The sequence below is a fragment of the Streptomyces sp. NPDC048506 genome, assembly GCF_040651315.1.
Lineage (GTDB): Bacteria > Actinomycetota > Actinomycetes > Streptomycetales > Streptomycetaceae > Streptomyces.
Map to the genome: position 1 here is coordinate 1 of NZ_JBEZIX010000040.1, position 99,289 is coordinate 99,289.

The following is a 99,289-nucleotide window of genomic DNA, read 5'->3' on the forward strand; positions in this document are numbered from 1 at the left end:
TTATTAAAACATCCACCCCCCCCCCGGGCCCCCCCCCCCCCCCCCGCGGTGGGTGGGGGGGGGGGGGGGGGGGGGGGGGGGGGGGGGGGGCCCCGGAGGAGGAGCACACCCACCCCGCCCCACCCTGCCCCCTCTCCCCACCACCGCCGAACGTCCCGCCCGCCACCCGCCCACGCACGCACGCACGCAAACAGCCCCAACGCCCTACATGCTGATGTGGTACGCCTTGCGCAGAGTCTCGTGCACGGTCCACCGCGTGCGGTCGCCCTCGCGGAGGACGCAGGCGTCGCCCGGGCCGACCTCAAGGACGGAGCCGCCCTCGACCTCGATCGTGGCACGGCCGCTGACCACCACGAACAGCTCGTTGGCCTCGGTGTCCGTCACCACCCCGGGCGTGATCTGCCAGATGCCGCGGATCTGCCGGCCGTCCGGAGACTCCCAGAGCACCTTGCCCGTGACCACCGGCTCCCCGGAGACGATCTGGGCGGGGTCCAGGGGGTCCGGCTCCAGATCGGCGTCCGCGATGCCGGGAATGTTCACCACGAACGAGGCAGGTGCCGAGGCGCCGTCGGACGTGGAGCCGGCCGCCGAGCCGGAGAGGTCGCCGGAGCCGGATGCGTGCTCCGGTGCGGAAGCGGGAGCGGGATCGCTGCCGGGAACGTTGCTGTCGAGGTCGGTAGCTGCTGTCATGGCGGCGAGGGTACCGCCCGGCCTCACACCTCCCGCAGGCGCTCCCACACAGCGCGGACCTGCGGCTCCAGGGCCTCCAGCGGGCCGTCGTTGTCGATCACGAGGTCCGCGACAGCCAGGCGCCGTTCACGGGTCGCCTGCGCCGCCATCCGGGCCTTCGCCTCGTCCTCCGCCATACCGCGCAGCCGCACGAGCCGGTCCAACTGGGTCTGCGGCGCGGCATCGACCACGACCACCAGGTCGTACAACGGCGCCAGGCCGTTCTCCGTCAGCAGGGGCACGTCGTGGACCACCACCGCGTCCGGTCCGGCAGCCGCTTCGAGTTCGGCCGACCGCGCGCCCACCAGCGGGTGCACGATCGCGTTCAGCGCCTTGAGCTTCTCGGCGTCGGCGAACACGATCGCGCCCAGTTTCGGCCGGTCCAGCGTGCCCTCGGGCGTCAGGACGCCGTCCCCGAACTCCTCGACCACCGCCGCCAGTCCGGGCGTCCCGGGTTCGACGACCTCGCGGGCAATCTTGTCCGCGTCCACGATCACCGCGCCGTACGACGCCAACAAGCGCGAAACCTCGCTCTTGCCCGCGCCGATTCCGCCCGTCAGCCCCACCTTCACCATGGGCCCACGCTATACGGTCCGTCGGGGTGGGCGGAGCACGGGAGGCCCGGAAGCCCGCCTCGTTCCACGCCCGCGCCAAGACCGGCGCCCACCCCGCTCCCCCTCGCCGGTGGTCGATTCCCCCCTCCAGCTCGGAGCCTCCCTCCAGTTCGGAGCCCCCCTCGGCTCGGAGCCTTCCCCGGCTCGGGGCCCCGTTCAGCGCCCGTCCGCGCGGCCGTCGCCCTCCCGCTCCGCCAGGAAGCGTTCGAATTCCCTGCCGATCTCGTCAGCCGACGGGAGTTCCACCGGCTCGGCCACCAGATTTCCCCGGGTCTCGGCGCCGGCCACCGCGTCGTACTGGTGCTCAAGCCCGCTGACCAGGGCGACCAACTCCTCGTCGCCCTCCGAGATCTGCCGCTCGATCTCCTCCTGGGTCCGCAGCGCCTCCGTGCGCAGCGCATGGGCCGCGGCGGGCAGCACCAGACCGGTCGCAGCCGTCACCGCCTCCAGGGCCGTCAGCGCGGCGTCCGGATATGCGGACCGGGCGATGTAGTGCGGCACGTGTGCAGCCACGCCCAGCACGTCATGTCCCGCCTCGGCCAGCCGGAACTCGATCAGCGCCTCTGCACTGCCCGGCACCTGGGCCTCGTCGAAGAAGCTGGCGTGCCCGGGCATCAGGTCGGTGCGGTTGCCGTGCGGGGTGAGGCCTACCGGGCGGGTGTGCGGGACCCCCATGGGGATACCGTGGAAGTTCACCGAGAGGCGTACGCCGAGCCGCTCCACTATCTGCTTCACGGCGGCCGCGAAGCGCTCCCACTCGACGTCCGGTTCGGGTCCGGACAGCAGCAGGAACGGCGCATCGGTGGTGTCGCGCACCAGCCGGAGCTCAATGCCCGGCGTTTCGTATGCGGTCCAGCGGTTGCGCTCGAAGGTGAGCAGCGGCCGGCGGGCCCGGTAGTCGACGAGGCGGTCGTGGTCGAAGCGGGCGACGACCTCGTTCGGCAGGCCGTCGAGCAGTCGCCGAACGATCTGGTCGCCGGTCTCGCCGGCGTCGATGTACCCGTCGAAGTGGTACAGCAGCACCAGTCCGGCGGAGTCCCTGGAGGCGAGCGCCTCGACCTCCGCGAGCCCGCTCGGCTCCCATGCGTACAAACTCTGGGGATCCAACACAGTGACCGCTCCTCCTCGTTCTCATGAACGGCAACGCACGATCATCCGCAGGCATTCCCGGCCCTGGATGCGCCCCGTCCCTTTCCGGACACGTTCCGTGCGGCCATGAGCGCTCCGCCCCACGCCCCTCGCCCACTCCCCCTCCCCGCCCACCGGCCGCCCTTTCCTCTCTCCAGACCTGCCGTTCAAGTGGATGAACGCAACTCCCTCACGAAGGAGCCTGGTTCGCCCCGCCACCCCCACCACCAGACCTCTTGACGCCCATAGCCCCCGGTTCTACCTTCACCCCGCGGAACACCGTCACATCCACACCCAACGTTCATATACAGGAAGAAAATTGGATGCGTATCCGCCGTTCCAGGCAGCCGCTCCACTCCCCCCACTCCCTCCGCCCTCACCGCCCCCGCCTGACAGGCCCCGGCGCCGCCCTACTGGGGGCGGCCGCCCTCCTCCCACTGGCCGCATCGGCCACGGCCACCACCGGAAGCGCCCCGCCCGCCGCACCCACCCGGGTCGTCGACCTCTCGACGGCCGCGCAGCTCAAGGACGCCCTCGCCGCAGCCAGGCCGGGTGACCGGATTCAACTCGCCGACGGCACGTACCACGGCAACTTCACGACCGCGGCCGCCGGCACCGCCTCGTCCCGGATCACGCTGACCGGCTCCTCCCAGGCCGTACTGACCACGAGCGGCGGCTACGGGCTGTATCTGAACGGCGCCCCCTACTGGACCGTCCAGGGCATCGCCGTCACCGGGGCCAGAAAGGGATCATGATGGACGCCTCCGACGGCGTCGTCCGATCTGAGCGGCGCCACCGGATCCGGCCGCTACGGATTCAATATCACCAACTACGACGCCTCCGGCTGCCCGGTGACCATCACGGGCGACAACACGGTCTCCGGCGGGCGCGGCGTCGCCAATCCGGGCGTTCCGGTGGGCTCACGCGCTGCGCCTCCCGGACACGCCGAAGGCCCGCTCCCCTGAGGGAACGGGCCTTCGTCGATCAGCTACTGCCTACCGGCGCGAGCTCAGCTCTGGCCGCCGGCCAGCTTCTCGCGGAGCGCGGCGAGCGCCTCGTCCGACGCCAGGGCGCCGGAGTTGTCCGCCGACTCCGAGGAGTACGAGCCGCCACCGGCGTTGCCGCCGCCGTTGCCGCCGCCCTGGGCCGCCGGCGCCGCAGCGCCCTCGGCCGCAGCCTGCTCGTCGGCCTCGCGGGACTTGATGACCTGCGCCTGGTGCTGCTCGAAGCGCTGCTGGGCCTCGGCGTACTGCTGCTCCCAGGCCTCGCGCTGGGCCTCGTAGCCCTCCAGCCAGTCGTTGGTCTCCGGGTCGAAGCCCTCGGGGTAGATGTAGTTGCCCTGGTCGTCGTAGGACGCGGCCATGCCGTACAGGGTCGGGTCGAACTCGACCGCCGACGGGTCGGCACCGAAGGACTCGTTGGCCTGCTTCAGCGAGAGGCTGATGCGGCGGCGCTCGAGGTCGATGTCGATGACCTTGACGAAGATCTCGTCGTTGACCTGGACGACCTGCTCCGGGATCTCGACGTGGCGCTCGGCCAGCTCCGAGATGTGGACCAGGCCCTCGATGCCCTCGTCGACGCGCACGAACGCACCGAAGGGAACGAGCTTGGTGACCTTACCCGGGACGACCTGACCGATCTGGTGGGTCCGGGCGAACTGCTGCCACGGGTCTTCCTGGGTCGCCTTGAGCGACAGGGACACGCGCTCGCGGTCCATGTCGACGTCCAGGACCTCGACCGTGACCTCCTGGCCGACCTCGACGACCTCGGACGGGTGGTCGATGTGCTTCCAGGACAGCTCGGAGACGTGGACCAGACCGTCGACGCCACCCAGGTCCACGAAGGCACCGAAGTTGACGATGGAGGAGACGACGCCGGAGCGCACCTGGCCCTTCTGGAGGGTGGTGAGGAAGGTCTGGCGGACCTCGCTCTGGGTCTGCTCCAGCCAGGCACGGCGGGAAAGGACCACGTTGTTGCGGTTCTTGTCGAGCTCGATGATCTTGGCTTCGAGCTCCTTGCCCACGTAGGGCTGCAGGTCGCGGACGCGGCGCATCTCGACCAGGGAGGCGGGGAGGAAGCCGCGGAGGCCGATGTCGAGGATGAGACCACCCTTGACGACCTCGATGACGGTACCGGTGACGATGCCGTCCTCTTCCTTGATCTTCTCGATGGTGCCCCAGGCACGCTCGTACTGGGCGCGCTTCTTCGAGAGGATCAGGCGGCCTTCCTTGTCCTCCTTCTGGAGGACCAGGGCCTCGATCTCGTCACCGACGGCGACGACCTCGTTGGGGTCGACGTCGTGCTTGATCGAGAGCTCGCGGCTCGGGATGACGCCTTCGGTCTTGTAACCAATGTCGAGCAGGACCTCGTCCCGGTCGACCTTCACGATGACGCCGTCGACGATGTCGCCGTCGTTGAAGTACTTGATCGTCTCGTCGATCGCGGCGAGGAAGGCTTCCTCGTTACCGATGTCGTTGACCGCAACCTGCGGGGTGGTGGCGGTGGTCTCGGTGCTGCTCGTCATGTGGGAAAGGGCTCCGGTACGGACATTGAAGTCGTAGGTACTGCTACGCCGAGAGCCCGTATCGCCTCTGCATAAGCCGGACAGTGTCAGAGACGCCTTGATCGGAAGCCCGTAAATGCCGGAGCATTCGGGACGACCGAAACGCCTCAAAACCGAGGGGTACATACAGATGCGAGCGCGGCCTGCTCCGTCTGAGGCGCGCAAGCCCGCAGCGCAACTTGTAGCATACGGGGGCAGCCGGACACGGTCAATGCGCGAACGCGCACACCCGGGACGGAACGCCCCAAAAACGGCACACGCGATGTTCCGCGAGGTCGTACGGCCTCACAGTCCCTGCAGCGACAAGCACAGCGAAGACTACGACGACAGGCGCGATGAACCAAGACCACGAGCCGGAAGCGACCCGCCGTGACGCCTCCGACACCGAAAGCAGCCGCGCCAACCGGGGCTGGTGGGACCGCAACGCCGACGAGTACCAGAGCGAGCACGGCGCGTTCCTCGGGGACGACCGGTTCGTCTGGGGACCGGAGGGACTCGACGAGGCGGACGCCGCGCTGCTCGGCCCGACCACCGAGCTGAAGGGCCGACGCATCCTGGAGATCGGGGCCGGCGCGGCGCAGTGCTCCCGCTGGCTGGCCGCCCAGGGCGCGCTCCCGGTGGCGCTCGACATCTCCCACCGCCAGCTTCAGCACGCCCTGCGGATCGCCGACACCACGACGGACGAGGTGACCGAGCTGGTGGAGGCGGACGCCGGGGCGCTGCCGTTCCGGGACGGCAGCTTCGACCTGGCCTGCTCCGCGTACGGTGCGCTGCCGTTCGTCGCCGATCCGGTACGGGTGCTGCACGAGGTCCGGCGAGTGCTGCGGCCCGGCGGACGGTTCGTCTTCTCGGTGACCCACCCCATCCGGTGGGCCTTCCCCGACGAACCCGGCCCCGAGGGGCTCTCCGTGGCGGCCTCCTACTTCGACCGCATGCCGTACGTCGAGCAGGACGAGACCGGCCGGGCGGTGTACGTCGAGCACCACCGGACGCTCGGTGACCGCGTACGGGACGTGGTGGCGGCCGGATTCCGGCTCGTGGACCTCGTCGAGCCCGAGTGGCCGGCATGGAACACGCAGGAATGGGGCGGCTGGTCCCCGCTGCGCGGACACCTCATCCCGGGAACCGCGATCTTCGTGTGCGAGCGCACGGACGCCTGAACCCGAGACGGCGCCCCCCGCAAGCTTGGGCGGAGGCCCGAGGAGACGTGGCGAGCAGCCCGCGGTGGCGTGGTGACCGGCCCGCGGCAGCACCGCAGTGACAGCGGCACCGCACTGTCAGTGGCGGCCTGCACACTGGGGACGTGATCGCTCGTGACGCCCTCGCCCAGCTGCCCGTACGGACCGCCCTGCCCGCGCTGCGCGCCGCCCTCGACGAGGCCGGCAGCGCGGTGCTGTGTGCCCCGCCGGGCACCGGAAAGACGACCCTGGTGCCGCTGGACCTCGCGGGTCTGACCGGCGAGGGCCCGCGCCGGCGGGTGCTGGTCGCCGAGCCGCGACGGATCGCCGTCCGGGCCGCCGCCCGGCGGATGGCCTGGCTCCTCGGCGAGAAGACCGGCGAACAGGTCGGCTTCACGGTCCGTGGTGAGCGGCGGGCGGGACCGCGTACCACCGTGGAGGTGGTCACCACCGGAGTGCTGCTCCAGCGGCTGCAACGCGATCCGGAGCTGGCCGGTGTCGACGTCGTGGTGCTGGACGAGTGCCACGAACGGCATCTGGACGCCGACACCTCCGCGGCCTTCCTGCTGGACGTACGGGCGACGCTGCGGCCCGAGCTGCGACTGGTGGCCGCGTCGGCGACCACGGACGCCGAGGGGTGGGCAGGGCTGCTGGGCGGCACCGCCGGCCCGGCTCCGGTAGTGCAGGCGTCGGGCGTGTCGCATCCGGTGGACGCGGTCTGGGCACCGCCGGAGCGGCCGGTGCGGCCCGCGCACGGGATGCGGGTGGACCCCGCCCTGCTGAGCCATGTGGCGGGTGTGGTGCGGCGGGCGCTGCGCGAGCGGACGGGCGACGTGCTGTGCTTCCTGCCCGGCGTCGGGGAGATCGGGCGGGTCGCCGGGGAGCTGGCCGGGGTGGACGCCGACGTGCTCCAGGTGCACGGGCGGGCGCCGGCCGAGGTACAGGACGCGGTGCTGGCGGGCGGCGACGGAGTCCGGCGGGTGGTGCTGGCGACCTCGGTGGCGGAGTCGAGCCTGACCGTGCCGGGCGTGCGGGTGGTCGTCGACAGCGGACTGGCGCGGGTGCCGCGGATGGACCACGCACGGGGTCTGAGTGCGCTGACGACCGTACGGGCCTCCCGCGCGGCGGCCCGTCAGCGTGCGGGCCGGGCGGGTCGCGAGGCGCCGGGCGTGGTCTACCGGTGCTGGTCGGAGGGCGAGGACGGGCGGCTACCGGCGTTCCCCGAGCCGGAGATCAAGGTCGCCGATCTCACCGCGTTCGCCCTACAGGCGGCCTGCTGGGGCGATCCGGCCGCGAGCGGTCTGGCGCTGCTCGACGCCCCGCCCGCTGGTGCGCTGGCCGCGGCCCGGGAGGTGCTCACGGCGATCGGCGCGGTGGACCCGGACGGCCGGGCCACGGACCGGGGCACACGGATGGCACGGCTCGGCGTCCACCCCCGGCTGGCGCGCGCCCTGGTGGACGGCGCGGCCGAGGTCGGCGTACGGCGGGCCGCAGAGGTGGTCGCCCTCCTGAGCGAGGAGCCGCCACGGGCCTACGGGGACGACCTGGCGGCCGCCTGGCGCACGGCGCGCCGCGGTGGCGACGGCTACGCCGCCAGGTGGCGGCAGGAGGCACGACGGCTCGCCTCGGCGGGCCGCGAGCCGGGGGCGGACGGCGGCCGGAACGAGAGCGCGTCCGGCACCGGCGCCTCGGGTTCCGGTACCGGCGTCGGCGCAGGGGGCGGTGCGGACGCGGGCGCCACCGATGACGCCGTCGCCGGGCTGATCGCCGCGCTGGCGTTCCCGGAGCGCGTGGCGCGGGCCCGTGGCGCCGGGAGCTTTCTGATGGCATCCGGGACCGGTGCCGAGCTGGCGGGGGCCGGCGCGGGGCCCGGCGCCCGGGCCGGGGACGGTTCGCGACTGCGGGACGCCGGGTGGCTGGCCGTGGCGGTCGCGGACCGGCCGGTGGCGGCGGCATCGGCGCGGGTGCGGCTGGCGGCGGTGATCGATCAGGAGACCGCATGTGCGGCGGCACGGGCATTGTGCTCCTCGGGTGAGGAGGTGCACTGGGCAGACGGTGATGTGGTGGCCCGGACGGTGACCCGGCTGGGCGCGATCGAGGTGGCATCGCGCCCACTGACCGCCCCCGACCCGGCGCTGCTGCGCGATGCCGTGACGTCCGGGCTGCGGCGGGAGGGGCTCGGGCTGCTCCAGTGGCCGCCCGCCGCCGTGACGCTGCGGCAGCGGATGGCGTTCGCGCATCGGGCGTTGGGCGCGCCGTGGCCCGAGGTGTCGGACGCGGCGCTGCTGGAGCGGGTCGAGGACTGGCTGGGCGTGGAGCTGGGCCGGGCGCGGCGGCGGGCCGATCTGGAGCGGGTGGACGCGGGCCAGGCGCTGGCCCGGCTGCTTCCGTGGGCGACCGGCGACGCGGCCCGCTTCGACGAGCTGGTGCCGGAGCGGATCGAGGTACCGAGCGGTTCTCGGATACGCATCGACTACGGCGGCGAGCAGCCCGTGCTGGCCGTGAAGTTGCAGGAGCTGTTCGGCCTACAGGAGTCCCCGAAGGTGGCCGGCGGCCGGGTGCCCGTACTGGTGCATCTGCTCTCACCCGCGGGCCGCCCGGCCGCCGTCACGGCCGATCTCGCGTCCTTCTGGCGGGACGGATACCGGTCCGTGCGCGCGGAGCTGCGCGGCCGCTACCCCAAGCACCCCTGGCCGGAGGATCCGTCGACCGCCGAACCGACCCGCCACACCACCGCACGCCTCCAATGCGGCTGAAGCCCCACCTCACGGAAACCGAGCAACACGCGACAGCATCGGAGCACCGCACCCCCGCTGACGCTCCGGCACACACCAGGACCACGGACCACCCACCAGAACCGCCTCTACACGCACACCCCGTGACACGCACACCGCGCACACCCCGCTCGCAACCCCGACATGGACCCTTAGACCACCCCCGACACCCCCCTGAAATCACAGAACGTCACGCCCCGCAGGAACGAATTCACCGTCCGTAATCGTTGCCGGAAAAGAAGGAGGCACCACACGGCGAACGAGGCACCCCGCGGCAGAGGAGGCATCGCAAGAGGCACCTCATGGAAACGGAAGGGGAGGCATAGCAAGCAAGAGGAGGCATCACACGGCAGGCGTCGGCCGGGGCTGTGGTTCCGGGGCCGGGTCGGCGTTGACGGCACCGGGGCCGGGGCCGGAGCCGGGACGCCGACCACGGGCTTCCAGGTACAGGGACAGCGCCAGCAGCACGGCACCCAGGACCAGGAACCCCCAGGGGAGGTAGCGGGTGAGCAGCAGAACCAACTGGCGTTGAGAGGTGACGAGGGCCACGGTGGAGTCGACGTAGTCGTCACGCATCTTCACGTGGCCGGCGAACGCAGTGACTTTGCCGCCACCGGGCAGGAGGTCGCCACCCCGCAGCTCCTCCTTGTGGATCTCCTGGCCGTTGACCGGTGCACCGGTGACCGGGTCCACCCAGAACATCCGCTTGGTGGTGTACCAGCAGGTGGTGCCCATCTTCTCGACGGACTGCGGGGTGATGCCCTTGACGGGCATCTTCTTGGGCAACGGGACCTTGGTCCAGGGGATGGTCTGCTCGAAGTAGTAGACCTCCAGGCCGCGGAAGGTGCGGGTTCCCTTGTAGTGGATGGGGGCGGAGGTGCGGGTCTGGGCGTCGAAGTAGGTGTAGTCGCGCTTCTCGGTGAGGAACGGCCACTTGTACTCGATGCCCTCGCGGCGTACGGGGTCGCCGTCGACCATCTCGCCGGTGGCGTGCACGGGTTCCTGGGAGTGCGCGTCGAAGATGTAGCGCTCGGGGATTTCGGAGACCATCTTGCCGTCGGGGCCGGCGATGTAGGACAGGGCGTCCCAGACGACGACGTCGCGGCCGGCGGTCTTCTCGATGCGCTCGGATGCGGCGACGTCTCCCTTGAGGGTCTGGACGATCGTCACCTTGGGGACCTGCTTGGCCTTCATGGTGCCGTAGTCGATGAGGGTGGCGGGCCTGGCCTCCAGGACCATGTCCTGGTACTGGCTGGGCGGGATCTTGGCGAGCCTCGGGAAGGCGTACCACCGCATCAGCGGGGACAGCGCGGTGAAGAAGACGGCGAAGGCGAGCAGGACCAGGCTGGCTGTGCGGCGCATGGCGGGGGCGTCCCTCCCTCAGGGGTGCTTGGGGACGGTGGTCAGCAGCGGCTTGGGCGAGGTGGTGCCGCTGGGCGCGCCGATCGCGGTGAGTGTGAAGACGAGGGCGAGCGCCGCGGCCAGTCCGACCGCGGCTGCCGTGAGTGCACGCATGTCGGCCTCCCGTGAGCTGATACAGCGTCAGGCGGGGGCACCGTAGCAACGGGTGGCTGAGATGAGAACACGTTGCACCTGAGGACCCTGGGCGTCGGGTTTCCTGGTGACCCGTGGGCGGTGGGCGTTGCCCGGTGGGCGTGGGTGGTACCTGGTGGGCGTGGGCGGTACCCGGCGGGCCGAGGGGGGCGTTGCCCGGTGGGTGTAGGTGGTACCCGGTGGGCGGGGCAGTTGGGCAATACCTGTTGGCGGTGGGTGTTGGGTGTTGGGGGTTGGGTGTCAGCGGTTGGGGGTTGGGTGTATGAGCGTTGGGGGCTACCCGTTGTCCCGTTGCCTGGTCGTCTCGTTTCGTTGTGCCCGAGTCTCTTTGCCCCGCCGGCTCCTTTGGCCCGTCGGCTCCTTTGACCCGTCGGCTCCTTTGACCCGTCGGCTCCTTTGGACTGTTGTCGCATTGGGGCGCTGGGGGTGGTTCACGGTGTGCCGCCGCCGTCCGGCCTGGTGGTGGCGGGACGGCGGCGGGTGTGGGTGGATGGTGGGGGCAGGTCAGGGGTTGGCTGGGGCGGCGACCTTGAGGTGGATGGTGAGGGTGGTGCCGTCGGCGGTGGTCAGTCGCAGCAGGAACGTCCCGGTGTGGGTGTCCGTGTAGATCTTGGGGAGTTTGAGCAGGCCGTTGGCGTCCGTGGTGAGGCCGGTGAGGGTGCGGACCGGCTCGTCCTTCTTGTCGTCGTCGGTGGCCTGGGGGTCCTTGAAGTAGGGGCCCTGGTCGTCGGTGACCATGGTCGCGGTGATCGGCACGCCCGCGACGTCCTTGCCCTGGTACGTGGCCTTGATCTCGACGGCGTCCTCCGCGAAGGCCTGGCCGGCGGTCGCCGTGAGCTCCTTGTCCGATGTGCGGGCGAGTTGGTCGACCTTGGGCGCCGGCTTGGGCTCGACGGTGGCGTCGAAGCTGACGGCGGGTGCGGTGCGGTCGGTTCGGTCGGTGCGGTCGACGGCGGTGGCACGGAGGGTGAAGGTGCCGGTCGTGTCGCCTGCGTGCAGTGTGGGCGCGGTGGCCAGGCCGTCCTTGCCGGTGGTGACGGTGACGGCGGTGGCGCCGCCGGCGAAGCGGGCGTCGGTGGCCGGCGGGAGGGTGAAGCGGACGGGGGCGCCGGCGACCGGCTTGCCGGCGGCGTCCTCGGCGCGCACCTGGGGTGCGGTGGCGAAGTCCGTGCCGGCGGTGGCGGTCAGGCGCTGGTCGCCGATCCGCTGGAGGGTGGTGCGGGGGGCGGTTGGCGTGGGCGGTTTGGGGGTGGGCGGTTTGGGGGTGGGCCGGTGGGTGTCGGGCGTACGGCCGTTGCCCGGCTCGTGTGGCGTGGTGGGCGCCTTCGGGCGTGTCTTGCCGGGGCGGGGCTGGGTGCCGGGCGTGTTGCCCGTGCCGCGGCCGCGGTCCGTGCGGCTGTCGGTGCGGCCCTTGCCGTGGCTGTCGTCTCCGGTGGTGGCGTGGTGGCGTCCGCCGTTGTGATGGACGGGAAGTACGCCCTTGCCGTCGGGCACCTGGTGGGTGCCGTGACGGTAGAAGGCGTACCAAGACAGCACGGTGCGCAGGTAGTCCTCGGAGTCGTTGTAGCCGAGGATCGCCCGGTCCAGGTCTTGTGGGGTTGCGAGGTCGCGGCCGCCGGCGCAGAGGTAGTGGCCGGCCGCGAGTGCCGCGTCGAAGACGTTGTTGGGGTCTTTCTTGCCGTCGCCGTTGCCGTCGGCGCCCCAGCCGGTGCCAAGGGGGCCGCCCTGGGACCAGGTGGAGGGGATGAACTGCATGGGGCCGACGGCGCGGTCGTGGGTGAGGTCGCCGTCGTAGCGGCCGCCGTCGGTGTCGAGGATGCGGGCGAAGCCGTGGCCGTTGAGTTGGGGGCCGAGGATCGGTTGGAGGGTGGTGCCGTCGGCGTCGACGGCTCCGCCGCGGGCCTGGCCGGATTCGACCTTGCCGATGCCGGCGAGCAGTTGCCAGGGGAGGCGGCAGCCGGGGTCGGAGGTGTCGATGCTGGAGGCGGCGTTCTTGTATGCGGCGAGGAGGGTGGCGGGGATGCCGGCCTCGGTGGGGCCGATGCGGCTGTTGGTGCGGGGGTGGTGGGAGTCGTGTGGTGGTGCGGGGCGTTTGGCGGGCGGCAGGTCGGTGTAGAAGGCCGATCCGCCGTCGATGGGGGTGTCGACGGGGGGCGGGGTGGGGTGTTGTTCCTCGGCGGCGCTCCGGGTGGCTGCGGGTGATTGAGAGGCCGTCAGGGCGGCGAGCACCAGGGCCACCACGGCCGACGAGGCCGCTCCCCTTTGGAGACGCCTTCGGAATGTGGCTGCCATGTGTGGTCCCCTCCGCGTTGACCCGTCGCGTTGTTGACGCGGTATCGCGCTCCCCGGCGCTCCAACTCAGGCGACACTACGACAACTCGGGCCAGTCATCTACCACCCTCATCGGACACATAATGTTCCGAATCGATCGAGGAGGGGACGATGCCGTTCACGCTCAGCCATGCCGCGGCGGTGCTGCCGGTCGTGCGGCGGACCGGTGCGGCGCGTGGTCCGCTGGTTGCGTCGGCGCTGGTGGCGGGGTCGTTCGCGCCGGACGTGACGTATTACGCGGATTCGATGGTGCCGGGCGGGATGGCGTTCGGGGCGTTCACGCATGCGCTGTGGGGCGTGCTGACGGTGGATGTGGTGGTCACCGTGGCGCTCGTGGCCGGCTGGTTGTGGGTGCGCGAGCCGTTGCTGGCGTTGTTGCCCCGGGCGTGGCGGGGGCGGGTGGGGGCGTTGCTGCGGGGTCGGCCCTGGCGGCCGCGGGGGGCTGGTGGTGTCGCGGCGTTGGTGGGCTGGTTCGTGGTGTCCGCGGTGCTCGGGTCGGCGACCCATGTGGTGTGGGATGCCTTCACCCATGCGGGGCGTTGGGGGACGCGGCTGGTTCCGGGGCTGGGCGGGGTGGTGGCGGGGGTGCCGGTGGCGGCGTATGTGCAGTACGGCACGTCGGCGGTGGCGTTGGGGGCGTTGGGGTGGTTCGTGGGGTCGGCGCTGCGGGGCGGGCGGGCCGGTGGTGGGGCGCCGGTGGGCGTGTCAGGGCCGGGCGCCGTGCCGTCGTTGACGGTGGGGGTGCGGCTGTTGCTGACCGTGCCGGTGGGGCTGTGTGTGTTGCTGGGGGCGGTGCAGCGCGTGGTGCGGGCGTACGGGGAGTACGGCGGCGCGGTGGGGTGGTTCAGCTATCTTCCGACGGCGCTGTTCGGTGCGGGTGCGGGCCTCGGTGTGGGGCTGTTGCTGTACGGGGCGGCCGTGCGGCTGCTGGTGTGGCGGGCGGGCCGGGGCCGGTGTGCGGCGGGGGTGGCGGTGGGCTCGTCGGCAGCCGGTGCGGCGGCGGGCGCGTCGGCGGTGTCGTCCACCGCCGACTGAGCCGCGCCGCCGCGTGGGTCAGTGTGCTGCCGACTCCCAGTCCTCGCCGGAGCCGACGGAGACGTCGAGGGGGGCGCGGAGTTCGACGGCGGCGGCCATTTCGCGGCGGACGAGGTCTTCGACCTTGGTGCGTTCGCCGGGGGCGACCTCGACCACGATTTCGTCGTGGACTTGCAGCAGCAGCCGGGACTCCAGCTTCTCGGCGCGCAGTGCGGCGTCGACGCGGAGCATCGCGATCTTGACGATATCGGCGGCGGTGCCCTGGATGGGGGCGTTCAGCGCCATTCGTTCGGCCATTTCGCGGCGTTGGCGGTTGTCGCTGTTGAGGTCGGGGAGGTAGCGGCGGCGGCCGAGCATGGTCTCGGTGTAGCCGGTGGCGCGGGCCTCGTCGACGACGCGGCGGAGGTAGTCGCGGACGCCGCCGAACCGTTCGAAGTAGGTGTCCATGAGTTTGCGGGCCTCGTCGGGCTGGATGCCCAGCTGTTGGGAGAGGCCGAAGGCGGACAGGCCGTAGGCGAGGCCGTAGGACATCGCCTTGATCTTGCGGCGCATTTCGGCGTCGACGTCGTTCTTGGCGACGGAGAAGACCTGGGAGGCGACGGTGGTGTGGAGGTCCTCGCCGGAGGTGAAGGCCTCGATCAGGCCTTCGTCCTCGGAGAGGTGGGCCATGACGCGCAGTTCGATCTGGCTGTAGTCGGCGGTGAGCAGCGAGGCGTAGCCGTCGCCGACGACGAAACCGCGGCGGATGGCACGGCCTTCGTCGGTGCGGACCGGGATGTTCTGGAGGTTGGGGTCCGTGGAGGACAGTCGGCCGGTGGCGGCGACGGTCTGGTTGAAGGTGGTGTGGATCCGGCCGTCGGTGGCGATGGTCTTGATCAGGCCTTCGACGGTGGTGCGGAGTTTGGCCTGTTCCCGGTGCCGGAGCATGATCACCGGGAGTTCGTTGTCGGTCTGGGTGGCCAGCCAGGCGAGGGCGTCGGCGTCGGTGGTGTAGCCGGTCTTGGTCTTCTTGGTCTTGGGCAGGCCGAGTTCGCCGAAGAGGACTTCCTGTAGCTGCTTGGGCGAGCCGAGGTTGAACTCATGGCCGGCGGCGGCGTGTGCTTCCTGGACGGCCTGCTGGACGGCGCCGGCGAACTGCTGCTCCATGCGTTCCAGCCAGCCGCGGTCGGCGGCGATACCGGCGCGTTCCATCCGGGCGAGCAGGTGGCTGGTGGGGAGTTCGATGTCGCGGAGGAGTTCGGCGGCGCCGACCTCGGACAGTTTGGTTGCGAAGGCGGTGCCCAGGTCGAGGACGGTGCGGGCCTGTCCCATGAGGGCGTCGGCCTCGGCCTGTTCGTCGGCGCCGAACGCCAGCTGGCCGTCGGCGGCCGCGGCGGGGGCGAGGTCGCGGCCGAGGTACTCGATGGACAGGGCGTCGAGGGCGAAGGAGCGGCGGCCGGGCTTGACCAGGTATGCGGCCAGGGCGGTGTCCATGGTGACGCCGTCGATGTGCCAGCCGTGTTCGGCGAAGACGCGCATCAGGCCCTTGGCGTTGTGCAGCACCTTGGGGCGGTCGGGGTCGGCGGTCCAGGTGGCGAAGGCCTGCTCGTCGGCCTGGTCCAGCTGGGCGGGGTCGAACCAGACGGCGGGGCCGGCGGCGGTGGCGAGGGCGACTTCGGCGACGCTTCCGCTGCCCAGGCTCCAGGTGTCGACGGTGGCCATGCCGAGGGGACCGGTGCCGTGTTCGGCCAGCCAGGGGGCGAGCTCGCCGGTGCCGAGGACGGTGCCGTCGACCTCGACGCCGGCGGCGGGGGTGGGTTCGTCGGTGGTGTCGGCCGAGCCGGGGTCGACGGCGTGGAGCCGGTCGCGGAGGCCGGGGTTGCGGATCTCCAGGGCGTTGAGGAACGTCTTGAGGGCTTCGCGGTCGTAGGCCTCGCGGGTCAGGTCCTCGGGGCCGCAGGGCAGCGTGACGTCGCGCACCATTTCGGTGAGCCGGCGGTTGAGCTTGACGGCATCGAGGTGTTCGCGGAGGTTGGCGCCGGCCTTGCCCTTGACCTCGTCGGCGCGCTCCACGAGTTCCGCGAACGACCCGAACTGGGTGATCCACTTCGTGGCGGTCTTCTCGCCGACGCCGGGGATGCCCGGGAGGTTGTCGGACGGGTCGCCGCGCAGGGCGGCGAAGTCCGGGTACTGGGCGGGGGTGAGGCCGTACTTCTCGAAGACCTTTTCCGGGGTGAAGCGGGTCAGCTCGGAGACGCCCTTGGTGGGGTAGAGGACGGTGACGTCGTCGGAGACCAGCTGGAAGGAGTCGCGGTCGCCGGTGACGATGGAGACCCGGAAGCCGTGGGCGGTGGCCTGCTCGGTGAGGGTGGCGATGACGTCGTCGGCTTCGTAGCCCTCGACGGCGAAGCGCTTGACCCGCATCGTGTCGAGGAGCTCGCCGATCAGCTCGACCTGACCCTTGAATTCGTCGGGGGTCTTGGAGCGGTTCGCCTTGTAGTCGGCGTACTCCTCGGACCGCCAGGTCTTGCGTGAGACGTCGAACGCCACGGCGAAGTGCGTGGGCGCTTCGTCGCGGAGAGTGTTCGCGAGCATCGACGCGAAGCCGTAGATCGCATTGGTCGGTTGCCCTGTGACGGTGGTGAAGTTCTCCACGGGCAGGGCGAAGAACGCCCGGTATGCCATGGAATGCCCGTCCATCAGGAGCAGGTGGGGGCGGCCGCCCGCCGCCGCCTCGGTGCCGGTCGCTTCGCTCTTCTTCGCTGCCTTTGCTGCCACGCCCCCGATCCTGCCACGCCCCACTGACAATCCCCGCCGCGACCGCCCCGGCTCCCTCTCGCTCCGACGTCGCGCCCGCCCTGGCCCAGTCCGCCCCGATCCGGCCCACGCCCCGCCCCGGTCCGGTCCGTACCCCGCCCCGGTCCGGTCCGTACCCCGCCCCCGCTCCGCGTCGCGGCCCTCCTCCGCGGCCCTCCCCCGCGCCCCACACCCCGCGGTTCCCCGCGTTCCCCTGGGGCCCGTCCGCGCCCTCGCGATCTCCCCTACACCGCCGCGCCCGGTCCGTGACAGGATCGGATGCGTACGGCAACGATCCGCCGCGCCCGGCGGAGCGAGCACCAGCTCACGGCTCAAGGGAGAGCGCTATGGCAGGCAAGCCGCCCGCGACGGACCCCATCCAGGACGCGCCCCAGGTCAGCGCGCCCCAGCACGCCGCCGTCGGGCTGCCGGCCATCACCCACGCCCTGCGGATCTCCCAGCAGCAGATGGGTGTCCGCCGGACCGCCCTGACCCTGCTGCGCGTCAACCAGAAGGACGGCTTCGACTGCCCCGGCTGCGCCTGGCCGGAGCCGGACAAGCCGCACACCGCGGAGTTCTGCGAGAACGGCGCGAAGGCCGTCGCCGAAGAGGCCACCCTGCGCCGTGTCACCCCGGACTTCTTCGCCGCCCACTCCGTCGCCGACCTCGCCACCCGCAGCGGCTACTGGCTGGGCCAGCAGGGCCGCCTGACCCATCCCATGTACCTGGCCGAGGGCGCGGACCACTACGTACCCGTCCCCTGGGAGCGGGCCTTCGACCTCATCGGTGCGGAGCTGACCGCCCTCGACTCCCCCGACGAGGCCGTCTTCTACACCTCCGGGCGCACCAGCAACGAGGCCGCGTTCCTCTACCAGCTCTTCGCCCGTGAATTCGGCACCAACAACCTGCCCGACTGCTCGAACATGTGCCACGAGTCGTCGGGCTCCGCGCTGACGGAGACCATCGGCATCGGCAAGGGCAGCGTCCTGCTGGAGGACCTGTACAAGGCCGACCTGATCATCGTCGCCGGCCAGAACCCGGGGACGAACCACCCCCGGATGCTCACCGCCCTGGAGCGGGCCAAGGCCGGCGGAACGAAGGTCATCTCGATCAATCCGCTGCCCGAGGCCGGCCTGGAGCGCTTCAAGAACCCGCAGACCCCGCGCGGTCTGGCCGTCGGCACCGCCCTGACGGACCTCTTCCTCCAGGTGCGCCTCGGCGGCGACCAGGCGCTGTTCCGTGCCCTCAACCGCCGCATCCTCGACACTCCCGGCGCCGTCGACGAGGAGTTCGTCCGCGAACACACCCATGGCTTCGAGGAGTTCGCGCAGCTGACGCGGGCCGGTCAGGACGCGCAGGAGACGCTCGCCGCGACCGGGCTGACCACGGCGGAGATCGACCGCGCGCTGGAGATGGTCCTCGCCTCCCGGCGCACGATCGTGTGCTGGGCGATGGGCCTGACGCAGCACAAGCACTCCGTGGCGACCATCCAGGAGGTCGTCAACTTCCTTCTCCTGCGCGGCAACATCGGCCGTCCGGGGGCCGGTGTGTGCCCCGTGCGCGGGCACAGCAACGTCCAGGGCGACCGGACGATGGGCATCTTCGAGCGGCCCGCGTCCGCCTTCCTCGACGCACTGGAGAAGGAGTTCGGCTTCGCGCCGCCCCGGGAGCACGGCCTGGACGTGGTCCGTGCCATCCGGGCCCTGCGGGACGACGAGGCCAAGGTGTTCTTCGCGATGGGCGGCAACTTCGTCGCCGCGACGCCCGATACGGACGTCACCGAGGCCGCGATGCGCCGCGCCCGGCTGACCGTGCACGTGTCGACCAAGCTGAACCGTTCGCATGTGATCACCGGTGCCCGCGCCCTGATCCTGCCGACGCTGGGTCGTACGGAGCGCGATGTGCAGAGCGCCGGCGAGCAGTTCGTGACCGTGGAGGACTCCATGGGCATGGTGCACGCCTCCCGGGGGCGCCTGCGGCCCGCGAGCCCCCATCTGCTGTCCGAGACCGCGATCGTCGCCCGCCTCGCCCGCCGTGTCCTCGGCCCGGACAGCCGCACCCCGTGGGAGGAGTTCGAGAGGGACTACGCGACGATCCGCGACCGGATCGCCCGTGTCATCCCGGGCTTCGAGGACTTCAACGCCAGGGTGGCGCGCCCCGGTGGCTTCGCCCTGCCGCATGCGCCCCGGGACAGCCGTCGCTTCCCCACCGCCACCGGGAAGGCCAACTTCACCGCCGCACCGGTCACCTACCCCACCGTCCCCGAGGGGCGGTTGCTGTTGCAGACGCTGCGCTCGCACGACCAGTACAACACCACCATCTACGGCCTGGACGACCGCTACCGCGGCATCAAGAACGGGCGTCGGGTCGTCCTCGTGCACCCCGAGGACGCCCGTGAACGGGGCCTGGCCGACGGCGCGTACGCGGACCTCGTCAGCGAGTGGACCGACGGCAGCGAGCGGCGCGCGCAGGGCTTCCGCGTGGTGCACTACCCCACGACCCGTGGCTGTGCGGCCGCGTACTACCCCGAGACCAACGTCCTCATCCCGCTGGACCACACCGCCGACACCAGCAACACCCCGGCGGCGAAGTCCGTGGTGATCCGTCTGGAGAGCGCGGAGCGGGACTGACCCCGGGAGCGCCGGCGGGCCGGCGGGCCAGTGACGGAACGCGCCACCCCGGGCTGAGCGCCCGCTCAGCGGCCTGATAGGAACAGGCACGGATCGATGACGATCACAGGCGCGACGATCACGCGCGAGCGAACGGAGCCGTAGGCATGGGTGAGCACAGCACCACGAAGTTTCCGCAGGAGATCCTCGACCAGTGGGCCGGGCTCGGCCTGGACCTGCCCGCCCTCTTCTCCGCCGGTCACCTCGGCGAGCGGATGAGCGTCCAGGTCGTCGAGGCCGCGCCGGACCGCGTCGTCGGCACCATGCCCGTCGAGGGCAACACCCAGCCCTACGGGCTGCTGCACGGCGGCGCCTCGGCCGTGTTGGCCGAGACCCTCGGCTCCGTCGGCTCGATGCTGCACGGCGGCCCCACCAAGGTCGCCGTCGGCGTCGACCTCAACTGCACGCACCACCGCGGCGTTCGCTCCGGTCTGGTCACCGGTGTCGCCACCCCCGTGCACCGCGGCCGTTCCACCGCCACCTACGAGGTCGTGATCACCGACGAGCACGACAAGCGGGTCTGCACCGCCCGCCTGACCTGCATGCTGCGCGACGCGCCCACCGATGCCTACCGCGCCTGACCGAAACGGAGCGGCTCCGACCGCTCGTCGTCACGGCCCCGCCCCGGTCACCGGAGCGGGGCCGTTCGCATGCCTGTAACTCTGAGTAACTTCCGTGCAATACCGCCCCAATCCCGTGCCCCGGCCCCGCGCGCGACGCGACGCTCTCGCCCCCACCGCATCCGATGCGCATCCGATAAGCGGACGCCGCCCCGCCGCCGCCCGGCCGAACCGCCCGTGGAAGTGCGCGTTCAACCTCCGTACCGCGTTCGCTCCCAGGTGTAAGGACCATAACCAAAAAACGGTCATCGCCGGTCATAACAAGAGCGTCACATCCTGCTCAGCGCATCTGCCGACGCGAGGAACACCGCTCTAGAGTCACCGCCAGTCACCGCGCCGCCGGGCGCGCTGTGAGCTCGGACACCGGTACCACCCCGCACAGCCCGGCGCGCGAATCGGCCATGCGACAGCCGTGGCCGCGCCAGGGAAAGGACTGATCGTGCGTCACCGTTCCTTGCTCATCATCACCACCGCAGTCGCCACCGGCGCCCTCACGCTCTCCGCGTGCGGCTCCCGCGGCGAGGACAACAAGAGCGGCGGAAAGACCACCGTCGTCATCGGCCTGGACGCCCCCACCACCGGCGAGCTCTCCGCGCTCGGCCTGGGCATCCGCAACTCCGCCCAGCTCGCCGTCGACACCGCCAACAAGACCGGTGAGGTCAAGGGCGTCACCTTCAAACTCGAAGCCCTCGACGACAAGGCGCTGCCGAACGTCGGCCAGCAGAACGCCACCAAGCTCGCCGGCGACAAGGACGTCCTCGGCATCGTCGGCCCGCTCAATTCCGGCGTCGCCCAGTCCATGCAGCAGGTCTCCAAGCAGAACAACGTCACGCTGATATCCCCGGCGAACACCACGCCCGACCTCACCCAGGGCCCCGACTGGAAGAAGAACAAGCGGGTCCGGCAGTTCGACACCTACTTCCGGACCGCCACCACCGACGAGGTGCAGGGCGCCTTCGACGGCCAGTACGCCTGGGAGAAGATGAAGGTCAAGAAGGCCTACGTCATCGACGACCAGAAGACCTACGGCGTCGGTCTCGCCTCCTCCTTCAAGGACCAGTTCACCAAGCTCGGCGGCAAGATCGCCGGCACCGAGCACGTCAGCCCCGACGACCGTGACTTCAAGGCCGTCGTCTCCAAGGTCAAGTCCGCCAAGCCCGACCTGGTCTTCTACGGCGGCGAGTACCCCGCGTCCGGCCCGCTCAGCCAGCAGCTCAAGGACGGCGGCGTCACCGTTCCCCTGATGGGCGGCGACGGCATGTACAGCGGCGACTACATCAAGCTCAACAAGAAGGCGCAGGGCGACTACGCCTCCTCCGTCGGCAAGCCCGTCGAGGAACTCCCCTCCGCCAAGAAGTTCATCGCCGACTACCAGGCGGCCGGCTTCAAGGAGCCCTACGAGGCGTACGGCGGCTCCACCTACGACGCCACCTGGTCCGTCATCCAGGCCGTCAAGGCGGTCGTCGACGGCAACGGCGGCAAGCTCCCCGACGACGCCCGCAAGAAGGTCGTCGAGGCCATGAACAAGGTCACCTTCGACGGCGTCACCGGCAAGGTCGCCTTCGACAAGTTCGGCGACACCACCAACACCACGATCACCGCGTATCAGGTCGACAAGGGCGCCTGGGCCTCCCGATTCAGCGCCGAATTCAAGAAGTTCGACAAGAGCTGACCGACCGGAAGAACAACATCACCGACGCACCGGGCCGCGCCAGGACGCCACGAACGACCCTGGCGCGGCCCGTGGCACACCGGGACACGGGACACCCCGCGAACCCGCCCGTACGGGAGCCCCGGCTCCCAGCAGGGGAGCTGCGACTCCCGGCAGTACTGGACCCCTCTTCTCCCACGCAACGGAGGCCCTGCGGTGAGCGAACTGCCGCAACAGCTGGCCAACGGACTCATCCTCGGCGCGATGTACGGACTCATCGCGATCGGCTACACGATGGTCTACGGAATCGTCCAGCTCATCAACTTCGCCCACGGCGAGATCTTCATGGTCGGTGGCTTCGGGGCGCTCAGCGTCTACCTCGCCCTCCCCGCCGGCACCTCACTCGCCCTCGCCCTGCCGATCATGCTCCTCGGCGGCATCGCGGTATCCGTCCTCGTCGGCATCGCCGCCGAACGCTTCGCCTACCGCCCCCTGCGCGGCGCCCCCCGCCTCGCCCCCCTGATCACCGCCATCGGCCTGTCCATCGCCCTCCAGCAAGCCATCTGGAAGTGGTACCCCGACGGCAAACAGGCCCGTGTCTTCCCCCAGTTCAAGGGCCACGCCTTCGACATCCTCGGCGCCACCGTGCAGCGCGGCGACCTCTTCGTCCTCGTCGCCGCCCCGGTCTGCATGATCGCCCTCGGCTTCTTCGTCGCCAAGACCCGCAGCGGACGCGCCATGCAGGCCACCGCGCAGGACCCCGACACCGCCAAGCTGATGGGCATCAACACCGACCGCATCATCGTCCTCGCCTTCGCCATCGGCGCCGCGTTCGCCGGCGTCGCCGCCGTCGCCTACGGACTGCGCACCGGTGAGGTCCAGTTCCGCATGGGCTTCATCATGGGCCTCAAGGCCTTCACCGCGGCCGTCCTCGGCGGCATCGGCAACATCTACGGCGCCATGCTCGGCGGCGTCGTCCTCGGCATCGCCGAAGCCCTCGCCACCGCCTACATCGAAGAGATCCCCGGCATGCAGCAGTTCGGCGGCGGAGCCTGGAAGGACGTCTGGGCCTTCGTCCTCCTCATCCTCGTACTCCTCCTGCGGCCACAAGGCCTGCTGGGCGAACGCGTCGCGGATCGGGCGTGATACCGATGACCACCGAAAACACCACCACCGGCGCCCGCGGCCTGCTCCCGGTGCCCGAACGCGCCGCCCGCCTCACCACCGCCGCCGGCGCCCTCGCCAGCGCCGTCTCCACCGGCCTCGCCTGGACCTGGAGCAGCGACTTCCCCGGCGACCTCACCTACTACGGATCCCCCGCCGGCCTACAGATCCTCACCCTCGTCGGCGGCGTCCTCACCCTCCTCCTGGCCGCAGCCGGACTCGGCCTGCGCGGGCTGCAATGGCTCACCCCCGCCGGGCGCAACGCCCCCACCCTGCTCGCGGCGCTGGCCACCTTCGCCGCGACCTGGTTCACCCTCGGCGCCATCGCCGTCCAACTCGGCGGACTCGTCAACCTCGAACCCGGCGGATTCGTCGCCGGCGTCGCCGCACTGATCACCCTCCTCGGCGCCCTCGCGCTGCCCTCCGACCAGCCCGGCGACCCGGCCTCCACCGGCCCGTGGCAGCGCTTCACCGCCGCCCTCGCCGCCAGCCCCGTACGGCGCCGCACCCGCGAACTGCCGTCCTGGGCCGAGATCCTGATCATCGCCGCCGCGTTCGCCGTCGGCCTGCTCGCCTTCACCTACGGCATCGACACCGACGACGGCGCCCCCTTCGTCGGCTACCTGATCTTCGTCGTGCTCGCCATCCCCGCGCTGCACCGCACCGGGTTGATCGCCCGCCTCACCCAGCTCACCCACGCGCACCGCAGCGTCGCCCTCACCGCGGCCTTCGCCGCGGCCGCCTGCTTCCCCTTCACCCAGGACACCGACCAGTACACGATCATCGGCGCGAACATCCTGATCTTCGCGACCGTCGCCCTGGGCCTCAACGTCGTCGTCGGCCTCGCCGGCCTCCTCGACCTCGGGTACGTCGCCTTCCTCGGCGTCGGCGCCTACGCCGCCGCGCTGGTCTCCGGCTCCCCCGAATCCTCCCTCGGCTTCCACTTCCCCTTCTGGGCCGCCCTCCTCACCGGGGCCGCCGCCTCCCTCGTCTTCGGCGTCCTCATCGGGGCCCCCACCCTCCGGCTACGCGGCGACTACCTCGCGATCGTCACGCTCGGCTTCGGTGAGATCTTCCGCATCGCGATGCTGAACCTCAACGGCACCACCGGCCCCGATGTCACCAACGGCGCCATGGGCATCCCCAACATCCCCAACCTCGAAATTTTCGGCTTCAACTTCGGCGAGTCCCACGACATCCTCGGCATCCCCATCGCCACCTACGGCAACTACTACCTGCTGATGATCCTCGTGACGGCCTTCGTCGTCCTCGTCTTCCGGCGCGCCGCGGCCTCCCGCATCGGCCGCGCCTGGATCGCCATCCGCGAAGACGAAACCGCCGCCATCGCCATGGGCATCAACAGCTTCCGGCTGCGGCTGCTCGCCTTCGCCCTCGGCGCCGCCCTCGCCGGCCTCGCCGGCACCGTCCACGCCCACGTCGTGACCACCGCCACCCCCGAACAGTTCCAGTTCGCCGGGCCCCAGCCGCCCAACTCCGCGTTCCTCCTGGCCGCCGTCATCCTCGGCGGCATGGGCACCCTCAGCGGACCCCTCGTCGGCGCCGCCCTCCTCTTCCTCATCCCCGCCAAGCTCGACTTCCTCCAGGACTACCAACTCCTGCTGTTCGGCGTGGCCCTCGTCCTCCTCATGCGCTTCCGGCCCGAAGGCCTCATCCCCGACCGCCGCAAGCAACTCGAATTCCACGAAACCGGCCAACTCGACGTGCCCGACCAGCGCCTACCGGACACCGACGCCACCCTCGGCGTCACCAAGGCAAAGGCGTGACGACCATGACCACACCACCCACCATCGCACCCGCCACTGACAACGCCGCCACCGGCAACGACACCGCCCTTCGCGCCGACGGCGTCACCATGCGGTTCGGCGGACTCACCGCCGTACGCGGCGTCGACCTCACCGTCAACACCGGCGAAATCGTCGGCCTCATCGGCCCCAACGGCGCCGGGAAGACCACCTTCTTCAACTGCCTCACCGGCCTCTACACCCCCACCGAAGGCACCGTTAGCTACCGAGGCACCCGCCTCTCCCGCAAACCCCACCTCGTCACCCAGGCCGGCATCGCCCGCACCTTCCAGAACATCCGCCTCTTCGCCAACATGACCGTCCTCGAAAACGTCCTCGTCGGACGCCACACCCGCACCAAAGAAGGACTCTGGTCAGCCCTCCTCCGCGGCCCCGGCTTCAAGAAGGCCGAACGCACCAGCGAAGAACGCGCCATGGAGCTCCTCGAATTCACCGGCCTCGCCCACAAACGCGACCACCTCGCCCGCAACCTCCCCTACGGCGAACAGCGCAAGCTCGAAATCGCCCGCGCCCTCGCCAGCGAACCCGGGCTGCTCCTCCTCGACGAGCCCACCGCGGGGATGAACCCCCAGGAAACCCGCGCCACCCAGGACCTCGTCCTGGCCATCCGCGCACAGGGCACCGCCGTGCTCGTCATCGAGCACGACATGCGCTTCATCTTCAACCTCTGCGACCGCGTCGCCGTCCTCGTCCAAGGCCAGAAACTCATCGAAGGCACCCCGGACATCGTCCAGGCCGACGAACGCGTCATCGCCGCATACCTCGGCACCCCCGTCGAGGACACCGCGACGGCACCGGCAGAAACCCCCGAACCACCCCCTGCCGGCGCAGACACCGCCGAGCCCGCAGAGACCGGAGACACCCCATGACCGCACTGCTCGAAGTCGAGGACCTGCGCGTCGCCTACGGCAAGATCGAAGCCGTCAAGGGCATCTCATTCTCCGTCGAAGCAGGCCAGGCCGTCACCCTCATCGGCACCAACGGCGCCGGCAAGACCACCACCCTGCGCACCCTCTCCGGCCTCCTCAAGCCCCTCGCCGGAAAGATCACCTTCGACGGAGCACCGCTCAACGGCGTCCCCGCCCACAAGATCGTCGAACGCGGCCTCGCCCACTCCCCCGAAGGCCGCCGCCTCTTCCCCCGCCTCACCATCGCCGAAAACCTCCAGCTGGGCGCGTTCCTCCGCAAGGACACCGCCGGCATCGACGCCGACATCCAACGCGTCTACGACCTCTTCCCCATCCTCGGCGAACGCCGCAAACAAGCCTCCGGAACCCTCTCCGGCGGCGAACAACAGATGCTCGCCATGGGCCGCGCCCTGATGTCCCGCCCCAAACTCCTCATGCTCGACGAACCCTCCATGGGCCTCTCGCCGATCATGATGCAGAAGATCATGGAGACCATCCGGGAACTCCGTTCCCAGGGCACGACCATCCTCCTCGTGGAACAGAACGCCCAGGCCGCCCTCTCCCTCGCCGACCACGCCCACGTCATGGAGATCGGCCGCATCTCCCTCTCCGGCACCGGCGAATCCCTCCTCCACGACGAATCCGTCCGCAAGGCCTACCTCGGCGAGGACTGACCCATCCGGAACACTCCCCGCACGACAGCGGCCCCGCACCGACAACCATCGGTACGGGGCCGCTCACACGCGGTACGGAGCCGCCGGCTAGTCCTTCTTCTTCTGCTGCTTCTTCTCCGCGGCGTCCTCGATGACCGCCTCGGCAACCTGCTGCATCGACAGCCGCCGGTCCATCGAGGTCTTCTGGATCCACCGGAACGCCGCCGGCTCCGTCAGCCCGTACTGCGTCTGGAGAATGCTCTTCGCGCGGTCCACCAACTTCCGCGTCTCCAACCGCTGGGTGAGGTCCGCGACCTCCTTCTCCAGCGCCCTCAGCTCCGTGAACCGGCTGACCGCCATCTCGATCGCCGGCACCACGTCGCTCTTCGAGAACGGCTTGACCAGGTACGCCATCGCCCCCGCGTCCCGCGCCCGCTCCACGAGCTCACGCTGCGAGAACGCGGTCAGCATCAGCACCGGCGCGATGCTCTCCTCGGCGATCTTCTCGGCCGCGGAGATACCGTCCAGCACCGGCATCTTCACGTCCAGGATCACCAGGTCGGGACGGTGCTCCCGGGCCATCTCCACCGCGGTCTGCCCGTCGCCGGCCTCGCCGACGACGGTGTAGCCCTCCTCCTCCAGCATCTCTTTGAGATCGAGACGGATGAGGGCCTCGTCCTCGGCGATCACGACGCGCGTGGTCAGCGGCGGGACGTGCGACTGGTCGTCATCGGCGACGGGCTGCTCGGGCTCGGCGGCGCTCACGGGACTCCTCGTTCCTGGCAGGTGGTGCCATTGCAGCCTACCCAGAGGCGGCCACGGCGGCGCACACGGTAGGGTGTCTCTGCAACCGGCCCGGTTGGTGGAACTGGTCAGACACGCGGCGCTCAAACCGCCGTGCCCCTTGGGGCATGTGGGTTCGAATCCCACACCGGGCACTTCCCAGGAAGCGGAATCCCACCTTCGCATGGTTCTCGCGAGTATCGCCGCGCGAACACGGTGCGTCACTCACAGTGAAGTCATGATCTTCCATGGCACTGACGTACGACAAAGGGCGGTCGCCCGGCTCCGTGCCGGGGCGAGAAACGCGGACGTAGCCCGGGAATTCGCCATCCCACTCGGCACCATCAGCTACTGGCGCCACGTGGACCGCGCCAAACGAGGAGAGTGTCCGGGCGCCCACAACCCGAAGTGTCCCCGATGCGACGGGCGTGAACTGGACCCGGCGGCGTACTCCTATCTCCTGGCCCTCTACCTCGGCGACGGCCACATCATCCAGTACTCGGGCCACCGCGTGCCCAGCCTCATGATCGCGTGCGGCGACGCCTGGCCCGGACTCATGGACGCCTGTGAGGCCGCCATGCGCGCTGTGTTCCCGGACAACTCCGTGTGCCGGGTGCGCAGGACCGGCTGCCACAACGTGAAGGTCTACTCGAAGCACTTATGGTGCATGTTCCCTCAGCACGGCGAGGGCAAGAAGCACGAGCGGTCGATCGTTCTGGAACCCTGGCAGCAAACCATCGTCGACGCCCACCCCTGGGAATTCATCCGCGGGCTCATCCACTCCGACGGCTGCCGGATCACCAACTGGACGACGAAGCTGGTGGGCGGTGAGCGCAAGCGGTACGAGTACCCGCGGTACTTGTTCACCAACAAGTCTGCGGACATTCGACAGCTCTACTCGGAAGCACTGGACAAGGTCGATGTCGACTGGAGGGTCACCCGACGGGGGTCCGATCCCTACAACATCTCCGTGGCCAAACGCGCCTCCGTCGCCCTCATGGACCAACACATCGGGCCGAAGTACTGACAGGGGCGGCAGTCAGTTCCTCGGCCCAGCGGGTCTGGTGCGGGTGTGGCCAGGTGTTACTTGGGGGTGTCGTCCTCGCCGATGTGGTGGACGCGGACGAGGTTGGTGGAGCCGGGGACGCCGGGCGGGGATCCGGCGGTGATGATGACGACGTCGCCCTTCTGGCAGCGGCCGATCTTCAGGAGCTGCTCGTCGACCTGGGCGACCATCTCGTCGGTGGAGTTGACGGTGGGGCCGAGGAAGGTTTCCACGCCCCAGCTGACGTTGAGCTGGGAGCGGGTGGCGGGGTCGGGGGTGAAGGCGAGGAGGGGGATGGGTGAGCGGTAGCGGGAGAGGCGGCGGACGGTGTCGCCGGACTGGGTGAAGGCGACGAGGAACTTGGCGCCGAGGAAGTCGCCCATTTCGGCCGCGGCGCGGGCGACGGCGCCGCCCTGGGTGCGGGGCTTGCTGGTCTCGGTGAGCGGCGGGAGGCCCTTGGCGAGGATGTCCTCCTCGGCGGCCTCGACGATGCGGCTCATCGTCTTGACGGTTTCGGTGGGGTACTTGCCGACGCTGGTCTCGCCGGAGAGCATCACGGCGTCGGTGCCGTCGATGACGGCGTTGGCGACGTCGGAGGCCTCGGCGCGGGTGGGACGGGAGTTGTCGATCATCGAGTCGAGCATCTGGGTGGCGACGATGACCGGCTTGGCGTTGCGCTTGGCGAGCTTGATGGCGCGCTTCTGGACGATCGGGACGGTTTCCAGGGGCATTTCGACGCCGAGGTCGCCGCGGGCGACCATGATGCCGTCGAAGGCGGCGACGATGTCGTGGATGTTCTCGACGGCCTGGGGCTTTTCGACCTTGGCGATGACGGGGAGGAAGCGTCCTTCCTCGCGCATGATGCGGTGGACGTCGTCGATGTCGCGGCCGCTGCGGACGAAGGACAGGGCGATGATGTCGGCGCCGTAGCGCAGGGCCCAGCGGAGGTCGTCCTGGTCCTTTTCGGAGAGGGCGGGGACGGAGACGGCGACGCCGGGGAGGTTGAGGCCCTTGTGGTCGGAGACCATCCCGCCTTCGATGACCTTGGTGTGGACGCGGGGGCCTTCGACGGCGGTGACCTCCAGGGTGACCTTGCCGTCGTCGACGAGGATGCGTTCGCCGGTGGTGACGTCGGCGGCGAGGCCGTGGTAGGTGGTGCCGCAGAGGTGGCGGTCGCCTTCGACGGACGGTTCGACGGTGATGGTGAACACGTCGTCGCGTTCGAGAAGTACGGGACCTTCACGGAATCGGCCCAGGCGAATCTTCGGGCCTTGAAGGTCGGCGAGGATGCCGACGCTGCGGCGGGTCTCTTCGGATGCTTTGCGGACCCGGTCGAATCGCGCTTCGTGGTCGGCGTAGGTGCCGTGGCTGAGGTTGAAGCGGGCGATGTCCATTCCGGCGTCGACGAGGGCTTTGATCTGCTCGTACGAGTCGGTGGCGGGTCCCAGTGTGCAGACGATCTTTGCTCGGCGCATGTTTCGACCCTATGACTTACCGGGCGGTAGGGAACTGTAAAGAAGTGACTGCTCAACGAGCGCTTGGTGAAAGGCTGTTGACAAGTATTGGAATGCGCGCGAAGGCGCTCCGATGAGCGGAATTTCGCCCTCGCGCGGCGCGGTCTCAGAGTGCGGGACGGGTCATCGTAAAGCGCGCATTGACGTTGGCGTAGACGGTCTGGCGCTGGGGTTCGAGGTCGAGGGCGGGGGCGGCCTCCTGGACGGCGGCGCGGCCGTAGCCGGCGAAGCCGCGCATCCCGGGGGCGGCGGCGGGGGCGTTGTTCTCGGCGCCGAGGTCGGCGATTTCGAGGACGGCGTCGAGGCGGGCGCCGAGCGCTTCGGCGTACTCGCGGGCGCGTTGGACGGCTTCGTGGACGGCCTGGGTGCGGGCGGCACGGTGGGCGGGTGAGTCGGGGCGGAGGGCCCACCAGGGGCCGTCGACGCGGGTGAGGTCGAGGTCGGCGAGGCGGGTGGTGAGTTCGCCGAGGGTGGTGAAGTCGTTGAGGGTGGCGGTGTGGGTGACGCGTCCGTGGTAGGCGTGGATGCGCTCGTGGCGGCCCTTCTCGGTGAGTTGGGGGGTGAGGCTGAAGGCGCCGGTCTCCAGTTTTTCGATGGCGTCGCCGTAGCTCTTGATGAGGGTGAGGGCCTGTTCGTTGCGGCGGGTGAGGTCGGTGAGGGCGGTGGTTCGGTCGGTGCCGCGGGCGCTGATGGTGACGGTGATGCGGGCGATCTCGGGGTCGACTTCGAGACGGGCTTCGCCGCGTACGGCGAGGCGGGGGGTGTCGGGGGTGCCGTAGGGGAGGGCGGGGGTGGCGGGTGTGGTGGGGGTGGTGTCGACGGGGGTGTCTTCGATGGGGGCGTCGTGGGTCGGGTCGGTCATGGGTGGCTCCTCGGGTGTGGGTGGCGGAAGGGTTGCACATCAGGGAGGGACAGGGTGGGAAGTGGGGCGCGGGGCAGGGTGGGAAGTGGGGCGCGGGGCAGGGTGGGAAGTGGCAGCGCGGGGTGGGGTGAGGAATGGCGAGGCGGCGGGGGCGGGGTGGGTGTGAGGGGTGTTGCGGGCGGGGTGGCTGCGCCAGAATCTACGCGCGTTGCCGCGGGTGTGCGGCGGCTCTTGTCCGCATCGTTCCAAGGGAGTTGGCATGTCGCTCGACCGTAGGAAGTTCGTGGGAGGTTCCGTGGTGACGGGGGCCGGGGTGGCGCTCGCGGGGGCGCCGGCGGCGGAGGCGGTGGCGGCCGTCCGGGTGCCGGACGGACGTGGGCACGGTCACCGGCACGAGCGGTACGCCTTCACGGTCATGGGCACGACGGATCTGCACGGCAACGTCTTCAACTGGGACTACGCCACGGACGCGGAGTTCGACGATGCGGACCACAACGACGTGGGTCTGGCGAAGATTTCGACGCTGGTGTCCGGTGTGCGGCGGGAGAAGGGCCGGCACAACACGCTGCTGATCGATGCCGGTGACACCATTCAGGGCACGCAGCTGGCGTATTACTACGCGAAGGTGGATCCGATCACGGATCCGCACGGTCCGGTGCATCCGATGGCGCGGGCGATGAATGCGATCGGCTATGACGCGGCGGCGCTGGGGAATCACGAGTTCAATTACGGGATTCCGGTGCTGCGGAAGTTCGAGGAGAGTTGCGATTTTCCGCTGCTGGGTGCGAACGCGGTGGATGCGAAGTCGCTGCGGCCGGCTTTCCGTCCGTATGTAATGAAGCGGTTGCGCTCACCGCACGGGCGGGAGGTGCGGGTGGCGGTGCTGGGTTTGACGAATCCGGGGATCGCGCTGTGGGACCGGGCTCATGTGCAGGGGAAGCTGGCGTTTCCGGGGCTGGTGGAACAGGCGGCGAAGTGGGTGCCGAAGCTGCGGTCGATGGGCGCGGACGTGGTGGTCGTGGCGGCGCATTCGGGGATGAGCGGGTCGTCGTCGTACGGGGATCAGTTGCCCTATGTGGAGAATGCGGCGGCGTTGGTGGCGGAGCAGGTGCCGGGGATCGACGCGATATTGGTGGGGCATGCGCATGTGGAGGTGCCGGAGCGGCGGGTGGTGAACAAGGCGACGGGCCGGGAGGTGGTGCTGTCGGAGCCGTTGAAGTGGGGGCAGCGGTTGACGCTCTTCGATGTGGTGGTGGAGTGGCGTCGGGGGCGTTGGGAGGTGGATTCGGTCGGTTCGCGGGTCCTGAATGCAAACACGGTGGCGGAGGATGCGCGGATCACGGGTTTGCTGCGGGCGGAGCACCGGAAGGTCGTGGCGTATGTGAATCGGGTGATCGGCTGGTCGAAGGCGGAGATGACGGCGGCCGAGGCGCCGGTGAAGGACGCGCCGATACTGGACTTCATCGCCTTTGTGCAGGCGGAGGTGGTTCGTAGGGCGCTGGCCGGTTCGGAGTTCGCGGCGTTGCCGGTGCTGTCGCAGGCGTCGTGTTTTTCGCGTACGGCACGGGTTCCGGAGGGGGATGTGACGATCCGGTCGATGGCGGCGTTGTATCCGTTCGACAACACGCTGGAGGCACGGGTGTTGACCGGTGCTCAGTTGCGCGACTATCTGGAGTTTTCGGCGCGGTATTACGTGCGGACGACTTCTGGGGGCCCGGTGGATCCGTCCGGGATAACGAATGCGGACGGTACGCCGGATTACAACTATGACGTGGTGCGCGGGGTGTCGTACGAGATCGATATTGCGCAGCCGGCGGGTCGGCGGATCGGGAAGCTGATGTTCGGGGGGAAGCCGGTGGATGATGCGGCGCGGTTCGTGCTGGCGGTGAACAACTACCGCGCGAGTGGTGGCGGGAATTTCCCGCATGTGGCGAAGGCGCAGCAGGTGTGGTCGACGTCGGACGAGATCCGGAACCTGATCATCGGGTGGGTGCAGGAGGCGAAGGTGATCGACGGTGCGGAGTTTGCGTCGGCGGACTGGCGGTTGACGCGGGACGGTGTGCCGGTGTTCTGAGCCGGGGTGGTCACCGGGGCGGCGGTGCCGGGTGGGGCGCCGCCGCGTGGTGGGTCAGTGGCGGGGGCGATGCAGGGCGGGTCAGTGGCGGGGGACGAGGCTGGATCCCTGGCGGGGGATGGTGCCGGTGCGGTCGGTGGTGGGTTGCTGGAGGCCGAAGGTGGTGAAGGCGGTGCGTTCGGGGAGGGGGTAGGGGGTGGTGCCGGTGAGGGAGTTGAGGATGGTGGCGCTGCGCCAGGCGGCGAGGCCGAGGTCGGGGGCGCCTACGCCGTGGGTGTGGGTCTCGGCGTTCTGGACGTAGAAGGAGCCGGTGACGGAGGGGTCGAGGACGAGGCGGTGGTGTTCGTCGATGCGGGGGCGTTCGCTGGCGTCGCGGCGCAGGTAGGGGTCGAGGGCGGCGATGAGGGTGTCCATGCGGCGTTCGCGGTAGCCGGTGGCGAGGACGACGGCGTCGGTGGTGAGGCGGGAGCGGGTGCCTTGCTGGGTGTGGTCGAGGTGGAGTTCGACCTTGGTGGTGCCGACGCGGCCGGCGGTGCGTACGGAGACGCCGGGGGTGAGGGTGGTGTCGGGCCAGCCGCCGTCGAGGGTGCGGCGGTAGAGCTCGTCGTGGATGGCGGCGAGGGTGTCGTGGTCGATGCCTTTGTGGAGCTGCCACTGGCCGGGGACGAGTGCGTCGCGGACGCGTTCGGGGAGGGCATGGAAGTAGCGGGTGTAGTCGGGGGTGAAGTGTTCCAGGCCGAGTTTGCTGTATTCCATCGGGGCGAAGGCGGCGGTGCGGGCGAGCCAGTGGATGCCTTCGTGGCCGGTGGGGCGGGCGCGGAGCTGGTCGAGGAAGATTTCGGCGCCTGATTGGCCGGCGCCGATGACGGTGATGTGGTCGGCGGCGAGCAGGGCGTCGCGGTGGTGGAGGTAGTCGGCGGAGTGGATGACGGGGACGCCGGGGGCGTCGGCGAGGGGGCGGAGGGGGACGGGGATGTGGGGGGTGGTGCCGATGCCGAGGACGAGGTGGCGGGCGTGGGTGCGGCCGAGGGCCTGGGCTTCGCCGTCGGCGTCGAGTTGGGTGAAGTCGACTTCGAAGGCTTCGCGTTCGGGGTTCCAGCGGACGGCGTCGATGTGGTGGCCGAAGTGGAGGTCGGGGAGGTTTTCGCTGACCCAGCGGCAGTAGGCGTCGTATTCGGCGCGGTGGATGTGGAAGCGCTCGGCGAAGTAGAAGGGGAAGAGGCGTTCGCGGGTCTTGAGGTAGTTGAGGAAGGTCCAGGGGTTGGCGGGGTCGGCGAGGGTGACGAGGTCGGCGAGGAAGGGGACTTGGAGGGTGGCGCCGTCGATGAGGAGGCCGGGGTGCCAGTGGAAGGCGGGGCGCTGGTCGTAGAAGGCGCAGCGGAGTGCGGTGAGGGGCTGGGCGAGGGCGGCGAGGGAGAGGTTGAAGGGGCCGATGCCGATGCCGACGAGGTCGAGGGGTTCGTCGGGGTGCGGGGCGTCGTCGGTGCGGGGGGTTTCGGGGGCGCTGCTCATCGGGGGGTGTGGCCTTCCACGAGTTTGAGGAGGGTGGTGAGGTCTCCGGGTTGGGTGTGGGGGTTGAGGAGGGTGGCTTTGAGCCAGAGGCCGGTGGGGGTGGTGGCGCGGCCGAGGACGGCGTGTCCTTCGGTGAGGAGGGTGCGGCGGATGGTGGCGAGGGTGGTGTCGTCGGCGCCGGTGGGGCGGAAGAGGACGGTGCTGAGGGTGGGGCGGGAGTGGAGTTCGTAGCGGGGGTGGGCCTCGATGAGGTCGGCGAGGGTCTGGGCGGCGGCGAGGGTGCGGTCGACGAGGGTGCCGATGCCGCGGCGGCCGAGGGCCTTGAGGGTGACGGCGATCTTGAGGATGTCGGGGCGGCGGGTGGTGCGCAGTGAGCGGCTGAGGAGGTCGGGGAGGCCGGCTTCGGTGTCGTCGTCGGCGTTGAGGTAGTCGGCTTGGTGGGTGAGGGGGGCGAGGGTGGTGGGGTCGGGGACCGCGAGGAGGCCGGCGGCGACCGGTTGCCAGCCGAGTTTGTGCAGGTCGAGGGCGACGGTGTGGGCGCGGGCGAGGCCGTCGAGGGCGGGTGCGTGGGTGTCGCTGAAGAGCAGGGTTCCGCCGTAGGCGGCGTCGACGTGGAAGCGGGCGCCGTGGTGGTCGGCGAGGTCGGCGAGGGCGGGGAGGGGGTCGATGGCGCCGGAGTCGGTGGTGCCTGCGGTGGCGGTGATCAGGAGGGGGCCGGTGCATCCGGCGAGGTTGGCGAGGCAGGTGTGGAGGGTGTCGGGGGTGAGGATGCCGTTGGGGGTGGGGAGGGTGATCGGGGCGGGGAGGCCGAGGAGCCAGGCGGAGCGGTGGATGGAGTGGTGGGCGTTGGCGCCGCAGATGACCTGGAGGGGGCCGGTGGTGGCGGCCCGGGTGTCGGCTTCGCGGGCGAGGAGGAGGCCGAGTTGGTTGGATTCGGTGCCGCCGGTGGTGATCAGGGCGTCGGGGGCGGTGGCCTGGGGGTAGACGAGGGCGGCGAGTGCGCGGCTGGTGAGGGTCTCCAGTGCGGAGGCGGCGGGGGCCTGGTCCCAGGAGTCCATGGAGGGGTTGAGGGCGCCGGCGGCGAGGTCGGCGGCGGTGGCCAGGGCCAGTGGCGGGCAGTGCAGATGGGCGGCGCAGTGGGGGTCGGCGGGGTCGGCGGCGCCGGCGGCGAGGGTGTGGACGAGGGTGCGGAGGGCGGCGTGCGGGCCGGTGCCGTCGTCGGGCAGGACGGGGTGGCAGGCGTCGCGTACGTCGCGGGCGACGGCGTCGGGGCCGCCGGGTGGGAGGGGGCCGGCGCGGTCCTCGGCACCGGTGGTGAGGGCGTCGAGGACGGTGTCGAGGAGGGGGCGGAGTGCGCGGGGGCCGTTGGTGCCGCCTGCGAGGGCGGTGCCGGCAGGGGGCACAGGCATGGGTGTGCTCTTCTGTCAGGGCGTTCAGGGAGGTGGGTCTGCGTCGCGGGGGCGGTGCCCGGGCGGACGAGACGTTAGGCAGCCCTAAGTTACTGTCCCGGTACGCTGCGCATCCAGTGGTTGCGGTCATACCACCCGTAAGTGGTACGGGTGTACCGCAGGTGTTCGGGTGCCGCCGGCTGCCGGTCCGGCGGCACCTGGGGTGGGCGGTGGAGCGCCCGGGGTGGGCCGTGGGCTCCAGCCCAGGGCCCCAGGAAGTCCCAGGGCCCCAGGGCTTCCTGGGAAAGCGCCCTGGGTGTCTCCGGGCCCGGGGTGTCTCCGGGCCTGGGAGGTCTCCGGCCCCGGGGGGGCTCCGCGCCCGGAGTGGCTCCCCCTACTCGGCCACGGCGTCGGTGGTCGCCGCGCGGACCTTCAGGGCGCGTCGCAGATCGTCGAGTTGGTCGACGAGCTTGCGGCGGAGCGCCGGGGTGGGGTCGCTGTCGGCGAGGCAGGCTTCGCCGAGGCGCAGGGTGTCCTCCTCGATGACGGTGGCGGGGAAGGCGTAGCGGCCGGCGGCCTCGGCGAGGGCGGGGCCGCGGGCGGCGGCGAGGGCGGGGGCGTCGGTGAAGTAGCGGGCGACGTAGGGGCGGAGCAGGTCGTGGTGTTCGGGTGCCCAGAAGCCGGTGGCGGTGGCGGTGAAGAGGTAGTTGGAGAGGGCTGGTTTCTCGTCGGTCTCGTCGGTGGTGAACAGGGCGTCCCAGGCGGCCTGTTTGGCGGCCGGGTCGGGTAGGGCGGCACGGCAGCGGGCGGCGCCTTCGCGGCCGGTGGCGCTGGGGTCGCGGGCGAGTTCGGCGTCGATGGCGTCGCGGAGGGTGTCGAGGGGGGTGGCGCCGAGGGTGGCGAGCCGGGCGAGGATGCGCCAGCGGAGTTCGGGGTCGAGCTGTGGGCCGCCGGGGACGCTGCCGTCGTCGAGCCAGTCCTGGATGCCTTCGGGGGTGGTGGCGCTGTCGATGAAGGCGCGTACGGCGGTGAGCCGGAGTCCGGCGCGGGTGCCGTTGTCGGGGCCTTCGGTGCGGCGCAGTATGTCGCGGCTGAGCGCGGTGAGGGTGGCCAGGGCGGTGTGGCGTCGGTCAGCGGGGAGGTAGCGGTCGGCGATCTGGGTGCGGGCGAAGGCGAGCACGCCCTGGATGATGGCGAGGTCGGTCTCGTGCGGGAGGTGGGCGCGGGCGGCGTCGAGGTAGGCGGTGGGCGGCAGTTCGCCGTCGCGGACCATGTCGCGGGCGGCGTTCCAGACGACGGCGCGGGTGAGCGGGTCGGGCAGCCCGGACAGCGTGCGCAGGGCGGTGTCCCAGGACGTGGGGTCGAGGCGGACCTTGGCGTAGGTGAGGTCCTGGTCGTTGAGGAGGAGCAGGGCGGGGCGGGGGCCGGTGCCGGTGTGCGGTTCGTCGACGGGCACGTCCAGGAAGAGGGGGGTGCGCGGGACGAGGCGGCCGGGGGTGTGCGGGTGGTGGTCGTAGAGGCCGACGGTGAGGCGGTGCGGGCGGGTGCCGTCGCCGCTTCCGGTCCGGTCGACGGTCAGGGTCCAGTGTCCGTCGTCGGTGTCGTGGACGACGGGGGTGAGGGTGTCGACTCCGGTGGTGCGCAGCCAGCGTGCGGCCCAGGCGTGGACGTCGCGGTCGGTGGCGCGGGCGAGGGAGTCGATGAAGTCGGCGAGGGTGGCGTTGCCGAAGCGGTGCCGGGCGAAGTGGTCGTTGATGCCGGTGAGGAAGGCCTTGTTGCCCATCCAGGCGACGAGTTGGCGCAGTGCGGAGGCGCCCTTGGCGTAGGAGATGCCGTCGAAGTTGAGGAGGGCGGAGGCGGTGTCGGGGACGTCTTCGGGGGCGGGGGCGACCGGGTGGGTGGAGGGGCGCTGGTCGGCGTCGTAGCCCCAGCCCTTGCGGGCGACGGCGAAGTCGGTCCAGGTGTCGGTGAAGCGGGTGGCTTCGGCGAGGACCTGGTAGCCCATGTATTCGGCGAAGGACTCGTTGAGCCAGATGTCGTCCCACCATTGAAGGGTGACCAGGTCGCCGAACCACATGTGGGCCATCTCGTGGGAGATGACCATGCCGCGGGTCTGGCGTTCGGTGTCGGTGACGGCGGAGCGGTAGACGAATTCGTCGCGGAAGGTGACCAGGCCGGGGTTCTCCATGGCGCCGGCGTTGAATTCGGGGACGAAGGCCTGGTCGTAGGAGTCGAAGGGGTAGGGCTCGTCGAAGATCTCGTGGTAGCGGTCGAAGCAGCGACGGGTGATGTCGAGGATCTCGTCGGCGTCGGCGTCGAGGTGCGGGGCGAGGGAGCGGCGGCAGTGGATGCCGAAGGGCAGTCCGGCGTGCTGGGTGCGGACGGAGTGCCAGGGGCCGGCGGCGACCGCGACGAGGTAGGTGGAGATGCGGGGGGTGGGGGCGGCTTTCCAGCGGCCCTCCCCCAGGTCTTCGGTGATGCCGTTGGCGAGGACGGTCCAGCCGTGGGGGGCGGTGAGGGTCAGGGCGAAGACGGCCTTGAGGTCGGGCTGGTCGAAGGCGGCGAAGACGCGCTGGATGTCCTCCATGAACAGCTGGGTGTAGACGTAGCTCTCGCCGTCGGCGGGGTCGGTGAAGCGGTGCATGCCTTCGCCGGTGCGGGAGTAGCGCATGGTGGCGTCGATGCGGAGCTCGTGGGTGCCGGGGGTGAGGCCGGTGAGCGGGAGGCGGTTGGCGTCGAGGGTGGTGAGGTCGAGGGGGTGGCCGTCGAGGGTGGCGGAGTGCAGCTGGACGGGTTTGAGTTCGACGAAGGTGTCGCCCGTGGTGCGCGCGGTGAAGTGGATGACCGTGCGGGAGCCGAACCGCTCCTCGCCTTGGGTGAGGTCGAGGTCGACCTCGTAGCGGTGGACGTCGATCAGTCGGGCTCGGGTCTGCGCCTCGTCGCGCTGGAGTGCGGGCATGGGTGCCATGCTGCCGTACGGTCGGTGGGTGGTGCACGGGGTTTGGGGTGGGGGCCGCTGCCGGCGGTGTGCCGGGCCGGCGGCCGGCTCAGCCGCTGCATCCGCTGACCAGCGGCGGGTCGTCCGGGTCCGGGATCTGGGTGGACCAGCCGCCGGGCACGCTGCGGACCTGGCGGTCGCGGAAGCGGACCGGGGCGGTGCCGACGCGGCGGGTGAACAGGCGGCTGAAGTAGGCCGGGTCGTCGTAGCCGACGCGCCGGGCCACGGCGGCGATCGGGAGGTCGGTGGCGACCAGGAGTTCCTTGGCGCGGCCCAGGCGGATGCCGAGCAGGTAGTCCTTGGGGCTACAGCCGGCGCCGCGGCGTACGGCGGTGCGCAGTTCGGCGGGGGTCATGCCGTGCCGGGCGGCGTGTTCGGCGACGGAGAGGGGGAGGAAGGCGTCGCGGGCCAGGGCGGCGAGGACGGGGTCGCCGTCGGCGTCGGTGTCGGCGCGGGCGCGGCGCAGGGCGACGAGGAGTTCGTGGACGGCGGCGGAGGTCTCCACTTCCAGGAGGGGGTTGCCGCGTCGTGCGGCGCGTGCGATGCGTCCGATGGCGGCGCGGGCGGGGCCGGTGTCGTCGAGGGGGACGAGGGGGCGGTCCGGTTCGATGTAGCCGAGTTCGGTGTAGGTGGTGGCGGCGGTGCCGGTGAAGTCGACGAAGCTTTCGTCCCAGCCGGTGTCGGGGTCGGCGCCGTAGTGGTGCGCCACGCCGGGGACGAGCCACAGCAAGGCGGGGGCGGTGACGGTGCGGCGGCGTCCGTCGGGGGTGGTGAACCAGCCGCGGCCGGCGCTGATGACGATGGCGACGTGGTGGTCGAGGGTGCGGGGGCCGACCGTGGGCAGGGTGCCGTGTTGGAGGCCGACTCCCAGGCAGACCAGGCCGAGCCGGTGGTGGACCGGGCGCGGAGTGAAGTACCGCATCCAGGTGTGGTACATGCCCGGGCCTCCCGTCGGTGCGTGGGTGTCGGTTCCCTCCGTTCCGCCGGACCGTCGGGCGCCGAGCCGTCGGGCGGAGACCCGTAGGGCGTCGAGCTGTCGAGCCGCGGGCACCGAGCCGTCGGGCCGTCGAACGGTCGAACGGTCCAAACAACTGCGATCTTTGTCCATGGACCGCCGTGCCGCCAGGGGGCGAGGGTGATCGGTGAGGTGACCGATCGGTGTGAGGGGTGGGGCGACGTGGCGCGGTTCGCGGTGGGTGAGCGGGAGTTCACGATGGACGGGCGGCCGGTGCGGCTGCTGTCGGGGGCGCTGCACTACTTCCGGGTGCACGAGGCGCAGTGGGGCCACCGGTTGGCGATGTTGCGGGCGATGGGCCTGAACTGCGTGGAGACGTATGTGCCGTGGAATCTGCACGAGCCACGGCCGGGTGAGTTCCGGGATCCGGAGGCGCTGGGCCGGTTCCTGGACGCGGTGGCGGCGGCGGGGTTGTGGGCGATCGTCCGTCCGGGGCCGTACATCTGCGCGGAGTGGGAGAACGGGGGATTGCCGGAGTGGTTGACCGGGCCGCTGGGGCGGCGGGTGCGGACCCGGGACGCGGGGTATCTGCGGGCGGTTCGGGCGTGGTTCGGGCGGCTGCTGCCGCAGGTGGTGGCGCGGCAGTGCACGGCGACGGCGGGGCCGGCCGGTCCGGGCGGTGGGCCGGTGGTGATGGTGCAGGTGGAGAACGAGTACGGCTCGTACGGCAGTGACGCCGAGTATCTGGCGTGGCTGGTGGAGCTGCTGCGGGAGTCGGGGGTGCGGGTGCCGCTGTGTACGTCGGACGGCCCGGAGGACCACATGCTGAGCGGTGGGTCGGTGCCGGGGGTGCTGGCGACGGTGAACTTCGGTTCCGGGGCCCGAGAGGCGTTCGCGGCGCTGCGGCGGCACCGTCCGGACGGGCCGTTGATGTGCATGGAGTTCTGGTGCGGGTGGTTCGCGCACTGGGAGCGGGCGGGGGCGCCGCGGGCCGCCGAGGACGCGGCGGCGGCGCTGCGGGAGGTCCTGGAGTGCGGTGCGTCGGTCAATGTGTACATGGCGCACGGGGGGACGAGTTTCGGTGGGTGGGCGGGGGCCAACCGGTCGGGTGAGCTGCACGACGGGGAGTTGCGGGCGACGGTCACGTCGTACGACTACGGGGCGCCGGTCGATGAGCGGGGGCGGCCGACGGAGAAGTTCTGGCGGTTCCGGGAGGTGCTGGCGGAGTATGCGGACGGTCCGCTGCCGGAGGTGCCGGAGGCGCCGCCGGTGCTGGGGGCGCCGGTGCGGGCGGAGATCGGGCAGTGGGCGCCGGCCGGGGAGGTGCTGGCGGCGCTGGGCGGTCCGGAGGTGGTGGGGGGCGGTCCGGTGACGTTCGAGGAGCTGGGCGTGGACCGGGGGGTGGTGCGCTATCGGGTGGCGGTGCCGGGGCCGCGGGGCCGGTATCCGCTGCGGGTGCGGGGGCTGCGGGACCGGGCGCTGGTGTGCGTCGACGGGGAGCGATGGGGCGTGGTGGACGGGGAGGACGGCGAGGGCGTGGTGCTCGGCGAGGTGGCGGGGTCGGCGGTGGTGGAGTTGTGGGTGGGGTCGCTGGGGCGGGTCAACTACGGGCCGCGGCTGGGCGAGTCCAAGGGGATCGCGGGTGGGCTGCTGCACGAGCGGCAGTTTCTGCACGGGGTGCGGTCGCGCGGGCTGCGGCTGGACGCGTTGGAGGAGGCGGGGGCGCTGGAGCGGGTGCCGTTCGGCGCGGTGGCGGGGGCCTGTGGGGGTGCGGGGTTGTACCGGGGGACGCTGGTGGTGGCCGGGCGGCCCGGGGACGCGGACCTGGTGCTGCCGGGGTGGGGGCACGGGTTCGCCTGGATCAACGGGTTCTGTCTGGGCCGCTACCGGTCGGTGGGGCCGCAGCGTGCCCTGTTCGTGCCGGGTCCGGTGCTGCGGGAGGGCGGCAACGAGCTGCTGCTGTGGGAGTGGGAGGGCGCCCCGGCCCTGGTGGGGGGCAGGGCGGGGGCGCCCGGTCTGTATCCCTGCGGGGCAGGGGTGTGAGGGTGGCCGTGGGGGCGCACCGACCCGCCCCCACGGCCTGGTGTGGTGCTGGGGGGTCTCCCCTACACCTCACGCACTTCGAAGGAGTCGAGGACGAACTCGGCGGTTCCGTCGTCGCCCACTTTGCGCAGTCCGACCCAGGCGTCGCCGTGCGGCGGTGCGGTGAACTCGTAGGTGTGGGTGGCGGGTTGGGTGGCGACGGGGAGGGGGCTGCGGGTCAGTTCGCGGGGTGCGGGTTCGTCGACGGCGGTGATCCAGGAGTACTGGCCGGCGGTTTCGTTCTCGTAGCGGAGGGTGACGCGGTAGCGGCGGCCGGCGGTGAAGCGGACGGTGTGCGGGACGGTCCGGTAGACCAGTCCGGTGTTCTCGCCGCGTGACTTGAGCGCGTTGCCGCCGTCGATGACGTCGTCGATCGCCTTGCCGTTCCAGCCGCGTTGGGTGAACGGGGCGTGCCGCTGGGCGATGTGGGTGCGCGGGTCGGTGCTGCCGCCGGCGTCGCCCTTGACGAAGGGTCCCCAGCCTTGGGGGACGTGCTCGAAGTCCTCGTGGGCGAGGGTGCCGTTGCGGGAGGTGGCGCGGGCGGGGACGACGCGGACGTTGTCGAAGCGGATGCGGGCGCGGCCGGCTGCGGCGGTGAGCGCGAGGGTGGTGGGGCCGCCGCTCGCGGGGACGGTGAAGTGGGTGAACAGGCGCTGGAAGCGGGTGCCGGATTTGCGGTCCGCGGCCACGTAGTTGCCGGCGGTGGAGGTGTCGGTCCAGTTGGTGGTGGTGACGCCGTCGGCGGTGCGGATCGCAAGGGCGGCGCGGCGGCGTTCGCCGGCGGTGGCGCCGACTTCGATCTGGACGGAGGCGGCGTAGCTGCCGGGGGCGAGCCGGGTGAGGTGTTGGGCGACGGTGGCGGCGCCGCCCGCGCCGATGACCAGTTCGTAGTCGCCGAGCGGGGAGCGTTCCACAAGGGCGGGGCCGGTGGTGCGCCAGCCGTGCAGGGTGCCGGAGTGGAAGCCGGGGTCGGTCAGGGGGGTGCCCTCGCCCCAGTCGGGGTCGGGTTGGGCGGGGGCGGGGTCGCGGTAGAGGACGTAGGCGGTGCCGGGGCGGGCGGTGAGGGTGATCCGGCCGCCGCTGACCGGGATGCGGGTCTCCTGGGTGCGGCCCTGGTCGGTGAGCCGGTAGGCGTGGACGGCGGTGGCGCCGGTCCAGCCGCGGGGCAGGGTCCAACTGGTCGTTCCGCCGCGGGGGTTGTAGTGGTAGAGCTTGCCGGGGTCGGTGGCCCGGCGGGGTTCCCAGGGCAGCAGGTAGGTGCCGTCGCGGTAGACGACGCGGCCGTCGGTGGTGATCGTGCGGGTGCCGCCGGGCTGCGTTCCGCCTCCGCCTCGTGGGGTGTCCCCGGCGGCGGAACCGGCGTCGCTGACCGAGGTCGCGGTGGGGCCCTCGAAGGTGATCTCGTGGGCGCTCCAGGTCTTGATCGGGTAGGCCTGGAGGTATTTGGCGGGCAGGGCGTCGGTCCAGATGAGGGTGTGGAAGGCGGTCCAGTCGGTCTTGCCGACCCAGCCCTCGAAGTTTCCCATCCGGCCGCTGCCGAGCAGGGTGGGCCATTTGTTGGCGAAGACGTCCTTGTGATCGTTGCGCAGGAAGCGGATCAGTTGGGAGTTGATGCCGCGGGAGGTGTCGGGGCCGTAGTCGGTTTCGTTGGCCCAGTGCGACCACAGCGAGGAGCGTTCCAGGCCGTGGCCCCATTCGCTGGTGACCATCCAGCCCTGGTCGTGCAGGTGGCGCTGGAGGCGGTCGGAGTTCCAGCCGGATTCGCGGAAGACGTCGATGTAGAGGGTGTTCAGCGCCGGATCGGTCTCCTTGCGCAGCTGCGCGAAGCGGGCGGCGATGCTGCCCGTGACCAGGTCGTGGCGGGCGTCGATGCGGTAGGACTGGTCGAGCCAGTCCCACTGCTTGTCGTCCTTGTCGACGAGGGTCTCGGAGAAGGCGTGCGCGACGGGGTAGGACTCGGTGGCGTTGACGTGCACCGCGAAGTCGCTGTTCCACTTCTTGCCGGCGCGGAGCAGGGCGTTGAGGTCGGCGAGGCCACCGGCCCGCTGGTTGTAGTTGCCGCCGTAGTCGGGGTGGGCGGAGTCGTGGCCTTCGGACTGGTAGCCCTTGAGGAGGGTGAACTGCCGTAGCCCGTCGGTGGCCAGGGCGATCCGCTTGATGTTGTCGAGGGTGGCGAGAAAGGGGTTGGTGGCCTGGCTGGCGAAGTTGAACGGGATGTGCGGGACGACCCGCAGGTGCTGTTCGTCGGCGCCCAGTGGCATGACCATCACGTCGCGCAGGGCGATGGCGGCGTCCTGCCAGTCGGCCGTGCCGTCGCCGTTGCGGTCGCGGGTGACGATGACCGTGGCGGAGGGCAGCGGCTCGGTGGCGTCGATCGGCGCTCCGGCGGCCCGGTGGGTCCACTGGCCGGGCGTCAGTTGTGCCGTGACGAAGCCGTCGCCGTGCCGGACCTGCCGCCACAGTCGGCCGTTCTCCCAGGTGGTGGCGCCGGTGGGCCGGTCGTAGACGGTGTTGGTCTCGATGCCGGCGGCGAGCTTGCCGGTGGCGACGACGGCGTAGGCGCAGCCGGTGGGTGCGTCCTCGGCGGGGGTGTCGGCGGTGACGGTCACCAGGGTGTCGCCGCTCTTGGCCTTGTCGAGGTCGATGCGGGCCGCGAGGAGGGTGGATCCGGCCTGGTCGCTGCGGATGCTCAGCAGCGCCAGGCCGGGGATCTGGAGGGTGCCGATGCGCAGCGCGGGGGTGTCGGTGAGGCGGGTGACCCGCCAGGTGGTGCGCCATTCCTGGACGGCGATCTCGACGGTGAGGGTGGTGCCGCCGTCGAAGGCGAGGGTGTACGTCGCGCGGTCGGCGCGGGCGTGGTGGGTGACCTTCGGGGTGTGTGCGGTGCCGTCGAGGAGGACCTGGGTGACGGGGGTGTGCTGGGCGTGCAGGACGGCGCCGGTGCCGCGGTCGGTGTAGGAGACGATGCGCGGGAAGGCGGTGTCGACGCGGACCTCCAGGGCGTCGGACCGCAGCACCGTCTCGGTGGCCCGTGGTGCGGCGGCCGCGGGGGGTGCGACGGCGGGGAGGGCGCCGACGAGCGGGGCCAGCGCGCCGGCGGCGACGACCTTTCGGCGGCTGGGCCCGCGCGGGGCACCTGTCTGTTCGTTCACGCGCGCTGTCCTCCCGTTCGTGCCGGCACTGGCTGTCGGCGGACAGCGTGCTGCGGGGGTGGGGCGTGCGCCTATGGACAAAGGGGGTGGAGGTGTTGGACAGATGTGGCCGTGGGCCGGGTCGGGGCCGTCAGGCCGGGGCGTCGCCGTCGAGGGGCAGCACGGCGGTGAGCTCCCAGCCGTCCTCCGCGGCGGGGCCGGCGGTGAGCCGGCCGCCCATCGCCTCGGCCCGTTCGGTGAGCCCGGCCAGGCCGAAGCCTCCCCCAGCCTCCGGTCGGGAGGTGCCCCCGGCCGCGGCCTGTTCGGAGAGCCGGGCCGGGGCACCGCCGTCGTCGGCGATGCGCAGTTCCACGCCGCCGGCCGCGGCGCGCAGGCCGATCCGTACGGCGGTGGCGTCGGCGGCGTGCTTGCGGATGTTGGTGAGGGCCTCGCGCACGATGCGGTAGACGGCGGCGGCCACGTCGGCCGGGAGGGCGTCGGCGACGGCCCGGTCGGCGGAGAGCACGACCGGCGGTCCGGTGCGGGCGAAGGCGTCGGTCAGGGCGCGGACCTCGGCGAGGCCGGCGACCGGCTGGGAGTGGGCTCCGTTCTCGCGCAGGACCCGCACCAGTCGGCGCATGGCGCCCAGCGCCTCGTTGCCGGAGGTCTCGATCCGTTCGAAGGTGGCGCCCCGCAACCGGGTTGGTCCGGTGGCCCGTCAGGCCCGGGCACCGGTCCGTGGGGGGTCGGCGGCGGGTTCGACGGGGTCGTGGTGGGCGCCGAGCAGGATGTAGGCGAGGGCCGCGGCGGAGGCGGCGAGCAGCAGGGCGGCGAGGACCGTGGCGCGGTGGTCGCGGTCGCGGGTCGGGGGCCGGGTGCGGGGCTCGGTGGACATGCCGTTCACGCTAGGGAGGCGTCCGGGCGGCCGCCCATAGGCCGTACGGCCATCGCTGATGGCACAAGGTCCGGCCGGGAGGGTGAGCATGGTCCCCAGGGCGGGCGGACCATCGTCCCGGCCGCGCGGGACCAAAGTCCCGGGGTCGGTGCCGGGTCCGGGTCCGGGGGCGGGGCGAGGGGCGCAAGTACAGGGCAGGGGCCTGGGCGCGGGCCCGGGGCAGGGGCGCGGGCCCGGGGCAGGGGCGGGGGCGCGAGCGCGGGCCCGTGGTGCCGCGGGTGGGCCCGGGGTGACTCGGGCGCCTCTCCCCCGGCGGCCGGCAGGGCGGCAGGGCGGCAGGAGAGCGGACGCGGCGAAGGGCCCGGGGAGCGGGTCCCCGGGCCCTTCGGTCGTCCGTGTCCGTGCGGTCAGCCGCCGAGCTGGTCAGCGGCCTTCTTGATGTCCGCGGCGAAGGTGCTCACCTCGCTGTAGACACCCGGCTTGCCGGGCCGTGCGCAGCCCTCGCCCCAGGAGACGATGCCGACCTGGAGCCACTCGCCGGCGTCGTCCTTGCGGAACATCGGGCCGCCGGAGTCACCCTGGCAGGTGTCGACGCCGCCGGTGTCCAGCTTGCCGGCGCAGATCTCGTCGCCGGGGGTCAGCTGGTCGCCGTAGGCCTTCTGGCAGGTGGCGTCGTCGACGAACGGCACGCTCGCCTTGAGGAGGTAGCGCTGCTGGTCGCCGCCTTCCTTGTCGGCGCCCCAACCGGCGATGGTGAAGTCGCCGTTGTTGAGCTTGTCGTCCTGGGCGATCTTCAGCGTGGGCTGGTCTATCGGCTTGGCCAGCTTGATCAGCGCCCAGTCCTTGCCCTTGCCGTTGTAGCCGGGGGCCTGGAGGACCTCGGTGGAGTTGACCTTGACGGCGCTGGAGTCCTCCAGGTCGACCACGCCCGCGGTGGCCGTGATGGAGGTGTTGGGGCCGCTGCCGTCGACGCAGTGCGCCGCGGTGAGCACGATGTCCTTGGTGTAGAGCGCACCGCCACAGCCCATCGACAGCCGCACCATGAAGGGGAATTCACCCTGGTCGGCCTTGGTGCCGCCGACGACCTTGGTGTGGACGGAGCCGGACGGGGTCGGTGCGGGGGCGGCGGAGGCTGAGCCCGGCTGGAGGCTGAAGGCGGCCAGGGCGACGGCCCCGACGGCGGTGGTTCTTCTCAGGAGCTTCCGGTAGTCGCGCAACGGGCTTCCTTTCGTGGGGGGTTGCACGTTGTGACGAGCCCATGCCAACACCGGAGCCGGACGTGACTGTCGAAAGGTGTGCGTGGAGGACGACAGCACGCCGTAGGGCGTCCGGACCCAGTGGGGGATGAGCCCGTAAACCGCCCTTGGATTATGTGGAGTGGGCGATCAGAGTGACAAGGGTGCGCATCCGGCCAACTCCCGTTCTCTCACGCCCCGTACGGCTCATACCGGAACAACACGGGCACCCGTACAGTGGGCCGGGTGACCACCGGCGGCAGCACCATCGAACACGGCTTCCCCCACCTCGACACGGTGCGCGCGGCCGTCCACGCCCTGTTCAAACGCCTGTCGTACGACACCGTGAGCACCTTCGCCACCAGCGTCCCGCCGGTCGACGTGGCCTTCGACGACAGTGAGGACCTGCACCTGGGCGCACAGCGGGTGGCCCACGCCCTGGTCCGGCAACTGCACCTGCCGGACGCGCGGATGGTGGTGACGTTCCGCGAGATGGAACACGCCGCGAACGTCGAACTCACCGCGGGACCCGAGTACTTCATCGAACTCAACGACCGCTTCAGGAAGCACCGCAAGGACATCGGTGCCGCGCTGGCCCACGAGGTGATGCACGTCTATCTGCACCGCCTGGACCTGTCGTTCGCCGGCACCCGCGACAACGAGATCCTCACCGACACCGCGAGCGCCTACCTCGGTACGGGCTGGCTGCTGCTCGACGCCTACCGCGAGCACGGCCCGTTCTCCCAGAAGCTCGGCTATCTGACGCCGGAGGAGTTCGGCTACGTCCTGGCCAAACGGGCCGCGTTCTTCGACGAGGACCCGGCGCCGTGGTTCACCAGCCCCCAGGCGTACGACGCGTACACCGCGGGTGCGGCGCGGGCCCGCCGGGACGCGCGCCGGCCGCCGCTCGCCACCGCCGGCTGGGCGGCCCGGCTCCGCTACGCCAAGGACCGCCGGGCCGCACAGGATCCGCGGCGCGCCGACCGCCCCTCCGAACCGGGAGACGGCTATGCGTTCGAGGGGCCGTCCCCCCTGCGGGTGTCGTTCCCCTGCCCGGTCTGCCACCAGCGGATCCGCGTCCCGGTCCGGGGCCGGGTCCGGGCCCGCTGCGGGCTGTGCAAGACCGTGCTGGACTGCGATACCTGACGCGGTACGGGACGCAGTACGAGACGTGGTACCTGGCGCGGTACGAGACGGGGTGCCTGGCGCGGTACGAGACGGGGTGCCTGGCGCGGTACCTGACGCCCGGTCGGCGCGCGGGCTATCGGCGCCGCGACAGGTGCCGGGCGAAGAACGACCGTACGTGGTGGCGCACCGCGGGCACCGACACGGCCGGGTCGAGGGTGCCGACCAGTGCGCGCCGGGCGCCGGCGGTCAGCAGCCCGGCAGCCTGCAACTGCGGTGCCATGGCCGCGTAGTCGGTGAACATCCAGTGCAGGGCGTGGTCCAACTGCCGGCGGCGGGTGCGGCTGTGCGGATGGGCGAGCATCGCCGCCCAGGAACGCTCCAGCTCCCGCCTCGCCTCCTGGGTGCCGGTGAAGCCGTCGGTCCCCAGCAGGAGCAGCGGCCGGTCGACGCCGTGGCGGGCGACCGGGTACAGCTCGCCCGGCCGGCCGGGCCGGTCCGCCGGACGGTCCAGGTAGCCCTCCAGGTTGATCGCCGCGCCGATCCGGCGGTCCTCGTACAGCGCCTCGGCCGCCGCGGTGCCCCCGGCCGAGTGCCCGTAGCAGCCCACCCGTTCGAGGTCGATGGCCTGCCCGAGGTGCTCCGGCAGCGCGCGCCCCGCCGCGTCCGGGTTGCCTCCGGCCGTCAGGACGGCCAACTGGTCGAGGACGAAGCGGAGGTCGGCGATCCGGGCGTCGATCATGGTGCGGGCGCGCTCCGGATGCCGACGGGGATCGTCCCGGAACACGGTTGTGCGGTAGGGCGTGGGGCGGTAAGCGGTGGTGTTCGGGAACTCGACCTCGCTCGCGTCACCGGGGTGGTCGACGGTCACCACCACATGGCCGTGGCTCGCCAGTTCCTCGGCGAGCCCGGTGCCCAGGGTGCGCGGGTCGCCGCCGCCCGGGCTGTAGAGGATCACCGGTCGCGGTACGGGCTGCGCGGGCGCGCCGGTGTGCGCGTGGGTCGCGGTGGCCGCCCAGTTCACGCCGGACCGGGGCAGGCCGTGGACGCGGGCGTCCAGTTCCCGGAACATCGCCGCGGCGCCCTGGGTCATCTGGCGCGCGACCGGACAGCCGCGCACGGTGCGGGCCGGGTAGAGCACGGTGACCACCACCTCCCGCACCGGGATGGAGCGGTCCCACGGGTCGCGCCGGGTCCGGTCGACCAGGTAGAGGCCGGTGACCCCGATACGGTGCGGGCCGGTCGGCGCCGGCAGCCGCAGGGTGACCCCGTCGGCGGGCCGGGGCCGGGCCGCGGTCCGGCCCCGCGCCCGGGCGGCACCACCGCAGCCCACCAGCAGCGCGCCCGCCGCCAGACCGACCGCCCCGACCACGGCCCGCCGCCGCACCCCGGCGGCACCCCGGGGAACGGAGGCCATGGAAGAACCGGAAGAATCCGAGGAAGAGACGCCCAAGGAAGGTGCGCCCGAAGAAGGTGCGGCGGCGGACGACGCAGCCGAAGACGGTACAGCGGACGAGGACGCGGCCGGGGAAGAGCCGGCTGGAGAAGGGAACATGCCGCGCATCCTGGCGTCCGGCGCGGAGCTCGGGCGAACGTTGAGGCCCAGACCGAAAGGCTGGCGCGCGGCCGGCGAAACGGACCGGCACCGCAGTGCGAGGAGCCCCGGGAGAAACAGCAGAGACAACAGCAGGGACAACAACGGGGACAACAGCAGGGACCAAAGAACAGAAAGAACAGGAGGAGCAAGCGAGCAGTGCTACGTATCCACTTCACGGCCGCCGACTTCGCCCGGGTCCGGTTCGCGCCCCGGCCGGCGCCCCTCCAGGAGCTGAACACGGCCCTGATGACGATGTGCCGCCCCGACCACGATCTGCTCTTCGACCGCTGGCGACGGCGGCTGCTGCGCGCCCTGCCGGCAGCGGCCGAGCCGCTGGCCGACCTGGTTCCCGGCGGGCGGGCCCCGCAGTTCCTCGACGTGTTCCACGCCGACCTCACCGAGGCGCTGGACTCCGCACGGACCTGGCGCCCCGCCCTGGTCCGCGCCGAGATCGAGCGGGTGCACGCCCCGCACCCCGGTCCCGCCCCGCAGTGGGTGCGCGCCCTGCACCGCGGCGACGCCGACGCCTGGCGCCTCCTGCGCCGCGCCCAACAGGCGGCCTTCGAGACCGCGTTGCGCCCCGTGTGGCCCGTGGTGCAGGACCTGCACCAGGCCGAGTTCACCCGCCAGGCGCTGACCGTGGCCGAGCACGGCACCGCCGCCGCGCTCACCGCGCTCGTCCCCGGCAGCCGACTGCACGAGGGCGTCTGGGAGGTCGCGGCGCCCCGCGTGGGCGACCTCCACCTGCGGGGCCGCGGCCTGGTGCTCCAGCCCACCTTCCACTGGACCGGCCACCCCCTCGTCGCCGAACCGCCGGACGGCCCGGCGTTCCTGACCTACCCGGCAGGCCCGGGCCTGCCGCTCGCGCCGAGCGGCGCGGCCGGTACCGACGAGGCGCTGGCCGAGGTGCTGGGACGGACCCGTCGCGACATCCTGCTGCTGCTCGCCGACGAGCACACCACCAGCGGCCTCGCCCGACGGCTGGGCGTCAGCAACGCCACCGCCTCCGCCCACGCCGCCGCACTGCGCGGCGCGGGCCTGGTCAGCACGGTGCGCGCCGGCCGGGCGGTGCTGCACCGGCGCACCGCCCTGGGCGGCCTCCTGGTCCGCCGCCACCCCCGACCCGCCCCCGACATGCCGGCACAGCAGACCTCGCCCCACCCCTCCGGAGACCTGGACGCGGCCCTCCGAAGACCTAGACCCACCCCTCCAGCCCCGCCATGAACCCCTCGAAGTCGTCACGGTGGATGGTGTGGCCCGCGCCGGCGACCGTGCGGACCTCGAAACCGCGCTCGGCCAGTTCGGCGGCGGCCTCGGCGGAGAACAGGAAGCCCTGCCCCGCGATCTGGACCAGCGACGGGACGACCGGCTTCTCGGGCGTACGGTCCTGCCGGCGCTCGGCGGACAGGGCGTGGGCGGTGGCGGTGTCCCAGTCGGCGAGCGTGGCCAGTTCGAGGTCGACGTCGCCCTCGTCCCAGCGGGGGTTGAAGCTCCGCACCACGGCCCGGTCGGCGGTCTTGAACGTGGCGAACACGGCCGGATCGACGGGCTGGGCGAGCCGACCGAGCGACCACGCCGGGTCGCTGTAGACCGCGCGGCGCGGCTGCAACCGCTCCACCGCCAGGGAGAGCGCCAGGCCGCCCAACGAGTGCCCGATGACGACCTCGGGGGACGCGGGAAGGGTCTCCACGAGGTCCTCGGCGAACAGTTCGGCGCCGTAACCGCCGCGCGGGCTGCGGCCGTGGCCGCGCAGATCGACGGCGAGCACGCGGTAGCCGCGCGCGGCGAGCGCGGGGCCGACGCGGTGCCAGGTGCGGTGGTCGGACATCATCCCGTGGACCAGCACCGCGACCCGTTCACCGCTACCCCATTCATGGGTGTACAGCTGCATGCCCGTCCCCTCTCTCCCACGCTCGCCTGCTTCACAGACACGCCTCCCTCACAGCCAGTCCTCCTCCGGTGTGGCCGTCGCCAGGACCTCCCGGGCGCCGGTGCGGATCGGCTCGCCGTGCGGTACGCACACAGTGTCGACGTCGAGGGCGGCGAGCCGGCGGAAGGAGGCGACGGCCACCTCGCGCGCCACGTTGAACGGGCCGAGGACCGGGCGGCCGCCGCCGGGCGCGGTGCCGATGACGTCGCCGGGGAACAGCAGCCGGCTGCCGGGAAGGTGCAGCGCGATACCGCCGGGCGTGTGGCCGGGGACGTGCAGCACCCGCACCGGCTCCGGCCAGCCGTCGAGGGCGTCCCCGTCGTGCAACGCCACATCGACCTCGACGTGGCGCAGCGGCGGCACCCCGGCGGTGGCGAAGTCGGCCATGATCCTCTCGTGCAGCTGCCGTTCGGCGGCGGTGAGGACCACCGGGGGCTCGGGGGCGTCACCGCGCATGTACGGAGCCTCCAGCGCGCCGGCCAGCACCCGGGCGCCGGTGGCGTCGACCAGGTCGGCGGCGGAGCCCATGTGGTCGACGTGGGAGTGCGTGATCACGATCTGCCGCAGCTGGTCCGGCCGGCCGCCGAGCCGGGCGAGGGCGTCGAGGATCGCCGGGGCCGAGCCGGGGATGCCGGTGTCGACCGCCGCGTAACCGTCGCCGGGGAGCGCGACGAGGTACACGTGCCCGACGGGGAAGGGGAGCTGCCAGACGGTGGGGGTGATCCGGGTGGGAGTGATCCGGGTGGTTGTGTCCATGTACGGACGCTAACGGGTGGTGGGCTCGACCCCAACGGCGTTGTGCCGTGGGCGGATTGAGCGCAGGGCGAACGGGGCGGGGCGCGGGCGGAATCCGGCCGGAACCCGTCTTGCCTCCGGCACGTCACACCCCCGACTCAAGGAGGCATGTCATGCGAGGATCCCACCTCTCCCGCACCCGTACGCTCACCGCCGTGCTCGCGCTCGCCGCGTCCGGCGCCGTCGCCCTCTCCGGCTGCGGCAAACCGCAACAGGTCGTGGGCTCCTCCCAGCCGTCGAAGCCGCGGGACGCGTTCGAGCAGCGGGTGGACCAGATAGTGCGGAGCTGGCCGAAGGTCTCGCCGGTGCACGGGCGGCAGGACGCGCTGCTGCCGCTGGTCGGCGTGGACCGCCCGAAGGGCAAGGACGTACGGGAGATCACCGTGACCGTCGGGCACAGCGCCTGCGACGTCCGGTTCGGTGCGCGCAGTCACGAGGCGAAGGGCCTGGTGGTGGTGACCGGTTGGGGCAAGAAGAAGAGCGCCAAGGGCATGTGCACCGAGATGCTGGCCACCGACAAGGTGAAGATCAAGCTCAAGGGCCCGCTGGCCGACCGCAAGGTCGTGGACGCGGCCACCGGCAAGCAGCTGCTCAAGGGCTGACCGCCGGGCGCGACGCGGCCGGATGCCCTGCCCCGGGGGTTGGCCTTCGAGTGCGCTCCACGCCCTACCCTCGGCCGTATGAGCCCTTCCATCGCCACCAACACCCGCGTCGAGCTGCCCGAGTTGCTGGAGTTCGTCCGCCCCCGACACCGTGCGATCCTGCTCACCCGCCGTTCCGACGGCACCCCGCAGGGCTCGCCGCTGACCTGCGGGGTGGACGACTCCGGGCGGCTGGTGATGTCGACGTACCCGGAGCGCGCCAAGGTCCGCAACGCCCGCCGGGTGCCGTCGGTGAGCGTGCTGGTGCTGTCCGACGAGTGGAACGGCCCATGGGTGCAGATCGACGGCGAGGCCGAGGTGATCGACGCGCCGGATTCGATCGAGCCGCTGGTCGAGTACTACCGCAACATCGCCGGTGAGCACCCCGACTGGGACGAGTACCGGGCGGCGATGCGCAAGCAGGGCAAGTCACTCATCCGGGTGACGCCGCGCCGCTGGGGACCGATCGCCACCGGCGGATTCCCGGCCCGCCTCGTGGCGGACGACGGTGAGGCGTAGCGGAACTCCCCGGCGCCGTCCGCGACGCGGAACGACCGGGGCCCGGCACCGGCGCGGCGGCGACCGGACCGGACACGTCGCGCCGACGTGACCGGTCCGGCCGGCACCGTCGGGCGGTCAGCTGCGGGGGGGCGCGATGGCGAGGGACGGGAAGAGCGCCTCGTCGGGCAGGCCGAGCCGCTCACGGAAGGCCGTGCGACCGGCCTCGGTGACGCTGAGGATGCGGGTGGTGGGGGACTTGACGACCCATGCCCGGTCCACGGCATGGCGGTAGAGGGCGGCACCGACCGCGCCGGAGAGGTGCTGACGGCGCACCGTCCAGTCGAAGCAGGTGCGCACATGGGCGCGGTGTGCGGCGGAGGGGCCGGTGTCGGGGATGCCGAGTGCGGTCAGCCACTCGGCGCCGGCGGCGGTCAGCACGAGGCCGTAGTCCCGTGCCAGCAGCCCGCGTTCGGCCATCGCCTCGACGATGGCGACGCCCAGGGCGCCGGCGATGTGGTCGTAGCACGTACGGGCGTGGTGCAGGGCCCGGCGCTGGTTGGCCTCGGCCAACGAGCGGATCGGGACGGGGCGGTAGGGGGCCAGGCCCGCGAGGTTCTCCAGCGTCTCGGCGGTGTCCGGGCCGGCCAGCCGCACATAGCGCCGCCGGCCCTGGCGTTCCTCGGCGAGCAGCCCGCCGGCGACCAGGAGGTTGAGGTGTTCGGTGGTCGTGGAGGGCGCCACCGAGGCGTATTCGGCGAGTTCACCGGCGGTCCAACTGCCGCCGTCGAGCAGGGCCATACAGATGGCGGCCCGGGTGCGGTCCGCGAGCAGCGCCGCGAGGGCGGCGAGGTCGGGGGTCTCCGCGAGGCTTTCCTGATCGGCGTCCCATCGGTTCATGTACACAGAGTAACCTCTGATAACATTTCGGTGAGCACCGAACCATCCAACTTCTATCCTCAACAACATGAAAAGCGCTCTGGAGAAGAGCAGTTCGGTCACCCCGGCGCTGCTGTCCACGGAGAACGACGACGGAACATTCGTTCTGGTCGAGCTACGGATCCGGTGGGAGCTCGGCCCGGTCGTGAGCCTCTGGATGCCGACCCGTGGGCGTACCGCCAGAAACCTCGCGGTACGCCCGGACGTGGTGTTCAACCTGCCCCCGGACGCGGCGGGCGGCGAGGAGGGGACGGACACCCCCGTGTCGTCGACGGACGCGCCGTGGACGGAACCGTCGGAGCTGGTGCGGCCGCCCCGACTGGTGCACTGTCCGGTGCAGTTGGAGGCGCGCCGGGTCGGCGAGCGCACGATCACCGACGGGGCGTGGACCCAGATCGAGGCGCAGGTGCTGCGGGTGCACGCCGACCCGCGATGGGTGCTGCCGCTCGGCGACCGGCGGATCGACCTGGGGGCCTGGCACCCGCCGGTGCACGACTTCCGCCCGTCGGCCGCTCCCCCGGCGCAGACCGTACCGGCCCCCGCTCGCGAGATGGCACAACAACTGGCCCGCCGCTTCCCCGCGGAGCGCAGCGGCTCGTACGACGGGCCTCGACGCAGTGCTTGAAGAAGTGCTTGAAGAAGTGCTTGAAGAACCCGTTCGGCTCAGCGCCGTTGGTGGTGACGTGGGATGTCGTCCGGGGCGGGGTGGGTTGTGACCTCGATCGAGAGGACCGCGTATCCGCGGTTCAAGCGGCTGATCACCGCGCATGAGCTGCATCTGTTCTTCGCGCCGAGCCGTGACGAGGTCGAGTGGGCTGCTGCCCGTGCCGATTGTGACGAGCACCTGCTGGCCCGGCTGCTGGCGCTGAAGTCGTATCAGCGCAGGGGGTGTTTCCCGAAGCTGGACGAGATCCCCGCTACGGTCGTCGACTTCGTCCGCCGCGCGGTCGAGCTGCCGGAAGGCACGGTGCCGAGGGCGGTGAACCGTACGGCGGAACGACAGCGAACCAACGTACGGCAGCGGACGGGTCTGTCGTACGACAAGGCGAAGGCCCGGAAGATCGCCGAGGCCGTGATGCGGAGCGAGGCGGTCTCGAAGAACCGCCCGGCGGACCTGATCAACATCGCGTTGGAGAAGGTCGTCGAAGCCGGACTGGAGCTCCCGGGCTTCACCACGCTGGACGCGCTCGCGGCGAAGGTCCGCACCGCGACCCCGAGGACCTGGCCCACATCTCGCCCTACCTGACCGAGCACATCCGCCGCTTCGGCGAGTACTCCACCCACGAACTCGGCCTTGAGCCCGAGGCGTACGACCCGCACCTGGACGTCGACTTCAGCCCGCTGCGCGGCGACGGCCCCGGCGCGGACGGCTGCGGCCAGGCAGCCTGACCATCGATACCAGGTCACTACTTCAGCGGCAGCGTGCCGTCCGGCGCCAGCGCCATGCACACGCACGCGCACTTGGATCGGCGAGTGTGGGGCCGGTGCCGGCGGCCGCCGCGGGTATCGGCGGGCAGATTCGCGACCAGCTCCGCAAGCGCGTCCGCGGTGAGATGGGCCGATTCCTCGGTGCGAGGCCGACGGCCCCGGGAAGGGTGGCCACGGGTCGTCGCCCGGCGCTGAGTCGCCGGCCCTGGCTGCGTTGTCGTATCCGTTCTGGATGTGGGCCCGCCGGGGGCGGTGCACTGTGTGCGGATCAGCGGGCGATCGAGATCGCGAAGGGCGCGAATCCGCTGGACCGAATCACGTGCGGTACGAACAGTATCGCGGCCTCCGTGGCGCGGGCGGTCTGGATCCCGCCGAGATCAGTGATCCACTCCTTGCGCCAGCCGAGGTTGATGAGCAGTTCACGGACGGTCTGCTTGGCCTGCGGATCCTCGCCGGAGAGGAAGGCGTCGGGCGCCTGGGTGAGCGTGGCTGGCGCGGTCATCACCGGGAAGAGCATGGTGTTGAGTGTCTTGACGACGCGCGTTTCGGGGAGCGCTGCCTGGAGTTGCTCGGCGAGGCTTGAGCCGGGGTAGATCAGGTCGGCGGGCAGTCCGTCCGGTCCGTCGACGGTGGCATTGGAGACGTCGACGAGGATCTTGTCGCGCAGTTCCTCGCGCAGGGCGACGAGCCGGTCCAGCGAGCCGGCGCCCGGGGTGGCGTTGATGACGATCTGGGCTGTCCGGGCAGCGTCGGCGGCGGCGCCCGGCGCGCGGTCCGCCACGATCACCTCATGCCCTGCCCGGGTGAGGGCTGTGGCCAGGTTGCCGCCGACGCGGCCGTTTCCGAGAACTGCGATCGTGGTCATGATGATCTGGTCCTTCCGTGGGTGCAGGTTGTGGTGCGCGGTCAGCGTGAGAGCGTGGCGACGGCCTCGGCGTGGATGCCGGGCGCGGCAGCCAGGAAGCTCTCGCTCTGCGGGGTCCATGGGTGGCCCTCGACGTCGGAGATCTGTCCGCCGGCCTCGGTGACGAGCAGCGCCCCGGGCAGCAGGTCCGCGCGGGCGCCGGCGAACTGCCAGAAGGCGTCGACCCGGCCGGCGGCCACATTCAGCAGGTGCAGGGTCGCGGGTACGGCGGTGCGGACGACGAGCGCGTCGAAGAGCATCGCGGTGATCGAGGAGCCGACGCGCCGCACGACCTTCTCGTCCTCGTCCGGCCGGGCCTGGCTGGTGGCCACAATGCTCAGGCCGAGGTCCTCGATCTGGGAGACATGCAGCGGTCGGCCGTCGAGGTAGGCGCCCGCGCCGGTGAGCGCGGTGTAGGTCTCGCCGGTCAACGGCAGGTGGACCGCGGTGAGCACTGGCTGGTTCTCACGCACGAGGGTGGCGGTCACCGCCCACTCCGGCAGGGCGTGCAGGTGGTTGACGTTGCCTTCGGCCGGATCCACGACCCACCATTCGCCGGGCGGCAGCGCCCCGCCGTCCAGTTCGTCTTCCACCCAGCCGGCGTCCGGGCGCAGGCGCGTGAGGCGGGGGCGCAGGATGTCGAGGGCCGTGTCGTCGTTGGCGGCGAGCGCGCGCATCAGCTCTTCGCGGGTCTGGTAGCGGACCACCTCGCCGAAGCGCTCGCGCAGCGCCGAACCGGCCGCGCGCACGGCGATCGCGGTCTGGTCGAGCAGGTCGGCGTCGGAGGCGGCGACGTCAGTGGTCTGAAGCGTTTCGGACATGGTGGTACTCCCGTGTGAGGAGGGGTGATGAGGCAGGTCGGGACAAGCTGTGCGTTCCGCTTTGCGCTCTCGTCTCGAAGGTATGCAGCCCTTTGATTAACTTCAAGTGCATGTCAAGCACGGCTAGGATTACTCACATGCAATTGGACTTGAACCTGCTCGCCGCGCTCGACGCGCTGCTGGAGGAGGGAAGTGTGGCCGGGGCGGCCGAGCGCCTGCACGTCACCGCCCCCGCGATGAGCCGGAGTCTGGGCCGAATCCGGCGCACGACCGGGGATCAGATCCTGGTGCGCACCGGCCGCACGATGACCCCGACGCCCTATGCGATCGCCGTCCGGGAACAGGTGCACGAACTGCTGCACCAGGTCCAGGGGGTGCTGGCACCGAGCCGTGAACTCGATCTGGCAACGTTGGAGCGCACTTTCACACTCCGCTGGCACGATTCCCTGGTCGCCTTGAGCGGCCCCGCACTGCTCGCGGCCGTGCGCGGACAGGCGCCGGGCGTGCGATTGCGCTTCGTCGCAGAATCGAGCATCGACACCCCCGAGTTGCGGCGCGGCGAGGTCGACCTGGAGGCGAACGCCAACCGCCCGAGCGCACCGGACATCCGTGCCGAGAACGTGGGCGAGACCCGCCTCGTCATCGTCGTGAGACAGGGGCACCCCCTCACCCGCGTCAGGACCGTCACCGCAAAGCAGTACGCCGCCGCTGAGCACGTCACCGTCTCGCGACGGGGAAACCTCAGCAATGCCCTCGACGACGCTCTCGCACGGCTCGGCCTCACCCGCCGCGTGGTGGCGACCGCGCCCACGGAAGCGGCCGCGCTGGAGTTCGCGCGCGGCTCCGATCTCCTGATCAGCGTCCCCGAAGCCACCACGCGGTCAGCGGTCGCCGACCTCGGCCTGGCCGTGCTCCCGCTCCCGCTCGAACTGCCGTCGGCACCCATATACCTGTCGTGGCATCAGCGCTACGACACCGACCACGCCCACGCCTGGCTGCGCGGGCTGGCGCGAACCGCGCTGGCCATGGGCGGAGCGTCGTAGTCGGCGCCGTCCGGCCGCTTCACCCATACGTCCACGGGCGCCCCGGCGGCAAGCCCACCTGGGGTCCACCCGCCACCGCCGCGTCGCGACGACTCGTCGCAATGGTCCGCCGGCCTGGTGAGCACGGCCCGGCGGCCTACGTCACCGACGCGCGTCGCCCGGCGTAAGCAGACTACTGACTTCGGCTCGTTAACTCCCTCTCCCCTCCGGCGATCTCGCTCACTCGGTCGGCTCCTGGCCGATGAGCAGGTCGAGCAGACTGGCGGGGGCGTTGTCGCCGAAGATCAGCTGGTGATTCTTGTCGGATTCGGCGGCGAACTGGGCACTGCGGGGAAAAAGGGCCTGCTCGTACTCCGCAAGGGCCGCTTCGACATCGTCGGGATGTGCGGCGATGGCTTTGCCGAGTTCAGCGCCGTCGAACATGGCGAGGTTGGCGCCCTCCCCGGCGAACGGTGACATGAGGTGGGCGGCGTCGCCCAGTAGCGTCACTCCGGGAACGCGGTCCCAGCGGTGGCCGATCGGCAGGGCGCTGATCGGGCGCGGGGCGAGGGCGGTTTCCCCGTCAGTGATGAGTGCGGTGAGTTCAGGCGCCCATCCGGCGAATTCTGCCGCGACCTGGGCCGCCGCCGTTTCGGGACTGGCGACAATGGCGGCGATCCAGTCCTGCGGCTTGTTGAGCGCGACGTAGGTGTGAAGAACGGCGTCGGCCTCTCGATGGCCAAGGATCCCCTTGCCGGCTGTGACGGCGAACAGGGAACCGTCGCCGGCGGCCTTGGCCGCTACGGGGTGGCGCTGGTCGGCGTCGTACAGGTAGGTCTCGATGAACGACGTGCCAACGTACTCGGGCTTCGCGTCGGAGAGCAGCGGCCGGATCCTCGACCAGGCGCCGTCCGCGCCGACGAGGAGGCCGGTCGTCACGGTTGGCCCGTCGGCGAAGGTCAGCTCGTGCCTACCGTCTCCGAGAGGGCGGACGCTGGTGACCTTGTGTCCCCACTGGATCATCTCGTCGGGCAGCGAGTTGATCAGGATCCGACGCAGGTCTCCGCGGAGCACCTCAGGGCGATTGCCCGTGCCGTCGTCGGGCTGGTCGAGCAGTACCGCACCGTGCTGGTCGAGCACGCGCAGGGCCTCGCCGCCTTCGTGGATGATCGCGCGAAACTCGTCGGTGAGGCTGGCCGCATCGAGGGCGAGCTGCCCGTTGTACTCGTGGATGTCGAGCTGACCGCCCTGCGTGCGGGCGTCCGCCGATGTCTCGGCTTCGTAGATGGTCGCGGGGATGCCGTGCAGGTGCAGGACCCGTGCGAGGGTCAGGCCGCCGAGCCCGGCGCCGACGATCGTGACGGGAGTGGTCATGGTGGTTTCCCTTTCGCTTGGACACCGCTCTACTGCGATACAGTGTTCGCAGTACCGGCGCCACGGTAGCACTACTGCGAACAGTGAGCGCAGTAGCGAGGAGGGAAACCGATGGACGACGCTCACACGGTGATCTGGAACCGGCCGGAGCGGGCAGCGAAAGGCCCCGCGCCGTCACGCACCCGGACGGAGATCACCAGCGCTGCTATCGCGATCGCCGACGCCGAGGGCATCGAGGCACTGTCCATGCGGCGCGTCGCCAAGGAACTGGGAACGGGCACGGCCTCGCTCTACCGCTACCTGGCGTCCAAAGATGACCTGCTCAACCTCATGCTCGACGCCGTAGCGGCCGAAGACGGCGACCCGCCTGCCCTCACCGGCGACTGGCGCAGCGACCTGCGAGGTCTGGCCCATCGTTCGCGGGCCGCCTTCCACCGGCATCCCTGGATGACCTCCCTCGCAGCAGGGCGCCCATCACTTGGGCCGAACTCCCTCGATGCCATCGAACACGCACTCTCCGCCCTCGATCCCCTCGGCTTCGATATCGACGTCATGATCACCGTCGTCGACACGCTGCAGGCCTTCGTCCGCGGCTACGCCATCGGCGAGCTCGCCCAACAGGAAGCCGTCCGACGCTCCGGAGTCGGCATCCAGCAATGGATGGACGCCCATGCGCCCTACCTCGACAAAGTCGTCAAGAGCGGGCGCCATCCACTCCTCGCCCGGGTCATTCGTGATGCCGAGCTTCCCCACGCGACCGACAGCGCCGAGCGCGGGTTCGAACTGGGACTCGAACGACTCCTCGACGGATGGGAGGCCAACCTCCCGGTCCGGCCCTGACGATCCGGCAGCGTCAACTGGCGGTTCATCGGGGCGCCTCCGCACCCCGACGCCGGCCTCCGCGCGCCGACGGACTGCGGGCCGCCGAGGCCAAGGGCAACAAGGGCGGCCGCCGACCCGCCATCCCGGCCGCGAAGACCGACACCGTCCGCACCGCGTACCTGGAAGGCCGCTCCATCGCCGCCCTCGCCCGCGACCACGACGTCAGCCGCGGCGCCATCCACACCGCCGACGCCGACCTCCTGCCCGAGTACACAGCCGCCCACCCGGGCACCCCGGCCCCGGAACTGCCGGTCGTCCTCGACATGCCGGGCAAGGTCGCCGACTACCTCCGCAACACCGACCTGGAGCCCGCCGAGCGCGCCGTCCTCGACCAGGGCGTGACCGTGCGGCGCGGCCAGGGCTACACCCTGCGCGTTACCGCCGTGCCTGCGATCCACCGCCGACTCCTCGACCGCTGCCAGCTGCTTGACGGCGCCTCGGCGATCCCGGTACAGCGCAAAGCCCGCCGCGAATACGCGAACCGCGTCAACGCCCCCGATCAGTAAACAGGATTATCCCGTGGCGGGTTTCTGGCGTATCTGGGTCATGCCCCTTGAAGAGATGAAGTGCTTGCAGAGATGCCGCAGACGGACTGGTTCGACGGGCGTACGTATCCCGCGTGATCGGGTCCACCCCGCCGGGTTTCCCGTGGCCGGCGTCCCGGAAAGGACCCGCGGCGCCTGCCCTCCGGTCGGGGGGAGGGGACAGGCGCCGCGGTCGGGGTCCGGGGTCTCCCCCGGTCCCCATGCCTCCGTACGACGTTGTACGGGACATTCGGGGACGGTCGCTCACGCGACCGGTCAGCCGGTCAGACGGTCAGAGCGCGGTCCGTCGGCTTGATGGGAGCCGGCAGGTCGCTGACCCCGGTCAGGAAGCGGTCCACGCCCCGGGCGGCGGAGCGACCCTCGGCGATGGCCCACACGATCAACGACTGACCCCGGCCGGCGTCACCGGCGACGAACACGCCGGGGACGTTGGTGGCGAAGTCGCCGTCACGGGCGACGTTGCCGCGCTCGTCCAGCTCCAGGCCGAACTGCTCGACCAGGCCGTTCTCCTGGTCGGTGCCGGTGAAGCCCATCGCGAGGGTGACCAGCTGGGCCGGGATCTTCCGCTCGGTGCCGGGCTTCTGCTCCAGCTTGCCGTCCTTGAACTCCACCTCGACCAGGTGCAGCCACTGGACGTTGCCGTCCTCGTCGCCCTCGAAGTGGGTGGTGGAGACGGAGTAGACCCGCTCGCCGCCCTCCTCGTGCGCGGAGGTGACCTTGTAGAGCATCGGGAAGGTCGGCCAGGGCTGGCCCGCGTTCCGCTCCTCGCCCGGCTTGGGCATGATCTCCAGCTGGGTGACGGAGGCCGCACCCTGACGGTGGGCGGTGCCCACGCAGTCCGCGCCGGTGTCGCCGCCGCCGATGACGACGACGTGCTTGCCCTCGGCGGAGATCGGGGCGACCGTCAGATCGCCCTCCTGCACCTTGTTGGCGAGCGGCAGGTACTCCATGGCGAAGTGGATGCCCTTGAGGTCCCGGCCGGGCACCGGCAGGTCGCGGGAGACGGTGGCACCGGCGGCGATGACGACGGCGTCGTAGCGCTTGCGCAGCTTCTTGGCGTCGATGTCGCGGCCGATCTCCACCTCCGTACGGAACTTGGTGCCCTCCGCGCGCATCTGCTCGATGCGGCGGTTGATGTGGCGCTTCTCCATCTTGAACTCGGGGATGCCGTAACGGAGGAGACCGCCGATGCGGTCCGCCCGCTCGTACACCGCCACCGTGTGGCCGGCCCGGGTCAGCTGCTGGGCGGCGGCCAGACCGGCCGGGCCGGAGCCGATGACGGCGACGGTCTTGCCGGAGAGGCGCTCGGGCGGCTGCGGGGTGACGTCGCCGTTGTCCCACGCCTTGTCGATGATGGAGACCTCGACGTTCTTGATGGTCACCGGCGGCTGGTTGATGCCCAGCACGCAGGCGGCCTCACAGGGCGCGGGGCAGAGGCGACCGGTGAACTCCGGGAAGTTGTTGGTCGCGTGCAGCCGCTCGCTGGCCTCGGTCCAGTCCTCGCGGTAGGCGTAGTCGTTCCACTCGGGGATGAGGTTTCCGAGCGGGCAGCCGTTGTGGCAGAACGGGATGCCGCAGTCCATGCAGCGCGACGCCTGCTTGCTGATGATCGGCAGCAGGGAGCCGGGCTGGTAGACCTCGTTCCAGTCCTTGACGCGCTCGTCGACGGGGCGGGTCCTGGCGACCTCGCGCTCGTGGGTCAGGAAGCCCTTCGGGTCAGCCATGGGTCGCCGCCTCCATCATCTTCTGGTGGGTCTCGGACTCGGAGAGTCCGGCTCGCTCGGCGGCGTCCTTGGCGGCGAGCACTGCCTGGTAGGTGGCCGGGACGACCTTGCTGAAGCGGGCGGTAGCGGCGTCCCAGTCGGCGAGGAGCTTGGCGGCCACGGTGGAACCGGTCTCCTCCTGGTGGCGGCGCACCACGTCGTGCAGCCACTGCTTGTCGGTGTCGTCCAACGCGGCGACCGCGTCGGTCAGTTCACGGTTGACCATGTCCGGGTCGAGGTCGATGACGTAGGCGGTGCCGCCGGACATGCCCGCCGCGAAGTTGCGGCCGGTCTCGCCCAGGACGACGGCGTGGCCGCCGGTCATGTACTCGCAGCCGTGGTCGCCGACGCCCTCGGAGACCACCGTGGCACCGGAGTTGCGGACGCAGAACCGCTCGCCGACCCGGCCGCGCAGGAACAGCTCGCCGCGGGTGGCGCCGTAGGCGAGGGTGTTGCCCGCGATGGTGGAGTACTCGGCGAGGTGGTCGGCGCCGCGGTCCGGGCGGACCACGATCCGGCCGCCCGAGAGGCCCTTGCCGACGTAGTCGTTGGCGTCGCCCTCCAGGCGCAGCGTGACGCCGCGCGGCAGGAACGCACCGAAGGACTGGCCGGCCGAGCCGGTGAAGGTGATGTCGACGGTGTCGTCGGGCAGGCCCGCACCGCCGAACTTCTTGGTGACCTGGTGGCCGAGCATGGTGCCGACGGTCCGGTTGATGTTGCGGATCGCGATCTGGGCCCGCACCGGCTGGGCGGCCTCGGCGGTGTCCGCGGCCAGCGCGTCGGCGGCGAGCTCGATCAGCTCGTTGTCCAGCGCCTTCTCCAGGCCGTGGTCCTGGACGGTGACCTGGTGGCGGACCGCGCCCTCGGGCAGCTCGGGGACGTGCAGCAGCGGGGCCAGGTCCAGGCCCTGGGCCTTCCAGTGGTCCACGGCCTTGGCGGTGTCCAGCAGCTCGGCGTGGCCGACGGCCTCTTCGAGGGTCCTGAAGCCCAGCTCGGCGAGGAGCTCGCGGACCTCCTCGGCGATGAACTCGAAGAAGTTGACGACGTACTCGGCCTTGCCGCTGAACCGCTCGCGCAGCGTCGGGTTCTGGGTGGCGATGCCGACCGGGCAGGTGTCCAGGTGGCAGACGCGCATCATGATGCAGCCGGAGACGACCAGCGGGGCGGTCGCGAAGCCGAACTCCTCGGCGCCCAGCAGGGCGGCGATGACGACGTCGCGGCCGGTCTTGAGCTGGCCGTCGGTCTGCACGACGATGCGGTCGCGCAGGCCGTTGAGCAGCAGGGTCTGCTGGGTCTCGGCCAGGCCGAGCTCCCAGGGGCCGCCGGCGTGCTTGAGCGAGGTGAGCGGCGAGGCGCCCGTACCGCCGTCGTGGCCGGAGATCAGGACCACGTCCGCGTGCGCCTTGGAGACGCCCGCGGCGACCGTGCCGACGCCGACCTCGGAGACCAGCTTCACGTGGATGCGGGCGGCCGGGTTGGCGTTCTTGAGGTCGTGGATCAGCTGCGCCAGGTCCTCGATCGAGTAGATGTCGTGGTGCGGCGGCGGGGAGATCAGGCCGACGCCCGGCGTGGAGTGCCGGGTCTTGGCCACCCACGGGTACACCTTGTGGCCGGGCAGCTGGCCGCCCTCGCCGGGCTTGGCGCCCTGGGCCATCTTGATCTGGATGTCGTCGGAGTTGACCAGGTACTCGGAGGTCACGCCGAAGCGGCCGGAGGCGACCTGCTTGATGGCGGAGCGGCGCGCCGGGTCGTAGAGGCGCTCCGGGTCCTCGCCGCCCTCGCCGGTGTTGGACTTGCCGCCCAGCTGGTTCATGGCGATGGCGAGGGTCTCGTGCGCCTCCTGGGAGATGGAGCCGTACGACATCGCGCCGGTGGAGAAGCGCTTGACGATCTCGGACGCCGGCTCGACCTCGTCGAGCGGGATCGAGGGGCGCTCACCCTTGAAGGCGAAGAGGCCGCGGAGCGTCATCAGCCGCTCGGACTGCTGGTTCACCCGCTCGGTGTACTTCTTGAAGATGTCGTAGCGGCGGGCGCGGGTGGAGTGCTGGAGCCGGAAGACGGTGTCCGGATCGAAGAGGTGCGGCTCGCCCTCGCGGCGCCACTGGTACTCGCCGCCGATCTCCAGCGCGCGGTGCGCCGAGGCGATGCCGGAGGCCGGGTAGGCCTTGGCGTGCCTCGCTGCGACCTCGCGGGCGACGACGTCCAGGCCGGCGCCGCCGATCTTGGTGGCGGTGCCGTGGAAGTACTGCGCGACGAAGTCCTCGTCCAGGCCGATGGCCTCGAAGACCTGCGCGCCCCGGTAGGAGGCGACGGTGGAGATGCCCATCTTGGACATGACCTTCAGGACGCCCTTGCCGAGCGCCTTGATCAGGTTCTTGATGGCCGTCTCGGGCTCGACGCCGGGCAGGAAGGTGCCGGCCCGGACCAGGTCCTCGACGGACTCCATCGCCAGGTACGGGTTGACCGCCGCGGCGCCGTAGCCGATCAGCAGCGCGACGTGGTGCACCTCGCGCACGTCGCCGGCCTCGACGAGCAGGCCGACCTGGGTGCGGGTCTTGGTGGCGATGAGGTGGTGGTGGACCGCGGCGGTCAGCAGCAGCGAGGGGATCGGTGCGTGCTCGGCGTCCGAGTGGCGGTCGGAGAGCACGATCAGCCGGGCGCCGTCCGCGATGGCGGCGTCGGCCTCGGCGCAGATCTGCTCGATCCGGGCGGCCAGCGACTCGCCGCCGCCGGACACCCGGTAGAGGCCGGAGAGGGTCACGGCCTTCATGCCGGGCATGTCGCCGTCGGCGTTGATGTGGATGAGCTTGGCCAGCTCGTCGTTGTCGATGACCGGGAAGGGCAGGGTCACGCTGCGGCAGGAGGCCGCGGTGGGCTCCAGGAGGTTGCCCTGGGGGCCGAGCGAGGAGATCAACGAGGTGACCAGTTCCTCGCGGATGGCGTCCAGCGGCGGGTTGGTGACCTGCGCGAAGAGCTGGGTGAAGTAGTCGAAGAGCAGCCGGGGGCGCTCGGAGAGCGCGGCGATCGGCGAGTCGGTGCCCATGGAGCCGATCGGCTCGGCGCCGGTCTTGGCCATCGGGGCGAGGATGACGCGCAGCTCTTCCTCGGTGTAGCCGAAGGTCTGCTGGCGGCGGGTGACCGAGGCGTGGGTGTGCACGATGTGCTCGCGCTCGGGCAGGTCGGCGAGCTCGATCAGACCGGAGTCCAGCCACTCCTGGTAGGGCTGCTCGGCGGCGAGCTGCGCCTTGATCTCGTCGTCCTCGATGATGCGGTGCTCGGCGGTGTCGACGAGGAACATCTTGCCGGGCTGGAGGCGGCCCTTGCGGACGACCTTGCCGGGGTCGATGTCCAGGACGCCGACCTCGGAGGAGAGCACGACCAGGCCGTCGTCGGTGACCCAGTAGCGGCCCGGGCGCAGACCGTTGCGGTCGAGGACCGCGCCGACCTGGGTGCCGTCGGTGAAGGTGACGCAGGCCGGGCCGTCCCAGGGCTCCATCATCGTGGAGTGGTACTGGTAGAACGCCCGCTGGGCCGGGTCCATGGAGGTGGAGTTCTCCCAGGCCTCGGGGACCATCATCAGCACCGAGTGCGGCAGCGAGCGGCCGCCGAGGTGGAGCAGCTCCAGGACCTCGTCGAAGGAGGCGGAGTCGGAGGCGTCCGGGGTGCAGACCGGGAAGAGCCGGGCCAGCCTCTCGGCGTCCCCGCCGCCGAAGAGCTGCGAGGCCAGCTGGGACTCGCGGGCGCGCATCCAGTTGCGGTTGCCCTTGACCGTGTTGATCTCGCCGTTGTGGGCGACGAAGCGGTACGGGTGGGCCAGCGGCCAGCTCGGGAAGGTGTTGGTGGAGAACCGCGAGTGGACCAGCGCGATGGCGGTGGCGAAGCGGCGGTCGGAGAGGTCCGGGAAGAAGGGCTCCAGCTGGCCGGTGGTCAGCATGCCCTTGTAGACGATCGTCCGGGCGGACAGCGAGGGGAAGTACACCCCGGTCTCGCGCTCGGCGCGCTTGCGCAGGGCGAAGGCCTTGCGGTCCAGCGCCAGGCCGGTGTTCTCACCGTCGCCGACGAACAGCTGGGAGAAGGCCGGCATGGTGGCGCGGGCGCCGTTGCCCAGCAGCTGCGGGGCGACCGGGACGACCCGCCAGCCGAGCACGTCCAGGCCCTCTTCAGCGGCGATCGTCTCGATGCGTGAGACGGCCTCGGCCGCTTCGTGGGCGTCGGAGGGCAGGAAGGCGATGCCGACGGCGTACCCGCCGGCCTCGGGGAGCTCGAAGGTGACCTCTTCGCGGAGGAACGCGTCCGGCACCTGGAGCAGGATGCCGGCGCCGTCGCCCGAGTCGGGCTCCGAGCCGGTGGCACCACGGTGCTCCAGGTTCGTCAGGACGGTGAGGGCCTGTTCGACCAGTGCGTGGCTGGCCTCGCCGGTGAGGGTGGCCACGAAGCCGACGCCGCAGGCGTCGTGCTCGTTGCGCGGGTCGTACATCCCCTGCTGGGCGGGGCGCCCGTCCATGGGCGACCACGCGGCGGAGCTGGCGCTGCCGGTGGTCGCGGAGTGCGTGGACGCGAAGCGCATCGGCTCTCCCATACGTCGTCGTGGCATAGGCATTGCCGAGGGACGACGTTGGCCCTCCGCGAAATTTCGTGCAGGTTACAGGATGACTCCCTTCTCGAAAAGCGAAAAGGGGCTTCCAACATGCGGACACCGCAGGCGCGGTGGGTAAGGAGGCGGACGGAATCAGGGCCGTCCTGCGGGGCGGCGTTCGTCGAGCGACATTGCCCGCGACTCCTGGGCCTTATGCCCGGTCGTCTACAAAACGAAACCGCTGGGTAACGCGGTCATTATGCAGTCACCCGTATGACTCGTCACCCTACGACGGTCCCGAAGAGCGCTCCCAGGGCGTAGGTCACACCCGCCGCCGCGCCGCCGAGGGCGAGTTGCCGCAGTCCGCTGAACCACCAGGAACGCGCCGTCACCCGCGCCACGACAGCACCGCAAGCGAAGAGTCCGACGAGCGCCAGCAGCACCGCGGGCCAGATCGCCGAAGCCCCCAACAGGTAGGGAAGGACAGGGAGAAGAGCGCCCAGGGCGAATGATCCGAAGGAAGAGACCGCGGCAACGGCGGGAGAAGGCAGGTCGGACGGGTCGATGCCCAGTTCCTCGCGGGCGTGGATCTCCAGGGCCTGTTCGGGGTCCCGGGAGAGCTGCTCGGCGACCTTGCGGGCGAGCTCCGGCTCCACCCCGCGCGACACATAGAGGGCGGCCAGCTCCTCCTGCTCGTCCTTGGGGTGCGTACGCAGCTCGGCGCGCTCGATGTCCAGCTCGGCCTGGACCAGCTCGCGCTGCGAGGCGACCGAGGTGTACTCCCCGGCGGCCATCGAGAAGGCGCCCGCGGCGAGCCCCGCGAGGCCGGTGATGATGATCGTCTGCTGCGACAGCGCCCCGCCGGCGACACCCGTCATCAGAGCGAGGTTCGAGACCAGTCCGTCCATCGCGCCGAAGACGGCGGGGCGCAGCCAGCCGCCGTTCACATCGCGGTGGGTGTGGTTGTCGCGGTGGGCGGCATGCGTCGGCGCCGCGGCGTCCATGATCTCCATGACGGACATATCGGGACCTGCTCCCTTCAGCGAGGTGTGGGCCGATGGCGGCACTTCCCCCTCCAACGCCTCGAAGTTATGCGCGGATGCCCCACCTCCGCTAGCAAGGAAGGCCGAACTTACCCCGCTGACCTGCGGCTTTTCCCTGAAGTCGGGTCTGAGATCCCGGTCACAGGGGGTGTCGGGCCGCCTCCGCGGTGCCGTCCGGGCGCATCGACCGGGTGACCCTGCCGCCCCGGACCGCAGACCCGGGCCGCCGCGTGGCACGGATACCACCATGAGCCACCCGCAGCCGCCGCCCCCGCAGCCGGAGCGCCCCACCGCCCTGCGCGACCGGGCCCGTGGTGCGCTGCTCGGGCTGGCCGTCGGGGATGCGCTGGGCGCGCCCGCGGAGAACATGAAGCCCTCTCAGATCCGGCGCCGCTGGGGCCGGATCGAGGGTTACGTCGAGGACGATCCGGCCGGCACCGACGACACCGAGTACGCCCTCTTCTCCGGGCTACTGCTGGCCGCGCACGGCTCGGCGCTGACCGTCGCCCATGTCGAGGCCGCCTGGCACCAGTGGATCGCCGACCGCGACGAAGGGCCGTTCCGCGGCGCCGGCTTCAGCGAGCGCGGCACCCTGGAGAACCTCCGTCGCGGCCTGGCCGCCCCGATCTCCGCCCAGCACCGGCACGCCTGGAGCGACGGGCTGGCGATGCGCGCCGCGCCGTTCGGGGTGTTCGCCGCCGGACGGCCCGCCGAGGCCGCCCGGCTGGTCGCCATCGACGGCACGGTCAGCCATGACGGCGAGGGGATCTACGGCGGGCAGGCGGTGGCCGCCGGGGTCGCCGCCGCCATGGTGGCCCTCCCCCAAGGACCCCTGCCCGGGGGCACCCCCATGACCGGCGGCGCCCCTATCGGTCCAGGGGGGACCCCCGTCACCGACGCGGTGATCGCCGCCGCGCTCTCCGTCGTGCCGGAGGACTCCTGGACCGCCCGCTCGCTGCGCCGCGCGGTCGGCGCCGCCCAGCGCTCGCGGCACGATCCGGGCATCACCCAGCTCGGCACCGAGCGCGCGGTGCGCTCCGCCGTCGTGGTCGGCGGCTACCCCTGGACCGATCTGGCGCCGGAGGCGGTCGGGCTGGCCTTCGGGGCGTTCGCGGCGGCCCGCGGCGACTTCTCCGGCGCGGTGCTGACCGCGGTGAACATGGGCCGCGACGCCGACACCACGGCGGCGGTGGCCGGCGCGCTGGCCGGGGCGCTCTGCGGCGCCGCCGCGATCCCCGAGGCCTGGGCCCGCGCCATCGGCCCGGCCCGCGGCAGCTGTCTGCCGTCGATGGCCGGCTACCACGTCCTGGACGTCGCCGACCTGCTGGCGCCGGACGGGGCGGCGGACGGACCCGAGGCGATGGCCGCCCCGACGGGCGGGACGGCGGCCGGGACGGCGGCCGGATGAGCGGCCGGCGAACCCCGCGGGACGCCGCCGCCCCGGCCGCGGACGGCCCGGGCGGTCCGGCGGACGGTGCCCGCGCCCGCATCGAGGGGCTGCTGCTCGGGCTGGCCGCGGGCGACGCCGCCGGATGGCCGGCGGCGCGGCACCGGGCGGCGCGGATGCCGGAGTGGACCCGGCGGCTCACCCGCGAGCTGGACACCTTCGCCGAGCAGAACGCCACCACCACGCTCCCCGTGCCGATCGCCCTCAACCAGCCGCCGGAACCCCTGTTGCTCGGCCCGTCCGACGACGCCGAGTGGGCGGCCTTCACCGCCGGGTCCGTACTCACCGCCGCCGGCGCCCGGCTCAGCGACCTCGGCCGGGGCCGCCGGATGCGGGCCGCCCTCGACCTCGCCTGGAACGCGCTGGCCAACGAGGTCGCCGCGGCCGCCGACCGGGCCCCCGAGGTGGAGTCCGCGGTCCTGCCGCTGCGTGCCCGGATCTCCGTGCGGGCCGGGCTCGGCAACCTCGCCGCCGGGCTGCGCCCGCCCGCCACCGGCCACGACAACCCGCACTTCTTCGACGACGCGGCCTGTGTACGGGCCGTCGTGCTGGCCGTGGTGCACCCGGGCGAGCCGGCCGCGGCGGCCGACCTGGCCGAGTACGACGCGCGCTACACCCAGGACGGCGACGGGGTGCACGGCGCCCGGGCGATGGCCGCCGCGGTGGCCGTCGCGCTCGCCGGTCGGCCGGCCGGCGACTGCGTGGAGACCGCGCTCGGCCACCTCCCCGAGGGCACCGAGATCCGCCGCAACGCGCTGCACGCGGTGCGGCTGGCCGAGGCCCACACCGCGGACCGGACCGGCCGGCCGGGCGGCGCGTTCGCCCTGGTCCCGGTGCTGGAGCACGAGATCGTCGACCACGTCTACAGCTACGGCATCGCCGCCGCCGAGACCGTGCCGGTCGCGCTGGCGCTCACCCTGGCCACGGACGGGCGGGTCGACGAGGCGGTACCGGCCGCGGCCTGCCTCTCCCGGGTCGCCGACTCCGCGCCCGCTCTCGCCGGGGCGCTGACCGGCGCGCTCGCCGGCGCCGCCGCGCTGCCCCGCACCTGGCGTGACGCCTGCCGGGTGCTCTCCGGCTGCGCACTGCCCCGGCTGGCCGGCACCGACCTGGTCGAGCTGGCCGGACTGCTCGCCGGTACGGAGCTGACCGCACCGGAAGTCCGGCCCGAAGCCGTCCCGGAGGCCGCCCCGGCCTCGCCCCCCTCCCCCACCGCGGAAGGACTCCTCTCCCGATGACGTACACCAGCGAGACCCCGCCGGGCGCCCCGGGCGTCCCCGACGGCCGGGGCGCCCAGGTCCGGCCGGTCCCGTCCACGGCGCCCGGCACCCGCACGGCGCCCTCCCCCGAGGGCCTCCGGCGGCCCACGGGTCCGCACGCCGTTCGGCCGGGGGCACCCCCGTCGCGCCCGGAGGCACCCCCGTCCCCGTCCCTGGAGGACCGGGCGATCGGCACGCTGGTCGGCGCGGCCGTCGGCGATGCGCTCGGCGGGCCGGTCGAGGGCCGCTCGCCCGAGGAGATCGTCAGACGGCACGGCGGCCGGGTCACCGGCATCGTCGGCCCGTTCCACGACGACTGGCGCACCGCCCGCCCGCTCGCCCCGTACCACAAGGGCAACGGCCACGTCACCGACGACACCCTGATGACCCATGCGCTGGTCCGGGTCTACGAGTCGGTACGCGACCACCTCGACGCCTACGACGTCGCCGACCACCTCGTACCGGACCTGATCGGCACCCCGCGCTGGATCCCGGAGCTGGAGGCCGAGGCGCTGCCGTTGCAGCGGATCTTCCTCGCCGAGAAGTGGATCGTGGCGCGGCTGCACTACGGGCACGCCGATCCGCGCGAGGCGGGCGTCGGCAACATCGTCAACTGCGGTGCGGCGATGTACATGGCCCCGGTCGGCATCGTCAACGCCGGCAACCCGGACCGGGCCTACGCCGAGGCGCTGGACGTCTCCGGCGCCCACCAGTCCTCCTACGGGCGGGAGGCGGCCGGGGTGTTCGCCGCGGCGGTGGCCGCCGCGTTCGCCCCCGAGGCCACCCCGTCCTCGGTCGTCGTCCAGGCCCTGCGGCTGGCGAAGGACGGCACCCGTGCCGCGATCGAGGCGGTCTGCGAGGCCGCTTCGTCGCTCCGCGACTACGAGTCCGCACTGGCGCCGCTGCGGGCGGCGGTCGCCCCGTTCGACACCGTCGGCCCGGACTACCGCAACCCCTCACTCGGTGCCCGCCGCCCCTCCCGGCTGCACTCCATCGAGGAACTCCCCATCGCCCTGGGCATGTTGCTGGTCGGCCGCGGCGACTTCCGGGCCACCGTCCTCGGCTCGGTCAACTACGGCCGGGACTGCGACTCGATCGCCACGATGAGCGGCGCGCTGGCCGGGGCGCTGCGGGGCGCCTCGGCGGTGCCGACGGAGTGGAGCAGCGAGGTCGCCCGCGCCAGCCGGCTCGACCTCCAGGCGCCCGGGGCCGCCCTGGCCACCGTCGCCCGGGAGGTCTTCACCCGCGACCGGGCCCGGGCCCGCACCCACGAGCAGGCCTTCACCGCGATCTCGGCCATCCCCGCGATGACGGAGGCGGGCGCACGGTGACCACCACGGCGGCGGCCGCCGCCCGGCTCGCGCCCCCGGCGGGCGGAGCGCCGTTCCGAGTGACCTGGGTACAGCCCGAGGACCTGCTCGGACACGAGCTGCGGCAGGCGGCGGAGGACGGCCGGGACGCCGCCGGGGTCGCGCGCCGGTGGCGGGCGGCGGGCGGCGCGCCGGCACCGGACCGGGCCGGGGCCTCCCCCGGACCCGCGGACCCGGCCCTGCGCCCCCTGGCGCTGGCCCTGCTCGACGAGCTCGCCGCGCTGCCCAGCCCGCTGGCGGCCGATGAGCCGAATGACTTGACGGACATTCAAGCTTCCTGCGAACAAGGGGAGTTGACCGTCGGGAGGAGCGTGGTCGACGACCGGGTGCTGACCGCACGGCTGGAGGCCGCCTGGCTCGGGCGGGCGGCCGGCTGTCTGCTCGGCAAGCCGGTCGAGAAGCTGCCGTTGCACGGGATCCGGGCGCTCGCCCGCTCGACCGGCAACTGGCCGCTGCACTCGTACTTCACCGCGGCCGGACTCGATCCGACGCTCGCCGCGCGGTACCCGTGGAACCGCCGCAGCCGGGCCACCTCACTCGTCGAGCACCTCGACGGGATGCCCGAGGACGACGACCTCAACTACCCGTTGCTGGGGCTGCTGTTGCTCGAACGGCACGGCCACGGCTTCGTCACGTCCGACGTCGCCCGGCTGTGGCTGGACGAGCTGCCGGCCGGCCGTGCCTTCACCGCCGAGCGCGTTGCGTACCGCAACCTCCTCGACGGCATCGAGCCGCCGCACACCGCGCGGTACCGCAACCCGTTCCGGGAGTGGATCGGCGCGCAGATCCGGGCCGATGTCTTCGGCTGGACCCGGCCCGGGGATCCGGCCGCCGCCGCGGCGGCGGCCTGGCGGGACGCCACCCTCAGCCACACCGCGAACGGGGTGTACGCCGCGATGTTCACCGCCGCCGCGCTCGCCGAGGCGGCGGGCGGCAACGCCGATGTGCACGGCGCGCTGCGTGCCGGACTCGCCGTGGTCCCCCCGTGGTCCCGGCTCGCCCGGGCGGTCCGGCTGGGCATCACCGCGGCACGGGACGAGCCGACCGGTACGCCGGAGGGCTTCGCGACCGTCGTCGACCGGCTGCACACCGCATACCGGCACCACCACTGGGTGCACGCGGTGCCCAACGCCGCGCTGCTGGCCGCCGCGCTCACCCACGCCGACGGCGACTTCTCCGGCTCCATCTGCCGTGTGGTGTCCGGCGGTTGGGACACCGACTCCAACGGCGCGACGGCCGGTTCGCTGACCGGGCTGCTCGCCGGATCGCCCGCGGCGCTGCCCGACCGCTGGACGGCGCCGCTCGGCAACCGGCTCGCCACCGGCGTCGGCGGGCTGGACGGCATCGGCTTCGACGCCCTGGCACGGCGGACCGCCGCGCTCGTCGTCCGCACCCCCGACGCCGGTACCCCCGGCCTCCGCACCACCGACGCCCGTACCACCGGCGTCCCCACCCCCGACGCCCGTACCCCCGACATCCGTAACGCCGACCGACCGGAGGCATCCGCGCCATGACCGACCCGTCCCCGTCCGGGCCGTCCCCGTCCCGGCCGTCCACGAGCACCGCGGCGGCGCACTCCGGCCCGGAGCCCGCCCCCTCCCCCGGCCCGCTGGCCGGGCTGCGGGTGCTCGACCTCGCCACGCTCTTCGCCGGGCCGCTCGCCGCGACCCTCCTCGGGGACTTCGGCGCCGAGGTGATCAAGGTCGAGCATCCGCTGCGGCCCGACCCGGCACGCGGCCACGGGCCGGCCAAGGACGGTATCGGACTGTGGTGGAAGCTGCTCGGCCGCAACAAGAGGACCATGACGCTGGACCTGTCCCATCCGGGCGGCCGCGACGTCCTGCTGCGGCTCGCCGCCGGGGCCGATGTGGTCATCGAGAACTTCCGGCCCGGGACCCTGGAGAAGTGGGGCCTGGGCTGGGAGGAGCTGTCCGCCGTCAACCCGCGGCTGGTACTGGCCCGGGTCACCGGCTTCGGGCAGTTCGGGCCGTACGCCCGGCGCCCCGGGTTCGGCACGCTCGCCGAGGCGATGAGCGGTTTCGCGGCGATCACCGGGGAGCCGGACGGGCCGCCGACCCTGCCGCCGTTCGGCCTCGCCGATGCCGTCGCCGCGCTGACCGCCTCGTACGCGGTGCTGACCGCGCTGCGCGGGCGGGACGCCACCGGCCGCGGCCAGGTCGTCGACCTGGCGCTGATCGAACCGATGCTGACCGTCCTCGGCCCGCACCCGCTCTGGTACGACCAGCTCGGCCACGTCCAGCCGCGGACCGGCAACCGCTCCGCGAACGTCGCGCCGCGCAACGCCTACCGCACCGCCGACGGCTCCTGGGTGGTGGTCTCCGCCTCGGCCGAGTCCGTCGCCGAGCGGGTGATGCGGCTGGTCGGCCGGCCGGAGGTGATCGACGAGCCCTGGTTCCGGACCGGCACCGGTCGGGCCGCGCACGCCGACGAGCTGGACGAGGCGGTCGGCGGCTGGATCGCCCGGCACGACCGGGCCGAGGTGCTGTCCGCCTTCGAGAAGGCCGAGGCGGCCGTCGCCCCGGTCTACGACATCCGCGATGTACTGGCCGATCCGCAGTACCAGGCGCTGGGGACCCTCACCGAGGTCCCGGACGACGAACTGGGCACCCTGCGGATGCAGAACGTGCTGTTCCGGCTCTCGGAGACACCGGGCGGCATCCGGTGGGCGGGCCGCCGACACGGCGCGAACACCGACGAGGTGCTGGCCGGGCTCGGGCTGGACGACGCCGCCGTCGCCGGGCTGCGCGGTGCGGGCGCGCTGTGACCGTCCGGGCGCCCCGGGAGAGCCTCATCCGTACGCCGCTGACCTGGCTCTATGTGCCCGGTGACCGTCCGGAGGTGGTGGCCGGGGCGCTCGGCTGCGGGGCCGATGTGGTGGTGATCGACCTGGAGGACGCGGTCGCCCCGGACCGCAAGGAGCATGCGCTGCGGGCCACCGCCGAGCTGCTCGGCGACCCGGCCCCCGGCCCCGCGCCGGTGCACGTCCGGGTCAATGCGCTGGACGGGCCGCTCGCCGAGAACGAGATCCGCACCCTCGCCGGGCTGCCGGGTCTGGCCGGGCTGCGGCTGCCGAAGGTGCAGGGACCGGCCGACGTCCACCGGGCGGCGGGCTGGGCGACGACCACGGCGGAGCCGGGGCCGGAGCCCGCACTGGCCGGACGACTGGGCACCGGGCGCGCGGCCCGCGCCACCCGGACGGCTCGTACCGTCCGCCCCGGGCGGGCCGCCCTGGCGGGCCGCGGCACCGCCCCCCTCACCCCCGCCGCCGGTGCCCTGCCCGCCGCCCCGGCCCTGTACGCCCTGTTGGAGTCCGCGCTCGGCATCGAGCACGCCTTCGCCATCGCGACCGCACACCCGGCGCTGCGCGGTATCGCGCTCGGCGAGGCCGATCTCCGCGCGGAACTGGGGGTACGGGACGATGCCGGGCTGGCCTGGCCGCGCAGCCGGACGGTGGTCGCGGCCCGCGCGGCCGGCCTGGCCCCGCCCCCGCAGTCGGTCTATCCGGACGTCCGCGATCTGGACGGGCTGGCCCGTTCCTGTGCGCGGGGCCGGGCGCTGGGGTTCCTGGGGCGGATGGCGATCCACCCCCGCCAGCTCCCGGTCATCGAGGCGGCCCATCTGCCCTCGCCGGAGGAGGTGGCGGCCGCGGAGCAGGTGGTGTCGGCAGCCGCGGCGCGGGGCGGGGCACAGACGCTGCCGGACGGGCGGTTCGTGGACGCGGCGGTGGTGGCCGGGGCCCGACGGGTGCTGGCGCTGGCCGAGCGGTGCCGCCGCTGAGGTACGCCCCCCGGACACAGCGGCGCCGGGCGGGTCCGAGGTCTCCCTCGCACCCGCCCGGCGCCGTCCGGGGCGTTACCCGCCTCAGGACTTCTTGTTGCTGCCGCTGCCGGCCGGCTTGGCGTCGCCCGAGTCGGCGTCGTCCGCGGTCGCGGATGCGGTCGCGTCGGCGGCCGGCTCCGCGGCCACGGCAGCGTCGGCCGCCTCCTCGGGCTTGGCGTCCGGCTTCTCCGCCGTCCCGTCCGCCGCCTTCTCCATGGAGACCTTGCCGTCGCCGGCGCCCTCCGCCTCGGCCCCGTCCCGGGCCGCGCGCTCCTGCGCCGCGCGCTCCTCCAGCGCCCCGGGCTCCACGACCTCTTCCCGGCCCGGTGCCACCTTGGCGGAGACCACCAGGTAGACGATGGCCAGGACGAAGACGATCAGCGCGGTCCAGACGTTCAGCCGCAGGCCCAGGATGTGGTGCGCCTCGTCGACCCGCATGTACTCGATCCAGGCTCGGCCCGCGCAGTAGGCGGCGACGTACAGCGCGAAGGCCCGTCCGTGGCCGAGCCGGAAGCGCTTGTCGGCCCAGATCACCAGCGCCGCGACGCCGATGCACCACAGGCACTCGTAGAGGAAGGTCGGGTGGTAGGTGCCGCCGACGCGGCCGATGGCCGGGTCGGAGCTGATCTTCAGCGCCCACGGCAGGTCGGTCGGCTTGCCGTACAGCTCCTGGTTGAACCAGTTGCCCCAGCGGCCGATCGCCTGCCCGAGGGCCAGGCCGGGCGCCAGGGCGTCGGCGTAGGCCGGCATCGGGATGCCCCGGCGGCGGCAGCCGATCCAGGCGCCCACCGCGCCGAGCGCGACCGCGCCCCAGATGCCGAGGCCGCCCTCCCACACCTTGAAGGCGTCGAGTGGGTGACCGTTCTCGCCGAAGTACGGCTCGTACGTCGTGATGACGTGGTAGAGCCGGCCGCCGACCAGACCGAAGGGCACGGCCCATACGGCGATGTCCGCGACGGTGCCGGAGCGGCCGCCGCGCTGGATCCAGCGTTTGTTGCCGAGCCAGACGCCGACGAAGACGCCGATGATGATGCAGAACGCGTAGCCACGCAGCGGGATCGGGCCGAGGTGTACGACGCCGACCGACGGGCTGGGAATGAATGCGAGGTCCATGGCAGAGTCGACGCTACCGCGCCGGACGGGCTCGGGGACAACCCGCCCGGCAACGGCTGCGTAACGACCCCGGAACCGGGTCATGACGCTGCGTGTTCGCCACCCGCAGCGCCCACCGGGGCCGGGCTGCTAGGACGACGCGTGGCGGCTCTTCGACGCGTGGGCCTTGTGCGCGGAGCCCCCCTTGGGGGAGGCGCTCGGCCCGGACGAGGCGTCGGCGCCCCGGCCGGGCGGGACGCTCCCCGGCTGCTTGCCCTTGTTGGCGTCCAGCACCGCCTTCTTGAGGTCCGTGGGGCTGAACTGGCCGCCCTTCTCCTTGGTGAGGTCCTTGCCGTTGAGCAGGACGGTCGGGGTACCGCCGTATCCGGAGTGGGCGAAGGCGTCGTTGGACTTCCGCACGAAGGCGTTGTAAGTGCCGTCGTTGACGCATGTGGTGAAGGCGGGGGTCACCAGCCCCTTGACCTTGCCGGCCAGCTTGAGGAGGTGCTGCTTGTCGGCGAACTTGTCCTCCGGCTCGGGCGGCTGGTTGGAGTAGAGGACGTCGTGGTACTCGCGGAACCGTCCGGCGTCCTGGGCGCACAGCGCGGCGTTGGCGGCGTTCAGCGACCCCTGGCCCCCGGTGTTGCCGTCGATGATCGTGACGAGGTGGTACTCGTTCTTGAGCTGGCCGGAGTCCTCCAGCTCATGGATCACCGGGCGGAAGCCCGTCTCGAACTGCTGGCAGGCGGGGCAGCGGAAGTCCTCCCACACCGTGAGGGTGGACGGGGCGTCGGGGGCGCCCACGGAGACGAAGGGTCTGTCGCCCCCGCCGGCCTGTCTTGGACGTGCGGTCTCGTTGTCGGAGCTGGTCTGGCCGCCGTTGGACGAGGCCGCCCAGACGGCGATGCCGCCGGCGGCGGCCAGCGCCGCCAGCACCGACCCGGCGACGACCGCCTGGCGACGGCGCCGGGAGCGCGCCTTCTCGATCTCCCGCTGGGCCTGTAGCCGCTCGCGGGCGCTTCTCTTGCCCTCATGATTCTTCTGGCTCACGCCCCTGGACAACGAAGCGGAGGGGTGGCTGCGCACCCCTCCGCACCGATGTTCGCCCTATCGAGGGACGGTGCACGCGGCCGCCGTGGACGCGTGCACCGGCTTGCCCGGGGGGTCGCTCGCAGCGAGGACCCGCGGGCTACGAGCGGTTGCGTACGCCCTCGGCCAGCTCGCCGGCCAGGGTCCGGAGCGCGGTCAGTCCGGCCTCCAGGTCGCCGTCCGCCGCCAGCAGCCGCTTGACGAACGCCGAGCCGACGATCACCCCGTCGGCGAACTGGGCCACCTCCGCGGCCTGTTCGGGGGTGGAGACGCCCAGGCCCACGCAGACCGGCAGATCGGTGGTGGCCCGGGTGCGCACCACCAGCTCCTGGGCCTCGCGTCCGACCGACTCCCGGGTGCCGGTGACGCCCATCAGGGAGGCGGCGTAGACGAAGCCGCTGCCGGCCGCGGTGATCTTGGCGAGGCGGTCGTCCCGGCTGCTCGGCGCGACCACGAAGACGGTGGCCAGACCGTGCTGCTCGGCGGCCTTGCGCCACACCTCGGACTCCTCGACGGGGAGGTCCGGCAGGATGCAGCCGGCGCCGCCGGCCTCGGCCAGGTCGGCGGCGAACCGCTCGACGCCGTAGCGGTCGACCGGATTCCAGTACGTCATGCACAGCACCGGCGCGCCGGTGGCGGCGTGCACCTCGCGGACCGTCCGGATCACGTCGACGATCTTCACGCCGCCGCGCAGGGCGATGTCGTCGGCGGTCTGGATGACCGGGCCGTCCAGGACCGGGTCGCTGTGCGGCAGACCGACCTCGACGATGTCGCAGCCGCCGTCCAGCATCTCGGTCATGGCCCGGACGCCGCCGTCCACGGTCGGGAAGCCGGCCGGGAGGTAGCCGACGAGTGCGGCGCGGTTCTCCGCGCGGGCCTGGGCCAGCACGGAGTTCAGCAGCTCGATGTTGCCCGCCATCACTTCTCCCCCTGCTCTGCCCGGTCGGCTGTGTGGTCTGTGTTGTCTGCGGATGGGCCGTCGTACAGCCCGAAGTAGCGGGCGGCGGTGTCCATGTCCTTGTCGCCGCGCCCGGAGAGGTTGATCAGCAGCAGGCCCTCGGGGCCCAGTTCGCGGCCGACCTCCAGGGCGCCGGCCAGCGCGTGGGCGCTCTCGATCGCCGGGATGATGCCTTCGGTGCGCGACAGCAGCCGCAGCGCCTGCATCGCCGCGTCGTCGGTGACCGCGCGGTACTCGGCCCGGCCGATGTCCTTGAGGTAGGCGTGCTCGGGGCCGATGCCGGGGTAGTCCAGGCCGGCCGAGATCGAGTACGGCTCGGTGATCTGGCCGTCCTCGTCCTGGAGGACGTACGACCGCGAGCCGTGCAGGATGCCCGGGGTGCCCTCGGTGAGGGTGGCGGCGTGCTCGCCGGTCTCGACGCCGTGGCCGCCGGGTTCGCAGCCGATCAGCCGGACGGACTCGTCGCCCAGGAAGGCGTGGAAGAGGCCGATGGCGTTGGAGCCGCCGCCGACGCAGGCGAGGGCGGCGTCCGGGAGGCGGCCGGCGCGCTGAAGGATCTGGCGGCGGGCCTCGACGCCGATGACCCGGTGGAAGTCGCGGACCAGGGCGGGAAAGGGGTGCGGGCCGGCGACCGTGCCGAAGAGGTAGTGGGTGCGGTCGACGTTGGCGACCCAGTCGCGGAAGGCCTCGTTGATGGCGTCCTTGAGCGTGCGGCTGCCGGACGTCACGGCGATGACCTCGGCGCCGAGCATCCGCATCCGGGCGACGTTGAGGGCCTGGCGCTTGGTGTCGATCTCGCCCATGTAGACGGTGCACTCGAGGCCGAAGAGGGCGCAGGCGGTGGCGGTGGCGACGCCGTGCTGGCCGGCGCCGGTCTCCGCGATGACCCGGGTCTTGCCCATCCGCTTGGTGAGCAGCGCCTGGCCCAGCACGTTGTTGATCTTGTGCGAGCCGGTGTGGTTGAGGTCCTCGCGCTTGAGGAACACCCGGGCCCCGCCGGCGTGTTCGGCGAACCGCGGCACCTCGGTGAGCGCGCTGGGGCGCCCGGTGTAGTTGACCATCAGGTCGTCGAGCTCGGCCGCGAACGCGGGGTCCGCCTTGGCCTTCTCGTATTCCGCGGCGACCTCGTCAACTGCGGCGACCAGCGCTTCGGGGATGAACTTGCCGCCGAAGGCACCGAAATAGCCCTCGGGGCTGGGCACCCGCCCCTCGGGGTCGGGAAGGAAGAAATCGGAGGACATCTGACGCACTCCTCGATCGGGGCGCTCGCCCCGCTCGTCTCGGATTCCGGACATCACGCTTTACGGAACGACTGCCGCGCACACCGGTACCGAGGACGCGGTCTCCGTCCGGCCGGGCACCACCGACCAGGCCGTGGGCGGCCAGGCGGGTGCGACGGAGCCGGAGACGCTCGGTCCTCGTTCGATCGAGCTCCGTCCACCAGGCCCTGGGGGCACGGTGCGTGCCAAGGGGCCGGAGACGCTCGGTACCTGTTCAGCGTGCGACAGCGGAAGCGGTGCGCCATCGGCGCCCGTTGATCTGTCCCGGCTCCGAGCCGATGTGGTAGCGGACCCGCCGTCCGCGGACCCGTCGCGCGGGCGCGCGGCAGCCACGCGGCCGGCAGCCACGCCCCAGCGCCGCGTGCCGGCCGTCCCCGGCGGCCGCGGCGAGCACCGTCGCCGGTCCGGGGCACGGGCCCGGTCCGGGGCGACGGAGGCGACTGGCGCTGGCGGTCATGGTGGGGTGTCCGACTCGTCGTTCCGTCAGGACCGGCCGTGCCGGATCGCCGGGTGGGAGCCCGCGGCGACCAGGTCGGCGACCGCGGTCCTGGGGTCCTTGCCGGTGACCAGCGACTCGCCGACCAGCACCGCGTCCGCGCCGTCGTTGGCGTAGGCGATCAGGTCGTGCGGTCCGCGGATACCGGACTCGGCGATCTTGACGATGTGGTCGGGGATCTCGGGGGCGACCCGGGCGAAGTTGCCGCGGTCGACCTCCAGGGTCTTGAGGTCGCGGGCGTTGACGCCGATGATCCGGGCGCCGGCGTCCACCGCGCGGGCCACCTCTTCCTCGTCGTGCACCTCGACCAGCGGCGTCAGCCCGATCGACTCGGCCCGCTCGATCAGCGAGACCAGGGCCTCCTGCTCCAGCGCGGAGACGATCAGCAGGGCGAGGTCGGCGCCGTAGGCCCGGGCCTCCCACAGCTGGTAGGCGGTGACGATGAAGTCCTTGCGCAGCACGGGGATGTCGACCCGGGCGCGGACCGCCTCCAGGTCGGCCAGCGAACCGCCGAACCGGCGCTGCTCGGTGAGGACGGAGATGACCGCGGCGCCGCCCGCCTCGTAGTCGGCGGCCAGGCCTGCCGGGTCGGCGATCGCGGCGAGCGCGCCCTTGGACGGGCTGGAGCGCTTCACCTCGCAGATCACCGTGACGCTCTCGCCCTTGAGTGCCGCGACACCGTCCATCGCGGGGCGCGCCTTCTGGGCCCGCTCCTTGAGCTCGTCGAGGGAGACGCGCGCCTGCCGCTCCGCGAGGTCGGCGCGGACCCCGTCGATGATCTCGTCGAGCACACTCACGCGAGTGGCCTCCTTCTTGAGCGGTCGAGGTGGTCAGTGCCTGTGGGACGCGCTGTCCCGGCCGGCTCTGTCGATGGTATCCGCCATGGGGTGGAGGTTTCGCATCCGGTTGACCGCGGTCCCACGACCTGGACATCTGTGGGTCACCCGGCGTACGAGGACCCGCCCGGTGCGGTCACGGAGCGAGCGCGCTGCCTAACGGCAGGTTGCGGACGACCGTGAAGACCAGCAGCAGCCCACCCAGCGCCCACCAGTGGACGGGGCGCGGCCGCGGGCCCGCCGTGGGGCGCCCACGGGCGGCGCGGGCGAGCCAGCGCGCCCAGAGGACCGCGCAGGCGGCGTAGCCGGCGACCGCGAGCGCATTGGCGCCGAGAGCGGCGAGGAGGTCGCCGTGGGCGAGGGCGTGCGCACCGCGCAGGCCGCCGCAGGCCGGGCAGGCCAGGCCGGTGAGGTGCCGCAGCGGGCAGACCGGGTAGTGACCCGGCTCGTTGGGGTCCACCGCGCCGACCACGGCGAAGGCGGCGCCGGCCGCCGCGAGGGCGCCCAGCGGGGCCGCGAGACGACGGTGCAGGCCGCCGGCGAGGCGGGCCTCGGGCCGGCCGTGCGCCATGGGTTCGGTCACGTGGCGAGTCTGCGCCACTACGCACGAAGGCGCAGCTTCTGGGCCGCCGTACGGGCGGTGGAAGCGGCGCCTTCGGAAGGTGCGGCAACGGTGGCGCCGGGAGGCGGCGCCACGGGAGCGGGCTCAGCCCTCCTGCGGCTGCGGCTGCGCGGCCGGCTTCGCCGAGCGCTTGGGCTCCTGGCCCAGGCCTGCCGCGCGCATCAGACCACCCGCGAGGGCACCGAGACCGATCAGCACGATGCCGGCCCAGAAGCCGGGCACGTTCCCCAGCACGATGAAGGCTCCGGCGACACAGAAGCCGATGAACGAGATGATGACGCCGGTCCAGGCGGCGGGGGTGTGTCCGTGGCCACTGCTCGACATTGACTGCTCCTCGTTGCTCTCTCGCGCCGGGGTCCGGCCGCGGTGATCCTCGCCGTCCATTGTCACCGATGCCGGACGGTCCCCCTTTACCGGGTGGGGTCCTCGCCGCGGTCCAGCGACTTCCAGATCTCCTCCGGACGGTCCAGGTCCGGGGCGGCGGGGGCGCGCCGCGGGCCGCGGGCCCGGCCGGGCGTGCGCTCGTAACGGCCCGACATCGCAGGCCAGTGGCGTCCGCGGAACAGCGCCAGCAGTCCGGCGATCAGCAGCAGCACACCGCCGGCCGCGGCCACCCAGGGCCAGCCGGTGTGCGTGACGTGATGCACATCGGCGCCGGTCAGTCCGACCGCGGTGGCCGCCTTCTCGCGCAGCGCCGAGGTGTCGGCGTTGCCCAGCACCGCGGCGACGACGATGCCCGCGCCGCTGAGCGTGAGCAGCGAGGCGACCGCGGTCCGGCCGGCCCGGCGCACCGCGAACACGGCGACCAGCGCGGCCAGGCCGACGACGGCCAGCGCGCCGGGCACACCGGTGACGTCGGCACCGGTCACGGTGCGCGGCAGCTCGCCCTGGGCCAGCACCGCGGCCCCCTGGGCCCAGGTGCGGCCGGACGCCAGCAGCGCCAGGCCGGCGCCGGCCGCGCCGGTCAACAGGGCGAGCGCGAGGCTCCTGGTCGCGCCGCGGCGCGCGCCCTGGGCGGACCGGTCCGGCGCGGGCGCGGGGGCGTCCGGGGACTCGGCGTCGGTACGGGTCTGGGGTGCGGCACTCACGCGTACCACTATCGCGCACCGGTCCGCGGGGCCCGGCGCGCGGGGTGGCGACGACCGGCGCCGGACCGTGCCGCGGGCCGCGGACCGGCTACTTGCCCAGGTGGTTGGCGGTGTTCACGGCGCGCAGCACCGCGGCCGCCTTGTTGCGGCACTCGGTGTCCTCGCCCACCGGGTCGGAGTCGGCGACCACACCGGCGCCGGCCTGGACGTAGGCGGTGCCCTCCCGCAGCAGCGCGGTGCGGATCGCGATGGCGGTGTCGGAGTCCCCGGCGAAGTCGAGGTAGCCCACACAGCCGCCGTACAGGCCGCGCCGGGTCGGCTCCAGCTCCTCGATGATCTGCATGGCGCGCGGCTTGGGGGCGCCGGAGAGGGTGCCGGCGGGGAAGCAGGCGGTCAGCACGTCGAAGGCGGTGCGGCCCTCGGCCACCGTGCCGGTGACCGTGGAGACGATGTGCATCACATGGCTGTAGCGCTCGATGGACATGAAGTCGACGACCTCGACGCTGCCCGGCTCACAGACCCGGCCCAGGTCGTTGCGGCCCAGGTCGACCAGCATCAGGTGTTCGGCGCGCTCCTTGGGGTCGGCCATCAGCTCGTCCGCCAGCGCCTGGTCCTCCTGGACCGTCGCGCCGCGCGGGCGGGTGCCGGCGATGGGGTGCACCATGGCCCGGCCGCCCTCGACCTTCACCAGTGCCTCGGGGCTGGAGCCGACGACGTCGAACGCCGGCCGGCCGTCGTCGCCCTCGAAGCGGAAGAGGTACATGTACGGGCTGGGGTTGGTGGCCCGCAGCACCCGGTAGACGTCCAACGCGCTTGCCGTGCAGGGGGTTTCGAAGCGCTGCGAGGGCACGACCTGGAAGGCCTCGCCGGCCCGGATGCGCTCCTTGACGTCCTCGACGGCCTCCTGGTAGGCGGGGCCGCCCCACTCGACGGTGAACGGGGGGACCTCGGACGGCGGGAGCGCCGCGGCGCTGGCGGGCGCCGGCCGGGCGAGGTCGTCGGCCATGGTGTCCAGGCGGGCCACCGCGTCCGCGTACGCCTCGTCGACGCCGGTGTCGAGGTCGTTGTGGTTGATCGCGTTGGCGATCAGCAGAACCGTTCCGTTCCAGTGGTCGAGGACCGCGAGGTCGGAGGTGAGCAGCATGGTCAGCTCGGGCAGCTGAAGGTCGTCGGTGGTCTGCTCGCCGATCTTCTCCAGGCGGCGCACGATGTCGTAGCCGAGGTAGCCGACCATGCCGCCGGTGAACGGCGGCAGCCCGGAGCCCTCGATGAGGTCCCGCGGGGTGTGCAGGGTCTCGATGGTGGCGCGCAGCACGGCGAGCGGGTCGCCGTCGGTGGGCACGCCGACCGGCGGGGTGCCGAGCCAGTGCGCCCGGCCGTCGCGGGTGGTGAGGGTGCCGGCGCTGCGGACGCCGATGAAGGAGTAGCGCGACCACGTCCGGCCGTTCTCGGCGGACTCCAGGAGGAAGGTGCCGGGGCGCTCGGCGGCGAGCTTGCGGTAGAGGCCGACCGGCGTGTCGCCGTCCGCGAGCAGGCGCCGGGTGACGGGGATGACCCGCCGGTCCTTGGCGAGGGTGCGGAAGGTGTCGAGGTCCGGATGCGCGGTGCCGGTGGTTCCCGTGGTCATGGCAGCGGAGCCTACTGGTCCCGGCCCGTCTCGGTGGGCAGTACGTCCGCATCGAAACACGTCCGGTCGCCGGTGTGGCAGGCGGCGCCGACCTGATCGACCTTGACCAGCACGGTGTCGGCGTCGCAGTCCAGCGCCACCGACTTCACGTACTGGACGTGGCCGGAGGTGTCGCCCTTGACCCAGTACTCCTGGCGGCTGCGGCTCCAGTACGTGCAGCGCCCCGTGGTCAGGGTCCGGTGCAGCGCCTCGTCGTCCATCCACCCCATCATCAGCACCTCGCCGGTGTCGTACTGCTGGGCGATGGCCGGGACCAGGCCGTCGGCACCCCGCTTGAGGCGGGCGGCGATGGCGGGATCCAGGGACGAGGCCGGGGCGGCGGTGGGGCCGGCGTCGGCGGCGGTGCGGCTGCTGGTCATGGGTCCATTGTGCCGTGCGGCATCCTGCGTATATGCATCATCAGCAGCCGCCGCCCGTGCCGCCACCGCCGCCGGACCCGGACCGGGCGGCGCGGGTGGCGCTGCGGGTGCTGGTGGCGGTGTTCGCGGTGGCGGTGGTGGTGGGCGTGGTGCTGGCGGTGGTGGTGCTGCGGACGTAGGCGCGCAGGGGACGCGGGAGGGGGTGTCTCCTCGGGATGGTCACGCCCCGGCTCGATCACACCCCCAGCTTCGCCGCCCGCAGCTGCGCGATCGCGTCCTTGTCGCCGTCCAGCTCCACGTCGGCGACCTCCTGGCGGCCGAAGGCGAACATGGTCAGCTCTCCCGGCTCCCCGACGACCGTGACGACCGGGGTGCCGCGGCGCGCCACCGCGGTCCGCCCGTCCGGCCGCCGCAGTACGAGGCCCACCGGCGACTTCCGGCCCAGCACCCGGGCCATCCGCTCGATCCTGGACCACAGGGCGTCCGCGAAGACGGGGTCCAGCTCCCGCGGGGTCCAGTCCGGCTGCGCCCGGCGGACGTCCTCGGCGTGGACGTAGAACTCGACGGTGTTGGAGGCCTCGTCGATCTGCTTCAGCGCGAACGGCGACATCCGCGGCGGGCCGGTCCTGATCAGCTGGATCAGCTCCTCGTACGGCTTGGCCGCGAACTCCGCCTGCACCCGCTCCAGCCGTGCCGCGAGCGGCTTGACGAGGATTCCGCCGGCCGCGTCGGCGCGTCGCTCGCGCACCACCACGTGCGCGGCCAGCTCCCGCGCGGTCCAGTTCTCACACAGGGTCGGCGCCTCGGGGCCGGCGTTCTCCAACAGGTCGGCGAGCAGCAGCCGTTCACGCTTCGCATGGGTCGACATGCGGCCAGCCTACGACCGGCCCGGATCACCCGCCACGGAGCGGCGCGCGCCCGGCACGGTACGGACGCGGCACGGGCGTCCCCCCAGGTCCGTCATGACGCCCCCAGGCCCAGGTGCTCCAGGAGGATCCGCTCCAGCTCGCGGGCGGCGCGCGGCGGGGAGACGTCGCCGCGGTGGGCGACGGAGACCACCCGGTGCATGCCCGGGGTCGCGAAGCGGGTGACGCGCAGGCCGGAGCGCTCGGCGACCATGCTGGGGACGACGGCGACGCCCAGCCCGGCCCGGACGAAGCCGAGGACCGCGTCCATCTCGCCGCCCTCGACGGTGAAGGTGGGCTCGAAGCCGGCCGCCCGGCACGCGGCGGTGGTGAACTCCCTCAGGTCGTAGCCGCGGCGGAACATGGCGAGCGGGCGGCCGCGGAGGTCCTCGACGCGGATGCGGGTGCGGCGACCGGCCACCGGGGCGGGCCGGTCCGGGGCGGAGACCACGACCAGCTCCTCGCGCAGCAGCTCGGAGGTGGCGAGCGCGGGGGCCTGGCCCGGGAGCGGGGTGATGATCAGCGCCAGGTCCAGTGCGCCGTCGGCGAGGGCCCGGACCAGGTCCTGGGAGCCGTCCTCGGTGATGATCAGGTCGACGCCGGGATAGGTCGCGTGGAAGGCGCTCAGCACGTCGGGGACGAGGCTGGCGCAGAGGCTGGGCGGGGCGCCCAGCCGGAGCCGGCCGCGGCGCAGCTGGGCGACCTCCTGGACCTCGCGGCGGGCGGTCTCGGCGTCGGCGAGGATCCGCCGGGCGAGCGGCAGCAGGGTCTCGCCGGCGTCGGTGAGGGTGATGTGGCCGCGGGCGCGGTGGAACAGTTCGGCGCCCAACTCCCGCTCCAGCGCCCGGATCTGCTGGGAGAGCGAGGGCTGGGCGACGTGCTCGCGCTCGGCGGCGCGGGTGAAGTGGCGGGTTTCGGCCACGGCGGTGAAGTAGCGGAGCTGCTGCAACTGCATACGGGGAATGTAGGGCATCGATAGGCCAAGCCTATGGAGATGAGCCGGACCATGTCTTGGACTGATGGGTCCGGGTGTCCATACCGTCGGGACCATGGCACTGGACACACGGACGAACCGGCGGCCGTCGAAGACGGGCGGCGCGCGGCAGCGCCCGATGAGGGGTGACGGTCGGGCGACGGGCGGGCGCGCGCTCTGGGACTCGTCCGTCGGCAAGAAGACGGTGATGGCCGTGAGCGGCCTGATCATGCTGCTCTACTTGGTCGTCCACATGATCGGCAACCTGAAGATCTTCTTCGGGCCGGGCGAGTTCAACCACTACGCGCACTGGCTGCGGGTGGTCGGCGAGCCGTTCATGCACAAGGAGTGGACGCTCTGGCTGGTCCGGATCGTTCTGCTCGCCGCGGTCGTCGCGCACGCCACCTCCGCGTACCAGCTCAGCCGCCGCGACATCGCGGCGCGCCCCGACAAGTACGTGCACAAGAAGGCCCGGGCCGGCTACGCCACCCGCACCATGCGCTGGGGCGGGATCATCCTCGGCCTGTTCCTCGTCTGGCACCTGCTCGACCTGACCACCGGCACCGCGCACCCCGGCGGCTTCCAGCCCGGCCACCCGTACCAGAACGTGGTGGACACCTTCTCCACCTGGTACGGCAACGCCGTCTACATCGTCGCGATGCTGGCGCTCGGCCTGCACGTCCGGCACGGCTTCTGGAGCGCCGCGCAGACCCTCGGCGTCGGCAGCCGCACCCGCGACCGCCTCCTGAAGACCACCGCCAACGTCCTCGCCCTGGTGCTGACGGTGGGCTTCGTCTCCGTACCCGTCGCCGTCATGACCGAAGTGGTGAGCTGACCATGGCCCCCTACGCCCAGCATCCCCCCTACACCGCCTACACGACCGGGGAGCCGGTCGTCGACACCAAGGCGCCGGCCGGGCCGGTCGCCGAGCGCTGGGACACCCGCCGCTTCGAGGCGAAGCTGGTGAACCCGGCCAACCGCCGCAAGCACACCGTCATCGTCGTCGGCACCGGCCTCGCCGGCGGCTCGGCGGGCGCCACGCTGGCCGAACAGGGCTACCACGTCGTGCAGTTCTGCTACCAGGACTCCCCGCGCCGGGCCCACTCGATCGCCGCGCAGGGCGGCATCAACGCCGCGAAGAACTACCGCAACGACGGCGACTCGGTCCACCGCCTCTTCTACGACACCGTCAAGGGCGGCGACTTCCGCGCCCGGGAGTCGAACGTGCACCGGCTCGCGCAGATCTCCGTCGAGATCATCGACCAGTGCGTCGCCCAGGGCGTCCCGTTCGCCCGCGAGTACGGCGGTCTGCTCGACACCCGCTCCTTCGGCGGCGTCCAGGTCTCCCGCACGTTCTACGCCCGCGGCCAGACGGGCCAGCAGCTGCTGCTCGGCGCCTACCAGGCGCTGTCGCGGCAGACAGCCGCGGGCAACGTCGAGTTGCACGCCCGGACCGAGATGCTCGACCTGATCGTGATCGACGGCCGGGCCCGTGGCATCGTCGCCCGTGACCTGGTCACCGGCCGGATCGACAGCTACTTCGCGGACGCCGTCGTCCTCGCCTCCGGCGGCTACGGCAACGTCTTCTACCTGTCGACCAACGCCATGAACTCCAACGCCACCGCCGTGTGGCGGGCGCACCGGCGCGGCGCCTACTTCGCCAACCCCTGCTTCACCCAGATCCACCCCACCTGCATCCCGCGCACCGGCGACCACCAGTCCAAGCTGACGCTGATGAGCGAGTCGCTGCGCAACGACGGCCGCATCTGGGTGCCCAAGGCCAAGGGCGACACCCGGCCGCCGCACCAGATCCCCGAGGACGAGCGCGACTACTACCTGGAGCGCATCTACCCGTCCTTCGGCAACCTCGTGCCCCGCGACATCGCCTCCCGCGCCGCGAAGAACGTCTGCGACGAGGGCCGCGGCGTCGGCCCCGGCGGGCAGGGCGTCTACCTCGACTTCGCGGACGCCATCGCGCGGATGGGCCGCAAGGCCGTCGAGGCCAAGTACGGCAACCTCTTCGACATGTACGCCCGGATCACCGACGAGGACCCCTACCGGGTCCCGATGCGGATCTACCCCGCCGTGCACTACACGATGGGCGGCCTGTGGGTCGACTACGACCTCCAGACCACCGTCCCCGGGCTGTTCGCGATCGGCGAGGCGAACTTCTCCGACCACGGCGCCAACCGGCTGGGCGCCTCGGCCCTCATGCAGGGCCTGGCCGACGGCTACTTCGTGCTCCCCTCGACCATCAACGACTACCTGGCGCGGCACCCGCACGAGGACGAGGTGACCTGTGAACACCCGGTCGTGCAGGAGGTGCTGGCCGAGACCGAGGACCGGCTCAACCTGCTCCTCGCGGTCGACGGCGACCGCACCCCGGACTCCTTCCACCGCGAACTCGGCGAGCTGATGTGGGAGTTCTGCGGGATGGCGCGCACCGAAGGGGGCCTGCGCAAGGCGCTCGACCGGATCCCGCAGATCCGCGAGGAGTTCTGGCACCGCATCAAGGTCCCGGGCACCGGGGAAGAGTTCAACCAGTCGCTGGAGAAGGCCAACCGCATCGTCGACTACCTGGAGCTCGCCGAGCTGATGTGCCTCGACGCGCTGCACCGCAGCGAGTCCTGCGGCGGCCACTTCCGCGAGGAGTCCCAGACCCCGGACGGCGAGGCCGCCCGCAGGGACGAGGAGTTCTCGTACGCGGCCGCCTGGGAGTTCACCGGCACCGGCGAGGCTCCCGCCCTCCACAAGGAAGACCTGGTCTTCGAGTACGTCCACCCCACCCAGCGGAGCTACGCATGAGGCTCACCCTGCGCGTCTGGCGGCAGAAGAACGCCGATGCCGACGGCGCCATGTCCACGTACGAGGTGGACGGCATCTCCCCCGACATGTCCTTCCTGGAGATGCTCGACACCCTCAACGAGAAGCTCATCCTCGACGGCGACGACCCGGTCGCCTTCGACCACGACTGCCGCGAGGGCATCTGCGGCGCGTGCAGCCTGGTCATCAACGGCGACGCGCACGGTCCGGAGCGGACCACCACCTGCCAGCTCCACATGCGGTCGTTCTCCGACGGCGACACGATCGACATCGAGCCCTGGCGCGCCGCGGCCTTCCCGGTCGTCAAGGACCTGGTCGTCGACCGCAGCGCCTTCGACCGGATCATCCAGGCCGGCGGCTACATCACCGCCCCGACCGGGGCCGCCCCCGAGGCGCACGCCACGCCGGTGCCGAAGCCGGACGCCGACTTCGCCTTCGAGCACGCCGAGTGCATCGGCTGCGGCGCGTGCGTGGCGGCCTGCCCGAACGGCGCCGCGATGCTGTTCACGTCCGCCAAGGTCAACCACCTCAACGTCCTCCCGCAGGGCGCGCCCGAGCGGGAGAGCCGGGTGCTGGACATGGTGGCGCAGATGGACGAGGAGGGCTTCGGCGGCTGCACCCTCGCCGGCGAGTGCGCCACCGCCTGCCCCAAGGGCATCCCGCTGTTCAGCATCACCAAGATGAACCGGGAGTTCGTGCGGGCGGTGCGGAAGGGGCGCTGACCATCCCGCGGATCCGCCGCCCGGCCGGGGCCGGGCGGCGGTCCACGCCTCAGCGCACCGGGTGCCCCGCCTCGCGCAGGGCGTCCTTGACCTGGGAGATCCGCAGGTCACCGAAGTGGAAGACGGAGGCGGCCAGTACCGCGTCGGCGCCGGCGGCGACCGCCGGGGCGAAGTCGGCGAGCTTGCCCGCGCCGCCGGACGCGATGACCGGGACGGTCACGTGCTTGCGGACCGCCTCGATCATGGCGACGTCGTAGCCGTCCTTGGTGCCGTCCGCGTCCATGGAGTTCAGCAGGATCTCGCCGGCGCCCAACTCGGCGGCGCGGTGGGCCCATTCGACGGCGTCGATGCCGGTGCCGCGGCGACCGCCGTGGGTGGTGACCTCGAATCCGGACGGGGTGCCGGCGTCGGTGCGGCGGGCGTCGACGGAGAGCACCAGCACCTGGCTGCCGAACCGCTCGGCGATCTCGCGGATCACGTCGGGCCGGGCGATGGCGGCGGTGTTGACGCCCACCTTGTCGGCGCCCGCGCGCAGCAGCTTGTCGACGTCCTCGGGGGTGCGCACGCCACCGCCGACGGTGAGCGGGATGAAGACCTGCTCGGCGGTGCGGCGGACCACGTCGTACGTCGTCTCGCGGTTGCCGGAGGAGGCGGTGATGTCGAGGAAGGTCAGCTCGTCGGCGCCCTCCTCGCCGTAGACCTTCGCCATCTCGACCGGGTCGCCCGCGTCCCGCAGGTTCTGGAAGTTGACGCCCTTGACGACCCGGCCGTTGTCGACGTCCAGGCAGGGGATGACTCGTACGGCCAGTGTCATGGTGCGGGTGCCTCTCTGTACGCCTCGACTTCCACCTCGACGACCAGGCGAGGGTCCACGAAGCCGGAGACGATGATCATGGATGCGACGGGGCGGACGGAGTCGAACAGCTCCTTGTGAGCCCGCCCGACCTCGTCCACGTCGCGGGCGTGGGTGAGGTACATACGGGTGCGTACGACGTCGTCACGGCCGAGGCCCACCTGCTCCAGCGCCGACAGCGCGGCCTGGAAGGAGGTGAGCGCCTGTTCGTACGGGTCGGCGGCGACGACCACCCCGTCGACGACCGAGGAGCAGCCGGAGACCAGCACCAGGCCGTTGGGGAGCTCCACCGCGCGGGACCGGCCGAAGGCCTCCGCCCAGGGGTCCTCGGCCCGGGGTGCGCCGGACGTGACGCGTCGTACGCCACCCGTCATGAGGAGACGGCCTCCAGCGCCTCTTCGAGGGTGAACGCCTTCGCGTAGAGCGCCTTGCCGACGATCGCGCCCTCGACGCCGTCCGGCACCAGGCCCGCCAGCGCCCGCAGGTCGTCGAGCGACGAGACACCGCCGGAGGCGACGACCGGGCGGTCGGTGGCGGCGCAGACGTTCCGCAGCAGGTCGAGGTTGGGGCCCTGGAGGGTGCCGTCCTTGTTGATGTCGGTGACGACGTAGCGGGCGCAGCCCTCGGCGTCCAGCCGGGCCAGCGTCTCGTAGAGGTCGCCGCCGTCACGGGTCCAGCCGCGGCCGCGCAGCGTCGTGCCGCGCACGTCCAGGCCGACCGCGATCTGCTCGCCGTACTCGGCGATGATCTTGGCGACCCACTCGGGGTTCTCCAGGGCCGCGGTGCCGATGTTCACCCGGGTGCAGCCGGTGGCGAGGGCGGCGGCCAGCGAGTCGTCGTCGCGGATGCCGCCGGAGAGCTCGACCTTGATGTCCATCGAGCGGGCGACCTCGGCGATCTGCGCGCGGTTGTCGCCGGTGCCGAAGGCCGCGTCGAGGTCGACCAGGTGCAGCCATTCGGCGCCGGCCCGCTGCCAGGCGAGCGCCGCCTCCAGCGGGTCGCCGTAGGAGGTCTCGGAGCCGGACTCGCCGTGGACGAGGCGGACGGCCTGACCGTCGCGGACGTCGACGGCGGGGAGGAGTTCGAGCTTCGGCATCAGGGGGCTCACAGGGTGTTGATCCAGTTGTTCAGGAGCGTCAGCCCGGCGTCGCCGGACTTCTCGGGGTGGAACTGGGTGGCCCACAGCGGGCCGTTCTCGACCGCGGCCACGAACGGCTCACCATGGGTGGCCCAGCTGACCTTCGGCGCGGCGATGTGCGGGTTGCCGGTCTCCAGCTCCCAGTCGTGCACCGCGTAGGAGTGCACGAAGTAGTAGCGGGTGTCGGCGGGCAGGCCGGCGAAGAGCCACGACCCCTCGGCGGCCTCGACGGTGTTCCAGCCCATGTGCGGGACGACGTCGGCCTTGAGCGGGCCGACCGTGCCGGGCCACTCGTCCAGGCCCTCGGTCGCCACGCCGTGCTCGATGCCGCGGCCGAAGAGGATCTGCATACCGACGCAGATGCCCATGACCGGACGGCCGCCGGAGAGTCGCCGGCCGACGATCCAGTCGCCGCGCGCCTGTGTCAGCCCGCGCATACAGGCGGCGAACGCGCCGACGCCGGGGACCAGCAGCCCGTCGGCGTTCATCGCCCGCTCGTAGTCGCCGGTGATCTCCACATCGGCCCCGACATGCGCCAGGGCGCGCTCGGCGGAGCGGACGTTGCCGAAGCCGTAGTCGAAGACGACGACCCTCTTACGGGGTGCGGAGGCGGTCAATTCCACACCTCCAGCCGCAGCACGCCGGCGGCCAGGCACATCGCCGAGCCGATGCACAGCACCACGATCAGGCTCTTGGGCAGCTGCTGCTTCCAGAAGGAGTAGACCCCGCCGAGGAGGAAGAGACCGACCAGGATGAAGACGGTGGACAGACCGTTCATGGGGACTACAGCGCTCCCTTGGTGGACGGGATGATGCCCGCCGCGCGCGGGTCGCGTTCGCTGGCGTAGCGCAGCGCCCGGGCCAGCGCCTTGAACTGGCACTCCACGATGTGGTGGGCGTTGCGCCCGTACGGGACGTGGATGTGCAGCGCTATCTGGGCCTGGGCGACGAAGGACTCGAAGATGTGCCGGGTCATCGTCGTGTCGTAGCTGCCGATCATCGGCGCCATGTTCTCCGGCTCGGTGTGCACCAGGTAGGGGCGGCCGGAGAGGTCGACGGTCACCTGGGCCAGCGACTCGTCCAGCGGGACGGTGCAGTTGCCGAAGCGGTAGATGCCGGACTTGTCGCCGAGGGCCTGCTTGAAGGCGGCACCCAGCGCGAGGGCGGTGTCCTCGATGGTGTGGTGGGTGTCGATGTGCAGGTCGCCGTCGGTCTTGACCTTGAGGTCGAACAGCCCGTGCCGGCCCAGCTGGTCGAGCATGTGGTCGTAGAAGCCGACGCCGGTCGAGACGTCGACGTCCCCCCTGCCGTCGAGGTCGATCTCGACGAGCACGGACGTTTCCTTCGTTGTGCGCTCCACGCGTCCTACGCGGGTCATGCCTCGTTCTCCTTCGAGCTGCGTTCCTTGAACAGCGTGCGAACCGCGTCCAGGAACGCGTCGTTCTCGTCCGGGGTGCCGGCGGTGACCCGCAGCCAGCCCGGTACGCCGTTGTCACGGACCAGGACGCCCTGGTCGAGAAGTGCCTGCCAGGCGGCGTGCGAGCCTCCCTCGCCGTCGAACCGGCCGAACTGCACGAAGTTGGCGTCGGAGGCGGTGACCTCGCAGCCGATCGTCCGCAGCTCGGTGACCAGCCGGTCCCGCTCGGCCTTGAGCTGCTCGACGTACTTCAGCAGCGTATCGGTGTGCTCCAGGGCGGCGAGTGCGGTGGCCTGGGTGACCGACGAGAGGTGGTACGGCAGCCGCACGAGCTGGACGGCGTCGACCACGGCCGGGTCGGCGGCCAGGTAGCCCAGTCGCAGCCCGGCGGCGCCGAACGCCTTGGACATCGTCCGGGAGACCACCAGGTTCGGCCGGCCCTCGATCAGCGGCAGCAGCGAGGGGCGGTGGCTGAACTCGCCGTAGGCCTCGTCGACCACCACCAGTGCTCCGGCGGCGTCGGCCCGGGCCGCCTGCGCGGCCTCGTACAGTGCGAGCACCGTGTCGACCTCGACGGCGGTGCCGGTGGGGTTGTTCGGCGAGCAGACGAAGACCACGTCGGGCCGCTGCTCGGCGATGGCCTCCTTCGCCGCCGCGACATCGATGGTGAAGTCGTCGTTGCGCGGGCCGGAGATCCAACCGGTGCCCGTCCCCCGCGAGATCAGCCCGTGCATCGAGTACGACGGCTCGAAGCCGATGGCGGTGCGGCCCGGGCCGCCGAAGGTCTGTAGCAGCTGCTGGATGACCTCGTTGGAGCCGTTGGCCGCCCAGACCTGGTCCTTGGTGACCTCGTGGCCGCCGGTGCGGGTGAGGTAGCGGGCCAGCTCGGTGCGCAGTTCCACCGCGTCCCGGTCCGGGTAGCGGTTGAGGTGCCGGGCGGCCTCGGTCACCCGCTCGGCGATCCGCCGGACCAGCGGCTCGGGCAGCGGGTAGGGGTTCTCGTTGGTGTTCAGGCGTACGGGCACGTCCAGCTGGGGGGCGCCGTACGGGGACTTGCCGCGCAGCTCGTCCCTGATGGGGAGATCGTCGATGCCGGTCACTTGCCGCCGGGAACCTTCCAGTCGAACCTTGCCGTGATCGCCGCGCCGTGGGCCGGGAGGTCCTCGGCCTCGGCGAGGGTCACCACGTGGTGCGCGACCTCGGCCAGCGCCTCGCGGGTGTAGTCCACGACGTGGATGCCACGCAGGAACGACTGCACGGAGAGCCCGGAGGAGTGGCAGGCGCAGCCGCCGGTGGGCAGCACGTGGTTGGAGCCGGCGCAGTAGTCGCCGAGCGAGACCGGGGCGTACGGACCGACGAAGATCGCGCCGGCGTTGCGGACCCGGGCGGCGACCGCGGCCGCGTCGGCCGTCTGGACCTCCAGGTGCTCGGCGCCGTACGCGTCCACGACGCGCAGGCCCTCGTCGATGCCGTCGACGAGGACGATGGCCGACTGCCGACCGGAGAGCGCCGGGACGATCCGGTCCTCGACGTGCCGGGTCGCGGCGATCTGCGGCGCCAGCTCCTGCTCGGTCCGCTCGGCCAGCTCGACCGAGTCGGTGACCAGCACCGCGGCGGCCATCGGGTCGTGCTCGGCCTGGCTGATCAGGTCGGCGGCGACGTGCACCGGGTCGGCGGTGTCGTCGGCGAGGATCGCGATCTCGGTCGGGCCGGCCTCGGAGTCGATGCCGATCCGGCCCTTGAGCAGGCGCTTGGCGGCGGCGACGTAGATGTTGCCGGGGCCGGTGACGAGGTTGGCGGGCGGGCAATCGTCCGTGCCGTACGCGAACATCGCGATGGCCTGGGCGCCGCCGGCGGCGTAGACCTCGTCCACGCCGAGCAGCGCGCAGGTCGCCAGGATCGTGGGGTGCGGCAGACCGCCGAAGTCCGCCTGCGGCGGGGACGTCACGGCCAGGGAGGCGACGCCGGCCTCCTGGGCCGGGACCACGTTCATCACGACGGACGAGGGGTAGACCGAGCGGCCGCCCGGCACGTACAGGCCCACCCGCTCGACGGGGACCCAGCGCTCGGTGACCGTACCGCCGGGGACGACCTTGGTGGTGACATCGCTGCGGCGCTGCTCGCGGTGGACGATCCGGGCGCGCCGGATGGACTCCTCCAACGCGGCGCGGACGGCCGGATCCAGCTCCTCCAGTGCGGTCTTGAGAGCCTCGGCGGGCACCCGGACCTGCTCGATCTCCACACCGTCGAACCGCCGCGCGTACTCGATCAGCGCCGCGGTGCCGCGATGGCGTACGTCCTCGCAGATGGGCCGCACCTTCTCCAGGGCGGCTTCCACGTCGAACTCGGCACGGGGCAGCAGGTCTCGCAGGGCGCCACCCTCGGGGAGGGCGTCACCTCGCAGATCGATTCGGGAGATCACCTCCCCAGTGTCTCAGACCCGCTCGCGGGCCCGAGCGGCCGTATCACTCAGTGATACACAGCGGTACCCGCTCCCGGCACACCGTGGGCCGGCCCCGCGAAGTTGACCGGAGTTGGCCCTGACCACGCGTGTTCAAGCAGTCACCGGGCGGGCAAGGGCCACGTAGCGGCGTACGGGGAGACCTGCGGGACGCGTGCGGCACCGCGCGAAGACCACGCGCGGACTGCGTCCGAACAGGTTGCGGCGCGCGATGTGGCACATCGAGGGACGGTAAGGGGGAGACAGTGACCGAGCTCAGGGACGGCGATGCACCCGCCGGCCTGCGTCTGACGTCGGCGGAATGGAGCATGTGGCAGGCCTTCCGCAACGGCAGCACCTGCGATCTGCACATCGGCGACCCGGAACGCGACGATCCGCACGGCCAGCACCTGTGGGGCCCGGAGCGCCGGGTGCGGGCCCGGGTCGTGGCGCTGCTGCTGCTCGACGGTCCGCCGGCGCAGCCGGGTCGGGTGTCGGCCCTGAAGCTCACCGGGGCGTACATCACGGACACTCTCGACGTTGCGGGCGGCACGATCAAGCCATTCGTGGAGCTGCGGGACTGCCGCTTCGAGGCGGAGGTGCTGCTCCCGGAGAGCCGGTTCACCACGCTGCGGATGGTGAACTGCGCGATACCCCGACTGGAGGCGGCCCGGCTGCACACCGAGGGCGACCTCCATCTGCCGCGCTGTGTGGTGCTCTCCGGCATCCGGCTCACCGATGCGCACATAGGCACGGACCTGATGCTCAATCAGACGGTGGTGCACAAGGACCGGCAGGGCCGGTCGATCACCGCGGACGGCCTGGCCGTCGCCCAGGACCTCCAGGCCGAGATGCTGGAGTCCTACGGCGAGCTGTCGCTGCGCGGCGCCACCGTCGGCGTGTCGCTGAGCCTGCGCGGCAGCCGGCTGAGCAACCCCTTCGGCCGCCGGGCGCTGAACGCCCCGCAGCTGACCGTGGAGCGCACCCTCTACCTGACCGCCGCGGGCCTGGCGAGCTCCCCGTTCTCCAACGGCGCCACTCCCCCCTACGGCATCACGCACACCCCGCCGCGCGGCACCCGTATGCAGCGCTTCGAGTGCGAGGGCGGGATGCGGCTGGACGACGGCCGGTTCGGCGACGCCGTGGACTTCGAGCAGGCCCGCTTCATCATGGAGTCGGACCAGGAGCTCTCGCTGCGCCGGATCCAGACGCCCGAGCTGCGCTTCCTCGGCGACCGGCCGCAGCGGGGACGGGTGGTCCTCGCCGGCGCCCGGGTCGTCAACCTCGTCGACAAGTCGGCGAGCTGGCCCGGGCTCGGCGGACTGCGGATGGCCGGCTTCGCGTACGAGACGCTGATCCCGCGCGGGCACTTCCCGCTCGCCCAGCGACTCCAGTGGGTGGCCGCCGCGACCCCGGAGTACGCGCCCGAGCCGTACGAGATGCTCGCCGCCTCGCTGCGCCGCAGCGGTGAGGACTCGGACGCCCGCGAGGTGCTGCTGGCCAAACAGCGACGCCGCCGCGAGACCCTGCCGCTGGCGGCGAAGGCCTGGGGGTTCCTCCAGGACTGGACGGTGGCCTACGGCTACCGCCCGGGGCGGGCCGCGGTGTGGATGGCCGTGCTCTGGGCGATCGGCACGATCTACTTCTCGATGTCCCCACCCCCGCCCCTCAAGGCGGGCGAGGCGCCACCCTGGAACGCGTACCTCTACTCCCTCGACCTGCTGCTACCGGTGATCGACCTCAATCAGGACGCCGCCTGGAAACCGGGCGGCGGCGCGCAGTGGGTGGCGGCGGTGCTGATCCTGGCGGGGTGGGTGCTGGCGACCACGGTGGCCGCGGGGGCGTCCCGCCTCTTGCGGCGGCAGTGACCTCCCACGTTGTTGGCTTTCCCGCCGTGGCCTGGCGGCCGGCGCTCCCCCCACGTTGTTGACCTTCTCGCCGTCGCGCCTGCGGCGGGCGGTGCCCGCTGCGCGGGGCTGTTCGGCTGCGGGTGCGGGCCTGCGGGGCTGGGTGTCCGGACTGCTTCGCTTTTAGTGCGGGCCCCCACCCCCCCCCGCCCCCCAACCGGAG

The 99,289-nt window shown here is 72.0% G+C and carries 84 protein-coding genes and 1 tRNA gene; 35 read left to right on the forward strand and 50 right to left on the reverse strand.

Features of this window, described 5'->3' with window-relative positions:
- Positions 1 to 204: 204 nt before the first annotated feature.
- The 3 genes from AB0C96_RS28665 to AB0C96_RS28675 form a co-directional block, all read right to left on the reverse strand.
- Positions 205 to 525: a cupin domain-containing protein gene (locus tag AB0C96_RS28665; RefSeq protein WP_362921325.1), complete on the reverse strand. Its 321-nt coding sequence runs from the start codon at positions 523 to 525 to the stop codon at positions 205 to 207.
- 188 nt (positions 526 to 713) lie between these two features.
- The gene (coaE, locus tag AB0C96_RS28670; RefSeq protein WP_362921194.1) at positions 714 to 1,304 is read right to left on the reverse strand and encodes a dephospho-CoA kinase; all 591 of its coding nucleotides are present in this window, start codon (positions 1,302 to 1,304) and stop codon (positions 714 to 716) included.
- Positions 1,305 to 1,499: 195 nt separating this feature from the next.
- A complete protein-coding gene (locus AB0C96_RS28675) occupies positions 1,500 to 2,453 on the reverse strand; it encodes a PAC2 family protein (protein ID WP_362921196.1) in 954 nt (317 codons plus the stop codon).
- Between the two features lie 341 nt (positions 2,454 to 2,794).
- Between AB0C96_RS28675 and AB0C96_RS28680 the strand changes: the two genes are divergently transcribed.
- Positions 2,795 to 3,226, forward strand: a complete 432-nt coding sequence (locus AB0C96_RS28680) for a hypothetical protein (protein ID WP_362921198.1) — start codon at positions 2,795 to 2,797, stop codon at positions 3,224 to 3,226.
- A 254-nt stretch (positions 3,227 to 3,480) separates the two neighbouring features.
- Here the strand turns inward: AB0C96_RS28680 and rpsA are convergent, their stop codons facing one another.
- The gene (gene rpsA, locus AB0C96_RS28685) at positions 3,481 to 4,995 is read right to left on the reverse strand and encodes a 30S ribosomal protein S1 (protein ID WP_362921199.1); all 1,515 of its coding nucleotides are present in this window, start codon (positions 4,993 to 4,995) and stop codon (positions 3,481 to 3,483) included.
- 374 nt (positions 4,996 to 5,369) lie between these two features.
- Here rpsA and AB0C96_RS28690 point away from each other — a divergent pair, with 374 nt between their 5' ends.
- On the forward strand, positions 5,370 to 6,194 hold the full coding sequence (locus AB0C96_RS28690) for a class I SAM-dependent methyltransferase (RefSeq protein ID WP_362921201.1): 825 nt from the start codon (positions 5,370 to 5,372) through the stop codon (positions 6,192 to 6,194).
- 143 nt (positions 6,195 to 6,337) lie between these two features.
- A complete protein-coding gene (gene hrpB / locus AB0C96_RS28695) occupies positions 6,338 to 8,968 on the forward strand; it encodes an ATP-dependent helicase HrpB (RefSeq protein ID WP_362921203.1) in 2,631 nt (876 codons plus the stop codon).
- Between the two features lie 360 nt (positions 8,969 to 9,328).
- Here the strand turns inward: hrpB and AB0C96_RS28700 are convergent, their stop codons facing one another.
- The 3 genes from AB0C96_RS28700 to AB0C96_RS28710 form a co-directional block, all read right to left on the reverse strand.
- Positions 9,329 to 10,348 carry a DUF3068 domain-containing protein gene (locus AB0C96_RS28700; RefSeq protein ID WP_362921205.1) on the reverse strand — a complete coding sequence of 340 codons (1,020 nt, stop codon included), beginning with the start codon at positions 10,346 to 10,348 and terminating at the stop codon, positions 9,329 to 9,331.
- Between the two features lie 18 nt (positions 10,349 to 10,366).
- Positions 10,367 to 10,501, reverse strand: coding sequence for an SPW_0924 family protein (locus tag AB0C96_RS28705; protein ID WP_362921207.1), 135 nt, complete (start codon positions 10,499 to 10,501; stop codon positions 10,367 to 10,369).
- A gap of 543 nt (positions 10,502 to 11,044) precedes the next feature.
- Entirely contained in the window at positions 11,045 to 12,832 is a 1,788-nt protein-coding gene (locus AB0C96_RS28710; protein WP_362921209.1) for a lytic transglycosylase, read from the reverse strand.
- Between the two features lie 150 nt (positions 12,833 to 12,982).
- On the opposite strand from AB0C96_RS28710, the gene AB0C96_RS28715 reads away from it, so the two are divergent.
- The gene (locus AB0C96_RS28715) at positions 12,983 to 13,906 is read left to right on the forward strand and encodes a DUF4184 family protein (RefSeq protein WP_362921210.1); all 924 of its coding nucleotides are present in this window, start codon (positions 12,983 to 12,985) and stop codon (positions 13,904 to 13,906) included.
- 18 nt (positions 13,907 to 13,924) lie between these two features.
- Here AB0C96_RS28715 and polA read toward each other — a convergent pair whose 3' ends face one another.
- Positions 13,925 to 16,663 (reverse strand): DNA polymerase I, encoded by a 2,739-nt coding sequence (gene polA, locus AB0C96_RS28720; protein ID WP_362921212.1) that lies wholly within the window; start codon positions 16,661 to 16,663, stop codon positions 13,925 to 13,927.
- A gap of 365 nt (positions 16,664 to 17,028) precedes the next feature.
- On the opposite strand from polA, the gene AB0C96_RS28725 reads away from it, so the two are divergent.
- From AB0C96_RS28725 to AB0C96_RS28755, 7 genes are all read left to right on the forward strand, one after another.
- A complete protein-coding gene (locus AB0C96_RS28725) occupies positions 17,029 to 19,311 on the forward strand; it encodes an FdhF/YdeP family oxidoreductase (RefSeq protein ID WP_362921213.1) in 2,283 nt (760 codons plus the stop codon).
- A gap of 146 nt (positions 19,312 to 19,457) precedes the next feature.
- On the forward strand, positions 19,458 to 19,931 hold the full coding sequence (locus AB0C96_RS28730; RefSeq protein WP_362921215.1) for a PaaI family thioesterase: 474 nt from the start codon (positions 19,458 to 19,460) through the stop codon (positions 19,929 to 19,931).
- A 493-nt stretch (positions 19,932 to 20,424) separates the two neighbouring features.
- Positions 20,425 to 21,642 (forward strand): branched-chain amino acid ABC transporter substrate-binding protein, encoded by a 1,218-nt coding sequence (locus AB0C96_RS28735; protein ID WP_362921327.1) that lies wholly within the window; start codon positions 20,425 to 20,427, stop codon positions 21,640 to 21,642.
- A 195-nt stretch (positions 21,643 to 21,837) separates the two neighbouring features.
- The gene (locus AB0C96_RS28740) at positions 21,838 to 22,767 is read left to right on the forward strand and encodes a branched-chain amino acid ABC transporter permease (RefSeq protein ID WP_362921217.1); all 930 of its coding nucleotides are present in this window, start codon (positions 21,838 to 21,840) and stop codon (positions 22,765 to 22,767) included.
- Positions 22,768 to 22,772: 5 nt separating this feature from the next.
- Positions 22,773 to 24,569, forward strand: coding sequence for a branched-chain amino acid ABC transporter permease (locus tag AB0C96_RS28745; RefSeq protein ID WP_362921219.1), 1,797 nt, complete (start codon positions 22,773 to 22,775; stop codon positions 24,567 to 24,569).
- 89 nt (positions 24,570 to 24,658) lie between these two features.
- Positions 24,659 to 25,477 (forward strand): ABC transporter ATP-binding protein, encoded by an 819-nt coding sequence (locus AB0C96_RS28750; RefSeq protein WP_362921329.1) that lies wholly within the window; start codon positions 24,659 to 24,661, stop codon positions 25,475 to 25,477.
- Positions 25,474 to 26,190: an ABC transporter ATP-binding protein gene (locus tag AB0C96_RS28755; protein ID WP_362921220.1), complete on the forward strand. Its 717-nt coding sequence runs from the start codon at positions 25,474 to 25,476 to the stop codon at positions 26,188 to 26,190. Before AB0C96_RS28750 ends, AB0C96_RS28755 begins: the two co-directional genes overlap by 4 nt.
- An 87-nt stretch (positions 26,191 to 26,277) precedes the next feature.
- On the opposite strand, the gene AB0C96_RS28760 is transcribed toward AB0C96_RS28755, so the two are convergent.
- Positions 26,278 to 26,934, reverse strand: a complete 657-nt coding sequence (locus tag AB0C96_RS28760; protein WP_362921222.1) for a response regulator — start codon at positions 26,932 to 26,934, stop codon at positions 26,278 to 26,280.
- 88 nt (positions 26,935 to 27,022) lie between these two features.
- On the opposite strand from AB0C96_RS28760, the gene AB0C96_RS28765 reads away from it, so the two are divergent.
- A tRNA-Leu gene (locus tag AB0C96_RS28765) sits at positions 27,023 to 27,107 on the forward strand.
- A gap of 83 nt (positions 27,108 to 27,190) precedes the next feature.
- Positions 27,191 to 27,979: a helix-turn-helix domain-containing protein gene (locus AB0C96_RS28770; protein ID WP_362921223.1), complete on the forward strand. Its 789-nt coding sequence runs from the start codon at positions 27,191 to 27,193 to the stop codon at positions 27,977 to 27,979.
- 56 nt (positions 27,980 to 28,035) lie between these two features.
- Here AB0C96_RS28770 and pyk read toward each other — a convergent pair whose 3' ends face one another.
- Together pyk and AB0C96_RS28780 are read right to left on the reverse strand one after the other, a co-directional pair.
- Positions 28,036 to 29,472: a pyruvate kinase gene (pyk, locus tag AB0C96_RS28775; RefSeq protein ID WP_362921224.1), complete on the reverse strand. Its 1,437-nt coding sequence runs from the start codon at positions 29,470 to 29,472 to the stop codon at positions 28,036 to 28,038.
- A 145-nt stretch (positions 29,473 to 29,617) separates the two neighbouring features.
- On the reverse strand, positions 29,618 to 30,373 hold the full coding sequence (locus AB0C96_RS28780; protein ID WP_362921226.1) for an SIMPL domain-containing protein: 756 nt from the start codon (positions 30,371 to 30,373) through the stop codon (positions 29,618 to 29,620).
- A 259-nt stretch (positions 30,374 to 30,632) separates the two neighbouring features.
- On the opposite strand from AB0C96_RS28780, the gene AB0C96_RS28785 reads away from it, so the two are divergent.
- Positions 30,633 to 32,447, forward strand: a complete 1,815-nt coding sequence (locus AB0C96_RS28785; RefSeq protein WP_362921227.1) for a 5'-nucleotidase C-terminal domain-containing protein — start codon at positions 30,633 to 30,635, stop codon at positions 32,445 to 32,447.
- Positions 32,448 to 32,528: 81 nt separating this feature from the next.
- Here AB0C96_RS28785 and AB0C96_RS28790 read toward each other — a convergent pair whose 3' ends face one another.
- From AB0C96_RS28790 to AB0C96_RS28805, 4 genes are all read right to left on the reverse strand, one after another.
- Positions 32,529 to 33,959 (reverse strand): SidA/IucD/PvdA family monooxygenase, encoded by a 1,431-nt coding sequence (locus AB0C96_RS28790; RefSeq protein WP_362921228.1) that lies wholly within the window; start codon positions 33,957 to 33,959, stop codon positions 32,529 to 32,531.
- Entirely contained in the window at positions 33,956 to 35,368 is a 1,413-nt protein-coding gene (locus tag AB0C96_RS28795) for a pyridoxal-dependent decarboxylase (protein ID WP_362921230.1), read from the reverse strand. Before AB0C96_RS28795 ends, AB0C96_RS28790 begins: the two co-directional genes overlap by 4 nt.
- Positions 35,369 to 35,741: 373 nt before the next feature.
- Positions 35,742 to 38,306: an aminopeptidase N gene (gene pepN, locus AB0C96_RS28800; RefSeq protein ID WP_362921232.1), complete on the reverse strand. Its 2,565-nt coding sequence runs from the start codon at positions 38,304 to 38,306 to the stop codon at positions 35,742 to 35,744.
- 88 nt (positions 38,307 to 38,394) lie between these two features.
- Positions 38,395 to 39,282 carry an AraC family transcriptional regulator gene (locus AB0C96_RS28805; protein WP_362921233.1) on the reverse strand — a complete coding sequence of 296 codons (888 nt, stop codon included), beginning with the start codon at positions 39,280 to 39,282 and terminating at the stop codon, positions 38,395 to 38,397.
- A 240-nt stretch (positions 39,283 to 39,522) separates the two neighbouring features.
- Between AB0C96_RS28805 and AB0C96_RS28810 the strand changes: the two genes are divergently transcribed.
- Positions 39,523 to 41,343 carry a beta-galactosidase gene (locus AB0C96_RS28810; protein ID WP_362921330.1) on the forward strand — a complete coding sequence of 607 codons (1,821 nt, stop codon included), beginning with the start codon at positions 39,523 to 39,525 and terminating at the stop codon, positions 41,341 to 41,343.
- 62 nt (positions 41,344 to 41,405) lie between these two features.
- On the opposite strand, the gene AB0C96_RS28815 is transcribed toward AB0C96_RS28810, so the two are convergent.
- The 4 genes from AB0C96_RS28815 to AB0C96_RS28830 form a co-directional block, all read right to left on the reverse strand.
- Positions 41,406 to 44,534 carry an endo-alpha-N-acetylgalactosaminidase family protein gene (locus AB0C96_RS28815; RefSeq protein ID WP_362921235.1) on the reverse strand — a complete coding sequence of 1,043 codons (3,129 nt, stop codon included), beginning with the start codon at positions 44,532 to 44,534 and terminating at the stop codon, positions 41,406 to 41,408.
- A gap of 130 nt (positions 44,535 to 44,664) precedes the next feature.
- Positions 44,665 to 45,210: an ATP-binding protein gene (locus AB0C96_RS28820; protein WP_362921237.1), complete on the reverse strand. Its 546-nt coding sequence runs from the start codon at positions 45,208 to 45,210 to the stop codon at positions 44,665 to 44,667.
- A gap of 21 nt (positions 45,211 to 45,231) precedes the next feature.
- A complete protein-coding gene (locus AB0C96_RS28825; protein WP_362921238.1) occupies positions 45,232 to 45,408 on the reverse strand; it encodes a hypothetical protein in 177 nt (58 codons plus the stop codon).
- Between the two features lie 407 nt (positions 45,409 to 45,815).
- On the reverse strand, positions 45,816 to 46,625 hold the full coding sequence (locus AB0C96_RS28830) for a serine protease (RefSeq protein ID WP_362921240.1): 810 nt from the start codon (positions 46,623 to 46,625) through the stop codon (positions 45,816 to 45,818).
- Between the two features lie 264 nt (positions 46,626 to 46,889).
- Between AB0C96_RS28830 and AB0C96_RS28835 the strand changes: the two genes are divergently transcribed.
- Positions 46,890 to 47,789: a hypothetical protein gene (locus AB0C96_RS28835; RefSeq protein ID WP_362921241.1), complete on the forward strand. Its 900-nt coding sequence runs from the start codon at positions 46,890 to 46,892 to the stop codon at positions 47,787 to 47,789.
- Between the two features lie 115 nt (positions 47,790 to 47,904).
- Here the strand turns inward: AB0C96_RS28835 and AB0C96_RS28840 are convergent, their stop codons facing one another.
- The gene (locus tag AB0C96_RS28840; protein ID WP_362921243.1) at positions 47,905 to 49,185 is read right to left on the reverse strand and encodes an alpha/beta hydrolase; all 1,281 of its coding nucleotides are present in this window, start codon (positions 49,183 to 49,185) and stop codon (positions 47,905 to 47,907) included.
- 336 nt (positions 49,186 to 49,521) lie between these two features.
- Between AB0C96_RS28840 and AB0C96_RS28845 the strand changes: the two genes are divergently transcribed.
- Positions 49,522 to 50,589 (forward strand): winged helix-turn-helix domain-containing protein, encoded by a 1,068-nt coding sequence (locus AB0C96_RS28845; protein WP_362921245.1) that lies wholly within the window; start codon positions 49,522 to 49,524, stop codon positions 50,587 to 50,589.
- On the opposite strand, the gene AB0C96_RS28850 is transcribed toward AB0C96_RS28845, so the two are convergent.
- Both AB0C96_RS28850 and AB0C96_RS28855 read right to left on the reverse strand, forming a co-directional pair.
- Positions 50,561 to 51,256, reverse strand: coding sequence for an alpha/beta fold hydrolase (locus AB0C96_RS28850; RefSeq protein ID WP_362921247.1), 696 nt, complete (start codon positions 51,254 to 51,256; stop codon positions 50,561 to 50,563). The two genes, AB0C96_RS28845 and AB0C96_RS28850, sit on opposite strands and share 29 nt — an antisense overlap.
- 48 nt (positions 51,257 to 51,304) lie before the next feature.
- A complete protein-coding gene (locus AB0C96_RS28855) occupies positions 51,305 to 52,051 on the reverse strand; it encodes an MBL fold metallo-hydrolase (RefSeq protein WP_362921249.1) in 747 nt (248 codons plus the stop codon).
- 152 nt (positions 52,052 to 52,203) lie between these two features.
- Between AB0C96_RS28855 and AB0C96_RS28860 the strand changes: the two genes are divergently transcribed.
- Both AB0C96_RS28860 and AB0C96_RS28865 read left to right on the forward strand, forming a co-directional pair.
- Positions 52,204 to 52,692, forward strand: coding sequence for a hypothetical protein (locus AB0C96_RS28860; RefSeq protein WP_362921251.1), 489 nt, complete (start codon positions 52,204 to 52,206; stop codon positions 52,690 to 52,692).
- Between the two features lie 78 nt (positions 52,693 to 52,770).
- Positions 52,771 to 53,250: a PPOX class F420-dependent oxidoreductase gene (locus AB0C96_RS28865; protein ID WP_362921253.1), complete on the forward strand. Its 480-nt coding sequence runs from the start codon at positions 52,771 to 52,773 to the stop codon at positions 53,248 to 53,250.
- A 117-nt stretch (positions 53,251 to 53,367) separates the two neighbouring features.
- Here the strand turns inward: AB0C96_RS28865 and AB0C96_RS28870 are convergent, their stop codons facing one another.
- Positions 53,368 to 54,129, reverse strand: coding sequence for a winged helix-turn-helix domain-containing protein (locus AB0C96_RS28870; RefSeq protein WP_362921255.1), 762 nt, complete (start codon positions 54,127 to 54,129; stop codon positions 53,368 to 53,370).
- Between the two features lie 67 nt (positions 54,130 to 54,196).
- On the opposite strand from AB0C96_RS28870, the gene AB0C96_RS28875 reads away from it, so the two are divergent.
- Positions 54,197 to 54,793, forward strand: a complete 597-nt coding sequence (locus AB0C96_RS28875) for a hypothetical protein (RefSeq protein WP_362921257.1) — start codon at positions 54,197 to 54,199, stop codon at positions 54,791 to 54,793.
- An 87-nt stretch (positions 54,794 to 54,880) separates the two neighbouring features.
- Positions 54,881 to 55,414, forward strand: coding sequence for a DUF4158 domain-containing protein (locus tag AB0C96_RS28880; RefSeq protein WP_362921258.1), 534 nt, complete (start codon positions 54,881 to 54,883; stop codon positions 55,412 to 55,414).
- 450 nt (positions 55,415 to 55,864) lie between these two features.
- Here the strand turns inward: AB0C96_RS28880 and AB0C96_RS28885 are convergent, their stop codons facing one another.
- Positions 55,865 to 56,461 carry an NAD(P)-binding domain-containing protein gene (locus AB0C96_RS28885; RefSeq protein WP_362921260.1) on the reverse strand — a complete coding sequence of 199 codons (597 nt, stop codon included), beginning with the start codon at positions 56,459 to 56,461 and terminating at the stop codon, positions 55,865 to 55,867.
- A gap of 41 nt (positions 56,462 to 56,502) precedes the next feature.
- Positions 56,503 to 57,321 (reverse strand): 3'(2'),5'-bisphosphate nucleotidase CysQ, encoded by an 819-nt coding sequence (locus AB0C96_RS28890; RefSeq protein ID WP_362921262.1) that lies wholly within the window; start codon positions 57,319 to 57,321, stop codon positions 56,503 to 56,505.
- Between the two features lie 137 nt (positions 57,322 to 57,458).
- On the opposite strand from AB0C96_RS28890, the gene AB0C96_RS28895 reads away from it, so the two are divergent.
- Complete coding sequence (locus AB0C96_RS28895; RefSeq protein ID WP_362921264.1) at positions 57,459 to 58,364, forward strand: LysR family transcriptional regulator; 906 nt, start codon at positions 57,459 to 57,461, stop codon at positions 58,362 to 58,364.
- A gap of 219 nt (positions 58,365 to 58,583) precedes the next feature.
- Here AB0C96_RS28895 and AB0C96_RS28900 read toward each other — a convergent pair whose 3' ends face one another.
- Positions 58,584 to 59,717 carry an NAD(P)/FAD-dependent oxidoreductase gene (locus AB0C96_RS28900; RefSeq protein ID WP_362921266.1) on the reverse strand — a complete coding sequence of 378 codons (1,134 nt, stop codon included), beginning with the start codon at positions 59,715 to 59,717 and terminating at the stop codon, positions 58,584 to 58,586.
- Positions 59,718 to 59,828: 111 nt separating this feature from the next.
- Here AB0C96_RS28900 and AB0C96_RS28905 point away from each other — a divergent pair, with 111 nt between their 5' ends.
- Positions 59,829 to 60,557 (forward strand): TetR/AcrR family transcriptional regulator, encoded by a 729-nt coding sequence (locus AB0C96_RS28905; protein WP_362921268.1) that lies wholly within the window; start codon positions 59,829 to 59,831, stop codon positions 60,555 to 60,557.
- A complete protein-coding gene (locus tag AB0C96_RS28910; RefSeq protein WP_362921270.1) occupies positions 60,527 to 61,105 on the forward strand; it encodes a resolvase in 579 nt (192 codons plus the stop codon). The genes AB0C96_RS28905 and AB0C96_RS28910 overlap by 31 nt, the downstream gene beginning before the upstream one ends.
- A gap of 302 nt (positions 61,106 to 61,407) precedes the next feature.
- Here AB0C96_RS28910 and AB0C96_RS28915 read toward each other — a convergent pair whose 3' ends face one another.
- From AB0C96_RS28915 to AB0C96_RS28925, 3 genes are all read right to left on the reverse strand, one after another.
- Positions 61,408 to 62,868 carry a glutamate synthase subunit beta gene (locus tag AB0C96_RS28915; RefSeq protein ID WP_362921272.1) on the reverse strand — a complete coding sequence of 487 codons (1,461 nt, stop codon included), beginning with the start codon at positions 62,866 to 62,868 and terminating at the stop codon, positions 61,408 to 61,410.
- A complete protein-coding gene (gene gltB / locus AB0C96_RS28920) occupies positions 62,861 to 67,474 on the reverse strand; it encodes a glutamate synthase large subunit (RefSeq protein ID WP_362921274.1) in 4,614 nt (1,537 codons plus the stop codon). The genes AB0C96_RS28915 and gltB overlap by 8 nt, the downstream gene beginning before the upstream one ends.
- Positions 67,475 to 67,764: 290 nt before the next feature.
- A complete protein-coding gene (locus tag AB0C96_RS28925) occupies positions 67,765 to 68,496 on the reverse strand; it encodes a VIT1/CCC1 transporter family protein (RefSeq protein WP_362921332.1) in 732 nt (243 codons plus the stop codon).
- A gap of 277 nt (positions 68,497 to 68,773) precedes the next feature.
- On the opposite strand from AB0C96_RS28925, the gene AB0C96_RS28930 reads away from it, so the two are divergent.
- From AB0C96_RS28930 to AB0C96_RS28955, 6 genes are read left to right on the forward strand one after another with little or no spacing between them, the layout of a single operon-like run.
- Positions 68,774 to 69,934 carry an ADP-ribosylglycohydrolase family protein gene (locus AB0C96_RS28930; RefSeq protein ID WP_362921276.1) on the forward strand — a complete coding sequence of 387 codons (1,161 nt, stop codon included), beginning with the start codon at positions 68,774 to 68,776 and terminating at the stop codon, positions 69,932 to 69,934.
- A complete protein-coding gene (locus AB0C96_RS28935; protein WP_362921278.1) occupies positions 69,931 to 71,211 on the forward strand; it encodes an ADP-ribosylglycohydrolase family protein in 1,281 nt (426 codons plus the stop codon). Before AB0C96_RS28930 ends, AB0C96_RS28935 begins: the two co-directional genes overlap by 4 nt.
- Complete coding sequence (locus tag AB0C96_RS28940) at positions 71,208 to 72,563, forward strand: ADP-ribosylglycohydrolase family protein (protein WP_362921280.1); 1,356 nt, start codon at positions 71,208 to 71,210, stop codon at positions 72,561 to 72,563. The genes AB0C96_RS28935 and AB0C96_RS28940 overlap by 4 nt, the downstream gene beginning before the upstream one ends.
- The gene (locus AB0C96_RS28945; RefSeq protein WP_362921282.1) at positions 72,560 to 74,116 is read left to right on the forward strand and encodes an ADP-ribosylglycohydrolase family protein; all 1,557 of its coding nucleotides are present in this window, start codon (positions 72,560 to 72,562) and stop codon (positions 74,114 to 74,116) included. Before AB0C96_RS28940 ends, AB0C96_RS28945 begins: the two co-directional genes overlap by 4 nt.
- Complete coding sequence (locus AB0C96_RS28950) at positions 74,113 to 75,387, forward strand: CoA transferase (protein WP_362921283.1); 1,275 nt, start codon at positions 74,113 to 74,115, stop codon at positions 75,385 to 75,387. The genes AB0C96_RS28945 and AB0C96_RS28950 overlap by 4 nt, the downstream gene beginning before the upstream one ends.
- A complete protein-coding gene (locus AB0C96_RS28955; RefSeq protein WP_362921285.1) occupies positions 75,384 to 76,400 on the forward strand; it encodes a CoA ester lyase in 1,017 nt (338 codons plus the stop codon). The genes AB0C96_RS28950 and AB0C96_RS28955 overlap by 4 nt, the downstream gene beginning before the upstream one ends.
- A gap of 84 nt (positions 76,401 to 76,484) precedes the next feature.
- On the opposite strand, the gene lgt is transcribed toward AB0C96_RS28955, so the two are convergent.
- From lgt to hisI, 11 genes are all read right to left on the reverse strand, one after another.
- Positions 76,485 to 77,555: a prolipoprotein diacylglyceryl transferase gene (gene lgt / locus AB0C96_RS28960; protein WP_362921287.1), complete on the reverse strand. Its 1,071-nt coding sequence runs from the start codon at positions 77,553 to 77,555 to the stop codon at positions 76,485 to 76,487.
- 129 nt (positions 77,556 to 77,684) lie between these two features.
- Positions 77,685 to 78,584, reverse strand: coding sequence for a thioredoxin domain-containing protein (locus tag AB0C96_RS28965; protein WP_362921288.1), 900 nt, complete (start codon positions 78,582 to 78,584; stop codon positions 77,685 to 77,687).
- Between the two features lie 139 nt (positions 78,585 to 78,723).
- Positions 78,724 to 79,542: a tryptophan synthase subunit alpha gene (trpA, locus tag AB0C96_RS28970; protein WP_362921289.1), complete on the reverse strand. Its 819-nt coding sequence runs from the start codon at positions 79,540 to 79,542 to the stop codon at positions 78,724 to 78,726.
- Entirely contained in the window at positions 79,542 to 80,822 is a 1,281-nt protein-coding gene (trpB, locus tag AB0C96_RS28975; RefSeq protein WP_362921291.1) for a tryptophan synthase subunit beta, read from the reverse strand. The genes trpA and trpB overlap by 1 nt, the downstream gene beginning before the upstream one ends.
- 253 nt (positions 80,823 to 81,075) lie before the next feature.
- Positions 81,076 to 81,318 (reverse strand): tryptophan synthase subunit(beta), encoded by a 243-nt coding sequence (locus tag AB0C96_RS28980; RefSeq protein ID WP_362921293.1) that lies wholly within the window; start codon positions 81,316 to 81,318, stop codon positions 81,076 to 81,078.
- 26 nt (positions 81,319 to 81,344) lie between these two features.
- Positions 81,345 to 82,154, reverse strand: coding sequence for an indole-3-glycerol phosphate synthase TrpC (gene trpC / locus AB0C96_RS28985; protein ID WP_362921295.1), 810 nt, complete (start codon positions 82,152 to 82,154; stop codon positions 81,345 to 81,347).
- A gap of 175 nt (positions 82,155 to 82,329) precedes the next feature.
- Positions 82,330 to 82,764 (reverse strand): DUF2752 domain-containing protein, encoded by a 435-nt coding sequence (locus AB0C96_RS28990; RefSeq protein ID WP_362921334.1) that lies wholly within the window; start codon positions 82,762 to 82,764, stop codon positions 82,330 to 82,332.
- Positions 82,765 to 82,899: 135 nt separating this feature from the next.
- Positions 82,900 to 83,139, reverse strand: a complete 240-nt coding sequence (locus tag AB0C96_RS28995) for an HGxxPAAW family protein (protein ID WP_362921297.1) — start codon at positions 83,137 to 83,139, stop codon at positions 82,900 to 82,902.
- Positions 83,140 to 83,225: 86 nt separating this feature from the next.
- Positions 83,226 to 83,903 (reverse strand): TIGR02234 family membrane protein, encoded by a 678-nt coding sequence (locus AB0C96_RS29000; protein ID WP_362921299.1) that lies wholly within the window; start codon positions 83,901 to 83,903, stop codon positions 83,226 to 83,228.
- Between the two features lie 88 nt (positions 83,904 to 83,991).
- Positions 83,992 to 85,530: an anthranilate synthase component I gene (locus AB0C96_RS29005; RefSeq protein WP_362921301.1), complete on the reverse strand. Its 1,539-nt coding sequence runs from the start codon at positions 85,528 to 85,530 to the stop codon at positions 83,992 to 83,994.
- An 11-nt stretch (positions 85,531 to 85,541) separates the two neighbouring features.
- Positions 85,542 to 85,949 carry a phosphoribosyl-AMP cyclohydrolase gene (hisI, locus tag AB0C96_RS29010; RefSeq protein ID WP_362921302.1) on the reverse strand — a complete coding sequence of 136 codons (408 nt, stop codon included), beginning with the start codon at positions 85,947 to 85,949 and terminating at the stop codon, positions 85,542 to 85,544.
- Positions 85,950 to 85,981: 32 nt separating this feature from the next.
- On the opposite strand from hisI, the gene AB0C96_RS29015 reads away from it, so the two are divergent.
- The gene (locus AB0C96_RS29015; RefSeq protein ID WP_362921304.1) at positions 85,982 to 86,128 is read left to right on the forward strand and encodes a hypothetical protein; all 147 of its coding nucleotides are present in this window, start codon (positions 85,982 to 85,984) and stop codon (positions 86,126 to 86,128) included.
- Positions 86,129 to 86,184: 56 nt separating this feature from the next.
- Here AB0C96_RS29015 and AB0C96_RS29020 read toward each other — a convergent pair whose 3' ends face one another.
- Complete coding sequence (locus tag AB0C96_RS29020; RefSeq protein WP_362921306.1) at positions 86,185 to 86,817, reverse strand: TIGR03085 family metal-binding protein; 633 nt, start codon at positions 86,815 to 86,817, stop codon at positions 86,185 to 86,187.
- Positions 86,818 to 86,909: 92 nt separating this feature from the next.
- On the reverse strand, positions 86,910 to 87,809 hold the full coding sequence (locus tag AB0C96_RS29025) for a LysR substrate-binding domain-containing protein (protein ID WP_362921336.1): 900 nt from the start codon (positions 87,807 to 87,809) through the stop codon (positions 86,910 to 86,912).
- A gap of 157 nt (positions 87,810 to 87,966) precedes the next feature.
- Between AB0C96_RS29025 and AB0C96_RS29030 the strand changes: the two genes are divergently transcribed.
- From AB0C96_RS29030 to AB0C96_RS29040, 3 genes are read left to right on the forward strand one after another with little or no spacing between them, the layout of a single operon-like run.
- On the forward strand, positions 87,967 to 88,662 hold the full coding sequence (locus AB0C96_RS29030) for a succinate dehydrogenase (protein ID WP_362921338.1): 696 nt from the start codon (positions 87,967 to 87,969) through the stop codon (positions 88,660 to 88,662).
- 2 nt (positions 88,663 to 88,664) lie between these two features.
- Complete coding sequence (locus tag AB0C96_RS29035) at positions 88,665 to 90,632, forward strand: fumarate reductase/succinate dehydrogenase flavoprotein subunit (RefSeq protein WP_362921308.1); 1,968 nt, start codon at positions 88,665 to 88,667, stop codon at positions 90,630 to 90,632.
- The gene (locus tag AB0C96_RS29040) at positions 90,629 to 91,372 is read left to right on the forward strand and encodes a succinate dehydrogenase/fumarate reductase iron-sulfur subunit (RefSeq protein ID WP_362921309.1); all 744 of its coding nucleotides are present in this window, start codon (positions 90,629 to 90,631) and stop codon (positions 91,370 to 91,372) included. Before AB0C96_RS29035 ends, AB0C96_RS29040 begins: the two co-directional genes overlap by 4 nt.
- A gap of 49 nt (positions 91,373 to 91,421) precedes the next feature.
- Here the strand turns inward: AB0C96_RS29040 and hisF are convergent, their stop codons facing one another.
- From hisF to hisD, 8 genes are read right to left on the reverse strand one after another with little or no spacing between them, the layout of a single operon-like run.
- Positions 91,422 to 92,186: an imidazole glycerol phosphate synthase subunit HisF gene (gene hisF, locus AB0C96_RS29045; protein WP_362921311.1), complete on the reverse strand. Its 765-nt coding sequence runs from the start codon at positions 92,184 to 92,186 to the stop codon at positions 91,422 to 91,424.
- Positions 92,183 to 92,599: a Rid family hydrolase gene (locus tag AB0C96_RS29050; RefSeq protein ID WP_362921313.1), complete on the reverse strand. Its 417-nt coding sequence runs from the start codon at positions 92,597 to 92,599 to the stop codon at positions 92,183 to 92,185. The genes hisF and AB0C96_RS29050 overlap by 4 nt, the downstream gene beginning before the upstream one ends.
- The gene (priA, locus tag AB0C96_RS29055) at positions 92,596 to 93,321 is read right to left on the reverse strand and encodes a bifunctional 1-(5-phosphoribosyl)-5-((5-phosphoribosylamino)methylideneamino)imidazole-4-carboxamide isomerase/phosphoribosylanthranilate isomerase PriA (RefSeq protein WP_362921340.1); all 726 of its coding nucleotides are present in this window, start codon (positions 93,319 to 93,321) and stop codon (positions 92,596 to 92,598) included. The genes AB0C96_RS29050 and priA overlap by 4 nt, the downstream gene beginning before the upstream one ends.
- Positions 93,322 to 93,329: 8 nt before the next feature.
- Entirely contained in the window at positions 93,330 to 93,980 is a 651-nt protein-coding gene (gene hisH, locus AB0C96_RS29060; protein WP_362921315.1) for an imidazole glycerol phosphate synthase subunit HisH, read from the reverse strand.
- Positions 93,977 to 94,141, reverse strand: a complete 165-nt coding sequence (locus AB0C96_RS29065) for a hypothetical protein (protein WP_362921317.1) — start codon at positions 94,139 to 94,141, stop codon at positions 93,977 to 93,979. Before AB0C96_RS29065 ends, hisH begins: the two co-directional genes overlap by 4 nt.
- A 5-nt stretch (positions 94,142 to 94,146) precedes the next feature.
- Complete coding sequence (gene hisB / locus AB0C96_RS29070; RefSeq protein WP_020397738.1) at positions 94,147 to 94,740, reverse strand: imidazoleglycerol-phosphate dehydratase HisB; 594 nt, start codon at positions 94,738 to 94,740, stop codon at positions 94,147 to 94,149.
- On the reverse strand, positions 94,737 to 95,879 hold the full coding sequence (locus AB0C96_RS29075; protein ID WP_362921319.1) for a histidinol-phosphate transaminase: 1,143 nt from the start codon (positions 95,877 to 95,879) through the stop codon (positions 94,737 to 94,739). The genes hisB and AB0C96_RS29075 overlap by 4 nt, the downstream gene beginning before the upstream one ends.
- Positions 95,876 to 97,201 carry a histidinol dehydrogenase gene (gene hisD / locus AB0C96_RS29080; RefSeq protein WP_362921321.1) on the reverse strand — a complete coding sequence of 442 codons (1,326 nt, stop codon included), beginning with the start codon at positions 97,199 to 97,201 and terminating at the stop codon, positions 95,876 to 95,878. Before hisD ends, AB0C96_RS29075 begins: the two co-directional genes overlap by 4 nt.
- Positions 97,202 to 97,485: 284 nt before the next feature.
- On the opposite strand from hisD, the gene AB0C96_RS29085 reads away from it, so the two are divergent.
- Positions 97,486 to 99,087 carry an oxidoreductase gene (locus tag AB0C96_RS29085; protein WP_362921323.1) on the forward strand — a complete coding sequence of 534 codons (1,602 nt, stop codon included), beginning with the start codon at positions 97,486 to 97,488 and terminating at the stop codon, positions 99,085 to 99,087.
- The last annotated feature ends 202 nt before the right edge of the window (positions 99,088 to 99,289 follow it).

Excerpts from the sequence above, each read along its gene's own strand:
- coaE (WP_362921194.1), bottom strand. The coding sequence starts at position 1,304 with ATGGTGAAGGTGGGGCTGACGGGCGGAATCGGCGCGGGCAAGAGCGAG.
- AB0C96_RS28680 (WP_362921198.1), top strand. The coding sequence starts at position 2,795 with ATGCGTATCCGCCGTTCCAGGCAGCCGCTCCACTCCCCCCACTCCCTC.
- rpsA (WP_362921199.1), bottom strand. The coding sequence starts at position 4,995 with ATGACGAGCAGCACCGAGACCACCGCCACCACCCCGCAGGTTGCGGTC.
- AB0C96_RS28690 (WP_362921201.1), top strand. The coding sequence starts at position 5,370 with ATGAACCAAGACCACGAGCCGGAAGCGACCCGCCGTGACGCCTCCGAC.
- AB0C96_RS28700 (WP_362921205.1), bottom strand. The coding sequence starts at position 10,348 with ATGCGCCGCACAGCCAGCCTGGTCCTGCTCGCCTTCGCCGTCTTCTTC.
- AB0C96_RS28705 (WP_362921207.1), bottom strand. The coding sequence starts at position 10,501 with ATGCGTGCACTCACGGCAGCCGCGGTCGGACTGGCCGCGGCGCTCGCC.
- AB0C96_RS28710 (WP_362921209.1), bottom strand. The coding sequence starts at position 12,832 with ATGGCAGCCACATTCCGAAGGCGTCTCCAAAGGGGAGCGGCCTCGTCG.
- AB0C96_RS28715 (WP_362921210.1), top strand. The coding sequence starts at position 12,983 with ATGCCGTTCACGCTCAGCCATGCCGCGGCGGTGCTGCCGGTCGTGCGG.
- AB0C96_RS28725 (WP_362921213.1), top strand. The coding sequence starts at position 17,029 with ATGGCAGGCAAGCCGCCCGCGACGGACCCCATCCAGGACGCGCCCCAG.
- AB0C96_RS28730 (WP_362921215.1), top strand. The coding sequence starts at position 19,458 with ATGGGTGAGCACAGCACCACGAAGTTTCCGCAGGAGATCCTCGACCAG.
- AB0C96_RS28745 (WP_362921219.1), top strand. The coding sequence starts at position 22,773 with ATGACCACCGAAAACACCACCACCGGCGCCCGCGGCCTGCTCCCGGTG.
- AB0C96_RS28750 (WP_362921329.1), top strand. The coding sequence starts at position 24,659 with ATGCGGTTCGGCGGACTCACCGCCGTACGCGGCGTCGACCTCACCGTC.
- AB0C96_RS28755 (WP_362921220.1), top strand. The coding sequence starts at position 25,474 with ATGACCGCACTGCTCGAAGTCGAGGACCTGCGCGTCGCCTACGGCAAG.
- AB0C96_RS28770 (WP_362921223.1), top strand. The coding sequence starts at position 27,191 with ATGATCTTCCATGGCACTGACGTACGACAAAGGGCGGTCGCCCGGCTC.
- pyk (WP_362921224.1), bottom strand. The coding sequence starts at position 29,472 with ATGCGCCGAGCAAAGATCGTCTGCACACTGGGACCCGCCACCGACTCG.
- AB0C96_RS28780 (WP_362921226.1), bottom strand. The coding sequence starts at position 30,373 with ATGACCGACCCGACCCACGACGCCCCCATCGAAGACACCCCCGTCGAC.
- AB0C96_RS28785 (WP_362921227.1), top strand. The coding sequence starts at position 30,633 with ATGTCGCTCGACCGTAGGAAGTTCGTGGGAGGTTCCGTGGTGACGGGG.
- AB0C96_RS28790 (WP_362921228.1), bottom strand. The coding sequence starts at position 33,959 with ATGAGCAGCGCCCCCGAAACCCCCCGCACCGACGACGCCCCGCACCCC.
- AB0C96_RS28795 (WP_362921230.1), bottom strand. The coding sequence starts at position 35,368 with ATGCCTGTGCCCCCTGCCGGCACCGCCCTCGCAGGCGGCACCAACGGC.
- pepN (WP_362921232.1), bottom strand. The coding sequence starts at position 38,306 with ATGCCCGCACTCCAGCGCGACGAGGCGCAGACCCGAGCCCGACTGATC.
- AB0C96_RS28805 (WP_362921233.1), bottom strand. The coding sequence starts at position 39,282 with ATGTACCACACCTGGATGCGGTACTTCACTCCGCGCCCGGTCCACCAC.
- AB0C96_RS28825 (WP_362921238.1), bottom strand. The coding sequence starts at position 45,408 with ATGTCCACCGAGCCCCGCACCCGGCCCCCGACCCGCGACCGCGACCAC.
- AB0C96_RS28840 (WP_362921243.1), bottom strand. The coding sequence starts at position 49,185 with ATGGCCTCCGTTCCCCGGGGTGCCGCCGGGGTGCGGCGGCGGGCCGTG.
- AB0C96_RS28850 (WP_362921247.1), bottom strand. The coding sequence starts at position 51,256 with ATGCAGCTGTACACCCATGAATGGGGTAGCGGTGAACGGGTCGCGGTG.
- AB0C96_RS28855 (WP_362921249.1), bottom strand. The coding sequence starts at position 52,051 with ATGGACACAACCACCCGGATCACTCCCACCCGGATCACCCCCACCGTC.
- AB0C96_RS28860 (WP_362921251.1), top strand. The coding sequence starts at position 52,204 with ATGCGAGGATCCCACCTCTCCCGCACCCGTACGCTCACCGCCGTGCTC.
- AB0C96_RS28865 (WP_362921253.1), top strand. The coding sequence starts at position 52,771 with ATGAGCCCTTCCATCGCCACCAACACCCGCGTCGAGCTGCCCGAGTTG.
- AB0C96_RS28870 (WP_362921255.1), bottom strand. The coding sequence starts at position 54,129 with ATGAACCGATGGGACGCCGATCAGGAAAGCCTCGCGGAGACCCCCGAC.
- AB0C96_RS28875 (WP_362921257.1), top strand. The coding sequence starts at position 54,197 with ATGAAAAGCGCTCTGGAGAAGAGCAGTTCGGTCACCCCGGCGCTGCTG.
- AB0C96_RS28885 (WP_362921260.1), bottom strand. The coding sequence starts at position 56,461 with ATGACCACGATCGCAGTTCTCGGAAACGGCCGCGTCGGCGGCAACCTG.
- AB0C96_RS28890 (WP_362921262.1), bottom strand. The coding sequence starts at position 57,321 with ATGTCCGAAACGCTTCAGACCACTGACGTCGCCGCCTCCGACGCCGAC.
- AB0C96_RS28895 (WP_362921264.1), top strand. The coding sequence starts at position 57,459 with ATGCAATTGGACTTGAACCTGCTCGCCGCGCTCGACGCGCTGCTGGAG.
- AB0C96_RS28900 (WP_362921266.1), bottom strand. The coding sequence starts at position 59,717 with ATGACCACTCCCGTCACGATCGTCGGCGCCGGGCTCGGCGGCCTGACC.
- AB0C96_RS28905 (WP_362921268.1), top strand. The coding sequence starts at position 59,829 with ATGGACGACGCTCACACGGTGATCTGGAACCGGCCGGAGCGGGCAGCG.
- AB0C96_RS28910 (WP_362921270.1), top strand. The coding sequence starts at position 60,527 with ATGGGAGGCCAACCTCCCGGTCCGGCCCTGACGATCCGGCAGCGTCAA.
- AB0C96_RS28915 (WP_362921272.1), bottom strand. The coding sequence starts at position 62,868 with ATGGCTGACCCGAAGGGCTTCCTGACCCACGAGCGCGAGGTCGCCAGG.
- gltB (WP_362921274.1), bottom strand. The coding sequence starts at position 67,474 with ATGCGCTTCGCGTCCACGCACTCCGCGACCACCGGCAGCGCCAGCTCC.
- AB0C96_RS28925 (WP_362921332.1), bottom strand. The coding sequence starts at position 68,496 with ATGGAGATCATGGACGCCGCGGCGCCGACGCATGCCGCCCACCGCGAC.
- AB0C96_RS28930 (WP_362921276.1), top strand. The coding sequence starts at position 68,774 with ATGAGCCACCCGCAGCCGCCGCCCCCGCAGCCGGAGCGCCCCACCGCC.
- AB0C96_RS28935 (WP_362921278.1), top strand. The coding sequence starts at position 69,931 with ATGAGCGGCCGGCGAACCCCGCGGGACGCCGCCGCCCCGGCCGCGGAC.
- AB0C96_RS28940 (WP_362921280.1), top strand. The coding sequence starts at position 71,208 with ATGACGTACACCAGCGAGACCCCGCCGGGCGCCCCGGGCGTCCCCGAC.
- AB0C96_RS28950 (WP_362921283.1), top strand. The coding sequence starts at position 74,113 with ATGACCGACCCGTCCCCGTCCGGGCCGTCCCCGTCCCGGCCGTCCACG.
- lgt (WP_362921287.1), bottom strand. The coding sequence starts at position 77,555 with ATGGACCTCGCATTCATTCCCAGCCCGTCGGTCGGCGTCGTACACCTC.
- trpA (WP_362921289.1), bottom strand. The coding sequence starts at position 79,542 with ATGGCGGGCAACATCGAGCTGCTGAACTCCGTGCTGGCCCAGGCCCGC.
- trpB (WP_362921291.1), bottom strand. The coding sequence starts at position 80,822 with ATGTCCTCCGATTTCTTCCTTCCCGACCCCGAGGGGCGGGTGCCCAGC.
- AB0C96_RS28980 (WP_362921293.1), bottom strand. The coding sequence starts at position 81,318 with ATGACCGCCAGCGCCAGTCGCCTCCGTCGCCCCGGACCGGGCCCGTGC.
- AB0C96_RS28990 (WP_362921334.1), bottom strand. The coding sequence starts at position 82,764 with ATGGCGCACGGCCGGCCCGAGGCCCGCCTCGCCGGCGGCCTGCACCGT.
- AB0C96_RS28995 (WP_362921297.1), bottom strand. The coding sequence starts at position 83,139 with ATGTCGAGCAGTGGCCACGGACACACCCCCGCCGCCTGGACCGGCGTC.
- AB0C96_RS29005 (WP_362921301.1), bottom strand. The coding sequence starts at position 85,530 with ATGACCACGGGAACCACCGGCACCGCGCATCCGGACCTCGACACCTTC.
- hisI (WP_362921302.1), bottom strand. The coding sequence starts at position 85,949 with ATGACCAGCAGCCGCACCGCCGCCGACGCCGGCCCCACCGCCGCCCCG.
- AB0C96_RS29015 (WP_362921304.1), top strand. The coding sequence starts at position 85,982 with ATGCATCATCAGCAGCCGCCGCCCGTGCCGCCACCGCCGCCGGACCCG.
- AB0C96_RS29020 (WP_362921306.1), bottom strand. The coding sequence starts at position 86,817 with ATGTCGACCCATGCGAAGCGTGAACGGCTGCTGCTCGCCGACCTGTTG.
- AB0C96_RS29025 (WP_362921336.1), bottom strand. The coding sequence starts at position 87,809 with ATGCAGTTGCAGCAGCTCCGCTACTTCACCGCCGTGGCCGAAACCCGC.
- AB0C96_RS29030 (WP_362921338.1), top strand. The coding sequence starts at position 87,967 with ATGAGGGGTGACGGTCGGGCGACGGGCGGGCGCGCGCTCTGGGACTCG.
- AB0C96_RS29035 (WP_362921308.1), top strand. The coding sequence starts at position 88,665 with ATGGCCCCCTACGCCCAGCATCCCCCCTACACCGCCTACACGACCGGG.
- AB0C96_RS29040 (WP_362921309.1), top strand. The coding sequence starts at position 90,629 with ATGAGGCTCACCCTGCGCGTCTGGCGGCAGAAGAACGCCGATGCCGAC.
- hisF (WP_362921311.1), bottom strand. The coding sequence starts at position 92,186 with ATGACACTGGCCGTACGAGTCATCCCCTGCCTGGACGTCGACAACGGC.
- AB0C96_RS29050 (WP_362921313.1), bottom strand. The coding sequence starts at position 92,599 with ATGACGGGTGGCGTACGACGCGTCACGTCCGGCGCACCCCGGGCCGAG.
- priA (WP_362921340.1), bottom strand. The coding sequence starts at position 93,321 with ATGCCGAAGCTCGAACTCCTCCCCGCCGTCGACGTCCGCGACGGTCAG.
- AB0C96_RS29065 (WP_362921317.1), bottom strand. The coding sequence starts at position 94,141 with ATGAACGGTCTGTCCACCGTCTTCATCCTGGTCGGTCTCTTCCTCCTC.
- hisB (WP_020397738.1), bottom strand. The coding sequence starts at position 94,740 with ATGACCCGCGTAGGACGCGTGGAGCGCACAACGAAGGAAACGTCCGTG.